The organism is uncultured Flavobacterium sp. (assembly GCF_963922255.1).
Classification (GTDB): Bacteria; Bacteroidota; Bacteroidia; order Flavobacteriales; family Flavobacteriaceae; genus Flavobacterium.
In genome coordinates this window covers 57,672-171,389 of the sequence record NZ_CAWUIC010000007.1, presented here as the reverse complement: position 1 = coordinate 171,389, position 113,718 = coordinate 57,672, and the positions used below count along the sequence as shown (strand labels likewise).

Genomic DNA, 113,718 nt, shown 5'->3' with positions numbered 1-113,718 from the left:
AAAACATAAAACAAAAATTAACCAACCCAACCAAAACTAAAAAATCCCTATTTCAAATGAAATAGGGATTTTTTTATAGGGTAATCTCTTTTAATTATCAGAAGCAAACCATTCTGCAAAAGAAGATTCGGTTTCTTGTAATCTAAGAGAATGTAATTGAATGTTTTCAGGCAATCTGTTTTGAATTTTAGATGCAAAATCAATAACCATATTTTCACTGGTAGGTTGATAATTCACTAAAATCACATGATGATCTCTTTCTTTCAGTACTTTTGCTAATTCAACATGAGGAGTGTTTTTATTAAAAACAGTAGCATGATCAAATACATCAACTATTTCTTCTCTAACAATTTTTTTTAGATCAGTGAAATCTATAACCATACCGTATTTTACATTATTATAATCCGTTATAGGTTTCCCAATTACTGTTACAGAAAGCTTATAACTATGTCCATGAACATTTTTGCATTTACCATCATAACCATATAAAGCATGGCCTGTTTCAAAGCTAAATTGTTTTGTGATTCTAATATTACTCATTGTATATACATTTATGCAAATGTACTAAAATAACTCATTTTATTTCAATTCATATATTTATAAAAAAAGCCATCAAATTAATGATAGCTTTTAATAATTTAATAAAATTATTGAATTACAATTCTTCAAAAGATTGACTTTCGTTTTTAGAAACTTTCCTTGCATTTATAGCATTTCCATTTTCATCCACTACAAAAGCAACAAACTCAATATTATCAGGGTTTGAAACATTAGAAGGAATTGGAAATGAAAGATTTCTAGTGTAAATATTTCCACTGTTTGTTTCAGCACTACTTATTGCATCACCAAATAAATTTGTAATACAACTTCTTAGAGTATGATTATGTACATAATTTGGTATTGGATTAATTCCACCATAATAAGGAGTATAATTTTTTTGAGAATAAACTAATCCATTTTCTAAAACATAAACTACAAGTTTTAAATTAGAAAAATCTTTACTAAACTTTACATTCACATCTAAATTAACAGTATTGCCGCTTACAGTACTATTCATAGAAAGACCAAGTTTAGGATTCGTTCCTTGAGTTAATGTAGTAGCTTGATCGATATTTGTGTCTTGTGGTGAAGTCCAAGGAGTCATTCTATTTAACAACGCCTTAGGATATCCAGATAAACTTGTAAAAAGCAACTCTAACTGACTTGAGTCAAAGTTGTATGGATCATAATTTGAATTAGAAGGAACAGAACTTGATCTATGTATTGCAACAGTTACTACGTCATCAGTAATGACTTTTACTTGATCAATTGCATAAGCTACCCTTGTACAATATCCGCACCAAGTTCCAGTATAGTCTTCAATTAAAACGCGTTTTTTAAAATTTACTTGAGTACCGTCATGGAAAGTAATAACTATCGGACTAGAAAAAACCCCAAGATATTCGGATGTAACTGTAAATTCACCAATTGTACTAGAAATAAAAGTATTGTCATCAATCAATTCACCATTTACATAGAATTCAGCTTCTCCAGTTATTTCTTCACCGTCAGAAGTATATGCAGAAAAGGTTACTTCATAATTAATTAATGTAAATGAATTGTCCGCTGTAACAACTATTGAGTTTACAGATTTTAATATTTTATAGTCTTCAGAACATGAGTTCATCAAGAACAAAATAAATAACGATATTGATATTTTGAAAAATTTCATTTAAATTAATAATTTTAAATTAAGATTTTATTTCTTAATAATTTTTATACTTTCTTTTTGATTCTCTTCATTAGTGATATTTAGAAAATAAATATTAGACGCAAGTGAACTTAAATCTATATTTTGATTTCCAGAATTTACAAGTTGAGAATAAACTTTTTTACCATTTAAATCAAATAAGTCAATAGTAATGTTTTTAACAGTTGTCAATTCTAAATTATTTTCTACAACAGTATTGTTTAATTCTACACCCATTTCACTTAAATTAGTAAAGTTAGTAGTAGCTAATGATGGATTATATCTATATGTAAAAAAGATTGGAGTACCAATTTCAGCACCTGTAGCATCCACAGCATAAAATTTAAACAAAAAATCCATTGGATAATTTACACCGTCTCCAGTATTTGTGTTTAAAAAGTGGTCATAATTTCCATTTTGCCCATTTGCAGGAATTTCAAATGCAGGATTAGGGTAAGATTGACCAACTACGATGTTATCAATGCATTCAGTTCCGTAACACAATTGAAAATTAGTTCCATTATAATTTGTAGCACTTACAAATAGAATTTTAGTCAAAAGAGGTGAAGATGTATTATTGATTACATGAAAACCTAGGCTAGATTGAGGGTCTGTAGCTACAGTATATGTGATCATATCTCCGTTTAATATTGGGGTACCATCAGTTTTGGTTACAGAAAATTGAGCAAAAGTTGAACTAAAAATTAATAAAGATAGGGTTACAAGTAAATTTTTCATAATGTTTCTTTTAAGCCTATTTCAAACTTAATTAAAATAGGCTATTTATTGTTTTATTTAATTATTATTTTTTCATTTTTTTCAGCAGATTCTGATTTTATTTTTGCAAAATAAACACCGCTGTTTAAGTGACTTAAATCTAAAGTATTATCGTTACTAAGGCTTTTTTGATTGTAAACAACTTTACCAGTTACATCAGAAATACTAATATCAACAACTGTTGGTGAATATATATTTAAAATACCATTTGTAGGGTTTGGATAAATTGCTAGACCTGAAAGCTCGTTAGTTTTTACGTCAAGGAAACCTTGAATAGCAAAATTTCTTGATGCACCAGAGCCATATACCCCATTTGTGCTGTAAACAACTGTACCATTAGAATCAGTTAAGGTAACTGGTCCACCACCATCACCATATGAGTCTAATAAATTAAAAGTGTAGCAATCACTTGTTGATAAAGATACAGGAATGTTATAAGAAGAACTATTAGCATATGGACCTCCACTTTGAACGATAGCTCCAGAAGAATTTCTTATATTCCAAGTACATTCACTTCCATAAGTATCAGTTTGAATAGAAAGAGTCAATGAATTAGTTGTTTCTGCAGATTTGTTAAAACTTGTACTAATTGTATTGTTAGCAATATTTGAATCACTAGGTAGGTATACATTTACATTATTTGTAGCTAATATACCATAATTAATTGCAGGTAATTGAATTTCTTGAGATTGCATAACACCAAGATTTCCAGACCAATTATATACTTGAGGAGTTCCAGAGTTAACATCATAAGTTATGCTTAGCGAAGTTAAAGTATTTGGACTAATATTTTGAATTTGAATTTTAGGGCTAACACTGTTTAAGCATTGACTACTTATTGGAGTTATAGATTTTAAGTTAATGTCGCTACCTACTATACCTGTAAAAGTTGGAGTTGAACCATTTCCAGAAATGATTTTTTGTTGTGTTTCTGAAACAAAAGCAACAAGCTCTAATTGAGCAATATCAACAGGAATACCATTGTAATTTGATGGAATAGTATAAGTATATGTTCTGTTAACAAAAGTCCCCATTGTTGTAGTTGTAATATCTTCACCCCATTGACCAGTAACCATATGTACTAATCTGTGTTGGTGATTGTATTCATTTCCTGCATTTCCACCAGTTTGCGGTCCCTTTGTATTGTTTTGCAACAATGCAACATTTAATTTATTTGTTGCTTCCGGACTTGATCCAGTATAATATCCTTCAACATGAACAGTTAAAACATTAGTTTGAATATCAATTGATGATTCTACCGCAACATTTACATATGAGCTTTGAAGTTTAATTTGACTACCAGCATTTGACCAATTACCTCTGCTCATTGCAGTTCCGCTTCCTTGAGAAAGACCAAAGAACAAATTTCTATTAACAGTTCCTGCAGGATACCCAGTTAAACCAGATTGAGCTGCAATTGCAGTTCCAAATGGTGTTCTAAAATCAGGATCACCAGATCCAGCAGCAGGTGCAGCATATCCACCAACATGAATATTAATTAAAAAAACATTATTTGGGTCTGCATTCTTCATATTTTGAGCAATAGTATGACCCTGAGGACAGTACACACAATATATTCCAGTATATTCTTCAAGAATAACTTTTTTGTTTTCAGGAGTAGTGCTTACAATAGTTTGCGCAAAAGAAACAGCTCCAAATAATAAGCAAGATAAGAGTAAAGTTTTTTTCATAATGGTAACATTTGGTTTGGTTGATTGTTGTGAAAAACAGAGAAATTGTTAAAATACATAACGGTTATTCTGAAGGGTCTGTTGAAGAATTATATAATGAGTTAAAAGAACTATAAATGAATTATAAGTTTATATTAGGAATTGTTTTACTTGGAAGTTTTTTTAATGTTTATTCACAAGAAAATAAGAAGGGAAGATTCTTTGGTGGATTTGAATCAAACTCACAATACTACTTAGATGATAATGAATTTGGAGATTTTGAATATGAAGATAGATTTAGGTCTAACAACTATTTAAATTTAAATTATAATTACGACAAATGGACTGGTGGAATCCTACTTGAAGGTTATGAAAAAAATGCGTTGTTGAATTATAATCCTAAACTAAAAGGGACTAATGTTGGAACATTTTATTTAAATTATAAAACGCAAAAAGTAGATATAACAGCTGGTCATATTTATGAACAATTTGGGAGTGGAATGATCCTAAGAACTTGGGAAGATAGAGCCTTAGGGATCAATAATTCAATAAGAGGAGCCAGAGTTATTTATACACCTATTCATGATATTAGATTAACAGGTTTGTATGGTCAACAAAGAAGTGGTTTTGATGTTTCGCAAGGTAAAATTTTTGGTTTTAATGCTGATATAAACTTATCATCTTCGTTAAATTTTTCAAATTCAGATTTATCAATTGGATTTAGTTATGTAGGAAGACAAGAAGAGACATCTATTGTAGATCCGAATTTTGACGAACTAACAAATGCTTTTTCTTCTAGAGTAGATTTTATTCATAATTCTTTTTATGCTTCTTTTGAACATTCTTATAAAAGTGAAGAGCCTACAATTATTTTTAATGAGTTAGATAATGACTTTATAAAAGCAGGGAGTTCATTTTTGTTTAATACAGGGTATTCTAAAAAAGGTTTAGGAGTCGATTTATCTTTGAGAAGAATCGAAAACATGAGTTTTTTCTCTCAGAGAGAAACAGATATCTACCCTGAAAATGGAGGTTCAACTAACATAAATTATAATGACAAAATAATGAATTTTGTTCCTGCATTAACAAAACAGCATCATTATAACCTTGCCAACATTTATGTTCATCAAGCACAATCAAGAATTGACTATATAAGTCCTACCATTATGAAGTCAGGAGAAACTGGTGGTCAAGTGGATGTTTTTTATAATTTTGCTAAGGGAACAAAAATAGGTGGAAAATATGGAACTAAAATTGCCGTAAACTATTCTAGTTGGTATAACCTTCCAGGAGAATATAAATATAACCCAGAAGATTATAGTACTAAGTTTTTTGGAGTAAGTCAAAAATACTTTTCAGATTTCAATGTTGAAATTACTAAGAAAATAAACAAAAACGTTCATGGTAACTTAATGTATGTTAATCAATATATGAATCAAAAACTAACTGTCGGAGGAGATTTAGTAAAAACAGATATTATAGGAGCAGATTTGACAGTAAAGTTAAATAAATCAAAGTCTATTCGTATCCAAGCTGAACATTTATGGGCAGATGCTGATATGAAAAATTGGGCGGGAGCAACAGCAGAATTTAACTACAATTCAAAATTATCTTTTTACATTTATGATTTGTATAATTATGGAAACAATCATGAGGAAAGAAGAATTCATTATTACAATATTGGAAGTAGTTATAGAAAAGGTTCTTCTAGAATTGCTATAAATTACGGTAGACAAAGAGGAGGATTGGTTTGTGTAGGTGGAGTTTGTAGATTTGTTCCAGAGAGCAAAGGTATTTCTTTAGCTTTAAGCACAACATTCTAATATTAAAATTAAAGAGATAAAAAAAGGGATGGTTTTAAACCATCCCTTTTTTTATCTCTTTAAAGCAAAATGTGATTTAAATTCTTTTCGACTCCCATTTTCTGTATATTCTATTTTAAACCAATAATCTGTTGAAGGAAGAAGATAACCATTAAAACTTCCGTCCCAACTAGCTTGATTAGGCTTAATTTGTTTTAACAATTTTCCGTATCTATCATAAATCGTAATAATCGCATTATAATTTTGAGGTAAGTTATTAATGTTCCAATATTCATTAAAACCATCACCATTTGGAGTAAAATAAGAAGGATAAGTTATTGTTCTGATGGATTCAGAAACTACTAAACCACACTGAGCAACATCTCTTACATGAATAGTATAAATTCCGTTGGGTAAGCCAATGAAAACTGGACTAACTTGCCAATTTTCACCATTATCAATACTAAATTCATAATTTCCATAACCATTTTCAACAGTCACAAGTATTGAGCTTGTTCCAGCAGAAAAAAGAGGAGTAGTTAAATTGACTACAACATTTTGTGGTGCTGAGGAATATATAACTTGAACACTATCAGACGATGTACAATTTGTTGAATTATCTGTTACTATAACTGAATAAATTCCTTCGACAGCATTATTAAATATTGGTGATTGGTTACCGTTAGAATCTATATTTGGATTTGTTGGTGACCATTGAAAATTATAATTTCCTTGAATTGAAGGTGTCGCATTTAGTGTGATTTGTGAATTATTTTGACCTGTAACTGGATCTACACAAACTATTATATCATCACCTAAATCAAAATATGGAGATGGATTAACAGTAAGAGTTAGATAAGGACCTAATCCAACACATTCATTATTTACAGTACTTTCTATTCTTACCCAAATATTTTGACTAAAAGGAGAATTAGTATTCCTATAGTTTGTAAGATTACTGATTTGATTTTGCTCTAATATTGCGTCTTGTTGATTTTGATAATAATAAATATTCAAGTTTTGACTAGAAGGTAATTGCCCTAAAATAGCAACAGTTGCATTTGAAAAATTAAAATAGGTAATTCCATCTGTTGCAGGGTCATTACTATCTATAAATGTATCACATTCTATTATTTGAAAGTTGTAATTTGCTGGAATCTGTGTTGATGAAACAAGAAGAGTTATTTTTGAAATTTTAGAACAACCAAATTCATTAGTGATTTTAGCCCAAATTTCTGTATTACTAGATGAAGAAAAATTATCAAAGTTAGTTATAGGTAAGATATTGTTTTGAGCATTGTTTAAGGAAGTAAAATAAGCGAAACTAACATTACTTTCAGAAGTAATTAAATCATTAGCTTGAGTTAGGTTAAAATCAGTTATCCCATCAGAATCAACATCACATTGATTAAGTTCTATTGTATTTACAATTAATGGTAATGGTCTTACAATTAGAGAAAGTTTTGCAAGACTAAAACAATTAGTGTTGGTGTCTACTAATTTGACAAATATATCTTTAGAATTAGAATAGTAGTTAGTTAAAGGATTGGTGTCAGTATCTGCATTTTGCTTAGTCTCATAATAATATGCTTGTACAGTATTTGGTTGTCCTGTTAAAATTTCTGTGGTTTTAATTGATAGATTAAATGTCGCAAATCCATTTGCGTCATCACCATCTTCATTTGTGTCGCAAATAACAAAATCTGTTATAGGATTGCCATTAAAAACTGGAGAAGGGTTTACGGTAACAGTAACTGAGGCAGAACTTTCACAGATATAATTATCATCAATAAAATAAGTAAATTGTCCAGATCCATCATTTTGAGCAGAATAATAATTTGTTCCACTAGCCAATTCAGGTAGCCAATATCCGTTAGGCTCAATATTGTCACCTAATAATTCTCTTAAGTCAGTAATATTATCTTTATCACATAAGACTATTGAAGTGTCATTTCCAGCAAATGGAGCTTGTTGAATAGTTACACTTACATTTACATCTACGATGTCACAATTGCTAATTTGATAATAATTATATACCGTAGCTAAATCTACATCAGGATTAAAAATATCTGTTCCACTTGCTAGAGCAGGAGTCCAAACACCTCCAGTTTCTGGATTACCATCAACTTCTTCCAATAAATTTGTTAATCCTTCTGAGCACACAATTACACTTGAATTTTTTGGTTTATCACCAAACCCAGAATAATAACTTGAAAACCCAGAATTTGCATTATCACTACCAATAACACCTGCAGCAATTGGACCAGTAGATTCAATAACAACATTGTTAAAATAACCTGGAATTCTGTAAGTAACCCAATCTGGATTTCCTAAAACAGGTTCAGGTAAAAAAGAAGTGGTTATTCCATTAATTTTTACAACTGAATTTGTTGAAGTAACAGCTAAAATATCTGTGTTGAATTGATAATTTCCTATTTTTCCAATATTTGGAACTAAATCAATCTTTTTCTTAAAAAAACAACTCAGAGGAGGAATAAAGCTAAAACCAGTTGAACCATCACTACTTGAGCCAGCAGTTATTTGATACATATACACGGGTTTGTCACTTGATATATACATGTTTTGATTTTCTGTTCCTTGATAATTTGACGAAGGAATTAAAGCATACTCACCTTCATTGATTGTAAATGAAGGAATCGTATTGCCATTTATAAAGATGTTTGTATTGTCTTGTGTCGCAATAGCTAAAGGTCTTTCAGAATTATCACTACCATTTCCCTTTATTAATACGTATTCAGTTCCTACTTGCTCCACCGGAACTATTTGGTCTAAGTTAATGTCATGACCTGTATTTGCAGTACTCATATTTCCTAAAATGTTTCCAGTTATTACAGCAACAGGTTTATTCGAAGTTAGAGTAGCACCAACAAATCCGTCGAGATTAGGCAACTGGCTGGAATATCCCGTAAAAGTAACAGAGTAACCTTCATTAAGAAGTATTGTTTGAGAATTTGGACTAATTGGACCAACGATTGTATGAAATATTACGTCTGTATTATAATTAGAAATTGTAACTATAGTACCATTCTCTTTAGCCATTACACCTACTACAAAATTTCCATCATTAGAAACCCTTGACTGCGGAAGACTTCCTAGTTTAAAATGAGTTCCTAGAGCATCTCGACCTTTAGAAACAATTACTTCAGAGTTATCGTTTAAAACAAGTCGAACTGAAACATAAAAATCTTTTTTTGCTTCTAAAATTAATCCTTTATCATTTGCAAAAGCATTTGCATTGTCTTCAAAAAGAAGCGATGGATTTTGATTTCCAATAATTATTGTTCTTGGGTTTCCATTTGAAATCGTAAACGGAGAACCTGAAATTTCGACACCTTGGCCATTAGTGATTTTAATAGTAAATGGTGTTTGTTCGGGTGTAGATAAATATAAATATTGTTCAATAGAATTTGAATAGGTAGTATAAAGAGGTGGAATCCAATGCTTATTGCTTAGTTGACTATGAACTAAGTTTGAAAACAATAGGATGATTATCAGTTTAATACGCATTCTTTTTTTATAAAAATAAAGATAATGATTTTAATAATTGTCTTTTTAATAATTAGTTAACTATTGAAGGATGTTTTTTATCTCTTTAAAGCAAAATGCGATTTAAATTCTTTTACATTGCCATTTTCAATATATTCAATTTTAAACCAATAGTCATTAGAAGGTAACGGCTGACCGTTAAATGTTCCGTCCCATCCATTACCATTTGGTTTAATTTCTTTTAAAAACTTTCCATAGCGATCAAAAATAAATATTTTACCTTGATATGATTGTAATAACCCATTGATGTTCCAATATTCATTAAAACCATCACCATTTGGAGTAAAATAAGGTGGATAGGTAACAGTTTGTATGGATTGAGAAGATATTAATCCACATTGTTCAATGTCTCTTACTAAAACGGTATAATTTCCATTTGTTAAACCTCCGAAAACTGGACTTGACTGCCAATTAATTCCATTATCTATACTATATTCATACATACCAAATCCACCAACGGGAAGTGCTTCAATAGTTGCTGTACCAGGTGAAAATAGCGGTGTAATTAATACAGCACTAACACTTTCTGGCTCAGAAGAAAAGGTAACTTCAACACTGTCTGCGAATTTACACGTAGTATCAATATTTGTCACTTCAACACTATAAGTTCCTGATTGAGTAACTGTATATATTGCTGATTGATTTCCAGAGGAGTTCGTTGTTGGATTTGTTGGTGTCCAATTATAACTATAATTTCCAGCAGTAACAGGTGTTGCGTTAATTGTTTGTGAACCTGAACCAGTGATTGGGTTTATACAAACAGTAAAATCATTTCCTAAATCAAAATTAGGAATAGGATTGACAATTAATTGAACATATTGACCTAAACCAAAACACTCATTATTGATTGCGCTATCTATTCTAACCCATATAAATTGATTATTCGCAATTGTATTTCTATAATCAACAGAAGTGTCAATTGGATTTAATCCAGCAGTTGCATCATTTTCATTTTCGTAATAAGAAACCTGTAAATTTTGATTTGGAGGAAATTGATTTAAAATATCTGTTGTAGCTTCATTTAAATTAAAATAGTCAAATCCATCATTTGAAGGGTCGTTAAGATCTATATAATCATCACATTGGTTCAAATCTATGTTTGTAACAGGAGTTGTTGTTGAAACGATTAAGTTTACTTTTACAACCCTAAAACAGTTATTGTCATTTTCAACTCTTGTCCAAATTACACCATTATTTGGAGAAGTGTAATTTGTAATATTTGTTATTGGTGATGTGTTATTTTGTGCATCTAATGGAGTTGTAAAATAACTAAAATTTAATGTAGTATCATTTGAGATTAATACATTTGAAAAAGTTAAATTAAAATCTGTAATAGCATCAGTATCAGTATCACATTGTTTTAAATCTACATTGTTTGCTACAGCAGGTAATGGGTTAACTACTAAATTAAAAGAAGTTATTGAAAAACAATTTGTTGTATTATCTGTTAATCTTACAAAGACTAATTGTGAATTAGAATAATAATTATTTTGTGGATTGACATTATTTTCTGCTTCATTTTGATTGATATGATAAGTAACAGTTATTCCAGTTTGACCATTTAAAACTTCAGCATTTTTGGTCGGTAAATTAAAAGTAGCAAAACCATTGCTGTCATCTCCATCTTGTGCATCATCACAAATTTCATAATCTGAAATAGGAACTATCATTGGAGAAGCTTTTCTTGTTATAGTTACAGTTGATGAAATATCATCACAAATTCCGTCACTTTCAATGGTATAAGTATAGACTCCACCTGGATCAACACTTGGGTCATAATATCCAGTTCCACTTGTCATCGCAGGAGACCAAACACCACCAGTTGTTACATTATTTCCTAATAAAGTAAATAAGTCCATTTGAGGATCAGTTGTACAAACCTCAAGAGTATTATCTGTTCCTGCACTTGGAGCTTGTTGAATTGCTACAGTTATATCTACACTAATATTTGCACATGTTGCCGTATATGAATAATTGTATGTACCAGGTAAGTCAACATTAGGGTCAAAAATATCAGTTCCACTAGCTAAAGCTGGTGTCCAAACACCACCAGTTTCTGGATTTCCATCAATTGCTTCTAATAAATCTATTGTTCCCACAGAACAGATTGTAACATTTGTATCTTTTGGCTCACTTCCAAAACCTGAGTAATAACCACCATATCCAGCAGCTCCACTGGCTCCAAAAACACCAACTGCTAAAGGACCTGTTGATTCAACCACTACATTTCCAGTATAACCAGGAATTCTATAAGTAACCCAATCAGTTGTTCCTAAAACAGCTTCTGGAGTTGTTGTTGTAGGATTACCATTTACTGTAATTGTAGCATTAGCATAGGTAAGGGCTATAATATCACTAGTGTATTGATTATTTCCAATAGAATTTATACTTGGAATTAAATCTACACTCTTTTGAAAAAAACAACTCAAAGGTGGTATAAAGTTCATTCCCGTGGTAGCAGAATAGTTTGCTCCAGCTAAAACTTGATATAAATAAATTGGTTTACTACTGGTAATGTACATGTTTTTGTGATTTGTTCCTTGATAAAATGTAGGAGGAATCGTTAAGTAACCACCAGTATTGATAGTAGCAAACGGTAAAGCACCTCCATTTACAAAAATTTCAGTATTATCTTGAGTAGCAATTACTATAGGGAATTCAGAATCATCACCTCCATTTCCTCTAACAACTATATATTCAGAACCTACTTGATCATAAGATACGATTTGATCTAAATTAAAATCTTGTCCGTCATTAGCAGTTAATGTTCCACCTAAGGCATTTCCTGTGCTAACAGCAATAGGTTTGTCTGAAGTAATTAAAGCTCCAATAAAGCCATTATAATTATCCGGATAAACAGCGTCACTATAACCAGATAAGACAACAGATTCCCCTTTATTAAGAGTAAAATTTTGAGTATTTAACGTAATGTCACCCGATCCTGAAGTAAAAACTACATTAGTATTGTAGTCAGAAACTTCAACAGTTGTATTATCTTGAGTAGCTATAAAACTTGCTACAAAATTTCTTGCAGCTCCTGAACCTCCTTGAGGTACACTTCCAACTCTAAATTGAGTACCAATTCCAGGAATACCTTTCGCTACTAAAACTTCTGCATGATTTTGAGACCTTACTTTAAAGGTAGCATAAAAATCTTTTGTTGCTTCTAAAATTAAACCTTTATCACTATTTACAACATTAACATCACTTTGGTTTAAAAACATTAAGGAAGGTTGCCCGTTTCCAATAGTAATAGTTTGCGGATTACCTTGAGAAATTGTAAATGGTGATCCTGGTATTGGTGTACCGTTTCCACTCTTAACAGAAACAGTAAATGGTGTTGGATTTGGTGTAGATAAGTATAAATAATGTGTGTTAACAACAGAGGCATCTCTTGCGTGCAAAGGAGGAAGCCAATGTTTATTACTAAGTTGACCAAAAACAAAAGAGGTAAATAATAGAGTAATTATTAAACTTAAACGCATCGTGATTTTTTTAAAGGGAGGTAAATGTAAATAAAAAAATACAATAAACCTTATTAAGTCCTTTGTTTTAGGGAATTTAACATTAGTTTAAGTAATTAGAAAAAAGCTCTTAATTGTACATTTCCAGTGTGAATTGTTTTTGAAGTTTCACTTTTTCGACCTTGATAATTTAAGTTTATATCCAAATAACTCGTTAGGTTTTTTTGCAATAATAATCTCCATGTTTGATTTTTTCCAACTTGCAATCCTTCAAGCAATTGAAAGCCAACAGCGGATAATGAATTTCCTTCAAACGAATTGTTGTAATGCGAGAATTCTCCATTTACACTAAATCCTTTTTCACTGTTAAAAGTAAATGAAGTTCCAAAACGGTTTTGTTGTAAACTTTCACCATTTCCAATTTGGTTTTCTTTGTTCTGAAATTCATAAAAAATATCCCAACTAGCATTTTTTGAAAATAAATAAGAAACTTTTGGGAAAGCTTGATAACCTTCAATTTGGAAATTTCGACTAGGATAATTTTCTGAAAAAGCTTCACTAAAAATGGTTTTTCCTGATAATGTAAACAGCCAAATTTTTTGAACCAAATGTTGATATTGTAACTGATGTGATTTGGCTTTGTTTTCAACAGAACCAACTGATAATAAGTTTTTAGAATCATTCGTCAAAAAATTATAAGTGATAGAATTTCGCTGTTTTCCTCTATTGAAAAACAAACTATTTCTGAAACTGTTATTTAATCCAATTAGATTTTCATCGGAATTTGAAAAAGGATTCAAGTCAAAATTATTGCCATCTCTCGAAATTTTTCGGTCAATTAAAAAAGAGGTTTGGTTATAAAATTTCGACATAAATTTCAAAAAGCCAGTTTTATTTTGCCATTGATTAAAATTAAAAGTCAATGATTGTGAAAATTTATTTTGGTGTGTTCTTAAGAAAACTTGATTGGGTAAAAACACTCGAACATATTTTGCTAAATCCGGAAAAGGAGCAATTTCAAACTCTTGCAATTCCTGAATTCCGTTATTATTATAATCATTCCAAGTATAAACTCCTTGACCTGGTTCGACTTCTAAATACGTAAACTCTTGTTGGGCAATTGTTCCAGATGAGTTTTCATAAGTTGTAGATACTTGCATCAATTGGTCAAAAAATCTATCGTTATAAATTATTCTAGAATTCAATGATGGCTCATCTTTCTTAGTAATGTCTTCATATTTCAACGTTCGATATTTTATAAAAACACTCAAATTACTTTTTTCCGTTTTTATCAATTGTGAATTCAAATAATACGAATTGGAATGATTGACACGTTGAATAATTCCGTTTTGTAAACTGTCATTTTTTCGTTGTAAATAACCTAATTCTACAAAAACTTTAGTTGAATCACCACGACCAACAAATCCTCCATATTCTGCAAATTTTTGACTTAATGCTGAGAATTCATTGGTTTCAACTAATTTTTCCGAATTATCCTCAAAATTGAAACTTCCTCCAACCCAATTTTTCTTGAAATTGTATTTTGCCTTGGTTTGATTTCGAATGAACTTGGTATCAGAATAACTACCATCACTTTTCATAGCACTACTTTGATTGAAAATAGAGATGTTTTTATGTCTATAATTTCCGAAAAAACTATGTCTTGTTCCAGAAAAATTTTCAGAGAAATCTAATTTCTCCAATTGATATTTGGCAAATCCTTTTTTATTGAAATTAAAATCTAACCCTGAAATCAATAAACTTTGATTACCTAAAGGGGTAGTTAAGTTCCAATCACGATTAAACTCTATGGTAAATAAACGTTCAATGGTTTTAAAATCTTGTTGAATAAATTGAAAATCTGCAAATGCATCAATGGTAGTTTTTTGAGTAAATAAACGTTGTTTAGCATTTATTTTTCCAGCAATTCCGTTGTTGTTTTTATCATCTAAATTCGAATACAAGTTCAAATCATTATTACTTACACCAATTTCAAAATCAACTTTTGTTTTTTCAGAAGGATAATAACCACCTAAAATTGTTGCAATTTGAATTTTTGTAGGGGCAATTAATCGAACAATAGGTTCATAATTTCCTTGAGGAATTCCTGCTATAGGTTCAATGTATTCATAAATTTTTCCAATGGCTTGATTGTTGGCTAAAATGTAATTTCCTAGATTTGTTCCAACCAAACTAAAACGAACATTATATAATTCATCATCAGGATTGTTGGAATATTCAAAAACTTCAACACCTGAAATAATGACTTTTTTATACAAAACTTTATTTTCTGAATAACTATCTAAATAAGCAGAAGGGGCATTCATCAAGGATAAATCATCACCAGCGTTTTGTAAAACGGCAATCTGATCTTCTGATAAATTTTGTTGCAAAGGTTGGTTTTTTACATCATTTTCAGAATATAAAAAACCACCTATATTCCATTTTTCGGTTTCATGAGTTGCACCAGCATATGTTACAAAACGAGTGTAATTTCTATCTGTATATTGATATTCGACATTGATTCGCATTTCGGAAGTTATCGGAAACAAAGACGTAAAAATCACTTCACCAGCATTGTAATCTATGATGTAATCATTGTTTTCTCCACGAGTTAGTAAAATTCCGTTCACAAAAACTCGTTCAGAACCTGAAATTACTAAAACATATAATTCACCATTATTTCCACGCAATTTATAAGGCCCTTGATTTCCTTCTTGACCTGTAAATTGACTTCGAGCATATTGTCCACGAACTAAAGCAGCAGAAGCAAAAATATCGGTTTTGTTTTCGTCCGAACCAAATGAAAAGTGTGATGAAATTCCTTGTACTTTTTTATTAAAATTTAAGAATGAAGCTTTTCGGTTTTCTAAAAATAAATCTCCAGCTCTGATATTCCATTTGTCTGAAAATAACTCAATAAAAATTTGGTCAAATTCATCAAGTTTTTGCGAATAACCACCATCTTGCAAAGGAATATTACTGTCTTGAATAGAAGCGCGTAAACTGACTTTGTCCGATAATTTTCCTGTAATTTGAAGGTCTAAATTTGAATTTACAACTGTGTTTTGATTATTTCCAATGGTAACTCCTCTTGTAATACTTCCGTTTGTATTTAATCCATCAAAAGGTCGGAAAGTACTTTTATTTGGGTTTTTTATGGTAAAAAGTTGGCCAGCTTTATTAGAAACTACTTTATTTTCATCATAAATGGAATAGGTTTTGGTCAAAAAATCAGGAAAAGTTAAGTATTTGACTTCTAAAGTGTCTTTTGAAGTGAAATTTTCTTTAAAAATTATTTTTCCAGATTTGAAATCGACTTTATAATTTGATGAATCAATTTCGATTCCATTTTTATCTACAACTTTAAAGAAAGCTTTATTAATACTCACTTTTTCTAAAGAAATAGTATCTTTTGTAGCAACAATTTTTTTTGATTTATATGGAGTTTGTGTTTCTTGAGCCAAAATGCCCGAAACAAAAAACAAACTAATCCATAAAAACCACTTCTTACCCATAAATACTATAACTCACAATTTTCAAAAGTAGTATAAATTTAGGGTTTTTTACCAATAAGATTTAAAGAGAAAAAGTTTGATTTTCTGCCACTAATTCACTGATTTTTTTCTTTTAACTAGATATTAAATCTGTGAATCTGTGGCTAGTAAATCTATTCCTTAGTCACAACCTGCAAAGTTCCTCTAGAGATTTGCGTCAATAAAATCTTTTTGTTATTTTCTACTATGTTTTTAGCTTCTTCATCAAAATGTCTTACGGTGTAAAGCGAAACATTTTCATTAAACGAAATTTTGAATTTCTTAGCTAAGCTCTTTTTCAAAGGCTCAAAATTTCCATATTTATCTTCAATACAAACTGAAAAACTTATGGCTGAATTCTGAATTAAGTTCACTTTTATTTTATATTCAGAAAAAAGAGCAAAAATTTCACTCATGTGATCTTCCATCATAAATGAAAAATCTAAGGATGATAATGAAAGTAACATTTGACTTTTCTTAATTATAAAACAAGGAATAAGTGGGTCTAAATCTGCTCCTTTTGAAACTGAAGTTCCTGGTAAAAGTGGATTTATAAATGACTTTACAAACAAAGGAATTTCTTTTCTTTGAAGCGGTTGTAAAGTTTTTGGATGAATTACACTTGCTCCATAAAACGCTAACTCAATTGCTTCACGATATGAAATTTGGTTTAGTAGAATTGCGTTTTCAAAATATCTTGGATCGGCATTCATAACACCAGGAACATCTTTCCAAATCGTAACACTTTCTGCACCTAAGCAATAAGCAAAAATAGCTGCTGTGTAATCAGAACCTTCTCTTCCTAAAGTTGTAGTGAAATTATTTTCGTCAGAACCTAAAAATCCTTGTGTGATGTTTAAGTTTTTCTTTTTAACACCTTTTGAAATTAGTTTTTGGGTTTGTTCCCAATCTACATTTCCATCACGGTAATTATTGTCTGTTTTGATGAAATTTCGAACATCAATCCAGTTGTTTGTTAGACCTTGTTCGTTAAAATAATGACTTACAATTGTAGTTGAAATAATTTCTCCATAACTGATGACTTGATCATAAACGAAACTATAATTTGGAGATTTGTTACTTCTTAAAAAATATTCTAAATCAGCTAAATGACTGTTCACAGCAAAAAAAACATCACTATCTTCATCTTCAAACAAATCCATTAAAATTTGATTGTGATATTTCTTTACTTCTTGTAGAGAAGCATTAAATTCACTCGATTTTTCGAAATAATGTTTAATTACATCTTCTAATGCATTGGTCATTTTTCCCATAGCCGAGATCACTATTAACGTATCATCATAACCAACAGTTTTAAGTACGTTTAAAACATTTTTTACGCCATCAGCATCTTTAACTGATGCACCACCAAATTTAAATATATTCATTCTTATATAAGTATTAAGATAAGAGTATTAAGTATTAAGATTTAAAAAGTAATTGATTCCAATTTCATCCATTTGAACAACGTACCAATCTTTTAGAATATTTGCACCAGATTTTTCGTAGAATTTTATAGCATTTTCGTTCCAATCTAAAACATTCCACTCAATTCTTCTGACATTGTCTTTTTTACCTTGTTTTATGATTTCACTGTATAAGGCAATTCCAGCACCAGTTCCACGTTGACTTTCTTTAACAACTAAATCTTCTAAATGTATTGTTTTTCCTTTCCAAGTAGAATATCTGTAATAATATAAAGCCATTCCAATGATTTCACCATTATTTTCAGCTACAAATGTATGAAATAATGGGTTCGGTGAAAATCCATCTCTTATTAAATCTTCTTTTGTAACCACAACAGCATCAGGTTCTTTTTCAAAAACAGCTAACTCAATGATTAAATCGAGTACAGCTTGCATGTCTTCTTTTGTTCCTTTTCTTACGTTCATAATTTTGGAAATTTAAGCAAAAATAAGATTAAGAAAAACATCTACCTAAAAAACCTATTTCTTTTCACAAAAAAACCGATATTTGTGCCTATACATAACTACATCAATTTCAAAATGGAAGAAAGAAACAAAACTTTAGGGGAATATATTATTGAAAATCAAAACGCTTTTCAATATTCAACTGGTGAATTGTCTAGAATAATAAATTCTATTCGTTTAGCAGCTAAAGTTGTAAATTATAAAGTGAATAAAGCCGGCTTAGTGGATATTGTTGGTGCTGCTGGCGAACAAAATATTCAAGGCGAAGACCAACAAAAATTGGATGTTTTTGCTAATGATACTTTCATTCAAACGTTGATCAATAGAGAAATTGTATGTGGAATTGCTTCAGAAGAAAACGATGATTTTATTACAGTAGCAGGAAGTGATAATTCGCACAACAACAAATATGTGGTTTTGATGGATCCTTTGGATGGCTCATCTAATATTGATGTTAATGTTTCTGTAGGAACGATTTTTTCAGTATTCAGAAGAGTAACACCTATTGGAACTCCAGTAAAGTCTGAAGATTTTTTGCAGCCTGGAATTAACCAAGTAGCAGCAGGTTATGTGATTTATGGAACATCAACTATGTTGGTCTATACAACTGGTCATGGAGTTAACGGGTTCACTCTAAATCCTGCAATTGGGACTTTTTATTTATCACATCCCAACATGCAATTTTCAAAGGATGGAAATATTTATTCAATAAACGAAGGAAATTACATTCATTTTCCTCAAGGTGTAAAGGATTACTTAAAATATTGTCAAGCCGAAGAAGGCGATAGACCTTATACATCTAGATATATAGGAAGCTTAGTTTCTGACTTTCACAGAAATATGATTAAAGGAGGAATTTACATTTATCCAACAAGTTCAAAAGCTCCAAACGGTAAGTTGAGATTGCTTTACGAATGTAATCCAATGGCGTTTTTAGCTGAACAAGCTGGTGGAAAAGCCTCTGATGGTTATCAAAGAATCATGAAAATTCAACCTACAGAATTGCATCAAAGAGTACCTTTTTTCTGCGGTAGTTATAACATGGTTGAAAAAGCAGAGGAGTTTATGAAAAATTCTTAAATTTTATCTCCAAATAACAATTAAATACAATATTTAACATCTTAAATATGATATGTTACAACCATTTTAAGTCAAAGATATTTAATATGTTAATTTTTTTTTACATTTGCAAATCCGAAACAAACGAAATCGTATAGTAAATGTCTAAAAATCAAAACAAAGAAGTTGAAGCAAATTCTGTAAACACTAATGAATCTGCTCAACGATTAGAAGCAATCAAAAATCTGATTTTTGGTGAAAATATTCAGCAAATTGACGCTGAGTTTGATTCGATAAAAAATCATATTGAGAAAAGAAAAGAGGAAATTGAAGCGCTAATTGAAGACACCCATAAGGAATTAGCAACAGCTATTGACAATTTATCTACAGATTTAAACATCAGAATTACAGAAGTAGAAGACAAATTGAACGAAAAAACAGATGATTTAAATCATAAAAAATTAGATAGAAATCTAATAGGTTCATTATTAGTCTCTATGGGTGAAAAAATAATGAAAGATTAATTCTTTCTGCAATGAATGATTCTGAAAAATTAGTAGCACTTAAAGAACTTCTTCTTTCTGAGGATAGGGAATTTGCGCTTAAAATTTTACAAAAATTAGAATCAGTTGAAACCACTTTAAATGAAGAATCACTTCTTTCTGAAAAAGTGAATCCTATTGTAGATAAAAAATTAGACACATTTGCCGATGAAATACCTTCAAAACTTGGCCCAACAATTACTGAAGCTTTAAAAGTTCAAATTAGAGATTCTCAAGATCAAGTTGTAGAAGCATTGTTTCCGATAATTGGTAAAATGATTAAAAAATACATTCAGCAAGAAATGAAAAACTTGTCGGAAAGTATAAATAGTCAAGTTCAAAGTACCTTTTCGGTTAAAAAATGGAAACGAAAATTTAAATCTATTTTTACAGGTGTTTCAGAAGAAAAAATTATTCTTTCTGAAATGGCGAAACCAAAAGTGGATCAAGTTTTTATTATAGAAAAAGGTTCAGGATTGTTAATTGCAAATGTGTCTAAAGAAGAAGACAATATAGACAAGGATATGATTGCCGGAATGTTAACAGCAATTAAAAGTTTTGTTGAAGATGCATTTGCTAAAGAAGAACAAAGTTTGGAATTAATCCAATATGAATTTTATAATATTTACATACAAAATCTAGCTTCTTATTATGTTGCAGCAGTAATTTCGGGGTCATTTAACTCTGATTTCAAAGAGCAATTAGAAGATAAAATATTAGATTTTGCGTCAAAACACAAAAAAGAAAAATTAGTGGAAGATTCAAAAACCACAAATAAATTAATAGAATCTTTATTTAATGATTAATTCAAAAAAAATAGTATTAGTAGGTCATTTTGGTGTAGGTAAAACATCTTTAATTAGACGTTTTGTAAATAATATTTTTACGGAAGATTATAAAGTGACCATAGGTGTACATATTTTTAAAAAAGAAATAGAAGTAAACAACACCAAACTTACTTTTGTAATTTGGGATTTGGAAGGAAAAGATGATGTTGAGAAAGTACGAAAATCTCATCTTATTGGAACATCTGGTTTTATATATGTATTTGATCCTACAAGAAATACAACGTATAATAATATTGATGTAGAAGTAGATTATTTGAAATCAAACTATCCAAAAGCTCAATTATTAACCATAGCCAATAAAGTGGATTTAATAGATCAAAAAGCATTTAGGCAAGAAGTTAATTTTCCAATAGATTTTTTTACAAGTGCTAAAACGAGTGAAAATGTAGAAGCAATTTTTAACCAATTAGGATTAAACTTTTTAACAAACGGATGATTCAAAAAACAATCGACAACTATTTAAACATAAAAGTTCAAAAAATTGAATTTGACTTTCAAGGAAGAATAATTTTTTCTGATGATATTTTGTTTCCTACAAAAAATGCTAGTAGCATTTATGATATACATCCTTTTTTTGAAATTATTAACGAAATTATTCAAGTTAAGAACAGAGAAGAAATATTTAAAATAATTTTATTTGAACTAGAAAAAACAACTTTTATCGTTGACATTATCGTTTACTCTGGCAACAAGGAAATAAATCCTTTTTTATTAATTTTTGACAGATCAGAATACTATACAGAAATTCAACAAGTTACGCAAGATAAAAACGAATTGTTTATTTCTAATTTTCATGAAAATGAAAAAAACATAAAACTTAACGAAGAAAAATCCTTTAAAAATAAATTTTTAGCCTCTATTAGTCATGACTTAAAAACACCTATTGCAGGTGTAATTGGTCTGCTCGATTTATTTAAAAAAGAAAACCTAACATATGATCAAAAAGAGTTATTGAGCACTATAAATTCTTCTATGATTCATATTAATAGATTAGTGGGAGATATATTTGATTTATCTAAAATTGAATATGGTGAATTTCAAATAGAAAATAATTCGTTTGATTTAGAAGAAATAATAAAAAATATTGAACGTGTATATCTAGAGAAATTTATTCTAAAAAATGTTGAATTTCAGGTTGTTAAATCAAATAAAGTTCCGGTAAAATTAATCGGAGATTACAATAGAGTCATTCAAATTATCACAAATCTTGTAGATAACGCATATAAATATACTAACAAAGGGAAAGTTGTTTTTGAAATCAATCTAGATTACAGAAGAGCTAAAAATGTGAGGTTGAAATTTAGTGTAAAAGATACCGGAATTGGATTTGATATAACCAGCAAAGAGCAATTTGAAAGTTTTAAAAAATTACACCATCAAAATATAGAAGGTTCTGGTTTAGGTTTGTCGATTGTTATTAAGTTAATTGAGTTAATGAAAGGGACATTTTCTTTTGATTCTAAAATAAATGAAGGTTCACTTTTTGAAATAACATTACCTTTTGAAACCGAAATTGAATCTCAAAAATCGAAAACGACCATAAAAAAGTTTACCAAAATTGATATCAAAAATAAATTCAACGTTCTTATCGTAGATGACAATGAAATCAATCAATTAGTATTAATGAAACTACTAGTAAATCACGGTGGTTTTTATATGGATATTGCTAACAATGGTGAAAAAGCTATAGAAATGGCCAAAAAAGAAGATTACGATTTGATTTTCATGGATCTTCATATGCCAAAAATGAATGGTTTTGAAGCAATAGAATATATTACTTCTAATGAAAATTTGAAAAAGTCAAAAATCATTGCTTTAAGTGCATATGATATCAAGAAAGATAAGGAACTTGCAAAAACCCTTAAAGTTGACGATTATATTGTAAAGCCTTTTGTTTCAGAAGAACTTTTTACGTCAATTTACAATGTATTAAACATAAAAAAGGAGCAATAATTAAATTGCTCCTTTTTTATGTTTTTGATGAATCTTATTTATTCATGTGTTGCATTTCATATACAAAAGTGTCTAAATCAACATTCAAGACTAATAAAGACAATGCTTTATCTACAATATAAGAAACGTTACTTGGTGTAAATCCTAAAGCTAAAGCAAAACGAGTTAAAATAGCTTTTTGTTTTGGTCCTAAAACATGATCTGCATAAACCATTCTAGATAAATCGTATAAACGTTCTAATCTTTGAACATGTAAATGTGGTGGATTAATTGGGTATTTTGATGGACTCTCTAAAATTTCTTCATATTCTGAAGGAGAAATTTCTAAACGAATTGCTAGTTTGTCTAAAAAAGCTTTTTCTTCTTCTGTTAAATCACCATCTGACAAAGCTACTCTTACAATCGCTGAAAAGTGACCTTTATTTCTGTTTTTAAATTCGTTATCAAATAAATCTGAAAATGACATAGTGTTAATTTTAATTGTGCAAATATACTTCTATTTAGAATTTAAAGAAAATTATTTATAAGCTTTTCTTAATCTTTCTGAAAATTTGAAAATATGTCGTAGTTTTGATATAATTAAACAAATTTACTAATGTCAGAATTCTGGTTGTATTTTAAAGTAGGAATCAATCATGTACTAGATATTAATGCTTACGATCATGTATTATTTTTGATTGCATTAATGATTCCTTATACCTTTAAAGATTGGAAAAGAGTATTACTTTTAGTCTCACTTTTTACCATTGGACATACTTTGTCCTTAATCTTATCGGTTTATAGTGTTATCTATGTAAACCCAAATGTAATTGAATTCCTAATTCCAATAACTATAATTGTAACAGCTTTTTACACACTATTAACAGCAGGGAAGAACGCAAAAGGAAATGGAAACTTATCATTTATGGGAGTAACTACTTTGTTTTTTGGAGTAATTCATGGATTGGGATTTTCAAATTATTTTAAATCTATCTTACCAGGAAATGCATCCGATAAATTAATTCCGTCATTAGAATTTGCTTTAGGAATTGAAGCCGCTCAATTAATAGTCGTTTTTGTAGTTTTAATCTTGGCTTATGTAGTTCAAACTTTCTTTAGGCTTTCTAAAAAAGATTGGGCTTTAGTTATGTCAGCTTTTGTAATTGGAGTAGTTTTGCCAATGATTATTGAAAGCGAAATTTGGAATAAATAAATATGTCAGCAAAAAAAACAAAGTACGATAAAGCTTATCTTAGAATAGCAAAAGAATGGGGACAACTTTCTTATTGCCAAAGAAAAAAAGTTGGTGCGATAATTGTTAGAGATAAGATGATTATCTCTGATGGGTATAACGGAACACCTTCTGGATTTGAAAATTGTTGCGAAGATGAAGATAACAATACAAAATGGTATGTGCTTCATGCAGAGGCTAATGCAATCTCAAAAGTAGCTCGTTCCACGCAATCTTGTGAAGGAGCAACATTGTACATTACTCTATCACCATGTAAAGATTGTAGTAAATTAATTCATCAATCCGGAATTAAAAGAGTTGTTTATCATCAAGAATATAAAGATTGTTCAGGATTAGATTTTTTACGAAAAGCTGGTGTTGAGATAGATTTAATTGAAGATTTAGCACAATAAAAGAGAATGAAAGTTAATAAAATATATCTTCCCGTAATAATTTGTTTATCAATAGCCATTGGTTTATTGTTGGGAAATTTTATTACTAACTTTCTTCCAGATGCAGTTTTAACTAGAAATCTAAAATCTGAAAAATTAAACAAACTCATCAATTTTATAGATAATGAATATGTTGACGATATTAACACAGATTCAATTGTTGATTTAACAGTTAACGGAATTCTCGACAAACTAGATCCACATTCAGTTTATATTGCTAAAAACGAAGTTGAAGAAGTCAATCAAAGTATGAAAGGTGATTTTGTGGGAATTGGAATTAATTTCTATTTGCACAAAGACACTGTCGTTGTTATAAAACCTATTAAAAACGGACCTTCTGATAAAGCAGGAATTAAATCTGGAGATAGAATTTTATTCGCAGATAAATCCCAATTATTTGGAAAAAAAATAACTAACGAAATCTTATTTTCAAAACTTAAAGGGGAAGAAGGCTCAGAAGTTGAATTAACTATTTTTAGAAAATCAAACAATAAAAAATTCAAAGTTAATATTACAAGAGATGTTGTGCCAATTAAAAGTGTTGACATAGCAACATTAATTGACGATAAAATAGGATACATAAAAGTAAATCGATTTGCAGAAACTACTTCAGATGAATTTCATAAAGCAATTGTAAAACTTAAAAATATTGGAGCAAAAGAGTTGATAGTTGACTTACGTGACAATGGTGGTGGTTATTTAGAAATTGCTGCTGAAATGGTTGATGAATTCTTAAAAGACAAAGAATTAATCGTAAAAACCATCAATAAAAAAGGTTCGGAAGAAAAAATGTATGCTACCAAAAAAGGAGATTTTGAAACAGGGCAATTAACTGTTTTAATCAATGAAAATAGTGCTTCTGCTAGTGAAGTTTTAGCTGGTGCCATTCAAGATAATGATAGAGGAACTATTGTAGGAAGACGTTCGTTTGGAAAAGGATTAGTCCAAAGAGAAATGCCTCTTGGTGATGGTTCAATGATTCGATTAACTGTGGCAAGATATTATACACCTTCTGGGAGATCTATTCAAAAACCTTACGAAGATAAAGCTGATGCTTATTTTAACGAATTTGAAAAACGTTTCATCAGTGGTGAACTTTATGAAGCTGATAGTATAAAAGTGGCTGATAGTTTAAAATTTAGAACCAAAAAAGGAAGAATTGTTTATGGTGGTGGTGGAATTACTCCAGATGTATTTGTACCATATGAAGCCAAACACGGTGAAGAAGCAACACTTATGATTATGAAATCTGGAGTTGTTGATTATTTTGTGTTTGAGCAAATGGATAAAGACAGAAATTTTTTCAATAAACTAACAAAAGAAGAACTAAAAAAAGAAATTGTTGGTAAAGATAAATTTCTAAATTTATTTAAAGATTATGTGTCTCAAAGCGGTTATCTAATTAAAGTTACCACTCAAAAAGAAAAAGTAAAAACCTATTTGTATGCTGAATTTGTCCGTCAATTATTTGATGAAGATTCGTATTACCAAATTATTCTTTCACAAGATGCAATGATTAAAAAAGTGATGGAAAAAAAATAATCTATTTTCCCAAAGCATCATGAACCTGAACAGGTTTTCCATCATTCCATAAAGTTAGAATATCAGTGGCAACGCTTGCACCACTTCCTGCAGCAATCGTAAGTTGACTTCTGTGACCAGCTAAAGTCCCCATAGCATAAACACCTTCTTTTACAAGATGATCTTTATTTTTTAATTGCAATCTATTTTTTTCTGGAGCTGCTTTTTTATGAGGAATTACAAATTCTTCTAAACCTTCAATTAAAAAAGGATTCGAAGCACCAATTCCAATAGTAACAAATTTGGTTTTGTAAGTATTCTTGTTAGTAGTTATAGTAAAATTACCAATCTCTCCTTCAATTTGTAATACTTTTTCTCCTCCAATTTGTTCTACATGAGGATAAAGTTTATGAAGATGTTCCAAACTTTCATCCAGTAATTCTGAACCTAATTTTCCTGGAGTAATTCCATAAGCATTATTAAAAACAGCATTTTGCAAAGAAGAAGCTTTTTGATGCGAAATGATTCCAATTTTTTTATCAATGGCAAATGGTTTCTGTTTTGCAGAACCTAAGAGTAAAGCACACGAAACTCCAGAAACACCACCACCAATAATTAATACATCAAACATAAATTCTTATTTATCTTTTGTTTTTTCATCAACCATTTTTGACATTCTATAAATCAACATCAAAAAAATGGCACAAAACCCAGAAACAATTCCAATTAGAGCAACAGTACTATTCCCTTCAAATGGATTGTCAAAATCAACTTTTGTAAAGTTAAATATGATTAAGGCTAAGGACAACACAATTACTATGTAACTAAATATTTTCATCTTATTTTTATTTTATTCAAACAATCCTTTTATGTTGGCTGCAAAAAGTTTTACAGCTATAGCCAACAAAATTACACCAAATATTTTTCTTATAATTCCAATTCCGTTTACACCCAATAAACGTTCAATTTTACCTGAAGATTTTAAAACTCCATAAACCACAACTACATTAATGAGTATGGCAATAATAATGTTTATTTTGTCATAAACTGCTCTCAACGATAAAATAGTTGTCATGGTTCCTGCTCCAGCAATTAAAGGAAAAGCAATTGGAACTATAGAAGCTGTTGTAGGATTATCTTCTTTGTATAAATTAATTCCTAATATCATTTCTAATGCCAAAAAGAACAATACAAACGAACCAGCAACAGCAAATGAATTAGCATCAATTCCAATAAGCTTTAAAATCTCTTCTCCAACAAACAAAAAAGCTATCATAATAATCGCTGCTACAATAGTCGCTTTTTCAGATTGAATATGGCCTACTTTACTTCGTAATCCAACAATAATAGGAATGCTCCCTATGATGTCAATCACCGCAAAAAGAACCATACTAATTGTAAATATTTCTTTCCAATCAAACATTTGTGTAAAATTTGGTGCAAATATAGGAATATTGTTAGATGCTACATTTCTATTTAACGATACATTATAAAATAAAATCTAAAAATTTATTATCAGAAAATCTACTTATCTTTGCAGTAAATAAAGTTTTTCTGAAAATCTAATTTCCGAGAATCCGAAAATACAAATCAAAAATGTTTCAATTAAACAAAACCATCATATCAGAAGAAATTCTTGAAAAAGAATTTGTGTGTAACCTTTCAGCTTGCAAAGGAGCTTGTTGTGTAGATGGTGATGCTGGTGCACCTTTAGATAAGTCTGAAGTTGAAAAATTGAAAGAAATTTATCCAAAAGTAAAACCCTTTTTAAGAAAAGAAGGTATAAAAGCCATTGAAGAACAAGGAACTTCTGTGGTTGGACTTGATGGTGAACCAGAAACTACATTAATTGAAGGTAAAGATTGTGCTTATGTGATTTTTGACAAAGACACAGCTCTTTGTGGAATCGAACAAGCCTACAACCAAGGAATTGTTGATTGGAAAAAACCTGTTTCTTGTCATTTATATCCAATTCGAGTAAAAGAATATGCGGAATTTGCTGCTGTAAATTATCATAAATGGCATATTTGCGATGATGCTTGTTCCTTAGGAAAAGAATTAGAAGTTCCTGTTTACAAATTTTTAAAAGAATCTTTAATTCGAAAGTTTGGACAACAATGGTATGACGAATTAGAAAAAGTAGCTCAAGAAATGAAAAAATAGTTTCTTATTTTTTAGAATTTAAAATTTACCTTTCCTCAAAATATTTTTAACATTTTTTTCATAGTTAAAAACGCTCGTAACAAATGCATTTACTGCTGATTACAAGGTTTTGATACTTAATTTTACTTTTATAAAGTACTGAATAACAAGTCTTTATGAATATTTTTTCGGCAAGACTTTTTTTACTATTTGTTAAAAACTTCCCTTGATTGTCGATAAGTTTGACTTTCATTTCAAACAATAAATTGCCAACTTTGTATCAAATGAAATTTATAAAAAAAGAGCCTTCAGACTCAAAAGGTCTTTGGCTCAAATTTTGGAAACTCATTACGTCTATTGTTGGTTTTGGACGACTCATTATAGACATAGTGAAATTATTTATCGAAAGATAGAATAATTAAAATTCCGGTATAGTCTTTATAGATTATATCGGTTTTTTTATTTATTCAAAAATAGTATTTAAATTTGTCATAGCAATCTTAAATTTATATTTATTATCAACAATTTCAGTTTTAATTATTTAATAAGTTTTTTTTAAATTTCTTAATACATTTTAATATTTAAACTTAAATTTTACTCAAGAAAAAAAATTTTTTTTCTAATTTATTTTTAACATTTTCTTCACAGTAAAAAACGCTCGTAACAAATGCGTTTACTGATGATTACAAGGTTTTTATACTTAATTTTATGTTTTGTAAAGCATTGAAAAACAATATTTTACGATTAATTTTTTGGCAAGACTTTTTTTACTCTTTGTTAAAAACTTCCTTTGATTGTGGATAAGTTTGACTTTCATTTCAAACAATAAATTGCCAACTTTGTAAACAGTTAAAACATAACTAAATCTCCAAAACTTTATCAAATGTCAGTTATAGAGCCTATACTTCAAGAAAACAAAGACCGATTCGTAATTTTTCCTATAAAACACCAAGATATTTGGGAATGGTATAAAAAACAAGAAGCTTGTATTTGGACAGCGGAAGAAATTGATCTACATCAAGATTTATCTGACTGGAACAACAAGTTAAATGATGATGAGCGTTATTTTATCAAACACGTTTTAGCATTTTTTGCAGCTTCAGACGGAATCGTAAATGAAAATTTAGCCGAAAATTTTGTAAATGAAGTGCAATACCCAGAAGCAAAATTTTTCTACGGTTTTCAAATCATGATGGAAAATATCCATAGTGAAACCTATTCGCTATTGATTGATACTTACGTGAAAGATGAAGCAGAAAAAAATAAACTTTTCCATGCTATTGAAACTTTTCCAGCTATTAAAGAAAAAGCAGATTGGGCTTTAAAATGGATTGAATCAGATTCGTTTGCTGAAAGACTTATTGCTTTTGCAGCTGTAGAAGGAATTTTCTTTTCAGGCTCATTTTGTTCGATTTATTGGTTGAAAAAACGTGGTTTGATGCCAGGTTTGACATTTTCAAACGAATTAATTTCTCGTGATGAAGGAATGCATTGTGATTTTGCAGTTCATTTACACAACCATCACTTAATTAACAAAGTGCCAAAAGAACGTATCAAAGAAATTATTGTGGATGCTTTAGATATTGAGCGTATGTTCATCACAGAATCATTACCAGCAAGTTTAATTGGAATGAACGCAACCTTAATGACACAATATTTAGAGTTCGTAACCGATAGATTATTAGTAGAATTAGGATGTGAGAGAGTTTACAATTCTTCAAACCCATTCGATTTTATGGATATGATTTCGCTTCAAGGAAAAACAAATTTCTTTGAAAAACGTGTAGCAGAATACCAAAAAGCAGGTGTAATGAATACTGATGGTGATGCTCAAAAAATTAGTTTCGACGCTGATTTTTAATTAAAAAAACAAACCATTAAGGAATTAAACTTCATTAAGACTTAATTTTCTTAACTCTCTTAATGGTTCAAAAAAACTGAAATATTTTCAGCATATATTACAAATAACCCGATTATAGAGAAGGGATTTTCTATTTTCAAAAAACAAGAAAGAGTATGTACGTAGTAAAAAGAGATGGTCACAAAGAACCAGTTAGTTTTGACAAAATCACTGACAGAATTAAAAAACTTTGTTATGGATTAAATGATTTAGTAGATGCAGTAAAAGTTGCAATGCGCGTAATTGAAGGTTTATATGACGGTGTTAGTACATCAGAATTAGATAACCTTGCCGCAGAAACAGCTGCTTCAATGACAATTGCTCATCCAGATTATGCTCAACTTGCTGCTCGTATTGCAGTTTCAAATTTACATAAAAACACTACCAAATCGTTTTCAGAAACGGCAACAGAAATGTTTAATTATGTAAACCCAAGAACAGGAAAAAAAGCACCTCTTTTATCAGAAGAAGTTTATAAGGTTATTCAAGAAAATGCTGCGGTATTAGATTCTTACATCATTTACAATAGAGATTTTAATTACGATTATTTTGGTTTTAAAACATTAGAACGTTCGTATTTATTAAAAATAAACGGGAAAATTGTTGAAAGACCACAACACATGTTAATGCGAGTTTCTATTGGAATTCACCTTAACGATATTGAAGCTGCTTTAGAAACGTATGACTTAATGTCTAAAAAATTCTTCACGCACGCAACACCAACATTATTCAACGCAGGAACACCAAAACCTCAAATGTCTTCATGTTTTCTTTTAACCATGAAAGATGATAGTATTGACGGAATTTATGATACGTTAAAACAAACCGCAAAAATATCACAATCTGCAGGTGGAATTGGATTATCAATTCACAATGTGCGTGCAACAGGTTCTTACATTAGAGGAACAAACGGAACATCAAACGGAATTGTTCCAATGCTTCGTGTTTTTAATGACACAGCTCGTTATGTTGATCAAGGTGGTGGAAAAAGAAAAGGAAGTTTCGCTATTTATTTAGAAACTTGGCATGCTGATATTTTCGAATTCCTAGATTTGAAAAAGAATACAGGAAAAGAAGAAATGCGTGCAAGAGATTTGTTCTTTGCCATGTGGACTTCAGATTTATTCATGAAACGTGTGGAAGAAGATTCAACTTGGACTTTAATGTGTCCAAATGAATGTCCAGATTTATGTGATGTGTATGGAGACGAATTTGAAGCTCTTTATACTTCATATGAAGCTGCTGGAAAAGGTAGAAAAACTATCAAAGCACGTGAACTTTGGGAAAAAATTCTTGAATCACAAATCGAAACAGGAACTCCATATATGTTGTACAAAGATGCAGCAAACCGTAAATCAAATCAAAAGAATTTGGGAACAATCCGTTCTTCAAATCTTTGTACAGAGATTATGGAATATACTGCTCCAGATGAAATTGCAGTTTGTAATTTAGCTTCTATTTCATTACCAATGTTTGTTGAAAATGGTGAATTCAATCACGATTTACTTTTCACAGTAACCAAAAGAGTTACAAGAAACTTAAATAAAGTAATTGACCGAAATTATTATCCTGTTCCAGAAGCAGAAAATTCAAATATGCGTCACCGTCCAGTTGGATTAGGAGTTCAAGGTTTAGCTGATGCTTTCATTTTACTTCGTATGCCTTTTACTAGTGATGAAGCTAAAAAATTAAACCAAGAAATCTTCGAAACATTATACTTTGCAGCTGTTACAGCTTCAATGGAAATGGCAATCGAAGAAGGACCTTATTCAACTTTTGAAGGTTCTCCAATGTCTAAAGGAGAATTCCAACACAATCTTTGGAACATCAATGACGAAGAACTTTCAGGAAGATGGGATTGGGCAAGCTTAAGAAAAGAAGTAATGAAAAACGGAGTTAGAAACTCGCTTTTAGTAGCTCCAATGCCAACCGCTTCAACGTCTCAAATATTAGGAAATAACGAAGCTTTTGAGCCATATACTTCAAATATTTATACAAGAAGAGTGCTTTCAGGTGAATTTATTGTGGTAAACAAACATTTATTACACGATTTAGTGGATTTAGGACTTTGGAATGATACATTGAAACAAGAATTAATGAGAAACAATGGTTCTGTTCAAAATCTTGATATTCCAGAAGATTTGAAAGAATTATACAAAACAGTTTGGGAACTTTCTATGAAAGATATTATCGATATGTCTCGTCAAAGAGGTTATTTCATTGACCAATCACAATCGTTGAATTTGTTCATGCAAGATGCCAACTATTCTAAATTGACTTCAATGCATTTTTATGCTTGGAAAAGCGGTTTAAAAACAGGAATGTATTACTTAAGAACAAAAGCAGCAGTTGATGCCATTAAGTTTACGTTAAACAATGATAAAAAAGCTGAACCAATAGCTCAAAAAGCAGTTGAAAAACCATTGGTAAAACAACAATTAGAAACTATTGCAGTTGTTAACGAACCTGTTGAAATGACTCCAGAAGAATACAGAGCCATGATTGAATTAGCTAAAAATGCGGATCCAGACGATTGTGAAATGTGTGGTTCTTAAAAATTATTGATAAAATTAAATATTAAAAAGGCTTCTATTAAGAAGCCTTTTATAAGAAAAAAAAGACTCCCATTAAGGAGTCTTGATTTAAATTTTAAATATTGATAAAAGAGTTGAAGCTCTATTCAATATCCAAAAAAGTATTTGTGTTTCGCGATTCAAATATAATCATTTTTGGAAAAAAAAGGGCTTCTAAAATGTTAAATTTAATTTTTCAATTATGAAGCCAATAAATGGTGAAGATTGTGATTATATTTTCAGAAAATGTATCACAACACGTAATGGTAGAAGAATTTGTAAAACTGACGGAAGTTGTTTTAAATTTCCTATCAAAAAGAATAAATAATTTATTCTAAACAAGCAGCCTTCATTAATTTGAGGGCTGTTTTATTATATTAGGATTTCAATTCGTACATTTGAAAAAATAAAAATGTAGCAAAAATGTCAAAAGAAAAAAAAGGAGTTTATACAGGTAAAATCGAACAAGATGCAGATGGAAATTTCTTCTGTGGGCCATATTTATTAGATTACAAATACACCATTTCAAATTTCAAAATAGGTGATGAGGTGAATTTAAAAACTGTAATTGAAAACCCAAGTGATATTAGCTATGATAAATATCCAAAAAAATCGAGAGTATTTTTCTTAGCAAACGATAAAGAATAATCTATGTATACAACTACACAATCAGAAAAAGTTCGTATAACAAATGATATGTTAGCTTCAAAAGGCAAACGACTTGCTAATTTTGTGATTGATTACATTATAAGAATAGTACTGGTATTTGGTATGGGTATTATTGTGGCAATTTATGCTAATTATGTTGGAAATGAAGATATACTTTATGCCATGGAAAACATAAATACTATAACTGAATATCTTATTGGTTTCCTATTTTTATTTATCTATTACTTAACTTTTGAAAGCATTAATGGCAGAACAATAGGTAAATATATAACTAACACAAAAGTATTGATGATTGATGGTTCAAAAGCTAGTACAGACAAAGTTTTAATGAGAACCTTAAGTAGAATTGTTCCTTTTGAATTTTTATCATTTTTAGGAAATGATGACAAAGGTTGGCATGATACCTGGACAGATACTGTGGTTGTAGATGTAAAGAAGTATGAAGAAATAATAAATAGTCGAAATTCCATTTCAGAAATTGGTGTAGAAATGTAATTTTTCTAAACTGATAACAAAAAGTGATTTACATCCATGACAAAGTTGCATAGAACAAATTCAGACCACAAAGACTTTCAAAAATTAACAGCATTGTTTGATGAATTTCTAGTTGATATTGATGGTGATGAAAAGGATTTCTTTGCACAGTACAATCAAATTTATATAGAAAATGTTGTGGTTTTTTATGAAAATGAAATTCCATTAGGTTGTGGAGCATTTAAAGAATTAGAACCTAGCATTGCAGAAATAAAAAGAATGTTTGTTGTACCAGAAGGAAGAGGAAAAGGTATTGCAACAACAATTTTAAACGAATTAGAAAGTTGGACTAAAGAATTAAACTATACTTCATGCCAACTTGAAACTTCACAAAAACTAGAAAATGCTATTGCTTTATACAAGAAATTTGGATACAAAATAATTCCAAATTATGGACAATATGAAGGAGTTGAGAGCAGCATATGCATGAAAAAAATATTTTAAAATATATCCAATGATGAAATGGGAACAACTATTATCACTAAAAAGACATGGTGATACAAGTAAAAGACTTCGAAAAGAAGAAGATGATACACGTTTAGGTTTTGAAGTTGATTATGATAGAATTATATTTTCATCTGCCTTTAGAAGTTTACAAGATAAAACCCAAGTAATTCCGTTATCAAAAACCGACTTTGTTCACAACAGATTAACGCATAGTTTAGAAGTTTCTGTTGTAGGACGTTCTTTAGGAAGATTAATCGGAAAAAAAATCATTGAAAAATATCCTTATTTGTCAGAAATTCACGGTTATCAAATGAATGATTTTGGAGCAATTGTTGCAGCGGCTTCATTAGCTCACGATATTGGAAATCCACCTTTTGGTCATTCGGGAGAAAAAGCCATTGGTGAATATTTCAAAACAGGAAACGGGCAACAATTTAAAGACAAAGTTTCCGATAAAGAATGGCAAGATTTAATAGATTTTGAAGGAAATGCAAATGGCTTTTCTGTTTTAACAACTTCGAGAGAAGGAGTTGAAGGATCATTGCGAATATCGTATGCAACTTTGGGAGCTTTTATGAAATATCCAAAAGAGAGTTTACCTAAAAAACCAACGTCTAGAATTTGCGATAAGAAATATGGTTTCTTTCAACAAGACAAAACATTTTTTAATGATGTGGCTCAAGAATTAGGTTTAATTAAAAACAAATCAGGAAACGATATTGGTTTTGAACGTCATCCCTTGGCTTATTTAGTTGAAGCAGCTGATGATATTTGTTACACAATCATTGACTTTGAAGATGGAATCAATCTTGGTTTAATTCAAGAAGAATTTGCTTTAGAATACTTAATAAAACTTGTCAAAAACGGAATTGATTCAAAAAAATACAATTCATTAACTACAAAAGAAGATAGAATTAGTTATTTAAGAGCTTTGGCAATTAATAGTTTAATTCAAGATGCAGTAAAAATTTTTATTGAAAACGAGGAAGTAATACTAAAAGGAGAATTTCCATTTGCTTTGATGGATAAAAGTCAATATGCTGCTCAAATGAATGATATAATCCAAATCAGCATAAAAAATGTCTATCAAAGTAGAGAAGTTATAGAAAAGGAATTAGTTGGTTATAAAGTAATTAATACGTTGTTAGATAAATTTTGCACAGCTTACAACAATAAAATTGAAGGAAAAGCTTCAAATTATGATAATTTAATTTTGAAAGTTTTACCAGAAAGATATCAGTTTCATAAAGAGAATGCGTACGATAGATTACTACACATTTGCCATTTTGTATCTATGCTAACTGACGGAAAAGCATTACAATTATATAATACAATTGAGTCAAATAAAAATTGATTATCAAGCATTAAAAAAAACTCTGAATTTCCTCAGAGTTTTTTTTAATGTTTTGTAATTTAATGATTTTTAGTTGAAATAATAAACATAACCAAAATTAAAAGTTAAGGAATAATCATTGGTTTTGTTTTCAGGATAATCATTTCTATTAGGATTTATACCATCAACCCAATCAGACGTATAATACTGTAATCTTGAATCAAATATTAATGAGTTATAATCATCTAATCGATATCTAACTCCAATACTAGATGTTAACGAAGCAACTGGATTGCTATCGTTTCTTGTACCACTAGAATATTTAATGGGTGTTGTTAATGAAGTTCCAATTGGACCTAAATCAGATTCAACTTTTGAAGTAAAGTAACCTATTTGACCACCTAAACTCATATAAGGAGAGAAATCAGTACTTCTATTATAATCATCCGTTTTCCAAGGATAAAACTCCATTTGAAGACCAAGATTAATGGTGCTTGTTGAACCGTGCATGGCTCTTAATTGTTCGGCAAACAAGCTGTTTTTAGCCGGATCAACATATTTGCCATAATGTTCTAAATTGGTTTTCATATATGAAGCATCCAATCTAAGTTTGAAATTTTCTCTTAAACTTCTGTAATTTTCGATAAATGAAAAATAATAGAAGACACCTGCAGAAAATCCCATGTTTTTTGAAAAATTTTCAAAATCTCCGCGCTCACCATAATCAGATTTAAAAAACACAGGGCCTGCCATAATTCCAACTTCTTGATATGTTCTTCCAAATTGTGCATGCATTTCATTACCAATAAATAGAACGAAAAAAAACGGAATAATAAATTTTTTCAACATTTGGGTTTTATTACTTTGAACAACAAATATATAAAAACAATATACACAATTAAAAATTTAATCTAAAAAAGGCTTGAAAAGAGCCTAAATTTAAACAAATGGTAATCTGTGTAGTCAAATTACAAGTCAAATTACAAAAAATCAGTTAAATTTTATGGAGATTTAATAAAACTTCAATAGTATTATTACAATAAAATGTATATTTGCCAACGGTTACGAAAACGTTTTTTCTAATATAAATTTCACTATTATGAGTGCAAGTATTTCATCATTTATTGATGCGGTTGCTAAAAGAAACCAAAATGAGCCTGAGTTTATGCAGGCTGTTAAAGAGGTAGCTGAAACAGTTATCCCTTTTATTGAAGAAAACAAAAAATATCAAAACAAAATGCTCTTAGAAAGAATGGTTGAACCAGAAAGAGTAATTATGTTTAGAGTAGTATGGACAGATGATTCTGGAAAAACTCAAGTAAATAGAGGATATAGAATACAAATGAATTCAGCTATTGGACCATACAAAGGAGGAATTCGTTTCCATCCATCGGTTAACTTAAGTATTTTAAAATTCTTGGCTTTTGAGCAGACTTTTAAAAATAGTTTAACAACACTTCCAATGGGTGGTGGAAAAGGTGGTGCTGATTTTGACCCTAAAGGGAAATCAGACAATGAAATTATGCGTTTCTGTCAAGCATTTATGACTGAATTATCTAAACACATTGGTGGAAATACAGACGTTCCTGCTGGAGATATTGGTGTTGGAGGAAGAGAAGTAGGATATATGTTTGGTCAATATAAAAGACTTAGAAATGAATTTACAGGAGTATTAACCGGTAAAGGAATTTCTTTTGGAGGTTCATTAATTCGTCCAGAAGCAACTGGTTATGGAGATGTTTATTTTGCACAAAGTATGTTAGCAACTAAAGGTGATAGCTTCAAAGGAAAAACAGTTGTCGTTTCTGGTTCTGGAAACGTAGCTCAATATGCTATTAAAAAAGCTACTGAGTTAGGAGCAAAAGTAGTTACTGCGTCTGATTCATCAGGATATATTTACGATGCTGACGGTATTGATGCAGAAAGATTAGCTCATATCATGCAAATTAAAAATGTGGATTTTGCAAGAATTTCTGAATATGTAAAAAAATATCCTAATGCAAAATTTGTAGAAGGAAAACGTCCTTGGGAAGTTAAATGTGAAGTGGCATTACCTTGTGCTACACAAAACGAATTAAATGAAGATGAAGCTAAGGCTTTAGTCGCTAACGGATGTATCTGTGTATCTGAAGGAGCAAATATGCCTTCAACTCCAGAAGCTATTGAAGTATTTCATAAAGCTAAAATTTTATTTGCTCCAGGAAAAGCCTCTAATGCTGGTGGTGTTGCTACATCTGGCTTAGAAATGTCTCAAAACTCTTTACGTCTAAGTTGGACAAGTGAAGAAGTAGATGAAAAATTAAAAAATATTATGGCAAATATTCACGAAGCTTGTGTTAAATATGGTGCAGATTCTGATGGTTATGTTGACTATGTGAAAGGTGCTAATATTGCAGGTTTTGTTAAAGTTGCTGATGCTATGCTTGCTCAAGGCGTAGTTTAACCACAATTTTTAAATAAATCTAAAAAAAAGCTCTTCAATTTGAAGAGCTTTTTTTATCATAAAAACGTAGTTTTAACGTTTATAAGTATATTTGCTAAAAAAAGGAAGATTTCCTGCTATGAAAAAACTTTTATTATTTCTTTTATTTACGGTTGTTTCTTATTCTCAAAACGACCAACTTTGGAAAGGATACTATTCCTATAATGAAATTATTGATATAAGCTATGGCAATACAAAAGTAGTTGCAGCTACGGAAAACGCACTATTTTCAAAAAATATAATTTCTGGAGATTTGAGTATAAAAAACTCGATTGATGGATTTAAACCAGAAACAATTACATCTGTTTTTTATAGCCAAAATTATAATTTGACCTTAACTGGAAATGATAACGGATTATTGATTATCACTAAAGATGATGGTAAAATAATAAATAAAGTTGATATCATAAATGAAGTGCCAGTTCCACCAAACGCAAAAAAAATTAATCATTTTTATGAATATCAAGATAAAGTATATATTTCAACAGATTATGGTATTACAGTTTTAAAATTATCAAATTTAGAATTTGAAGATACTTATTACATTGGTACAGGTGGACAAGATATACCCATTCTTCAAACTACTGTTTTTAATGGAGAAATTTATGCTGTTACAAGTCCAAGCGGAATAAAAAAAGCCTCAATTACGAACCCAAACCTTATTGATTATAACCAATGGACAACTTTTGATACAGGTTTCTGGTTAGGTATAACTAATTTTAATAATCAATTAGTTGCTTTAAATGCTGATAATAATGTTTATAGATATAATGGTACTTTTTTTCAAAATGTTTTTCCACTTCCACAACAAGGCATTAAGTTTTTAGCTACAGAGGAGAATTTAATCATAACTTGTAATAATCATGTTTATGTATTAGATATTTTATTTTCTTCTGTTGCTCATATAACGCAAATTCCAGATAATATAAATTTATTCACTTGTGCAGTTACAATTGAAGATAATTTATTTATAGGTACAAAAAAAGACGGGCTTTTTCAAACACAATTGTCAAATCCTTTGACCTTTGAGGCACTTTCACCAGACGGACCTGAGCAAAATGAAATTTTTAGAATAAAAAAAACAACTAAATTTCTGTGGGCAGTTTATGGTGGTTATGATAGATTTTTCGAACCAGATTATGCTGAAAACCCAATAAGTAAGTTTTCAAATAATCAAGGTTGGGAAATTATTCCTTATAGTGAACTACTTGATGCCAAATCTCTTTCAAATATAGTTGTTAACCCTAATAATGAAGATGAATTGTATATTCCATCTTATCATAATGGTTTATTAAAAATCAATAATAATGGAATAACATTGTTTGATCATACTAACACAGGTGCTAATGGTCTACAAGTGCAACAAGTACCAAACGCTGTTGGATTTATTTCTGTTAGACCCAATGGACCAGCATTTGACAAGAATGGTAATATATGGATGACAAATTCATTAGTTGCAAACCCATTAAAAGTATTAAAAACGAATGGGCAATGGCAAACGTATAATATTGAAAATCAACTTATAGAGCCAGTTTATGAAAATTATGCTCCTTTAGTAGTTGATAAAAATGGCACAAAATGGATGCCGTCATTTAGAAAAAATGTTTTAACAGCATTTAATGAAAATTATAATAACAAACTCATAAGAATTAATGTTGAAGAAGGTAATATACCAAGTATAGATGTCAAATGCTTGGCTATTGATAACCGAAATTTATTGTGGATAGGAACTTTTAGAGGAATTAGAACGCTGTCTGTAGATAAATTTATTAATGAAACAGAGTTAGTTGCAAATGCCATTATTATAGAAGAAGATGGTTTAGCTCAAGAATTGTTTTACCAACAATCAGTAGTTGATATTGCAGTAGACGGTGCAAATAATAAATGGGTTTCAATAGCTGGTGCAGGAATTTTTCTTATTTCACCAAACGGTCAGGAAACACTATACCGCTTCACAAAAACTAATTCACCATTACCAAGTAATAATATCTTAGATATTGAAATAGATGATGTAACGGGAGAAGTGTTTTTTGCAACAGACAAAGGTTTGATTTCGTTCCTAGGAGTAAATACTAAAGCAAGTGACGATTTATCTAATGTATATGTTTACCCTAATCCAGTAAGACCAGATTTTAATGGTACAGTAAAAATTAGTGGTTTAATTGATGATGCAAACATCAAAATTACAGATATTGAAGGTAATTTAGTTCACGAAACAACTTCTGAAGGAGGAACAATTGAATGGGACACAACAGCTTTTGGTAAATATAAAGTTGCATCAGGAGTATATATGATTTTTATTTCTGCTGAAGACGGAATTGAAACAAAAGTCAAAAAAGTTATGATTATTCGATAATTCTCAACTTAAAATGCAAGTCAAAACCAAAGCAATTGTTCTTTCAGTATTAAAATTCCAAGAGAAAAGCCTTGTTGTTAAATGTTTTACACAATCAGATGGTTTAAAATCTTATTTTGTTAGAAATGCCTTTTCATCTCAAAAAAACAATCAGAAAATTGCATATTTTCAACCTTTGAATATTCTTGAAATTGAAGCTAATCACAAAAATAAAGGAACTTTAGAGCACTTCAAAGAAATTAAATTAGCATTCCCTTACCAAAGTATAAACACTAATATTTTTAAAAGTACAATTGTAATTTTCCTATCTGAAGTATTGCATCATAGTATTAAAGAAGAAGAAAAAAACGAGAACTTATTCTCTTTTCTAGAAACTGCATTTCAATGGTTAGATACTCACGATGAAGTTTCTAATTTTCACCTGATTTTATTATTGGAAATGACAAAATATTTGGGGTTTTATCCAGATATTTCAGAAAGACAATTACCTTACTTTGAAACCATTGATGGAATTTTTTCTCCATTAGAAGGAACAAGTTGTTTGTCGAAACATGAAACATCATTATTAAATAAGCTTATTGATTTAAAGTTTGATGACAATCAATTGAATTTCGCTTCAGTAGAGAGACAATTATTGCTAAAAATTCTATTGGATTATTATTCTACACATTTAGACGGTTTCAAAAAACCCAAATCTTTAGATGTTTTGAAGGAAGTTTTTTCATAATTTTTGAAATTCACTTCTTAAATCTAAAATTATCATAAAAAACATATGAAAATTTAGGAAATTAGTGTTCGTTTTTTCAAAATTCATTACTTTCGCAAATTGATTTAAGAAAACGATAAAATGAGCACAAAATTTACTGAATATAAAGGACTTGACTTGCCAACTGTTGCATCAGAAACCCTTAAATTTTGGAAAGAAAACAACATATTTGAACAATCTGTTACTTCTCGTGAAGGAAACCAACCTTTCGTGTTTTTTGAAGGACCTCCTTCTGCAAACGGATTGCCTGGTATTCATCACGTAATGGCTCGTGCAATTAAAGATATTTTTTGTCGCTATAAAACACAAAAAGGATTTCAAGTTAAGCGTAAAGCGGGTTGGGACACTCACGGTTTACCTGTAGAATTAGGAACTGAAAAAGAACTAGGAATCACTAAAGAAGATATAGGAAAAACAATTTCAGTTTCAGAATATAACGAAGCATGTAAAAAAACCGTGATGCGTTACACGGATGTTTGGAATGACCTTACCGAAAAAATGGGCTATTGGGTAGATATGGAAAATCCGTATGTGACCTACAAATCGAAGTACATGGAAAGTGTATGGTGGTTGTTGAAACAAATCTATAATAAAGATTTGATGTACAAAGGATACACAATCCAACCTTATTCTCCAAAAGCAGGAACAGGTTTATCTTCTCATGAAGTAAATCAACCAGGTTCATATCGTGATGTTACAGATACCACAGTTGTGGCTCAATTTAAAGCTATAAACGAATCTTTGCCAGATTTCTTAACTGAACTTGGAGATATTCATATTTTAGCTTGGACCACAACTCCTTGGACTTTGCCTTCAAACACAGCATTAACAGTTGGGCCAAAAATAGATTATGTTTTAGTTGAAACATTTAATCAATATACTTACAGACCAACAAAAGTAATTTTAGCTAAGAATTTAGTTGGAAAACAATTCAATAAAAATTTCTTTGAATCTTCAGAAGCACATGATTTTGAAAATTTCAAAGAAGGAGACAAAAAAATTCCTTTTCAAGTTTTAAAAGAATTTAAAGGAAGTGATTTAGTTGGAATTCGTTACGAACAACTAATGAAATTAGCGTTACCAAATGATAATCCAGAAAATGCATTCAGAATAATTTCTGGTGATTTCGTTACAACAGAAGACGGAACAGGAATCGTTCACACAGCACCAACATTTGGAGCAGATGATGCTAAAGTGGCCAAAGAAGCTACACCTGAAGTTCCTCCAATGTTGGTAAAAGACGTTAATGACAATTTAGTGCCTTTAGTGGATTTGCAAGGTAAATTTATACAAGGTTTAGGAGACTATTCTGGAAAATATGTAAAGAACGAATACTACAATGATGGTGAAGCTCCAGAGCGTTCTGCAGATGTAGAAATCGCTATCCAATTAAAAGAAGAAAACAAGGCTTTTAAGGTGGAGAAATATGTACACAGTTATCCACATTGTTGGAGAACTGACAAACCCATTTTATATTATCCATTAGATTCATGGTTTATTAAAGTCACAGAAGTTAAAGAACGTATGTTTGACTTAAATGAAACCATCAACTGGAAGCCAAAAGCTACTGGTGAAGGTCGTTTTGGAAATTGGTTAAAAAATGCAAATGATTGGAATTTATCACGTTCCAGATATTGGGGAATTCCATTGCCAATTTGGAGAAATGATGAAGGAACAGAAGAAATATTAATAGGTTCTGTAGAAGAATTGTATACTGAAATAGAAAAATCAATCGCAGCTGGTTTCCAAAAGGAAAATCCATTCAAAGCATTTGAAATTGGTAATATGAGTGAAGAAAACTACGATTTAGTGGATTTACACAAAAATGTAATCGATGACATTGTGTTAGTTTCTCCATCAGGGAAACCCATGAAACGAGAAAGTGATTTAATTGATGTTTGGTTCGATTCAGGAGCAATGCCTTATGCACAATGGCATTATCCATTTGAAAACAAAGAAAAAATTGATGGAAACCAAGATTTTCCAGCTGATTTTATAGCAGAAGGTGTTGACCAAACTCGTGGTTGGTTTTATACATTACATGCTATAGGAACCTTAGTTTTTGACAAAATTGCCTATAAAAATGTAGTTTCAAACGGATTAGTATTAGACAAAGAAGGCCAAAAAATGTCTAAACGTCTAGGAAATGCTGTTGATCCATTCACTACTTTAGCTGAATATGGTCCAGATGCTACACGTTGGTACATGATTGCTAATGCAAATCCATGGGATAACTTAAAATTTGATATAGAAGGTGTTGCAGAAGTTCGTCGTAAATTCTTTGGAACATTATATAACACCTATTCGTTTTTTAGTTTATATGCTAATATTGATAATTTCACTTATGCTGAAGCTGAAATTCCATTAGAAGATAGACCAGAAATTGATCGCTGGATTTTATCAGAATTAAACTCTTTAATTAAAGATGTAGATACTTTCTATGCGGATTACGAACCAACAAAAGCGGCAAGAGCAATTTCAGATTTCGTTCAAGAAAATTTGAGTAATTGGTACGTTCGTCTGTGCAGAAGAAGATTTTGGAAAGGAGAATATGGAACCGATAAAATTGCAGCATATCAAACATTATATACTTGTTTATTGTCGGTTTCAAAGTTAAGTGCTCCAATCGCTCCATTCTTTATGGATAAACTTTACAGAGATTTAACACAGACAACAAACTCAGAAAACTTTGACAGTGTACATTTGGCGAAATTTCCAGAATATGTTGAAAAATATGTTGATAAATCGCTGGAAAGCAAAATGATGAAAGCTCAGACGGTTTCTTCTTTAGTCTTATCGCTAAGAAAAAAGGAGATGATTAAAGTACGCCAACCGTTGCAAAAGGTAATGATTCCTATACTTGACGCTTCTCAGAAGGCAGAAATAGAAGCTGTTTCTGATTTGATTAAAGCTGAAGTAAACGTAAAAGAAATCTTACTTTTAGATGATGCATCTGGAGTTTTAGTAAAGCAAATTAAGCCTAATTTTAAAGCTCTTGGGCCACGTTTTGGAAAAGATATGGGGTTGATTGCTAAACAGATACAAAATTTCACTGCAGAAAACATCGATGAAATGGAAAGGCAAGGAGAATTAAGTATCAATATTGGAGAAAAAAGTATAAATTTAACATTAGAAGACGTTGAGATTTCTTCTCAAGATATTCCAGGTTGGTTGGTTGCTAATGCTAATGGTATCACAGTAGCTTTAGATATAACAATTACGGAAGAATTAAGAAAAGAAGGTATAGCTAGAGAGCTTGTCAACAGAATTCAAAATATTAGAAAAGATAATGGTTTAGAGGTTACTGATAAGATTAAAGTTGAATTGCTAAAGAATGGAATTTTAGAAGATGCAATTATCAGTAATGAAGACTATATTAAATCTGAAACCTTAACCGAAAATTTAGTTTTTGTGGATGAAATGATAAATGGCACAGAAATTGAATTTGATGACATTAAAACAAGAATATTAATCTCAAAATAATACACTATGATGACAGAAGAAAAAATGAGATTTTCAGACGCAGATTTAGCTGAGTTTAAAGAATTGATTTTACAAAAAATTGAAAAAGCACAAGCCGATTTAGATTTAATAAAAAGTGCTTATATGAATGATTTGAATAATGGAACTGATGATACATCTCCAACTTTTAAAGCATTTGAAGAAGGTAGTGAAACTATGTCTAAAGAAGCAAATTCTGCTTTGGCTATTCGTCAAGAGAAATTCATTCGCGACCTGAAAAACGCGCTTTTCCGTGTAGAAAACAAAACGTATGGTGTTTGTAAAGTAACAGGAAAATTAATCAACAAGGAGCGTTTAAAATTGGTTCCTCATGCTACTATGAGTATTGAAGCTAAGAATATGCAACGATAAAAAAATTACTTAAAATTTAAAAACCCTTCATAACATTTTGTTTGAAGGGTTTTTTATTTGAATAAGTCTTAATACTTAATTCTATAATCTTAATACTATCTACTATAAATCAAACTTAATTCCTTGTGCTAAAGGCAACTGATCTGAATAGTTAACAGTATTTGTTTGTCTTCTCATATATACTTTCCAAGAATCAGAACCAGATTCTCTTCCACCACCAGTTTCTTTTTCACCACCAAAGGCTCCACCAATTTCAGCACCAGAAGTTCCGATGTTTACGTTAGCAATTCCACAATCTGAACCTGCAAATGATAAGAATTTTTCTGCTTCTTTCATTTCGTTAGTCATGATGGCTGATGATAAACCTTGAGCAACTCCATTTTGTAATTCAATAGCGTTTTCAACTTCACCAGAATATTTCATTAAGTATAAAACTGGAGCAAAAGTTTCATGTTGCACGATTTCAAAATGATTTTCTGCTTCTATAATCGCTGGTTTTACATAACATCCAGATTCATATCCTTCACCAGAAAGAACACCACCTTCAACTAATACTTTTCCACCTTCTGCTTTTGCTTTTTCAATAGCAGCTAAATAAGTGTTTACAGCATCTTTATCAATTAGTGGTCCAATATGATTTTTTTGATCTAATGGATTTCCAATAGTCAATTGTTTGTATGCACCCACAATGGCATCTCTAACCTTATCATAAACTGATTCATGAATGATTAATCGTCTTGTAGACGTACATCTTTGTCCAGCCGTTCCAACAGCACCGAAAACAGCACCAGGAACTACCACTTTTAAATCTGCAGTTGGTGTAATGATAATAGCATTGTTTCCTCCTAATTCTAATAATGATTTTCCGAAACGTTCTGCCACTGTTGCTCCAACAATTCTTCCCATACGAGTTGAACCTGTTGCAGAAATTAGAGGAATTCTTGTATCAGTAGTCATCATTTCTCCTACTTTATAATCACCATTGATGATGCATGAAATTCCTTCTGGTAAATTGTTCTCTTTTAGAATTCCTGCAATGATATTTTGACAAGCAATAGAACATAAAGGAGCTTTTTCAGAAGCTTTCCATACGCAAACATCACCACAAATCCATGCTAAAGCTGTATTCCAAGACCAAACGGCTACTGGAAAGTTAAAGGCAGAAATGATTCCAACTACACCAATAGGATGCCATTGTTCTCTCATAACGTGACCTGGACGTTCTGAAGGAATAGTTTGACCGTTCAATTGACGAGACAAACCTACTGCAAAATCACAGATATCAATCATTTCTTGAACTTCTCCATATCCTTCTTGTAAAGATTTCCCCATTTCGTAAGAAACTAATTTTCCAAGAGGTTCTTTTAATTCTCTTAATTTGTTTCCAAATTGACGAACAATTTCTCCTCTTTGTGGAGCTGGCATGGCTCTAAATGTTTTGAAAGCAGCTGTTGCACTTTGCATTACTCTTTCGTAATCTGCAGCAGTAGTTGTTTTTACTTTACCTATTAATTGACCATCAACTGGTGAATAACTTTCAATGATTTCTCCGTTTGAAAACCATATGTTTCCGGTTGAGGTTCCTTCGTTAATAGCTTTTACCCCTAATTTCTCAAGAGCTTCTACCATTCCGAATTGTTGTGCTATTGTTGACATTGTAACTTTTTTTAATGTTTTTGTTATATTTTTAGCAAAAATAGGTCTTTTTTTTGAATTTTTTTGCAATTGTTGTTACACAATACATAGTGATTTTTAAGATTTTGCCCTAGCCCAGATAGCAACGGCATCCTTTTTATCTCGTTCTTAAAACGAGATAAAAAGATATAGTGGATAGCTGGAAATAGCTCCAAAAAATTATTTTACGAATCGTTTGTCAGTTTCCATAACTGTTCCGCAATTGTTGCATGTTCTTAATTCTTTGGAACCATAAAAATGTTTGAAATGTGCTAGAAAATCAACTTCAATATCTTTTAATTCAAAGTAAACTTCATATAACTTATGATTGCAATTATCACAAAACCATAATAAACCGTCAGGAATATCTTGTCCAGCACGTTTTCTTTCAACAACTAATCCGATAGAATTTTCTTCTCGAACTGGTGAATGTGGCACTTTTGCAGGAAGAAGAAACATATCTCCAGGACCAAGTTGCATGGCTTTCTTTTTGCCATTATCTTGAACGTAAACGGTAATATTTCCCTCTAATTGATAAAATAATTCTTCGGTTTCGTTATAATGATAGTCTTTTCGTGCATTTGGTCCAGCCACAATCATTACGATATAATCACCCGAACTTACATATAAATTTTTGTTACCAACAGGAGGTTTTAATAAATCTCTATTTTCTTCAACCCATTTATTTAGATTGAATGGTTTTTGTATTGCCATAGTATCCTATTTAAACATACGAAGTTACTAAAAATAAAAAAGGTTAGCGTGAACTAACCTTTAATTTATGATATAATTGTAAAATTTATTTTGTGATTGAAAGTGTACTTTCTTTATAATTTACTTCAACTTTACCCAAAGTTCTTAAAGTATTTTCTCCGATTACTAGTGGAGAAGAAATACCATTAGTTATAACCGCAGTGACATTGTTTAAAGTAAATCCATTAAATTCAATAGAGTCAATTAACAATGTAGAACCTTCTGGAATTCTTCCGTCAGAAAGAGAATAAGCTTGTTCTCCAGAATAATTTTCAGGTTTTACTTTACCTGTTTTTAATAAAAACAAGGCATCTTTTCCAGAAATTAAAATATCTTCAAGATCAGCATCGTATACAAAATTTGACCCAGCTGTGTTAATTGTACAAGGAATTTCTATTTGGCCCTCTTTGTTTTTATTAAATGAAATCTCTTTTTTAGATGAAACAGCTTTTGTTACTATTTGTCTATTAGGTTTTTGTTCTCTAATTATATACACATAAACAGGAAAGTGATCACTAAAACCAGGAACACCGTTAGAATTTCTTAAAGGATATCCTTTGTATTGTCCTTCTTTTTGAATTAAAAAATCTTTGTTATAAACTCCAGCTTTCCAATAAGTCCATGAATTATAATCTTTGTTTATATATGGTTCTGAAAGCATGATTTGGTCAAATAAATCCCAAGAATCTCTATAGGCAAGAGAACCAATACCATTATTTGACATTTCTTCCATCGGATTAAAAATACCAGACTTTTTTACATCTTCTTTTTTAGCTACAGCTCCAATTTCTTTTTTAACACTTTTGTTATAAGGTCCGTCATTTAAATCGCCCATTGTAATAATTTTAGCATTGGGATTAATTTTGTAAAGAGAATCAATAATTTTTCTGTTTAAAGCACCAGCAGCTTCTCTATAAGGACTACTTTTCTTTTCACCTCCAGAACGTGAAGGCCAGTGATTTACAATAAAGCTAACTTCTTCTCCATCTAAAAGACCAGTTACTAAGAGTTGGTCTCTAGTGTACACTCTCTTTGATTTTTTATCTACAGACTCTGTATCGTCAGTATCTTCGTTTTTTTCTTTTTTAGAAGGAACTTTTCCGTCACTATACACATACAAAGGAATGTTTGCATAACTTGTAGGTTTAAAGTGCAATGGATCATATAATAAACCGGTGTCTATTCCTCTATGATCAGGTGAATCAAAATGAACAATTTTATAGTTTTTATTAATTAATCTTGGTTGTTTAACCAAATCTTCTAAAACTCTTCTGTTCTCAACTTCACAAACTCCAATTATAGTAGGGCTATTTCTTTGCTGTTCATTTGTTCCTATTTCAAGTAACACTCTACTTAGGTTGTCTAGCTTCTTTTTATAATTTTTATAAGTCCAACCTTTTGCAGGTAAGTACTCTTCATCGTTAATTGTTGGGTCGTTAATAGTATCAAATAAATTTTCTACATTATAGAAGGCAATTGTGTGTAATTCAAATTTTTTTTCTTGTGAAAGCCCTATATTTACTGATGTTATAAGTAAAAGAGCAATAATAACTTGTTTAATTCTCATTGGTTTAATGTTATTTTAATGTCAATTTTATTCAAAGTTTGGGTCAAAGGTATATAATATTGTTAAAAATTGTACATTTGCAGTCTGTTAAGTTATATTCTTAACACAATTTTAATATTCAAAATTAATTTAAATTTTTTATGAAAAGACTATTATTAGGTATTTTATTTTTAATACAAACAATGGTTGTTTTTGGTCAAGAGGCTAGTTTACAAGGTAAGGTAATTGATTCTAAAACATTGAAGCCGCTTCAAAATGTTGTATTGACAATTGAAAGTACCAATCAATCTAAGGTGTCAAATGTTAGTGGAGTTTTTAAATTTGACAAAGTGCCTTCAGGAAATCATTCTTTAATTGTTACTTACACAGGATACACAACACAAGTGTTTCAACTAGAATTAACAGAAGGAGAATTATTAGATTTAGGTACAGTTGTAATTGAAGAAGATATTACAACAGAAAAACAACTTAGTTTAGTTACTATCACAGAAAGTGATTTAGGTGACGATAATAGTGGTTCAGAGAGTACTTCTGGATTATTACAGGCATCAAGAGATGTGTTTCAACAAGCAGCAGCATTTAACTGGGGACAAGCTAGGTTTAGAGTTCGTGGTTTGGATAATGAATATGGTGTTACAATGATTAATGGTTTAATAATGAATAAACTTTATGATGGTAGACCACAATGGAGTAATTGGGGAGGTTTAAATGATGCTACTAGAAATCAAGAGTTTTCTATGGGAACAGCACCATCTGATTATACTTTTGGAAATATATTGGGAACTCAAGAAATAAATACTAGAGCTTCTTTTTATCGTCCAGGAAATAGAGTTACTTTTTCAGGAACAAACACCAACTACAGTTGGAGAGCTATGGCTACTCATGCTTCTGGTTTTAACAGTAAAGGTTGGGCATATACACTTTCTGCTTCAAGAAGATGGGCTCAAGAAGGTCACTTTGAAGGAACGGATTATAGTGCCAATTCATTATTTGCTAGTGTTGAAAAAAAATTTAATGATAAACATAGTTTAAATTTAACTTCAATCTTTGCTCAAAATAGTAGAGGAAAAAGTTCTCCAAACACTCAAGAAGTTACGGATTTAATGGGTTATAAATATAATTCATATTGGGGATATCAAGATGGTAAAAAAAGAAACTCAAGAGATAAAGATATTCAAGAACCAATGATGATTTTATCTCACTATTGGAAATTTAATGAAAACAATAGATTAAATACAAATGTTTCTTATCAAACAGGTTCTATAGGAAACTCTAGAATTGACTTTACTAACGGAAACAATCCAGACCCAACGTACTATAGAAACTTACCAAGTTATTTCTTAAATACATTTACAGATGATGTTTGGACACCTAATCAGGCAGGTGCAGATACTGCAAAAGATTTCTTTTTAAACAACAGTCAAATTGATTGGAATGCAATGTATATTGCTAACCAAAACAGCTCTTTTCCAGGAAGAAGTATTTATGTTTTATATGAAGATAGAACGGATGATGATCAATTTAGTGCAAACTCAATCTTAACGTCAAGTTTATCGGACAATGTTAGTTTAAATGCAGGAGTTTCTTTCAAAAAATTAAGGTCTCATAATTATCAAAACCTATTAGACCTAATGGGTGGAAGTTATTATTTAGATATCGATCAATTTTATGTGGGGGATGCTTCTCAATCAGACTTAAACAACCCTAACAGACAAGTTGGCGAAGGAGATACTTATGGATATAATTATAATTTAAACGCAACAGTTGCTGACGCTTTTACACAATTTAAATTTACTTATAACAAGGTAGATTTCTATTTGGCTCAATCTTTTTCTAGAACAGAATATCATAGAGAAGGTTTATATAGAAACGGAATTTATGCTAATAACTCTTATGGAGATAGTGATAAAGTAAACTTTGAAAACTTTGGATTCAAAGGGGGATTAACTTATAAAATTACAGGTCGTCATTTATTAAGTTTCAATGGAGGATATTTAACTAAAGCTCCAAATTTAAGAAATACATTCTCAAATGCTCGTTTAAACAATAATTACACTCCAGACCTAGAGAGTGAAAATATTATGAGTATGGATGCGAGTTATATCATAAGAGCTCCTAAATTAAAAGCAAGATTAACAGGTTTCATGACAAAAATTCAAAATACAAGAGAAATTTCTTTCTACTATGCTGAAAACATTTCAGACGTTGTTGGAGATGAAGATGCTTTTATTAGTGAAATCGTTACAGGGATAAATAAAAAGAATATTGGAGTAGAGTTAGGTATTGAATATCAGATTACTTCTACAGTTAAGGCAACAGGTGCTGCATCTTATGGACAATACATTTATGATAATAATCCAAACTTGTATATTAATGATGATGCTCAAGCTAGTGCAACTAATACAAACCCATTAACTTCTTATGGTAAGTCATATTTAGATGGCTACAGACAAGCAGGTATGCCTCAACAAGCTTATTCTTTGGGATTAGAATACAGATCACCTAAGTTTTGGTGGATTGGAGCAAACGTTAATTATTTAGCAGATAGCTATATTGATGTTTCAAATGTTTTAAGAACAGATAATTTTACACTTGACAATTCTGGTATATCTTTTGATGGTGCTGATGAAGAAACAGTTAGAAGTTTATTAAAACAAGAAAAATTTGACTCTTTCACATTAGTAAACCTTATTGGTGGAAAATCTTGGAGAATTAGTAAGAAAAATAGAAACACTGTTGGTTTCTTCGCATCTATTAACAATGTGTTTGATATTGAATACAAAACAGGTGGTTTTGAGCAATCAAGAAAAGCAACTTTCCCAGATTTACAACAAGATTTAGTAAGCGGAACAAGAACTTTTGGACCTAAATATTTCTATGGTTATGGAAGAACTTATTTCTTAAATTTCTACCTTAATTTCTAAAAAAAAGAACTATGAAAAATATATTTATAAAACCAATTGTCTTAATGACATTAAGTTTAGCAGTTTTTACAAGCTGTGTAAAAGAAGATGATTATGCTATTCCAACAGTTAAAATACCTTTTTTTCAAGAAAATTTTCAAGATGTAACTGCTAATACAGACTTAGATATTGAAAATTGGACAAACTTTGCTGAAGAAGGTTCGTGGAAATGGAGAGAAAAAACATTTAGCGGAAATGGATATGCTGAGTTTAGTGCTTTCGGTTCTGGAGCGACTTCTAATATAGCTTGGTTAGTTACTCCACAAATTGATTTGACAAATTATAACAAACCAACCTTAAGAGTTGATATCGCTCAACATCATTTAGATGTGAATTCTTTTGAAAATTCTTTAGAAGTTTTAATTTCTAGTGATTATGATGGTACAAATGTGTTAAATGCAACTTGGACTCCACTAAATGCAAATATTCCTGATACTTCTGTATCTTGGTATGAATTTGTAACTTCAACAATTGACCTTTCTTCATACAAAGAAAAAGTTTACATTGCATTCAAATTTAGAGGTTCAGGTACAAATACTAATTTTGATGGAGCTTTTCAAATTGATAATGTTTTATTTTATAATGAAAATTAATATAGCTATGAAAACAATTAAAAATTTAATTTTAATATCACTTATCGCAATCACTACAGGTTGTGTTAATAGTGATGAGTACAATGCACCAGATTTATCAGGAGAATGTGTTAATTTAACAGCTACAAAAATTGTTTCAGACATTACTTCTACAGCTACAACTACAGCTACAATTTACCCTACTGAGGATATAATTGAAGCATATGTAACTTCAAGTGATGAAGGTGGAAACTTTTATAAATCTATATCATTTCAATCAGTTGATGGAAGTATAGGTTTTAGTATGCCAGTTGACACCTATAACTTGTTCAATGAATTTGAGCCAGGAAGGTTGGTTTATGTAAACATGAAGAATCTTTATGTTATGAAAAAACACAGTTCTACACTTATTGGAAGTCTTTATGAAGGTGAAGTAGGTAGAATAAGTGGTGTTGAGTACAAAGAAGTTTTAAAACGTTCTTGCACTAAAGTTAATGAAGATGAAATTGTAAGTCATATGACTATAAATGAAGCTTTAAATGATCAACATTTGAATAAGCTTATTGAGTTTGATAATGTTCAATTTACAAACACTTCTTTAGGACATACTTTTTTTGATAAAAGTTTAAATGCAGTTTCAACTTGGACTGCAACGAATCATTTAATAACTGATAATTTAGGACAACAAGTTATTGTTAGAGTAAGTGAATATTCAAATTTTGCTTCAAATGCAATTCCTAGTGGTAGTGGAAAAATTAGAGGTGTATTAACAAAATACAATAGTGATTATCAATTTATGATAAGAACAATTAATGATGTTAATCTTAACGACGAAAGATTTCAATTACTAACACCGTTTTTCTCTGAAGATTTCCAAACAGCTACAAACAATACAAATTTAAACAATCCAGGTTGGACTAATTTTGCAGAAAGTGGATCGTGGCTTTGGAGAGAAAAAACTTTTAGCGGAAATGGATATGCAGAATTTAGTGCTTACGGTTCTGGAGCAGCAATTAATAAAGTTTGGTTAGTTACACCAGCAATTAATTTAGATAATACAATAAATGAAGTGCTTACTTTTAAAATTGCACAACATCATTTAGACGTAGATTCTCCAGGAAACTCTTTGGAAGTTTTAGTTTCTACAAATTATGATGGAACTAATGTTTTATCTGCTAATTGGCAAACTTTAAATGCTAATATTCCAAATATGGATATTTCATGGTATCAGTTTTTAACATCTTTCATAAATGTCTCTAATTATTCAGGAAATATTCATGTAGCTTTTAAATTCACAGGTTCAGGTACAGATTTAAATTTGGACGGAGCTTTCCAGGTAGACGATGTAAAAGTATACGGAGAATAAAAAAAACATCTATTTAAAAAGCGACTCAGATGAGTCGCTTTTTTTATGGAATAAAATCATTACTTTTGTGCATTAAATTTTCAAAAATGTCTTTAAAGAAAGCTTATCTATATATTTTCATAGTTTTATTAATCGATCAAATTTCTAAAGTATATATCAAAACTAACTTTTTCTTAAACGAAGAAGTTAAAGTTTTTGATTGGTTTAGAATTCATTTTATTGAAAACGAAGGAATGGCATGGGGTGCAGAAATTCCGGGTGATTATGGAAAAATAATTTTAACTGTTTTTAGAATTTTTGCCGTTTTTGGAATTGCTTGGTGGTTACAAGATTCGCTAAAAAAAGAAAGTTCAAAATATTTAATAGTGGCTATCATTCTAATTTTTGCTGGAGCATTAGGAAACATAATAGATTCTGTTTTTTATGGAGTTATTTTTGACGATAGCTATCATCAAGTGGCAACTATATTTGCTGAAGAACCATATGGAACTTGGTTTCACGGAGAAGTTGTTGATATGTTCTATTTTCCTATTATAGTTGATTATCCTATGCCAGAATGGGTTCCTTTTATCGGTGGAAAACCTTTTACTTTCTTTAATGCTATTTTCAATGTAGCCGATTTTGCAATTTCTGTTGGTGTTGGAATTCTAATTGTTTTCAATAAGAAAGCTTTTGGAACTATAGAAGGTTAATTTATGTAAAAGAAATTATGTCTTCTGGATTCACACAAAAATTCAATTTAATGTCATTTTCATAAACATCTTCAATTAATTCTTCTGGTATAAAGAAAGACAGCCCTATTTTAATAGCGTTTGTTTTACATTCTGATAAAAACTTATCATAAAAGCCTTTGCCGTAGCCAACACGATTTCCTTGCTTGTCATAGGCTAAAAGAGGCACAAAAACTACATCAATCATTTCGGTTGGCACATTTAATCCATTTATAGGTTCAGGAATATTGTAGTTGTTTTTTTTTATCTTGGTATTATCAGTTAAAAGAAAATGTTCCATCGAAGTTGTCTCAAAATTAGATTTTGAAATCACAATTTCTTTGTCTTTTGCTTGTAAAATATTTAATATAAATTCAGAATTGACTTCTTTTTGTTCTTCAATAGGTAAAAAGATATGAAAATAAGTACTTTCCCAAATATCTAATTTTAATAATTGGTTTGCAATAGCTAAACTTTTTTTATCAATTTCTTCAATTGATAAATGTTGTCTTAATTCTTTATACTTAATTCTTAATTCCTTCTTCAACATACATTGTCGCTTTTAATTCGTCTATAAAAATAGTCAAATGTTCGACTTCCACATGATTCATTACAACAATTTTATACCATTTGTTTTCTCCATGATGTTCTTGTGGCACTAAATGAAACTTTTTAGCTAAAGCTTTTGGAACAAACTCTTCTTGAATAGTAACAATATTCATGTAAGGTTCTCTAAAATATTTTACATTCAATTTATCCAATTCATTACATAAAAATTGAGTTCGCATTTGTAAAACACTCGTTTTTTCAAACCAACCAAAAGGCCCATAAGTAAATAAAATCATCCAAACAGCCACTGCATTTGCACCAGAACGACTTCCACAAAGGGTTAAATCCATTCCTTCAACATATTTAGCTTCTTTGGTGATTACATTTTCAATTAAATTTTTTCGGCAAATAAAAATTCCTGTTCCATATGGTGCTTGAAGCATTTTATGAGCATCAATAGTAATAGAACTTATCTTTGGGTTGCTGAAATTTATTGCTGAATTTTGATTATTAAATGGATAAACAAATCCACCATAAGCTCCGTCAATATGTAATTTGTAGGTTAATTGATGTTTTTCTAATAGGGATGTGTAAGTTTCAGGATTATCCACAGAACCAAACATTGTTGTTCCCATATTTGACACTACAATAAAATATTTTTTGCCGTTTGCTTTTGCCATTAGCAGTAATTCTACTAACTTATTTTCATCGATAGCTCTAGTTTCAAAATGAACAGGTACATTTATTCTGTCAATTTGAAGTAAATTTGCTCCTTTTGGAATAGAATAATGAGTGTCTTCAGAAGCTATTAATGCAATTTCGGATAAATTGGCACCATGCTCATTTATAAAATAATTGCGATAAATCCAAAAGGCTTGGATATTGGCTTCAGTTCCACCTGGAGCAATATAACCGTCAAATTGGTTAGGATCTGCTTTGAAAACATCCACAGCAAGCACATTTAAAACCTCTCTTTCTATATCTTGAGTACCACCAAAAGCACTTTCCGAATCACCATAAGTATGACAACCAATATTGTTTGGATTTGCAACAAAAGTTTGTAGCGTAGGAGCATCTTTTAAAAAAGGAGCATCATCATAAAACACTTGTCCATCGAGTTGAGACGCTGGATAGCCTAATGAAATATCCTTAGAGAAATTAATATTATTTTGAAGCGCTTTTTCAATTCTATTTTTTCGTTCTTCTTGCGACAGTTTTTTCCAATAATGCATTATGGTAGTTTTGAGTACAAAATTACCATTACTTCAAACAGCAAAACATGATAAATGTTAGTTTTGATTTTCTAATTTGGTAGAAATATGAAAAACAGCATCACCTTGATACACAATTGGTGCATCATTTACATTAATAACATAGCCATCATTTGGTGCTTTTAACTTGTGCTCCACCTTGCCAAAAGGATCAGAAATCATTGCTAAAACTTCTCCTTTTTTTACATAACTACCAATATTTATTAAACCATGAAATATACCAGAAAAATTTGATCGAATCCAATTCGATTTTTCAATAAAAATAGTTTCTTGTTCTTTTTTAAAAGATTCTACATCTGGATTTAACATGTTTAAATGCTTTAAAAAACGTTTTGAACCTTGAACACCATCTTCAGTTATCATATCATTTAAATCTAAAGATTTTCCACCTTCAAAAAGCAACATTTTTACACCTAATTTTGTACATGCATTTCTAAATGAACCTTGGATGTTTTTTGAATATAATGTAAATGGAGAATTAAAAACTGCTGCTAATTCTTTTAATTCAAGATTGTTTGGAACAATTCTTATCTGTGGAGCATTGAAACGACTGGCTCCACCAGCATGAAAATCAATAGCATAATCAACATTTGGAATAATTTCTGTCACCAAAAAATGAGCAAACCTGCTGGCTAATGAGCCATTTTTACTTCCGGGAAAAACACGATTCAGATCACGCTTGTCTGGAAATTCTCGAGTTTGATTGATGAAGCCAAAAATATTTATTATTGGAATACAAATTATGGTTCCGCGTGATGGTTTGTTTATTTTTTTGCGAATAATTTGGCGTACAATTTCAGTTCCGTTGATTTCATCTCCATGCAAACAAGCACTAAACAAAACGGTTGGACCATCAATTTTAGAACGTTCAATAATTACTGGAATTTTAAGCTTTGTCATTGTGTGTAATTTGGCAATTTCAACTTCAATAGTTTTGCTTGTTCCAGGTAAAATACTTTCACCCAACAATTCTATAACTTTATTCTTTTTCATAAAATGATAATAAGTGTTAAAAGTAAGAAATTCCTATTTAGAAAATAGTACTACTATAAAAATCTATGTAAATTTGTTATCGAGCTTATTCGAAAAATCAAATTTTTAATGACTAATTCATCACTCGAACTTCAAATTCAAACTTTACCCAATAATCCTGGTGTCTATCAGTACTTTGATAAAGACGATAAGATTATATATGTTGGAAAAGCTAAAAATATAAAAAAAAGGGTCTCGAGTTATTTTACTAAAAAACATGATAATTACAAAACTAGTGTTTTAGTAAAAAAAATTGCATCTATTAAACACATTGTTGTTGCCACAGAATCAGATGCATTGTTGTTGGAAAATAATTTAATTAAAAAACTTCAACCACGGTATAATATTTTATTAAAAGACGATAAATCTTATCCTTGGATTTGCATTAAAAACGAACCTTTTTCAAGAATTTTTCCCACAAGAAGAATGACAAAGGATGGGTCAGAATATTATGGCCCATATACTAATTTTAAAATTGTAAATACGATTTTAGAAATGATTAAAGAATTATATCCTTTGAGAACTTGCAATTATGATTTGTCACAAGCAAATATTAAATCAGGAAAATATAAAGTTTGTTTAGAATATCATATTGGCAATTGCAAAGGTCCATGTGAAGGATTAGAATCTTTAGAAAATTATCAGAAGCAAGTAGAAGCTATTAGACAAATTTTAAAAGGAAACTTCAAGGATAGTTTAAAAGAATTTAAAAAACAAATGAAAGAATTGGCTGAAGACATGCAATTTGAAGCGGCTCAAAAAGTCAAAGAAAAAATTCAGGTTTTAGAAAATTATCAAGCAAAATCTACTGTATTAAACCCTAAACTGTCGAATATTGATGTGTTTTCAATTGTTTCGGATGAAGCAATGGCTTATGTCAACTTCTTACAAATTTCTCATGGAGCGATCGTTCGTTCGCACACTATGGAAATCAAGAAAAAACTAGAAGAATCTGACGAAGAATTATTAGAACTAGCTGTTGTTGAAATCAGAGAACGATTTAAATTAAATTCAAAAGAAATTATTCTTCCTTTTCCAATATCTTTAGGAGAAAATTTAAAAATAACAGTTCCACAATTAGGAGATAAAAGACAAGTTTTAGATTTGTCTATTCGAAATGCCAAATACTATAGAATGGATCAATTGAAACAAATAAAAATCGTCGATCCAGATAGACATACCAATAGAATTATGGCTCAAATGAAGAAAGATTTACGTCTTTCGGTTGAGCCTAGACATATAGAATGTTTTGATAACTCAAATATTCAAGGAACAAATCCAGTAGCAGCTTGTGTGGTTTTTAAAGATGGCAAACCAAGTAAAAAAGATTATCGACATTTCAACATAAAAACAGTTGATGGACCCGATGATTTTGCTTCCATGGAAGAAGTGGTTTACAGAAGATATAAGCGTTTAATGGACGAAAACGAACCATTACCACAACTAATAATTATTGACGGTGGTAAAGGACAATTATCTTCTGCTTTAAAAAGTATTGATGCTTTAGGTTTAAGAGGAAAAATTGCTATTATTGGAATTGCAAAGCGACTGGAAGAATTATTTTATCCGGGTGATTCGGTTCCGTTGTATTTGGATAAAAAATCAGAAACTTTAAAAATTATTCAGTTTCTTAGAAATGAAGCTCATCGATTTGGAATAACACATCATCGAGATAAGAGAAGTAAAGCTGCTTTAACAAATTCCTTAGAATCAATTCCAGGAATTGGAGAAAAAACAATGATTACGTTACTAAAACATTTTAAAAGTGTTAAAAGATTGCAATTAGCTACAGAAAAAGAAATTTCTGATGTTATAGGACTTTCAAAAGCCAAAAAAATTACCGAATTTTACAAAGAAAAAGAAACTTAATATTTTGATTTTTAAGAAAAAAGAAAAAAGAGAAAAGAAAAAAGAGAAAAGACTTCTCCCAATTCATTATGCTTTTTTGTTTCTGTTTTCTATTTTCTATTTTCTATTTTCTACTCCAATTTACGCTCAAGATTCCATACAAAAACCTAAAATAGGATTAGTGCTTTCTGGTGGTGGTGCAAAAGGTTTAGCTCATATCGGTGTTTTAAAAATAATCGATTCCCTTAATATCAAAATTGATTATATCGGTGGAACAAGTATGGGTGCAATTATTGGAGGCTTATATGCTTCCGGTTATTCTGGCAAAGAACTAGAATATGCTTTTTCTCAAATGGATGTTGATAAATTAATTCAAGATTTTGTTCCCAGAAGTTCTAAAGGGTTTAATCAAAAAAGAAACGATGAATTATATTCTTTAACGTTACCTTTTAAGAACTTGAAAATTTCTTCTCCAAGAGGCCTTTCAAAAGGAATGTATAATTTTAATACTTTATCTAGATTAACCTATCATGTAAAAGACATTAAAGATTTTAGTCAATTGCCAATTCCTTTTTTTTGCGTGGCTACAAACATTGAAACTGGTGAAGAGGTTTTATTAAAAAAAGGAACGCTAGCCGAAGCAATTATTGCTAGTGGAGCATTACCAACATTATATAACCCAATTGAAATTGATGGTAAATTACTAGTAGATGGAGGTGTAAAAAATAATTATCCAGTTGAAGAATTAAAAAGATTAGGCGCAGATATTATAATTGGTGTAGATGTACAAGAGGGTTTAAAAGACAGATTAGATTTACAAAGTGTAACAAGTGTTTTGATGCAAATTTCTAATTTCAATACTATTGAAAAAATGAAAAGTAAAATACTTCTGACTGATGTGTACATTAAACCAGACGTTAAAGGTATGTCGGTTCTTTCATTTGACAAAAGCAATTTAATTATTAATAAAGGAGAAGAAGCTTCTAGGAATGAAATAGAAAAATTGATCCAACTTCAATCTAAAGATAAAATTGTTAAGAGAAAGATCAAAATTTGTGATTCAATTACTGTTAAAGATATTGGAATAAATGACTTAAAAAACTACACAAGGTCTTATATTATTGGGAAACTTAATTTTAATCAAAATAAAAAAATCCCGTTTTATAAATTTGAAAAAGGTATTAATAGTTTAAATGCCACCGATAATTTTAGTTCAATATTATATAGTTTTGACGAAAACGACAATTTAGTCTTTGATTTAAAAGAAAATCAGGTAAATACTTTTATTAAATTTGGCTTACACTATGACGATTTATATAAAAGCTCTTTATTAATAAACCTAACACAAAAAAAATTATTATCAAAAAATGATGTTGCTTCTTTAGATATAATTTTAGGAGATAATTTCAGGTATAATTTTGACTACTTTATTGATAATGGTTTTTATTGGAGCTTTGGCATAAACTCTAGATTAAACACTTTTAATAAAAATATTCAAAATGATTTTAACAATGGAACTACATTAACCAATTTAGACATAAATTCTATTAATATTGATTATTCAGATTTTTCCAATCGAATATTTGTGGAAACCATTTTTAGCAAACTGTTCCTCATTGGAACAGGTGTTGAATTAAAACATTTAAGAATTCAATCACCTACATTGCAAAATCTAACTCCAATTTTTGACAAAAGTGATTACTTTTCTGTTTTTGGTAATTTAAAATATGATTCATTTGATAAAAAATATTTTCCAAAATCAGGCTGGTATATTAATGGAGAATTAAAATCGTATCTTTTTTCTTCTAATTTTAATAATAATTTTGAGCGTTTTTCTACAATTAAAGGAGATATTGGGATAGTAAAAACTTTTTACCAAAAAGTCTCTGTTAAACTACAATCAGAACTAGGCTCAATAATTGGTGAACGAACAATTCCTTATTTTGATTTTGTTTTAGGAGGTTATGGATTTAACAAAATAAATAATTTTCAACACTTTTTTGGATATGATTTTCTTAGTTTGTCAGGCAGTAGCTATATCAAAGGTTCTGCAATGATTGAATATGAGGTGTTTAAAAAAAATTATTTAAACTTTACCGCAAATTATGCAAACATTAGCGACAGAATTTTTGAATCTGAGGATTGGTTTTCACATCCAAAATTTTCTGGATATGCCTTTGGCTATGGATTTGACTCCTTAATTGGACCTTTAGAAATCAAGCATTCTTGGTCACCTGAGACTAGAGATCATTACACTTGGTTCAGTATTGGATATTGGTTTTAATAAATTAAAATATTTTTACGATATTTGTACTAATGAAAAAATCGGATAATTTATTAGCTCACTTAAAATTCCTCATCAAGAGAAATCCTGAATGAGTCTATATTCTTTTTGATTGTTAACGAAAGTTATGGTAAACCATACTTTTAAACTTTAATCTTTAAACAAAAAGAAATGCCACTATATCACACATTAGGAAAAATTCCACCTAAACGTCATACTCAATTTCGAAAACCAAATGGTGAGTTATATTATGAGCAGTTATTTGGAACCGTTGGTTTTGATGGAATGTATACTAATTCCTATCATGAACAAAGACCAACTCAAGTAAAAGAAATTAGAAAGCAATACAGTGTTGCTCCTAAAATTGCTAAAGAAAATAACATTCAATCTTATAAATTAAAAGGATTTCAAGTAAGTCCTGAAAACGATTTTCTAGAAAGTAGAAAAATTGTTTTAACGAATTCAGATTGTCATATTGTTCTTGCAGCACCTAAAAATAAAACTACCGAATATTTTTATAAAAATACCGATTCTGATGAAATGATTTTCATTCACAAAGGATCAGGTAAATTAAGAACCATGCTTGGAAACATAGACTTCAAATATGGTGATTATTTGATTGTTCCAAGAGGTATTATCTATAAAATGGATTTCGATACAGAAGATAATCGTTTGTTTATCGTAGAATCGCATCGTCCAATTTATACTCCAAAACGTTACAGAAACTGGTTTGGACAACTGTTAGAGCATTCTCCTTTTTGCGAAAGAGATATTCGTCGTCCACATGAATTAGAAACCAATAACGAATCAGGTGACTTTGTCATCAAAGTAAAAAAGAAAGAGGAAATCATAGAAATGATCTATGCGTCACATCCTTTTGATGTTATAGGTTATGATGGGTATAATTTTCCTTATGCTTTTTCGATCCATGATTTTGAACCAATAACAGGAAGAATTCATCAACCACCACCAGTCCACCAAACATTCGAAACTGATGCATTTGTGGTTTGTAGTTTTGTACCAAGACTGTATGATTATCATCCAGATTCAATTCCAGCACCTTACAATCACAGTAATATTGATTCTGATGAAGTTTTATACTATGTTGATGGAGATTTTATGAGCAGAAATGATGTTGAGCCAGGAAATATTTCATTGCATCCAGCAGGAATTCCTCATGGACCACATCCAGGAGCTACAGAAAGAAGCATTGGAAAAACAGAAACCAAAGAATTAGCCGTAATGGTAGATACTTTTAAGCCTTTAATGGTTACAGAAGAAGCTATGAAAATTGCCGATGAAACCTATTTTCAATCTTGGTTAGATAAATAATTAATAATAAAATATAGAAAGCTTTTAAATGATTAAGTAGGTCGTCTTAATTCTTAGTACTTTCATCTTAATACAAACATTATGAGTAAAGAAATAAAATCAGTAAACTACGGTTTAGAAAAAATATTTGAAGGAGCACAAGACTTCCTTCCACTTTTAGGAACAGATTATGTAGAATTTTATGTTGGAAATGCAAAACAAGCAGCTCATTTCTACAAAACTGCATTCGGATTTCAATCGCACGCATACGCAGGATTAGAAACTGGAGTAAAAGACAGAGCTTCATACGTATTAAAGCAAGATAAAATTAGAATAGTTTTAACAACTGCTTTAAAAAGCGATTCTCCAATTGGTGAACACGTTAAAAAACACGGAGACGGTGTTAAAATTGTAGCACTTTGGGTAGAAGATGCTCGTTCTGCTTACGAAGAAACAATGAAAAGAGGAGCAAAATCTTACATGGAACCAACTGTAGAAACAGACGAACATGGAGAAGTTGTCCGTGCAGGAATTTATACTTATGGAGAAACTGTTCACATGTTTGTAGAACGCAAAAATTATAAAGGAGAATTTTTACCAGGATACGAAAAATGGGTGTCTGACTATAATCCAAAACCAACAGGCCTAAAATATATTGACCATATGGTTGGAAATGTAGGGTGGAATGAAATGAATACATGGGTAAAATGGTATGAAGATGTAATGGGATTCGTAAATTTCCTTTCTTTTGATGACAAACAAATTACCACAGAATATTCAGCTTTAATGTCTAAAGTAATGTCAAATGGCAATGGAAGAATTAAATTTCCAATAAACGAACCTGCAGAAGGAAAGAAAAAGTCACAAATTGAAGAATATTTAGACTTCTATGAAGGAGCAGGAGTTCAACATATTGCAGTAGCTACTGATGATATTTTAACAACTGTTGCAGATATGCGCTCAAGAGGAATTGAATTTTTAAGCACACCACCACAAGCTTATTATGATGCAGTTCCGTTACGATTAGAAGCACACAATCATAAACTTCAAGAAGATATCGATAAGTTAATGAGTCTTGGAATTATGATTGATGCTGATGAAGAAGGTTATTTATTGCAAATATTTACAAAACCAATTGAAGATAGACCAACGTTATTTTTTGAGGTAATTCAAAGAATGGGTGCTCGTGGATTTGGTGCAGGAAATTTTAAAGCACTTTTTGAGTCAATTGAACGTGAACAAGCATTGAGAGGTACATTATAAAAAACGCTTATTTTTTTACATTATCAAAAAATAAACACTTTTATTAGATAATAATCAGTTAAAAAAGTTAAAGTTGAGAAATTAGTAAGAATAATTCAAAATCACACTTACCTTTGCACTCGCAAAAATGAGGAGAGTGGTTTCTCTGAAATTTTTATATAAGTTTTTCATAATTTATAGTTTTTTGGTTGGTTAATAGCATAAAAACTCAGTCCTTTTTTGGACTGAGTTTTTTTGTTTTGTAAATTTGGTACAGAAATTGCATTTTCTACAGTAAAAGAAAAATTAAACAGTTATGAAAAAATTTATTTTATTAACCTTAGTGTTCATTTTTACAAATTCATTTACCCAAAAAGAAGATTCTTTTACAACGGGTGAGTATTTTAAATTAAGAATCCATTATGGTTTAGTTACAGCAGGTTATGCAACTTTAGAAATTAAAGAAGCTACAAGAAATAATAAAAAAGTACATCATGTAATCGGTACAGGATATACAACTGGAGTTACAAAAGCTTTTTTTAAAGTTAGTGATAATTATCAGAGTTTTTTTGATAAAGAAACAGGTAAACCATATCAGTTTTTAAGAAAAATTGATGAAGGTGGTTATACAAAATATCAAGAAGGTTTTTTTAATCAATCTAATAATTCAGTTTTCGTAAAAGACTACAAAAATAACACTGAAAAGACATTTAAAGTCCCAGAAAATGTTCAAGATATCGTTTCTTCATTTTATTATTTGAGAAATCATCCAGATATTGATAATCTAAAAGAAGGAGAATCTATCTCAATTGATATGTTTTTTGATGATGAAACTACAAAGTTTAAGCTAAAATATATTGGAAAAGAAGATATAAGTACTAAATTTGGAAAAGTTTCTTGTATGGTGCTTAGACCTTATGTTCAAGCAGGTAGAGTTTTTAAGGAAGAAGAGAGTTTAAGTATCTGGGTTTCAGATGATGACAACAAAGCTCCAATTAGAATTAAAGCAAGTTTAGCTGTCGGTTCTCTAAAAGCAGATCTTTACGAATACAAAGGACTAAAACATACGTTTAAAGTCAAAAAATAATATAGATGGAAATAAATCCAGAAATTGAAAAAAAAATTCAACTTTTAGATGAAAAATTTCAAAAAATAGATCAAAAAACTGATACTCATTTAGAAGGTCTTCTATGGGCTAAACCCATAACTTATTGGGATTATATTCAAACAGATGCACTTTTAAATCTTCAAACACAAAGAACAACTTTACCTGATGAAATGGTTTTCATCATGTATCATCAGGTAAATGAGTTGTTATTTAAAATGATACTTTGGGAAATTGAACAATTGTGTCATACAGAAAAACCTCAAACCGATTTTTTTACCGAAAAATTAATGCGAATTTCTCGCTATTTTGATATGCTAACAACCTCATTCGATATCATGGGTGATGGAATGGAAGTAGAGCAATACATGAAATTCAGAAATACATTAACTCCTGCAAGTGGTTTTCAAAGTGCACAATATCGATTAATTGAATTTGCATGCACAGATTTAATTAACCTAATTGATCACCGTTTTAGAGCAACTATTGATAGAAATACTCCATTTGAACATGCTTTTGAGCATTTATATTGGCAAGCTGCAGGTAAAGACCATGAAACAGGTAAAAAATCATTCTTAATTTTAGAATTTGAACGCAAATATAAAGCCGAATTTCTTCGTCATATGGAAGAATATAACACCATCAATATTTGGCAAAAGTTCAAACAATTACCAGAAAACGACCAGAAAAACCCAGCTTTAGTTGAAGCTATGCGTCATTTAGATAAAACGGTAAACATTACTTGGGTAATGGGACATTTAAATGCAGCCATAAAATACATTGGAACCGGAGAAGCAACTGGTGGTAGCCATTGGCAAAAATATATGCATCCAAAATATCAAAAAAGGATATTTTTTCCTCAATTATGGACTGAAGATGAATTAGCAACTTGGGGTGAATAGCCTAACAAAACAAACGATTTGAAATACTTACTATATATATTTGTTGCCGTCACATTATTTTCTTGTAAAAAAGAAAAAGAAATACCACAAATAATAAAACCTATTGAAAAACCAGAACAAATTATTAAGGATTTTGGCATAACATTTAATGACTATATCGTTAAAATCGACACTTTACAATCTGGAGATACTTTTAGCACTATTTTAGATGGATATGAATTGAACAACAATTCAACATTTCAGGTAACTGAAAAAATTAAAGATTCATTTAATCTACGTTCTATTAGAGCAGGTAAACCTTATTATCTGTTTTTAAATAAAAAGAATAAAAAAGATTTAAAATATTTTGTTTACGTAAAAAATAGAACAAATTATTTAGTTGTTGATTTTAGAGACTCTACTTTAAAAGTACAAGAAAAAGTTAGACCTTCTACCATAAAAAGAAGAACAATTGCCGCAGAAATTGAAGGTTCTTTATCTGAAACCCTAAGCAAAGAAGGTGTTAGTGCAGGTGTTGCTTCTAAATTGGCAAAAATATTTGAATACTCTATAGATTTCTTTAAAATAAAAAAAGGAGATAAATTTGCTATAACAATTAACGAAAGGTTTATTCAAGATACTATTTATGATGGAGTAGTTGATATTGAAGCTTCTTATTTTGAATATAAAGGAAAAAAAATCTATGCTTTTCCTTATAAAATGTCTGAAAACCAAAAATATCCTGATTATTACGATGAAGAAGGTAAGGGTTTAAAAAACATGTTCTTAAAAGCTCCTCTAGATTTCTTTAGAATATCTTCACGATTCTCTGGAAGACGATTTCATCCTGTTCAACAAAGGTGGAAAGCACACAATGGAACAGATTATGCAGCTCCTCATGGAACACCTATTAAAACTACAGCTTCTGGAGTAGTAGAACGAACAGGTTACACTGCTGGAAATGGAAACTATGTAAAAGTAAAACATACTCCAACATACTCCACGCAATACCTTCATATGTCTAAAATTTTAGTAAAAACAGGACAAAGAGTAACGCAAGGACAAGTTATCGGAAAAGTGGGAAGTACTGGATTAGCTACAGGACCTCACGTTTGCTATCGATTCTGGAAAAATGGAGTCCAAGTTGATCCATTACGTTTAAATTTACCAAATGCTGAGCCAATGGATAAAGCTCACAAATCAAAATATTTAGTTCAAATTGCACCTCTAAAAAAACAATTAGACAGTATTACTGCTTTAAAATTTAAAGAAGAATAAAGTTATGTCATTACAAAATATCAACCCTTCAGCTACAGAAGCTTGGCAACAACTTCGCAATCATTTTTATGACATGCAAACTAACTCTATTAAAGATATGTTTGCCAATGATCCTAAAAGAGGAGAAAAATTTACTATCCAATGGGAAGATTTTTTAGTAGATTATTCAAAAAATAATATTACTAAAAAAACCGTTGACCTTTTATTAGATTTAGCTAATGAGGTTGGTTTAGAAAAAGCAATTAACTCTTATTTTTCTGGAGAAAATATTAATAAAACAGAAGATAGAGCAGTTTTACATACAGCTTTAAGAGCCAATGAGAATGATGAGGTATTTGTAGATAATCAAAATGTAATTCCTGAAGTTTTTAAAGTAAAAGAAAAAATCAAAAACTTTTCAAATGAAATTATTTCAGGAAACAAAAAAGGATACACAAACAAAGCTTTTACGGATGTTGTAAATATCGGAATTGGAGGTTCAGACCTTGGCCCTGCAATGGTTGTGGAAGCACTTCAATATTATAAAAATCAATTAAACGTTCATTTTGTTTCTAATGTTGATGGTGATCATGTAAACGAAATCATCAAAAAACTAAATCCAGAAACGACATTATTTGTAATAGTTTCGAAAACTTTTACAACGCAAGAAACACTTTCAAACGCAGAAACTATTAGGAAATGGTTCTTAAAATCTGCCAAACAAGAAGATGTTGCTCAGCATTTTGTTGCTGTTTCTACAAATATTGAAAAAGTAACAGCTTTCGGAATAAATCCAGGAAACATTTTTCCTATGTGGGATTGGGTTGGAGGAAGATTTTCACTTTGGTCTGCAGTTGGTTTGTCAATCAGTTTAGCTGTTGGTTTTGATAATTTTAACTCATTGCTAAAAGGAGCCAATAAAATGGATACTCATTTTAAAGAAACTTCTTTTGAAAATAATATTCCAGTTGTTTTAGCATTAATTAGTGTTTGGTACAATAACTTTTTTGGTGCTGAAACCGAAGCATTAATTCCTTATACTCAATATTTACAAAAATTAGCTCCTTATTTACAACAAGGAATTATGGAAAGTAATGGAAAAAGCATAGGAAGAGATGGAAATCCAGTAAATTATCAAACTGGAACCATAATTTGGGGTGAACCAGGAACAAATTCACAACACGCATTTTTTCAATTAATTCATCAAGGAACAAAATTAATTCCAACAGATTTTATTGGTTACAAAGAATCACTTTACGGAAACAAAGATCATCACGATAAGTTAATGTCAAACTTTTTTGCGCAAACAGAAGCTTTGCTAATGGGTAAATCTGAAAGTCAAGTAAAAGAAGAATTTGATAAACAAGGAGTTTCTAAAGAAAAAGCGGATTATTTATTACCTTTTAAAGTTTTTAGAGGTAATAAACCAACTAATACATTGCTAATAGATAAACTTACTCCTGAATCATTGGGTTCATTAATTGCTCTTTATGAACATAAAATATTTGTTCAAGGAATCATTTGGAATATTTTTAGTTATGATCAATGGGGTGTTGAATTAGGAAAACAATTGGCTAATTCTATCTTAGATGAAATCAATAACAATTCAATTAAACCACATGATAGCTCAACGTTAAATTTGCTTAAACATTACATTAACGAGTAGCAATATCAAAATAAATTCATAAACTTTTTTTAACGCTAAGGTTGTTTTTTGAATATAATTTTGCCTAAAATTATTTAAAAAATCAATCATGATGAAAAATTTTATCAATGTAAGTTTAGTAATTATTGCTATGCTTTCTACATCTTCATTTTTTGCTCAAACAAAAATATCAGGAGTAATAATGGATGGTGAGTACAATGAAACTTTAGCTGGAGCAAATGTTTTAGTGAAAGGATCTCAAGACGGAACAACCACTGATTTAGACGGAAAGTTTGAATTAACAACTTCAGCACAATCGGGAACTTTAGTAGTTTCTTTTTTAGGTTTTGAATCAAAAACAATTAATTTTAATGCAACTTCTAATACTCTAAATTTAGGAGTTATTCAGGTGTTTCCTGATGCAAATCAATTAACAGAAGTGGTATTGGTTGGAAAAGGAGTTGTAGATTTAGCTGCAGATAGAAAAACACCAATTGCGGTTTCAACCATTAGAGCGGCCGAAATTCAAGCTAAAGTAGGAACTGCTGATGTTACTCAAGCATTAGTAAACACACCTTCTGTTTATGTAGCAGGTCAATCTGGTGGATATGGTGATTCTAGAATTACTGTACGTGGATTTCAACAAGATAATACAGCATTCTTATTGAATGGTCAGCCAATTAACGGAATGGAAGATGGTAAAATGTATTGGTCTAACTGGTCTGGAATGGCTGATATAGCTAATGTTATTCAAATTCAAAGAGGTTTGGGTTCTTCTAAATTAGCAATATCTTCTGTTGGAGGTACCGTAAATTTTGTTACAAAAACGACTACAAAAAGAGAAGGTGGTTTTGCTTCTTTTGGTGTAGCAAATGACGATTATTTTAAAACTACTGCTGGGTATAATACGGGTTTAATGGAAAATGGTTTTGGTGCTAGTGTAATGCTTTCTCATTGGCAAGGTGATGGATATAATGACGGAACAAAAGGGGAAGGACAAAACTATTTTATCTCATTTGGTTACAAGCCTAATGAAAAACACAACTTCAATTTTTTAATTACTGGTGCACCACAATATCATGATCAAAACTATACAAAAGCGATAAGTTCATATTTAGAATATGGTAGAAGATACAACAGTAACTGGGGAACTTTAAACGGAAAATATCTTACAGAAAGAAGAAACTTTTATCACAAACCTGTAGCAAATTTCAACTGGGATTTTGATATTAATGATAATACTTCTTTATCAACTGTTCTATATGCTTCTTGGGGACGAGGAGGAGGAACAGGAAATTATGGTAGAGGTAAAAAAACAACAGATGCTGGATATGTTGATTTTGATACCATTTACACAAATAATATAAATGATACAGACGGAATTGGATCTGGAACCGATGCTAATAGAAATAATAACTATGTTATTCGTTCATCAATGAACAACCACGCTTGGTATGGTTTAGTTACAAACTTTAAGAAAGAGTTATCAGATAATTTGTCTTTAAATTTAGGGGTAGATTTAAGAACTTACAACGGAGATCATTATAGACAAGTAAGTAATTATTTAGGGTTAAAAGGATGGAATGAAAGTAGAAATTTAAGAGATAATACACACTTACCAACAACAACTGTAGCAGAAAATACAGTTTATGAAGGTTTTTCAACAAACCCTTGGTCTTCATTTTTTAATACTGCAGCAGACAATCAAAAAATTGACTATGACTATAGCGAAACTATTTCTTATGGTGGTTTGTTTGGTCAAATTGAATATGCAAATGAAAACTTTTCTGCATTTTTTCAAGGATCTCTTTCTAATCAATCTCACCAACGATTTGATTATTATGATTATTTACCTGAATATACAGATTCAGAAAAAGTTGATAATCTAGGATATAATGTAAAAGGTGGAGCAAGTTACACAATTGCACAACAACACTCTTTTTATGCAAATGCAGGTTTGTACTCTCGCCAACCTTATCATGATAATATTTATCTTAATTACACAAATGCTGTTAATCCATTAACTTCTAATGAAGACGTTTTAGGTTTTGAAGCTGGTTATGGTTTCAAATCTGAAATTTTTAATGCAAGTATTAACTTATATAGAACATCTTGGAAAAATAGAGTTATCTCTTCTTCAACTGTTTTAACTGAAGAAACAACAATTGGAAATACCACTCTTAATTCAGGTGATTTAGTATACACTTCAAGTCAAAATGACGAACAATTACATTCTGGTGTAGAATTAGATTTTGTTTTAAAACCTATCAGTCAATTAGATGTTAAAGGGTTTGCTTCTTTAGGTAACTGGGAATATAAAGGAAATGCAGTTCAAAGAAGATTCGACGAAAGTCAAAATATTTTAGAAACGATCAATACAGATATTGATGGTGGAAAAGTAGGAGATGCAGCTCAAACAACTTGGGGATTAGGTGTAAAATATAGAATAACTAATAATTTTTCATTTGACGCTGATTGGAGAAATTATGACAATTTATATGCTAATGTTCCTGCTAATAAAGAAAATATTCAATTGCCTGAATATGACTTAGTTGATGCTGGTATTTCATATAAAATGCTTGTTGGTAAAGACAATAAAAATTCAGTTAATTTTAGATTTAACATAAATAATGTTTTCAATGAAGTGTATTTGTCTGAGATCTCTCAATCATTTTCATCAGGTAACGAAGGAGGTTTGTTCAAACCAAATGATACTGATGAAAACTACAAAGGAATCAATGTAAAAAATAATGCTTTCTTTGGTTTAGGAAGAACTTGGAACGTTTCTATATTGTACAATTTCTAATATTTTTTTAATTACAACAATAGCCCTTTTGATAGAAATATTAAAAGGGTTTTGTTTTTTTACTATATTTGTTTTAATCTAAAAAACAAACTAATTATGTATCAAACTATTCAATCCTTACATTCTACTCTAGCATATATCGCTTTAGGAGTTTTATTACTAGCAGTGATAAATGCTATTTATGGTTTATCAAATAAAAAATTATTTGCCACAAAAGATTTAAGATTGTCTCTTTTTGCATTGATTTTTTGCCATATACAATTAGTGATTGGTTTGATTTTATATTTTGTTTCTCCTAAAGGTTTAGAAGCAATTAGCCAAATGAGTAACTCTGCATTAAGACTAACAGCTGTTGAGCATCCATTAATTAATATAATTGCAATTGTATTGATTACAATGGGTTGGTCAAAACATAAAAAACAAGAAAGTCAAAACGGAAAATTTAAAAAAATTGTCGTTTTTTATACTATAGGATTAGTATTTATTTTATCAAGAATACCTTGGTCTAGTTGGATGGTATAGTTTTTGAAATTTCGCCACAAAAACCTTAACCTAATTTCACAAGCTTTACGTTTTTAAAATCGAAGCTTTAATCATATTATTATGAAAGATAATATCCTAATAGGAGTTTTTGTGTCATTTATTGCTTTTATGGGTCTTACTAATTCGACTCATAAGCACAATAAATTTGAGAATAATGTATCCATATACGATACGGTTAAAATATCAGATACTATTGTTATTGACACGATACTTAATACGGAAATGTATCAAGAAAATGCACATGCTTCTTATTATCATGATAAATTTACTGGAAGAAAAACGGCAAGTGGAGCCATTTTTAATAATAAAGAACTCACTTGTGCCCATCCAAAACTTCCTTTTGGTACAAAATTAAGAATCACTTCAATTAAAACAGGAAAATCTGTTGATGTAATCGTAACAGATAGAGGACCTTTTGTAAAAGGAAGACATATAGACCTATCCAAAAAAGCTTTTATGCTTATCGCTCCAGATAGATATGGTGGACATATTCGAGTCAACATCGAAATCATTCAAGAATAAAGTCAGCATTAGCTGATTTTTTTTTGCTTAAAAATTTAACAAAAAATTATGTTCGGTTAGTTCGGCAAATAACGAACCATGAGTATCTTTGCCAAAATATATTTTACAATGCAAGAAGAAAGACAAGAAATCATTGAGTTATTTGGAATTCATTTTGAGCAACTTTATAATATTCCACCGTTGGCAGCGAGAATTATTGGAACTTTAATTATTGATGGTTGTAAAACCGGATTAACCTTTGATGAATTAGTAGAAAAAATGCAAGCTAGTAAAAGTTCAATTTCTACAAATTTGAATTTACTTCAAAAAATGGATAAGATTTTCTATTTAACTAAAGTAGGTGATAGAAAAAAATACTTCAAAGCAGCACCTTTAAGTGAACGAATAAATAATTTCTTGTCACTAGTAAACAACGAGAAGGTTTTAATTGACAGAATCATAAATTATAGAGAAAAAAATATTTCTTGCGTCCAAGAAGAAATTAACCTTCAAAATGCTTATGCATATAAAGAACACATGATAAAAGCGGAACAACTTTTATTAAATACAATCAATGAATTTAAACGAATAGAAACCCAAAATCAACAAAGTAAATAAATATTTTCCCTATGAAAAAGAACATACATATTATAAGTAGTTTTCTGCTAACATTAAGTTTACTTTCTTGTAACAACAAACAAGAAGAAAAAAAAGTAATTGCTCCAATGCCTTACAAAGTGGTTCAAGTGTCTAATACAAACACAACTTTATTAGCAGAATACCCAACAAAATTAGAAGGAATTACAGATATTGATATTCGTGCAAAAGTTGATGGGTATATTGAAAAAATATATGTTGATGAAGGACAAGAAGTAAAAAAAGGACAAATTCTTTTCAAATTAGAAACACAAACAGCTAACCAAGATGCAGCTGCTGCAAAAGCTAGAGTTGATGCAGCTCAAGTTGAGGTAAACAGACTTAAACCTCTTGTGGATCGTAAAATTATTAGTGATGTTCAATTAGAAACAGCTAAAGCCAATTTAGCAAGTGCAAGAAGTACTTACCAAGGTATAGTCGCAAAAATAAATTATGCTACAATTACTAGTCCAGTTAACGGAATTGTAGGAAGTTTGCCTTTACGAATAGGAAGCTATGTAAGTAGTCAAACCGCTGAACCTTTGACGCGTATTTCTGACATTAGTAGTGTATACGCTTATTTTTCAATGAATGAGAAAGAACAATTAGACATTATGATGAATGCAGAAGGTAAAACTTTTCAAGAAAAAATTAATAAAATGCCAGCTGTAGAATTGGTTTTAAGCAACGGTTTAGTCTATTCAGAAAAAGGTAAAATAGAAACTTTTAGCGGTCAAGCTAATACGCAAACGGGTTCGTTTAATGTAAGAGCTAATTTCCCAAATCCAAATAGACTATTACGTTCAGGTGGAAGTGGAACAATCCAAATTCCAACAGAATTAAAAGATGTTATTTTAATTCCACAAAATGCAACAGTAGAATTACAAGACAAAAGAATCGCATTAATTGTCGACAATGAAAACAAAGTGAAATTTGTACCTATTGAAGTTCGTGCAGTTCCAGGAGGAAAGTTTTTTGTTGTAGATAAAGGACTAACTACAAATGATAAATTTCTTGTAGAAGGAGTTGGTATAATTACCGAAGGGACAGAAATTAAACCTGAAGTAATTGATTTAAAACAATTAGATAATCCTAAAAAATAATCAAAAACTAACAAACTATGTTTTCAAAATTTATTGACAGACCTGTATTGTCAACGGTGATTTCTATTATCATCGTTATATTGGGAGTTTTAGGGTTAATCTCGCTTCCAGTATCACAATATCCAGAAATAGCTCCGCCAACTGTAACAGTATCTGCTAGTTACCAAGGAGCAAGTGCCGAAGTTGTAATGAACTCGGTTGTAATCCCATTAGAAGAACAAATAAATGGAGTAGAAGACATGAGTTACATGACTTCAACTTCAAATAATGATGGTTCGGCATCTATAAGCATTTTCTTTAAATTAGGCACAAACCCAGATTTAGCTGCCGTAAACGTACAAAATAGGGTTTCTCGTGCAACACCATTGTTACCGCAAGAAGTTACAAAAGCCGGAGTTACAACATCTAAAAAACAAAGTGATAATATTTTAATCGTCTCTTTTTATAGTGAAAATGAAGAATATGATGATACATTTCTTCAGAATTACGCTAACATAAATATTATTCCAAAAATTAAACGTGTACCAGGAGTTGGAGATGCTGTAATATTTGGACAAAGAGATTATTCCATGCGTATTTGGCTAAAACCTGATGTAATGGCTGCGTATAGTCTGGTGCCTTCAGATATAACAACTTTATTGGCCGAACAAAATATTGAAGCAGCTCCAGGACAATTAGGAGAAAGTGGAGACCAATCATTTCAGTATGCATTAAAATATAAAGGACGTTTACAAAGCACACAAGAGTTTGAGCAAATTGTAGTTCGAGCTACAGAAAACGGAGAGGTTCTTAGATTAGGTGATGTAGCAAGAATTGAACTTGGTGCTGTAAATTATGCTGGTAGTGCAAGAACAAATGGAAACAAATCGATTGCTATTGCTATTGCTCAAACGGCAGGTTCAAATGCACAAGAAGTTATTGAAGGTTCTTTAAAAGTACTTGACGATTCTGCTATTAATTTTCCTAAAGGAGTTAAATATGCAACTTTAATTAATGCAAATGATTTCTTAGAAGAATCTATTTCAAAAGTTATTTATACATTAATTGAAGCTTTCCTGTTGGTTTTCTTAGTCGTTTTTATTTTCTTACAAGATTGGAGATCGACACTTATTCCAGCTATTTCGGTACCAGTTGCTATTGTAGGAACCTTCTTTTTCTTGAGTTTATTTGGGTTTACAATTAATCTACTTACACTATTTGCATTAGTACTTGCCGTCGGAATCGTGGTAGATGACGCAATTGTTGTTGTAGAAGCAGTACATGCTAAAATGGAAGCTGGAGAAAAAGATCCAAGAAAAGCAACGCATAATGCCATGAATGATATCAGTAGTGCTATAATTTCAATAACATTAGTTATGTCAGCCGTTTTTATTCCGGTTTCGTTTATTAGTGGTTCTGCAGGAGTTTTCTATCAACAATTCGGATTAACTTTAGCAGTTGCTATTGTATTATCGGCTGTTAATGCATTAACTCTTTCACCAGCTTTATGTGCTATTTTCTTAAAATCTCATAACGAAGTAGAAAAGAAAAAAGGCTTTTTACAACGTTTTTACGGAGCATTTAATGTAGCTTTTGAAGCAACAACTGTAAAATATAAAAGAGGCGTTGAGTTTTTTATTAAGCGTAAATGGGTAGCCTTTTTAGGGTTAACTGTTTTTGCAGGAATATTTGTTTTACTATTAAATATTACACCAAAGGCATTTGTACCTGGTGAAGATACTGGTGCTATTTTATCTGATGTATCACTTCCTCCTGGAACTTCACTTGAAAGAACGGAAGAAGTATTATTACAAATTGAAAACAAAGTAAAAGATATTCCAGAAATTAAAGAAATCTTGCGTATTTCAGGACGTAGTTTAATTAGTGGAACAGGTAGTAATTACGGAATGGTAATCGTAAAATTAAAACCTTGGGCAGAACGTAAAAATGCAAATCAAGAAATTTCGGCTGTTGTTGGAGAATTGTTTAAACGCGCATCTGTTGTAAAAGATGCAAAGGTTTTATTCTTTGGCCGTCCAACATTGGTAGGTTTTGGTTTTACAAATGGTTTTGAATTTCAATTACAAGATCAAAAAGGAGGAACAATTCAAGAATTAAGTGAAGTAAACAATAGATTCTTAGCTGCTTTAAATGGTCGACCTGAAATTAAATATGCAGCCACTTCATTTTCTCCAAATTACCCACAATATCTTATAAATTTAGATGTGCCAAATATTAAAAAAGCTGGTTTAACAGTAACAGATGTTTTAGGAACAATGCAAGGATATTATGGAGGAGTTTATGCATCTAACTTTAATAAATTCGGAAAACAATACAGAGTAATTTATCAATCTGACCCTAAATTTAGAACTGATCCAGCATCTTTAAACAGTGTAATGATTAGAAATAGTAACGGTCAAATGGCTCCAATTTCTCAATTCATAACCTTAGAAAAAGTATTTGGCCCACAAGCTATCGATCGTTTTAACTTGTTTACATCTGTAAAAATCACAGGTGCTCCAAATGAAGGTTTTAGTACAGGTGATGCGATTCAGGCAGTACAAGAAGTTGCAACAGAAAGTTTGCCTATTGGTTATGGATATGAGTTTTCAGGAATGACTCGTGAAGAAATTAGTGCAGGTGGTCAAACATTATATATTTTCTTGTTGTGTTTAATATTTGTGTATTTCTTACTGGCTGCTCAATACGAAAGTTATATGTTACCATTTGCAGTGTTATTATCATTACCAGTTGGTTTAGCAGGTGCTTACATTTTTGCCTATTTCTTTAATGTAAGTGATAATATATATCTTCAAATTACTTTAATTATGCTTATTGGACTGCTGGCCAAAAACGCCATTTTGATTGTAGAATTTGCAGCTGATGCTCGACGAAAAGGTCTTAGTGTTACACAAGCAGCTATTCAAGGAGCAACAGCTCGTTTACGTCCTATTTTAATGACTTCGTTTGCTTTTATTCTTGGTTTAATGCCATTGATGTTAGCAAAAGGGGCTGGTGCAGTAGGAAATAATGCAATTGGAACAGGAGCAATTGGTGGAATGTTAATAGGAACAATTTTAGGAGTTTTTGTTATTCCTGTTTTATTTATCATTTTCCAAGGATTGCAAGAAAGAGTAAGTAGTAAAACTATTGAAACAACTAAAGGAGATACTGAAAATTTATAAAAACTAAATCATGAGAAAACAAAATATAATTAAAGCAAGTCTTTTAGTTTTTACAATGTTGGTAGCACAATCTTGTTTTGTTGCTAAAGATTACCAAAAACCAGAAGTTAATTTAGATAATTTATACCGAACAGAACAAACGGCTGATAGTATTTCATTGGCAAAAATGTCTTGGAATAAAATTTTTACTGATCAAATCCTTCAAAATCATATTCAAGAAGCTATTCAAAATAATTTGGACATGAAAATTGCTTTGCAAAACATGGCTGCAGCCGAAGCAACTATGAAACAAGGAAAAGCTGGTTATTTCCCAACAGTAAACGGAAATGCTACTTGGACACATCAAGAAATTTCTCAAAACAGTCAGTTTGGTGCTTTATTTAGTAGTATTGACCAATATGAATTATCTGCAAAACTTTCTTGGGAAGCTGATATTTGGGGAAAAATAAGAAGTAACAAAAGAGCAACAGCAGCTAAATTTTTAGAATCAGCTGTAGCTCGTCAAGCGGTGCAAACCGAATTAGTAGCTAATGTTGCTTCAATTTATTATCAATTATTGGCTTTAGATGCGCAAATTAAGGTTGTAACTAGTACTTTAGAAAATAGAAATGAAAGTGTTGATGTCATAAAAGCTTTAAAAGACGCAGGAAATGTCAATGAAGTAGCTGTTAAACAAACAGAAGCCCAGCAATATGCAGCTCAAATTATTCTAGAAGATTTAAAATTTAATGTAAAAGTTTTAGAAAATACCTTTAGTCAATTATTAGGAAAAGCTCCAAATACTGTAGCAAGAGGATTGTTTGAAAACCAAAATATTGAAGCAGAAATCAAAACAGGTGTGCCTACGCTTTTATTAAGCCAAAGACCTGATGTTGTTGCAGCTGAATTAAACTTTAGAAATGCATTCGAATTAACAAATGTAGCTAAAAGTACTTTTTATCCTTCTTTAACATTGACTGCTACAGGAGGTTTGCAAGCATTAGAATTACAAGATTGGTTTAGTGCTAAATCTATTTTTGCCAATGTAATTACTGGTTTAACACAACCAATTTTTAATCAAAGACAAAATAAAACAAGGTTAGAAGTTGCTGAAGCCAATCAACAAAAAGCGTATTTACAATTTGAAAAATCATTATTAGTTGCTGGTAAAGAAGTTTCAGATGCTTTAGCTAATTATGAAAATGAAACCAATAAGTTAGTTATCAGAAAAAAACAAATGGATGCTTTAAAAACGGCAGCTGATTATTCTGATGAATTGTTGCAATATGGAATGGTTAATTATTTAGAAGTATTAACAGCAAAAGACAACGCTTTAAACACAGAAATTAATTATATAGATAATAAATACAAACAACTCAATGCCGTTATTACACTTTATAAGGCATTAGGAGGTGGAATTTAATTCAATAAAAACCCTGTGAAAGCAGGGTTTTTTAATTTAATTAGAAATGAAAGAAGAAATAATTCAAAAAGCTTTAGATCATTTTCTTAAAAATGGCAGCAAAATTATCACAATGGATGATATTGCTAATGAATTTGGATTGTCTAAAAAAACCCTTTATACTTTATTCAAAAATAAAGAAGCTCTCATTACTGAAGCGGTTAGTTTATTGTGGAATGATTATTTAAAAGATGTTCAAGAGATTATAGAAAGTGAAGAAAATCCAATTGAAAAAATCATCTTAATTTATAAAAGGGCAATTGAAATCGTAAGTAGCATTGAGCCAATATTTATTGTAAGTTTAAAGAAATATCACAATAAAATTATGTGTTTATATGTGGCAAATAGAAATGCTTTAATAGATGATTTTATTTTACCTTTATTAGAAAAAGCCCAGAAAGAAAGTCAAATAGACTCAAACGTAAATCTACTCTTATTTTGTGAAGTTAATTTCAAATATTTTGATGAAAGAATTTGGAAAAATAATTTTTTACTTAAGTATTCAAAAGAAGAAGCATTAGAATATTTCATCACCAGAAGGATTAAAGGAATACTTTCAAAAGATTTTATGTATTTAACGGAAATAAAGTAATCTACCAATTCTCAAAAGGATTTTTACTCAAGTAAGCATTATAATATCGTTTATCACCAGTAACTTCTTCTCCAAGCCAAATAGGTTTTTCAAACGATTCTTTTTCTGATTGCAATTCAATTTCGGCTAAAATTAATCCTTTGTTTGTTCCATCAAAAACATCAATTTCAATAATGTGTTTACCAATTTCTACTTCATAACGAACTTTATCAATCACACCACTTTCACATATTTGCAATAATTGTTCTGCTTCATTCAAATCAATTTCTTTTTCCCATTCCATTCTGCTTAAACCACTATCATTGCTTTTCCCTTTAATAGTTAAATAACCTTTATCACCCTTAATTCGAACTCTAACCGTTCTTTCTGGAACTGCTGACAAATATCCTTGTACAATTCTATTTTTGGTTTTGAATAGCTTTAAAAATTCATCAGATTTCACTAAAAATTTGCGTTCGATTTCTATCATTGGTATTGTTTTATTTTATAATTTCGACTAATGTAAGAAATGATTCTTTAAAACCAATAATTCATTCAATTTATGAATGTAAGGCACCAGTTTCAGCAAGATAAATCTATTAAAGAACTCTTTGAAAATCATTTCGATAAAGATTCTTATGCCGACGAGAAATTATTGTTTTTGGTTGACTTAATTCATGTGTTCAGACCCAAAAAACCTAAAGAAATTGCAGTGGTTTCTCTTGCTGAATTCTTAGAATTTCTTCAAGCTAATCCAAATTATATTCCTTTATTTAGAAATTATTTCAAAACAATAATTGTAAAGAATAAATTCTCCCGACTTTTAACAGATTCTGGAATTTTAAATGACAATCATTTTATAAGTGAAGTTAAAAAAAGAATATTCGATAAGTTTTTACCATTTCAACCGGAAAAAGGAACCCTTCAATTTGTTTTAAATCAGGTTTTTTATGCTAGTTCTGATCCTATTTGGATTAACAAAATTCCGTATAATGAAATTGTAAAAATCTATGAATTACTAGGCTTTAAAGATATTTATGGAAATATAAAAGAAGAAACTCCTTTTTCAGAAATTGTTTTAGCGATGCAAATTTTAGCTCAAAGAATGAGTGGAAGAGCTTTAGAAAACGATGTAATAAAAATGGTTCCCGAATATTCTAATTTTGAAAGTCCTTTTCTAGGTTTTGAAAGAGAGTTGAATCATTTAGAACACATAATCAGAACCAATAATTATCATTATATTAATTCATCTGAGTTGGTTTACAAACAACTTCTTATGTTGCACAAACAATGTAACGATTTTGTAGATAAAGCCTTTTTAAACAGCTCTAAATACGGAATTTCACTAACCGTAAATCAAAGTTTACTTCGCATTAGACAGCAACTCACAAGAATCAAAGAATTACTGCCTTTAATTGTCGTAGAAACCGCTGAAGATAAAGTGAGAAATAGTACATTGGTTTTATTGAAACTTATTCGATACAATTGCTATAAAAATAATATTCGAAAACTATTTTTAGAAAGCACTCAATTAATTTCTTATGAAATAACACAACACACAGCAAAATCGGGCCAAAAATATATTACAGATGGCTATAAAGAATATTTTACCATGTTTTATAAAGCTATTGGTGGAGGATTTATTGTTGGTTTTTTGTGTTTATTTAAATTGTTGTTTTCAAAAGTTGATACTTCGGCTTTTGGTCATGCTTTTTTATATAGTTTTAATTATGCTTTTGGATTCATTCTAATTTTTTTATTAGGATATACTTTGGCCACAAAACAGCCTGCAATGACAGCTGCAACTATAGCACAAACGCTAGAAGAAGGCATGAAAAATAAAAATCAAGCCAATGATAAACATAAGTCGTTTGCCAAATTATTTGCACGTATATTTCGAACACAATTCATTGCTTTTGTAGGTAATGTGCTTTTTGCTTTTCCTATTTCTTTACTTCTAATTTGGTTTTTAGATTTTTCATTAGGAACTAATTTAGCAGAAGCCAAAGCCGAAAAATTAATATCAGATTTAAGTCCGATTCATTCTTTAGCTCTTTTACATGCTGCAATTGCTGGTGTTTTCTTATTTTTATCAGGAATTATTTCTGGTAATATTTCTAATAGAAACAAACATTATCAAGTAGCTTATCGTATTCAAGAAAACCCTTTTTTAAAACAAACTTTTGGAATTCAAAAAACAAAAAAAATCTCCAATTGGGTAAATGACAATTGGGCTGGAGTAGTTTCTAACATGTGGTTTGGTATTTTCTTAGGAAGTACAGCTTCACTCGGAATTTTCTTTGGCTTAAACTTAGATATTCGTCACATTACATTTGCTAGTGGAAATTTTGCTTTAGGTTTGTATGGAAATCATTTTGCTTTAGATTTTTGGACATTTTTTTGGTCCATAATTGGAATTGGATTGATTGGTTTCATCAATTTTATTGTAAGTTTTACGTTGTCGATGTTGTTGGCTTTTCGTTCCAGAAATATTCCCTTAACAGAATTAAACTTGTTGAATAAATCGATTTTTATTTACTTTAAAAAAACACCTTTAAACTTCTTTTTTCCACTAAAAGACAAAGTAATTTAATAATTTTACAGAAATAAAATTACATGTCATTTCCACAACGTAAAATAATTCATGTTGATATGGATGCTTTTTATGCATCTGTAGAACAAATGGATTTTCCTGAACTAAAAGGAAAACCATTAGCTGTAGGTGGAAGTGAAAATAGAGGTGTAGTGAGTGCTGCAAGTTATGAAGCTAGGAAATTTGGAGTTAGAAGTGCCATGAGTGGTATTCAAGCCAAAAGAAATTGCCCAGATTTAATCTTTGTAAGACCAAGATTTGATAGATATAAAGAAATTTCTAAAAAAATTAGGAGAATTTTTCTTGACTATACTGATTTAGTTGAACCTCTTTCTTTAGATGAAGCATATTTAGATGTCACAATCAACAAAAAAAATAATCCAAGTGCTTCATTAATCGCTCAAGAAATTAGACAACGTATTTTCGATGAAGTTGGATTGACAGCTTCAGCAGGAATTTCAGTCAATAAATTTGTAGCAAAAATTGCTTCTGATTACAACAAACCAAATGGACAAAAAACGGTAAATCCAGATGAAGTTGAAGCTTTTTTAGAAGTATTAGATATTAAAAAATTCTATGGAATAGGTAAAGTAACAGCCGAAAAATTATATCAATTAGGTGTTTTTACGGGATATGATTTAAAACAAAAATCTTTAGAATATTTAGAAAAACATTTTAAAAATAGTGCTCAATATTATTTCAATATTTCAAGAGGAATTCATAACAGTCAAGTAAAACCCAATAGAACAGTAAAATCTTTTGGAGCAGAAAGAACTTTTAATGAAAATCTCTCGTCTGAAATTTATATGGAAGAACGTTTATTAAATATCGCAACCGAATTAGAAAAACGATTGCAAAAAAGTAAAATTTCAGGACGAACAATTACTTTAAAAATCAAATATTCTGACTTTTCTTTACAAACTAGAAGCAAAACCCTTCAATATTATATTAGTGATAAGCATTTGTTATTTGATGTAGCAAAAGAACTTTTATACCAAGAAAGATTAAAAGATTCTGTTCGTTTATTAGGTATATCCGTCAATAATTTGAACAATGAAGAAAAGAAGACTAAAGAAATACCTAAAAGTGTTTCTGTTCAATTGCAATTTGATTTTAAACCATAAAAAAACCATCAAGTTAAATTGATGGTTTTGTATCTATAACTTTGCTAAACTTAATCTCTACTCGATAATTTAGCAAATAATCTTAAAAACTCTACGTACAACCAAACTAATGTAATCATTAATCCCATTGAAGCGAACCATTCCATGTATTTAGGAGCTCCAGTTTTAGAACCTTTCTCTATCATATCGAAATCTAAAAACAAGTTTAGTGCAGCAACAATAATTACAAAAACACTAATACCAATACTCATTAAAGAATTTCCTTGATGAATAGGTTGAAAATCGATAAAGAAACTAGCTACCCAAGAAATTAAATAAAAAGCAAAAATTGCCATCGTAGCACCTATTACAACAGATTTAAAAGTTTCAGTTACTTTTACAATATTGTATTTAAACAAGCCAAAGCAAACAATAAATGTCACAAATGTAGCACTTACGGCTTGAATTACTAATCCAGGATACATAGTTTCAAAGACAGCAGATAAACCACCAATGAATAAACCTTCAAAAAGAGCATAAGCTGGAGCTGTGTAGGGAGAAGTTGTTGGTTTAAATGAAGCAACCAAAACCAATATTAGTCCAATAATTCCACCACCAAGTGTAAAAATCATAGGATTGTATCCATTTCCAACTAACCACCAACTTACTAAAGCAGTTGATAATAACATCAACAACATCGTGAAACTTTTATTTATTGTTCCACTGACAGTCATAGATTCTTGATGAACAATTATAACATCGTCATTTGCTCTACTTGTGTTCTCAAACTTGTTTTCTTTCAAGAACGGATTACTTGATTTAAATTCCATAGTTTTTTATTTAATGAATCAAATATAAAATAATTATTCTATTTCTGAAACTCTTAATGTATTTACCATTCCTTTGTTTGCAATTGGCATTGCAGCAAGGTTGATTAGCATATCACCTTTTTTAACGTATCCTTTTTCCAAAGCAATTTTGTTGATGTCTTCTACAGTATCATCTGTGCTTAAAAATTTGTCGTAGTAATATGCTTTAACACCCCAAAGTAAATTCAATTGTGTTAAAATTCTTTCGTTTGATGTAAATACTAAAATTTGTGATTTTGGTCTCCAAGCCGAAATTTGAAAAGCAGTATAACCACTATTTGTTAGGGTAGAAATGACTTTTGCATCAATATCATTAGCCATTGTCGCTGCATGATAACAAATTGATTTTGTAATGAAACGTTTCGTTCTAACATGTGGAGCATTTAAAGGCACTTGAATAAGTGGAGAATCTTCGACAGCTTCAATAATGTTAGTCATTGTTTCAATTACTTGAACAGGATAACTTCCTACCGATGTTTCTCCAGAAAGCATTACAGCATCAGCACCATCCATTACAGAGTTTGCAACATCATTTACTTCAGCACGCGTTGGAGTTAAACTGGTAATCATCGTTTCCATCATTTGTGTTGCCACAATAACAGGAATTCTTGCAGTTTTTGCTCTATGGATTAATTTTTTTTGTATTAATGGTACCTCTTGAGCAGGAATTTCAACTCCTAAATCTCCACGAGCAACCATTAATCCATCACAATAAGCAACAATTTTATCAATGTTTTCTACAGCTTCAGGTTTTTCAATTTTAGCTATAATTGGAATTTTATGATCAGAATGTTTTGAAATTAAATCTTGTAACAACATCAAATCTTCTGGAGTTCTTACAAAAGATAAAGCCAACCAATCTACCTTGTTTTCAATGGCAAAAATTGCATCTTTTATATCCTTTTTTGTCAAAGCGGGTAATGAAACCTTTGTGTTAGGAAGATTAACTCCTTTTTTAGATTTCAAAGGACCACCTTGTATAACTACAGCTTCAACTTCTGTCTTTTTATCCGTTTTAACAACTTCAAAAATAAGCTTGCCATCATCCAATAAAATTCGCTCACCAGGATTTACATCTTTTGGGAATTCTTTATAGTTCATATAAACTTTAGAAGCAGTTCCTAAAATGTCTTCAGCAGTTGTGAAAGTGATTTTATCACCTTTTGAAACAACCACATCTTCTTTCATTACACCAACTCTTAATTTTGGACCTTGTAAATCAGCCAAAATAGAAGTTGTATATCCATTCTCATCATTCAATTCTCGAATCATGGCAATACGCTTGCTTACATCAGTGTAATCTGCATGAGAAAAATTAATTCTAAATACATTTACACCTGCTTCAATCATGTCTTTTAGTACTTCTTTAGTGCTGGTTGCTGGTCCTAAAGTAGCAACTATTTTAGTCTTTTTGTTTGTTGGCATTATTAAAAAATTAAATTACTTTTTGTTTTTATAGTATTCTTGTCTACGTAATATGACAAAGAAATAGTGTTTATTTCTGAAATGGTTTGTATTATTTTTGGAATATCTAAATAAGCATCTTCTGAATCAATTTTTAAGATATAATCGGCTTTTTTAACTTCTGGGATTAGATACATGGTTTGTCCAAATTGGTCAAAAAGAGAGGATTCTTGTTCGCTTGCTCCGTTAATAATTGACTTGTTTTCAAGTAAATTCCAAGAAACATCTTTTTCCTCATCACAATATAAATATCTTTCAAAAGAACCTTTTTCTTTCTTTTCTTTTTTATCAATTACATCCAAAAAATGAAATCGAGTATTTAGATTTTTGTTTAATAAAAAAGCAAGTTTGGAAACTTCAATAGTAGTATGAATTGCAATTAACTCATATTCAGTAGTTGAAAATTCTTCTAATTGTAACTTAAAGATAGCCATTAATACACAAATAAAAGTGTAAATATACAGTATATTAAAGTTAAGTAGTCGTTAAAATAAATAAGAAATTGTTATTTTTTTAACGAAAACGATATAGTTAATTGCTATTTTGCGTTATTTTGAATTAATTTTTGCCTGATAAGCAAAATAAGCTCTTTGAGAAGCTTTTTCTTCAGCTTTCTTCTTAGAAGTAGCCCTAGCTCTAGCAACTACTTTGTTGTCAATAGATAATTTTACACTGAAAAATTTTTGCCCTTCAACTCCATTATCTTCAATAAAATCAAAATGAAACGACTTTTTTTCTTTTTGACACCATTCAATCAATAAGCTTTTATAGCTGGTAATTTTACCATCTAATCGGTCTAAATCAACATAGATTTTTATTATTTTTCTTTCAATAAATTTTTCACATGTCACAAAACCTTTGTCTAAATAAATAGCACCAATGAAAGCTTCAAATAAATTACCGTGAATGTTTTCTCCAAAATGAGTTGTAGCAACTTTACTTTCAACAAATTGAATAAGATTAAAATCTTTTCCTAATTCGTTCAAATGTTCGCGACTTACAATTTTTGAACGAGTTTTAGTTAAATAGCCCTCGTCTCCTGTTGGAGCCGTTTTATATAAAAAAGCAGAAATAACACTTCCTAAAATAGCATCACCTAAAAACTCTAAACGTTCATAATTAAAAGGATTGCCTTCTTCATCAAGAATGTTTGCTGATCTATGAGTAAAAGCTTTTCTGTAAAATTTTAAATCAACAGGTTTAAATCCTAAGATTTTACTTATTTTTTCAAAAAAAATCCCGTCTTCTTGAGAACGGGATTTGGATACTATTTTTTTAATAAAATTCATACGGAGAATTAGTCTTCTAATTTTTTAAACAATACACAAGCATTGTGTCCACCAAAACCAAACGTATTACTCATGGCAACGTTAATTTCTCTTTTTTGTGCTTTATTTAAGGTAAGATTTAATTCTGGGTCAATTCTTTCATCCACAACAGTATGATTAATTGTAGGAGGAACAATGCCGTGTTTCATAGCTAAAATAGAAGCAATCGCTTCAATTCCACCAGCAGCACCTAATAAGTGACCTGTCATAGATTTTGTTGAATTAATGTTGATGTTTTTAGCATGATCACCAAAAACAGCTTTAATGGCTTTTAATTCTGCAACATCTCCTAAAGGTGTTGATGTTCCATGGGTGTTGATATGATCCACTTGTTCAGGTTTAATACCTGCATCACGAAGTGTGTTTTCCATAACAGCAATTACACCGATTCCTTCCGGATGTGGTGCTGTTAAATGATAAGCATCAGATGACATTCCACCACCACCAACTTCACAATATATTTTTGCTCCACGAGCTTTTGCGTGTTCATATTCTTCTAAAACCAATGCACCAGCACCTTCTCCAAGCACAAATCCATCACGAGTAGCATCAAAAGGTCTTGACGCAGTTTCTGGACTTTCATTTCTAGTCGATAAGGCTTGCATGGAGTTAAATCCACCCATTCCTGCAATTGTTACAGCCGCTTCAGAACCACCTGTAATGATGACATCACACATTCCTAAACGAATGTAATTGAATGCGTCAATCATAGCGTTTGCAGATGATGCACATGCGGAAACTGTAGTGTAATTGGGACCCATAAATCCATTTTTCATAGAAATATGAGCTGGAGCAATATCAGCAATCATTTTTGGGATAAAGAATGGGTTAAAACGAGGTGTTCCATCACCAGCAGCATAGCTCATTACTTCATCTTGAAAAGTTTCTAAACCTCCAATTCCAGCACCCCAAATAACACCAACTCTTTGTTTGTTTACATTTTCATCAGAAATTCCGGCATCTTTTATAGCTTCTTCACTTGCAGCAATAGCATATTGTGCAAATTTGTCCATTCTACGGGCTTCTTTTTTGTCAATATAATCTTCAACATTGAAGTTTTTTACTTCACAGGCAAACTTAGTTTTGTGTTTTTCTGTATCATAATAAGTTATGGGAGCAGCACCACTTTTTCCACTAATAAGTGCTTCCCAATATTCTTGAATATTATTCCCAATAGGAGTCAATGCTCCTAATCCAGTAACTACTACACGCTTTAATTGCATATATAAAATTTTTGGTTTATATAAAAAAACCCAAAGTGCTTTTAATACTAAACTAAAAGAAACAATGGGTATTACATAGTTTTTATTGTAATGATTGTAATACAATCAATGTTTTCAAACCGATAAAATCAATCAAGATTTTATTGAATCAGCGAAAGCTAAAATAATAACATCCACAAAGAAAACCTTGTGGATGCCTTTTATATTATTTTTTAGCCTCTTCGATGTAAGAAACTGCTTGACCTACAGTAGCAATATTTTCTGCTTGGTCGTCTGGAATTTGAATATCAAATTCTTTTTCGAACTCCATAATTAGCTCAACAGTGTCTAATGAATCTGCTCCTAAATCGTTTGTGAAGCTAGCTTCTGTTACAACTTCGTTTTCGTCAACACCTAATTTGTCTACGATAATCGCTTTTACTCTTGATGCAATGTCTGACATAATCTTTTAATTTTTAATTTAATTAGTTGGCAAAAATAAAAAACTTTATTTTAAAACAACATTTTTGTTACTATAATGTGCTACGAATTTAAAAAAAATAATTCACAAAGACTTCTTTTTTTTATTTTTTACCAATAATTATTCTTTTTTTTGTGGAAGAAATCAATATGCAATGAAAAAAATTGTGCTTTTTGCTTCCGGAAGCGGCACTAATGCCGAGGAGATAATCAAGTATTTTAAAAAAGACAGTTTTGGAACTGTAGCTGCCGTGCTGACAAACAATTCTGATGCCAAAGTTTTAGAAAAGGCAAAAAAATATCAAGTTAATACACTTATATTCAATAGAACAGAGTTAAATGAAGGGTTTGTTTTAGAGGAATTAGATAAAATAAAACCCGATTTAATTGTACTTGCTGGATTTTTATTAAAGTTTCCAGAACATATTATTGAAGCATATCCAAATAAAATAATAAATATTCACCCAGCTTTGTTACCTAATTATGGTGGAAAAGGAATGTATGGTATGAATGTTCACAACGCAATTTTTAATAATAAAGAAGAAGAAACCGGAATTACCATTCATTATGTAACACCAAATTATGATGAAGGGGCTATTATTTTTCAGAAAAGTGTTACAATTTCAGATTGTAAATCACCAGAAGAAATTGCAAAAAAAGTACATGAATTAGAACATAAATTTTTTCCACAAGTTATTTCAGACCTTCTAAATTCTAAATTCTAAATTCAAATTTTGTCACACCAAGTACACATATATACAGATGGAGCAGCCAAAGGAAATCCTGGACCAGCAGGTTATGGTGTTGTGATGGAATTAGTAGGAACTCCATACAAAAAAGAGTTTTTTGAAGGTTTTAGACTTTCTACTAATAATAGGATGGAACTTTTGGCCGTAATTGTAGGTTTAGAAAAACTAAAAAACGAAAACATGACAGTTTTAGTAGTTTCTGATTCAAAATATGTAGTCGACGCTGTTGAAAAAAAATGGGTTTTTGGTTGGGAGAAGAAAGGTTTCAAAGACAGAAAAAACCCTGATTTATGGATACGTTTCTTGAAAGCATACCGAAAACACAAAGTAGATTTCAAATGGGTAAAAGGCCACAACAATCACCCTCAAAACGAACGTTGTGATGCATTAGCGGTTATGGCTTCGCAACAAAAGAATCTTTCTATTGATGCTTTTTATGAAAAGGAGGAAGGGAAGTTGTTGTAATAAAAAGTTAAACATCAAAACCATTTTATACTTTTAAACTAAAAATGTATCTTTGCACCTTATTTCAAATTATACCTAATGAATAAATTATTAATTGTAGGAACCGTAGCTTTTGATGCTATTGAAACACCTTTTGGAAAAACCGATAAAATCCTTGGTGGAGCAGCAACTTACATTGGACTTTCTGCTTCATTTTTTAAGGTAAAATCGGCTATAGTTTCTGTAGTTGGAGAAGATTTTCCACAAGAATATTTAGATTTATTAACAAACAAAAACATAGATATTTCAGGAATTGAAGTGGTTAAAGGTGGAAAAACATTCTTTTGGAGTGGAAAATACCATAACGACTTAAATTCAAGAGATACTTTAGATACACAATTAAATGTATTAGCTGATTTTAATCCAGTAGTGCCAAATGATTACAAAGATGCAGAAGTTGTAATGTTAGGAAATTTACATCCTTTAGTACAATCAAGTGTTTTAGACCAAATGACTACAGCTCCAAAATTAATTGTTTTAGATACCATGAACTTTTGGATGGATTGTGCTTTACCAGAATTATTAGACGTAATCAAAAGAGTAGATGTAATTACAATCAACGATGAAGAAGCTCGTCAATTATCTGGAGAATATTCATTAGTTAAAGCTGCAGAAAAGATTCATACAATGGGTCCTAAATACGTGGTGATTAAAAAAGGAGAACACGGAGCCTTACTTTTTGAAGGTAAAAACGTTTTCTTCGCACCAGCTTTACCATTAGAAGAAGTATTTGATCCAACAGGAGCAGGTGATACTTTTGCAGGTGGTTTTTCTGGATATATTGCACAAAGTGAAAACGTTTCTTTCGACAATATGAAAAACGGAATTATTTATGGTTCTAATTTAGCTTCTTTCTGTGTAGAGAAATTTGGTACAGAGAGAATGGAACAACTTGAAAAAGAAGAAGTTCATTCGCGCTTACAACAATTTAGAGCGTTAACACAATTTGATATAGAATTATCGTAAATTTATGCCTCGAAGTTTCGAGGCTTTTTTTATAACATTAAACAACAACACAACACACTACATATTATGAGCGATGCTATTAAACACGAATGTGGAATTGCTTTACTAAGATTATTAAAACCATTAGATTTCTACAAAGAAAAATATGGAACAGCTTTTTACGGAATAGAGAAAATGTATCTCTTGATGGAAAAACAACACAACCGCGGACAAGATGGAGCAGGTTTAGCAAGTATAAAATTAGACGTAGATCCAGGAGAACGTTATATCAGTCGTATTCGTTCAAATGATCCTCAACCTATTCAAGATATTTTTGCTCAAATCAATGGAAGAATCAATGAAGAGTTAGAAGCTCATCCAGAATACAACACAGCGGCACTTCAAAAAAAGAATATACCATATATAGGTGAATTGTTTTTGGGTCATGTTCGTTATGGAACTTTTGGTAAAAATAGTATTGAAAGTGTTCACCCTTTTCTACGTCAAAATAATTGGATGCATAGAAACCTTATTGTTGCCGGAAACTTTAATATGACTAACGTAAAAGAGTTATTTCAAAGTTTGGTAGAATTAGGCCAACATCCAAAAGAAATGGCTGATACGGTTACTGTAATGGAAAAAATTGGACATTTCTTAGATGAAGAGGTTACAGATATTTATCACGATTGTAAAGAAAAAGGTCTTTCTAAACGTGATGCATCTCAAGTTATCATGGAGCAATTAGACGTTGCTAAAATTCTTAGAAAAGCTTCTAAAAATTGGGATGGTGGTTATGCAATGGCAGGATTATTAGGTCATGGTGATTCATTTGTCTTTAGAGATCCAGCAGGAATTCGTCCAGCCTATTATTATGCAGATGATGAAATTGCGGTTGTAGCTTCAGAAAGACCAGTTATTCAAACTGTTTTCAATGTTCCTTTTGAGAAAGTAAAAGAATTAGAACCTGGAAATGCTATAATAGTTAAGAAGAATGGATCAGTTTCATTGGAAGAGATTATTCCAGCTACTGAAAAGAAAGCTTGTTCGTTTGAAAGAATTTATTTTTCTAGAGGAAGTGATGCAGAAATTTATCAAGAACGAAAAGAACTAGGAAGGTTAATTTTACCAGCAGTTTTAAAATCTATAGATAGCGATACTGATAATACTGTATTTTCTTTTATTCCAAATACAGCGGAAACTTCTTTTTATGGAATGGTTGAAGCAGCTCAAGATTTTTTAAATCAAAGAAAAAATAAATATATTCTAGAAAATAGAAAAACCTTAACAGAAGAGAAATTAGAAGAAATTCTTTCAGTTAAGATTAGAACAGAGAAAATTGCCATTAAAGATGCTAAATTAAGAACTTTTATTACTGAAGATAGCAGTAGAGATGGTTTAGTAGCTCACGTTTATGATGTGACTTACGGTGTGATTAAGCCAACAGATAATTTAGTAATTATTGATGATAGTATCGTAAGAGGAACTACTTTAAAGAAGAGTATTATTAAAATGATGGATCGATTAAATCCTAAAAAGATTGTAGTAGTTTCATCAGCACCGCAAATTCGTTATCCAGATTGTTACGGAATTGATATGGCAAAATTAGAAGGTCTTATTGCATTCAGAGCTGCTTTAGAATTATTAAAAGAGAGAAATATGTACCATATTGTTGATGAGGTATATGAAAAATCTAAAAAACAAGAGCTTTTTGCAGATAAAGAAGTAGTAAATTACGTTAAAGAATTATACGCACCTTTTTCTAATGAAGAAATTTCTGATAAAATCTCAGAAATGTTAACTTCAAAATCAGTCAATGCACAAGTAAAAATCATTTTTCAAAATGTTGAAAACTTACATAAAGCTTGTCCTAAAAATTTAGGTGATTGGTATTTTACAGGTGATTATCCAACATTTGGTGGTAATAGAGTGGTAAATAGAGCCTTTTTGAATTTCTATGAAGGTAATGACGCAAGAGCTTATTAAAAATAAAATTGTTAATAACAACAAAAAACACTCGCAGAAAGTTTGTTCATAAAATTATTTTGCATAGATTTGTTTCACCATAGCATTAGTAGGTTAAGTTTATGGTAGATTTGGGGCAAAAAGGGTGGATTTATTTCCACCTTTTTTATTTTGTACAATCAAACAATCCTATATAAAAAAAGGGCTGAAGTATATCTTCAGCCCTTTTCCTTTTTTACTGCTTTTGCTATTATTTAGCTGCAGCATATCTTTTAGCAACTTCAGTCCAGTTAATTACATTAAAGAAAGCTTCAATATAATCTGGTCTTCTGTTTTGATAGTTTAAATAGTAAGCATGTTCCCAAACATCCATTCCTAAGATTGGAGTTCCACCGCAACCAACTCCTGGCATTAAAGTGTTATCTTGATTTGGTGTTCCACAAACATCTAATTTTCCATCTTTCACACAAAGCCAAGCCCAACCTGAACCAAATTGCGTTGCACCAGCTTTAGCAAACGCATCTTTAAATTTTTCAAAAGATCCAAAATCTTTATCAATTGCAGCAGCTAAATCTCCAGAAGGAGTTCCACCACCGTTTGGGGACATTATTTCCCAAAATAAAGAGTGATTATAAAATCCACCACCGTTATTTCTAACAGCACCATTGCTCATGTCTAAATTTTTAAGAATATCTTCAATCGATTTTCCTTCTAAATCAGTTCCAGCAATTGCGTTGTTTAAGTTCGTTGTATATCCATTATGATGTTTTGTATGGTGTATTTCCATAGTTCTAGCATCAATATGTGGTTCTAATGCATCGTAAGCATAAGGTAATTTTGGTAATTCAAAAGCCATAATATAGTTTTTTAAATAGATTAGTATTAATTTTATTCAAATTTACAAAATAAGCCGTTAACTACATAATACAATTTCCTTATAGTTTTATAAGATTTACACATATGACAGAAAATAAAGCCTCCTTTTCAATCTACAATGCCTCTGCGGGTTCAGGTAAAACTTATACTTTGTCGAAAGAGTATATTAAAATTTTATTAAAATCACCTTCAAATGAAGCTTATAGAAAAATTCTAGCCATAACTTTTACCAACAAAGCCGTAGAAGAAATGAAATCTAGAATCATTTTTTATTTACTAGAATTTTCTAAAGAGGATACTTCAGAAAAAGCCGTTGACTTATTAAAAGATGTTGCAAAAGAAACAGGATTAAGCATTGCCACGATTAAAGATAAATCAAAAGTTATTATCAAAAGTATTATTCATAATTACACTGCTTTTGATATTTCGACTATCGATCGGTTTACCCTAAAAATTATAAAATCTTTTTCGCACGAATTAAATATTCCGTTAGATTTTGATATTTCTTTAGAAACCGATTTGTTAATGCAAGAAGCTATTGAAACTGTAATTTCTAAAGCTGGTGAAGATGAGGAATTAACAAAACTACTTCTAGACTTTTCAAAAAATAAAACAGATGATGATAAAAATTGGGATATCACTTTCGATTTACTAGCTGCAAGTTCTTTATTAACCAACGAAGATAGTAAACACGAACTAAAAGATTATGAAAGCAAAACAATTGAAGACTTTATTGAAACCAAAAAAGTAATTGTCGGTCAAATAGAAAAATATAAAAAACTAGCTTCAGCTTTAGCTCAAGAAAGTTTGACTTTAATTAAAGATAACGGAATTGCAATAGAATCTTTTTCAAGAAAGACTTTTCCTAATCATTTAATTAAAATTATTGAAGGGAATCTTCCTCCTTCGGATATAAATAAATTTTCTGAAGTTGAACAAGTTCAAGTGAATAAAACTGCAAAAGACAAAGGTTTAATTGAAAGTATTTTGCCCGAGATTTTGCAAAAACTTCAATTAGCTTATAAAGAATATCAAAATATTTTCTTGCTTGAAGCTTTTAATAAAAACATTTACCCGTTATCGTTGCTAAATTCAATTAATAAGGAGTTTAGAAAAATTCAAACCGATCAAAATATTTTATCTATTTCCGAATTTAATGAGATAATAAACAAAGAAATCCAAAACCAACCAGCTCCTTTTATATATGAGAAAATGGGTGATCGTTACCGTCATTTTTTTATTGATGAGTTTCAAGATACTTCCGTTTTACAATGGAAAAATTTAATTCCATTAGTTGATAATGCACTTTCTAGTGAAGAAAATGGAGTGGCTGGAACATTGATGTTAGTTGGTGATCCAAAACAAGCGATTTATCGTTGGCGTGGGGGAAAAGCAGAGCAGTTTATTTCTTTAAGTAAAGACGAAAATCCGTTTTCAAATAAAAATAAAGAAACTATAGTTTTAGATACAAATTATAGGAGTTATAGTGAGGTAATTGACTTTAACAACGATTTTTTCAGATTCATTTCAAGTAAATTAGAAAATCCAGATTACTTAAATTTATATTTGAATGAAAGTCATCAAAACAAAACGAGTAAAATAGGTGGTTATGCTAATATTTCGTTCATTAATACTTCTGATAATGCTGAGGTAAATGAAGAGGAAGAAGACGATGACAAAAACACAAAATATCTAAAACAAACTTTAGTCACGATTGAAAAAGTCCTAAAAAACGGATTTCAATACAAAGACATGGTTTTGTTGACGCGAACGAAATCAAACGGAGTTTTATTGGCCAATTATTTAACCGAAAATGAAATTCCTATTTTATCTTCAGAAACTTTATTGATTCAAAACGCAACAGAAGTTAAATTGATTATCAATGTGTTGAAGTATGTTAACAATAAATTTGACGCTGATGCAAAGTTCAATATGTTGTATTATGTTGGGAAATATCTGCAATCTTCTGAAGAGATTCATGATTTAATTAACCAAAACCTTCATGTTTCAGAAGAAAATTTAAAAATTGCCTTAGAGAAATATGATGTTTCCATTGATTTTAATGCTTGCAGAAAAAAATCACTTTACGAAGTAGTTGAAATTATTGTTTCTGCCTTTGTCAAACAGAAAGCTAATAATTCATATGTTCAATATTTTCTAGATTTGGTTTTAGAAAGACATATAAAAGCACAATCAAGTATCGCAGATTTTATTGATTATTGGGAAAGAACGGGTTACAAAAAAAGTATTCCTTCACCTGATGGAAATAATGCTATAAAAATCATGACAATTCATAAATCAAAAGGACTTGAATTTCCAGTTGTGATTTACCCTTTTGCAAACGATAACTATTCAAAAAATAATAGAAATAAACTTTGGATTCCTTTAGAAAATGAAAATATTAATTTTCATAAAGTATTGATAGATTATAAAATAGACGTATTAAGTTATAGCGATGATGCAAGTAAAATTTATCAAGAAAAGAATCAGGAAGAAATTTTAGATAATATTAATGTTTTATATGTTGCTTTTACAAGAGCTGTTGAGCAACTTTATGTAATTTCAGAAATTAAGATTAATAAAGATGGAAGTTTACCTAATACATTATCTTCAAATATAATTGAATATCTTCAGTTAAATAAAAACTTTAATGAAAGCCAATTAGAATATGAATTTGGGAATCCAAATAAAGTTTCTAAAAAAGAATTAGTAATTGCTAACTTAGATGAAATACAAGTTGTGCAAAATAAGATTAAAACAAGTGCTATAAAAATCGCTCAAAAAGAAGCTTTAATGTGGGGAACTATTCAAGCTGAAGCAATAGAATTTGGAAACACTTTACATGAAATTTTATCTTATATAAAAACTAGTAAAGATGTAAGTCAAGCTATCGCTATTTCTTTAGAAAAAGGTTTAATTAATAGATCACAAGTTGATATAATTGAAGAAGTTATAAATTCTATAGTAAATCATTCAGAATTAAAAGAATTTTATGAGGTTGATGCAAAAATTTACAATGAAACTAGTATTATTGACGAAAATAAAAACACTTTTATTCCAGATAGAATTTCGATTAAAGGCAATAAAGCTTATTTATTAGATTATAAAACAGGAGTTCCAAAAGAAAGTCATAAACATCAAGTTGAAAAATACGAAAACCTTTTAGAAAAAATGGGTTATCATGTTGAAGAAAAAGCTTTAGTTTATTTAGGAGAAAATTTAAAAATTATACATTTGTAAAAAATAAAGATATGTACGGCAAAATACAACAACACTTACAAGAAGAATTACAAGCTATCCAAGATAACGGACTGTTCAAAAAAGAACGAATTATAACTTCACCACAAGGAGCTGAAATTACAATTTCAACAGGTGAGACAGTTTTAAACTTTTGTGCAAACAATTACTTAGGACTTTCATCGCATCCAGAAGTGGTTCAAGCCGCAAAAGACGCTTTAGATTCTCACGGTTTCGGAATGTCATCAGTTCGTTTCATTTGTGGAACTCAAGATATTCACAAAACATTAGAACAAAAAATTGCAAATTTCTACGGAACAGAAGATACAATATTATACGCTGCAGCTTTTGATGCAAATGGTGGTGTTTTCGAACCGTTATTAGGAGCAGAAGATTGTATTATTTCAGATAGTTTAAATCATGCTTCAATAATTGATGGTGTAAGATTATGTAAAGCAGCTCGTTACCGTTATGAAAATAGTAACATGGAAGAGTTAGAGGCTCAATTAATAAAAGCCACTGAAGAGGGAAGAAGGTTCAAACTAATTGTTACAGATGGTGTTTTCTCTATGGATGGTTTAGTAGCTCCATTAGATAAAATTTGCGATTTGGCAGATAAATATGACGCCATGGTTATGGTGGATGAATGTCATGCTGCAGGTTTTATCGGTGCTAAAGGTATAGGTACACTTGAAGCCAAAAATGTTTTAGGAAGAGTTGACATAATTACTGGAACGTTAGGAAAAGCTCTTGGTGGAGCAATGGGTGGCTATACAACGGCTAAAAAAGAAATTATTGAAATTTTACGTCAGCGTTCTCGACCATATTTATTTTCAAACTCATTGGCACCTTCAATTGTAGGAGCTTCTATAAAAGTTTTTGAACTACTAGAAAAAGATACTTCTTTAAGAGATAAGTTGGAATGGAACACAAATTATTTTAAGGAAGGAATGAAAAAAGCTGGATTTGATATTATAGACGGAGACTCTGCAATCGTTCCAGTAATGTTATATGATGCAAAATTATCTCAAATTATGGCAGATGAATTATTGAAAAAAGGAATTTATGTAATAGGATTCTTCTTTCCGGTTGTGCCTAGAGATAAAGCAAGAATTAGAGTCCAACTTTCTGCTGCTCATACAAAAGAGCACCTTGATAAGGCTATAAACGCTTTCATTGAAGTAGGAAAAGCATTGAATGTTGTAAAATAACATTAAAAAGTTACATAATACCCATGAAAAGGGGTGTTTTTAAGTTTTTTTTGTGAATAAAATTTGCAGATATAAATAATCGTGTTAAATTTGTCTAAATTATATCAGTTGTAATTAAATAAAAATTAAAAAAAAGTATGAAACATCTTAACAAATTATTTGCTGTGGCTTTAATGTTTGCTGGTATAGCAACGCAAGCACAAGACAGCAACAATCCTTGGGCAGTGTCTTTTGGTGCTAACGCAGTTGACACTAAATTCAGTGCATCAGAGTCTTTCGAGCACCAAATTGCTGAATATTTCAATGTACAAGACCACTGGAACATTCTTCCTTCGGTTTCTTATGTTGGAGTTTCTAAACATGTAGGTAACAATTTTTCTGTTGGTTTAACAGGTTCTGTTAACAAAATTGATAAATTCGTTACAAAAGTGCCTAACACTATTAACACACATGTAGTTACTAATCCTGGAGATTTATCTTATTTTGCTGCTGATTTAGCTGTAAAATATAGTTTTATGGAAATGGTAAAATCTAAAGTATTAGATCCATTCGCTCATTTAGGTGGAGGTTATACTTGGATGGGTGATGCATCTGCAGGTACAGTTAACGGAGGTTTAGGTTTAAACATTTGGTTTACTGATAACGTAGGTTTATCATTACAATCTACTTACAAACATTCATTTGACGATACAAGAACTCCAGATGTGGATGTTGCGACTCATTTACAACATTTTGCAGGTCTTACTTTCAAATTCGGAGGTAAAGATACTGATGGAGACGGAATCTATGATAAAGATGACGCTTGTCCAGAAGTTCCTGGTTTAAAAGAATTCAACGGATGTCCTGATACAGACGGTGATGGAATTATGGATTCAGCTGACGCTTGTCCTGATGTTGCAGGTTTAAAAGAATTAAACGGATGTCCAGATAGAGACGGAGACGGAATTATCGATTCTGAAGATGCTTGTCCAGATGTTAAAGGTTCAAAAATCATGAAAGGATGTCCTGATACAGACGGTGACGGTGTTGCTGATAATGTTGACAAATGTCCAGAAGTGAAAGGTCCTAAAGAAAATGCAGGTTGCCCATGGCCAGATACTGACGGTGATGGTGTTGCTGATAAAGATGACAAATGTCCTGAAGTTAAAGGAACTGTTGCAAATAACGGATGTCCTGAAGTTTCTGAAGATACTATGAAAAAATTAAATGAGTATGCTAAAACAATCTTATTTGATTCTGGTAAAGCATCTTTCAAAAAACAAACTTACTCAGTTTTACAAGCTATTACGGCTATCTTAAAAGAGTATCCAAACTCTAACTTCTCTATAGAAGGACACACTGATAGTGATGGTAAAGAAGATATGAACCAAAAATTATCTGAAGATAGAGCTGCTGCTGTTAAAAACTATTTAGTTGAAAACGGAATCAATGCTGCAAGATTGTCTTCTAAAGGATTTGGAGAATCTACACCAATTGATACAAACAAAACTGCTGCTGGTAAAGCTAACAACAGAAGAGTTGAAGTTAAATTAGTAAAATAATTTAATTCCAAAATATTTTTAAGAAAACGCTCCGTTTATTCGGGGCGTTTTTTTATATTTATATTTATGAATAACCCTACATTTCTAAGTAAGCTTACAGACGAATTAATCAGTCTTTATCCTGATACCTTATCGGATATAACCATAGTTCTTCCAAGTAAAAGAGCAAGAGTTTTTTTAATTGAAAACATTCAATCAAAACTATCTAAACCAATTTTCACACCTAATATAGTTAGTGTAGAAGAATTCATACAAGAGATATCAGGTATACGAACTATTGATTCTATGGAAGTGTTATTCGAATTCTATAATGTCTATTCTTCAATAACCGATAAGAAAGATATTCAAGACTTTGAAACCTTTTCTTATTGGGCAAAAACACTTATCCAAGACTTTAATGAAATTGATCGCTATTTGTTAGATCAAAATCACGTTTTTTCTTACTTAAAAGATGTAGAAGCTTTAAAAAGATGGGATTTAGAACTAAATCAAACCACAAAGCTGATTGATTCTACTTTAGAGTTTTGGGATAAATTACCTCACTATTATAATTCATTCTATAAGTATCTTTTAGATAAAGGAATTGGCTATCAAGGTTTGTTATATCGTGAATCAATAAATAATTTAGATTCTTTTACTAAAGAACTTCCGACTTCAAATAAAATTGTCTTTGCTGGTTTCAATGCGCTAAATCAAGCTGAAGAACGCATTTTTCAACACTTAATGCTTCATGAAAAAGCACTAGTTTATTGGGATATTGATTATTCGATTCTACAAGATTCATTTCACGATGCGGGTTTATTCATCAGAAAGTATAAAAAAGAATGGAAACAATATGCCAATCAAACTTTCAAATGGATTGATACACATTTTGAACAAGAAAAAAATATCCAAATCATTGGAACTCCAAAAACCGTTGGACAAACCAAAATTGTTGGAAACATTATAGAAGAAATTCAAACCAAGAATCCTGATTTACAAAACACAGCTGTCGTCTTAGGAGACGAAAATCTATTGCTTCCAGTTCTGTATAATTTACCAGAAACCGTTGAAAGTTTAAACATCACAATGGGTTATCCTAGTAAAAATAATCCAGCTCAATTGTTGATTTCCAAAATTTTTAAACTTCACACAAACGCTAAACAAAGAAACGAGAAACAATATACTTTATATTACAAAGAAGTTTTAGATATACTAAATCACGCTTTAATTGAACCTTATATTGATGCCAAAAAAGTAGAACATGTAATTAAATATAACAACTTTACTTTCTTTTCTAATGATAAGTTATTTCAGTTGTATGAAGAGCACAAAACCAATGCTGAAAATCCACTATTTGAACTAATTTTTTCAAAATGGAATGATGATGCTTCTGAAATTATCACCAAATTAACTCAAGTTTTATTGACGATAAAATCGCGTTTAATAAATGATAATCAAGAAGATATAATTGCAAAAGCTTTCTTGCATTCCATTTACCAAGTTTTAAATCGAATTGCTACATTTATTGAAAAATACCAAAGCATTACTTCACTTTCAAGCTTATTTTCTATTTATAAAAATGTTGTGGATTTAGCTGAAGTCTCTTTTGAAGGAAAACCTTTGTCTGGTTTGCAAGTCATGGGAGTACTGGAAAGTCGTGTTTTAGATTTTAAAAATGTAATCATAACATCCGTAAATGAAGGAAAATTTCCATCAGGAAAAAGTTCAAATTCCTTTATTCCTTATGATATTAAACGTGAATTAGGATTGCCAACTTTCCGTGAAAAAGATGCTATTTATAGTTATCACTTTTATCATTTACTATATCGTGCTAAGAATATTTATCTGTTATATAATTCTGAAAATTCAGACGGAATTGACGCTGGTGAAAAAAGTCGTTTTTTAACCCAATTAGAAATCGATTTCCCAAATCATATTACAAAAAACACAATCTATAACGCTCATTTACCAAGCTTAGCTTACGAGCCTATTAAAATAGAAAAAACACCTTCTGTTTTAGAACGATTACAAGAAATTGCAACAGGAAAAGGATTTTCACCATCATCTTTGACCAGTTATATTCGAAATCCAATCCAGTTTTACACTCAAAGAGTATTACGAATTAAAGAAATTGATGAAGTTGAAGAAAATATTGCTGTCAACACTTTAGGAACTGTAATTCACGAAACTTTAAAGCATTTATATGATCCTTACAAAGAAAAATATTTGTCGGTGAATGATATTGAAAATATGTTGAATTTAGTTGAATCTGAAACTATAAAACAATTCAAAATCATTTATAAAGAAGGTGAAATCAATAAAGGAAAAAACCTTTTAGCTTTCGAAGTTGCCAAACAAAACGTAGAGCAATTTCTAAAAATGGAAAAGAAAGACATTGAATCGGGTAGTGCTATTAAAATTCTATTTCTTGAGCATACTTTAGAAGGTAAAATAGTTGACAAAAAGTTGCCTTATGAAATCACAATTGCCGGAAACGTTGACCGAATTGAATTAAGAGACAATAAAATCAGAATTATAGATTATAAAACCGGAAAAGTTTTAGGAAGTAGCTTAAAAGTGGATGATTTTACAGTTTTATCTTCTGATATTAAATACGATAAAATCATTCAATTGCTTTGTTATGCTTTAATGTTTGAAAACAAAATAGAATATAAAGAATATCCAGTCGAAGCCGGAATTATTTCTTTCAAAAACATGAAAGCTGGTTTTATGCCTTTTGGATTTGGAAAAGGAAAAAATAGTGATTCTGATATTACAACGCATACTATTGATTCATTTAAAATAGAATTAGTATCTTTAATACAAGAAATTCTAAACCCAGAAATTCCTTTTGAAGAAATAGTATAACTAGCCATTTATGGACAAATTAATCGAAAAATTTCAATTTTATTATGATGCAATTTTACAAAATGCACCTTCTTTTTTAATTGGAGTTGTGGTTTTATTTATTGGTTTTGCAATTGCTAATTTTGGAAAAAAACTAACCGAAAACAGAATTAAGTCAAAGCTTCAAAATACGCTTTCCAGACTTTTTATAGCACAAATAATTTCTGGAATTATAAAAATCATTACGGTTGTTATCTTTCTAGATTTAGTAGGTTTTCAAAATATCACGACAAAAATATTAGCTGGAGCAGGAATTTTAACCTTTGTTATTGGTTTTGCTTTTAAAGATATTGGAGAAAATTTCTTGGCAGGAATTTTATTAGCTTTTAAAAGTCCGTTTAAAGAGAATGATTTGATTGAAACGGAAAAAGTTATTGGCTATGTAAAAGAACTTCGCATAAGAGAAACTATTATAAAAACTACTGATGGAAAAGATGTTTTTGTGCCTAATTCTCAAATAATAAATTCACCTTTAATTAATTATACTATTGATGGTTTTTTGCGAAATGAATTTTTGTTAGGATTAGACTATTCAAGTGATTTGTCAAAAGCGATTCAAGTGATTATAGAATCAGTTTCCAAAACGGAAGGTGTTTTACTAGGTGGAAAAAAACCAGCAGTAATTATTGATGAATTCGCAGCAAGTACAATTAATTTAAAAGTTCTTTTTTGGTTAGATACTTTTAAAAGTTCTTCAAAAAGTTACCATTTAGGGATTAGAACTCAAGTAATGAAAAATGTTTTATTGGCGTTGACTGAAAACGAATTCAGTTTACCTTCAAACATTGTTGAAGTTAAGCAGTATGAGGGTTAACGATCAGTTTTTCCTTGCGAACTTTGCGAAAACCTTTGCCTCTTTGCGTTTAGACCTTTTTCAAAAAAGAAACTAAAACCTCACTCAATTCTTCACGATTTTCAATGTGACTCATGTGTCCATCGTTAAAAGTGACTAATTCAACTTTGGTATTTTCTATTTGAGTTTTATTTTCTTCATAATTCAAAACAGGATCTTGTTTACCCAAAATCAAAAGAATAGGATAAATCGCAAAATGTAAAATAACTTCTCTGTCATTTCGTGTTTTCATGCCTTCTAAAGCAGCTACGATTCCTTGTAAAGGAGTTTTTAAAGCTTCATTACGCACAAGTTCGATTTCGTTACTTAATCGCTCTCTGTTGTTCTCACTAAATAAATTGGCAATTGACATTTTAATGAAAGTAGTGTAGTTTTGTTTCACAGCCAAAATAGCTCTATCGCGATTGGTTTTGCGTTCCTCAGAATCAGCTCTTGAAGTTGAATTCATCAATACCAAACCTTTCACCATTTCTGGATACAATTCTGCAAAAGCCAAAGCCACATAACCACCCATAGAATGTCCAATCAAAACGGCTTTTCTAATTTTCAATTCGTGTAAAACATGATGAACCATATCCGCTTGGTCTTCCATCGAATGCACATAACCCAAACAATCCGTTTGACCATGACCTAACAAATCAATACAAACTACACGATTACGTTTAGCTAAAACGGCAACATGCGAATTCCACATCGTTGAGTTTTCTAAAAAACCGTGTAATAAAACCACAGTTGTGCCTTTTCCAGTTTCAGAATAAGCGATTTTTGTGTTTTTGAAGAGTGTTTGTTTCAAGGGAAAATTTGTTTAGTACAAAAGTAGAATTTTTAATTGAAGTTTGAAATTTAACCGCAAAGTTCGCAAGGATTTTTCGCAAGGTTTACAAAGTTTTTCTTAAATCTTGTCATTCTGAACTTGCTTGTGCTGAATTTATTTCAGTGATATAGAATCTCTTTTTTATGCAATCGATTTTATAAAGAAATAACTTATCTTTGAGAAAAGCATTTTTAGATTTATGAACAGATTAGTTATTATTGGAAACGGTTTTGATTTAGCTCATGATTTACCAACGAGTTATAAGGATTTTATTGATGATTATTGGTCTTCTATTAAAAGCAGCAAGCATAATGATGATTTTATTTATTTTGTAGATACTTTAAATGTTGTATTTGAAGAGATAAAAGGCTTAAACTGTATAGCTAAATGTTTAATGCAGTTTGATGAAAAAATAAAATTTTCGGAAGCTGAAATTTATACTGAATATGGGAATAATTTTAGGACCGGACAATACCCAAGAAGACATATTTTGAATTATAAAAATTCTTTTTTTAAAGCTATTAATCAAAAGAATGTGCAAAATTGGGTTGATATTGAGAATGAATACTACAGACAATTAAAAAAAATAATCAATTCAAAATGTTTAGATGTTTCTAAGTCTATAGAATATTGGCAAAATGAACAAAAAATTCAAGTACAAGAATTGAATAAAGAGTTTGAATATGTAAAAATACTTTTAGGAAAATATTTGAAAGATAAAGTTAAAGATGCTTATATATTTAATTATCATTCTAGTTTAAAATCGATATATGATGTTCTAAAACCAATTTCACTCACAAGTAATGAACATGATGTTTTGAAAGAATTTAATAATTCTGAAGATGTTGAAGAAATAAAAGATCATTTCGAAAAAGAAAAAAAAGAAGAGTTAGTTAATAAAATATATTTTTTAAATTTTAATTATACTCCAACAGTTAAAATTTACAGTGATATTTTAAACACAAGTGAAAGAATAGAAACTAAAGTAAATTACATTCATGGAGAATTAGAAAATGTTTCTGATAATAAGGTAAATTTTGGTTTTGGAGATGAAATGGATGAAGACTATAAAGAAATAGAAAATTTAGATGACAATGAGTATTTGAAAAACTTTAAGTCATTTCAATATTTACAAAATTCAAATTATAATGATTTATTGTCATATGTAGAAAGTGAAAAATTTCAAGTAATAATTCTTGGACATTCTTGTGGTTTATCAGACAGAACATTATTAAATACTATTTTTGAACACGAGAATTGTCGTTCTATAAAAGTCTTTTATTATAAAAATGGTGAATATGATAATTACACAGATATGGTTCAAAATATATCAAGACATTTTAATGATAAAAAGATTATGCGTTCAAAAATTGTAAGTAAACCTTTTTGTAAACCAATGCCACAAATTCAATTACCAAAAAAAGAATAAATTTCAAAAATTTTTCTAATTTCTCAAATCTGTGTTCCAAAAAAAGAAGCTAAATCAAGTTCCTCAAAACAAAATTAAAAGCAAAAAAAACGGCTCACTTTCGCAAACCGTTCTATCTGAAAATCTATAATTCGAAAATCTGAATATCCAAATTAGCTATTCATAATCGACTCAATTTCATCAATCTCAATAGGAATATTTCTCATCAAATTAAAGGGTTCACCTTTACTTTGAATCACAACATCATCTTCTAAACGAATTCCAAAACCTTCTTTTGGGATGTAAATTCCTGGTTCAACAGTGAAAACCATATTCGCTTGCATTGGTTCGTACAATAAACCATAGTCATGTGTATCTAATCCCATGTGATGAGAAGTTCCGTGCATGAAATATTTTTTATAAGCTGGCCAATCTTTGTTTTCATTTTGAACATCAGCTTTGTCTAATAAACCTAAACCTAATAATTCAGAAGTCATTAAATTTCCAACTTCCACATGGTATTCTTTCCATAAAGTTCCAGGAACTAATAGTTTTGTCGCTTCATTTTTAACTCTTAAAACAGCATTGTAAACTGCAGCTTGTCTTTCAGAATATTTTCCAGAAACAGGAATCGTTCTACTCATATCACTAGAGTAATTGGCGTATTCTGCACCAACATCCAACAAAATTAAATCACCAGCATTACATTGTTGGTTGTTTTCAATATAGTGTAAAACGTTAGCGTTATTTCCAGAAGCAATAATTGGAGTATAAGCAAAACCTTTTGAGCGATTTCTTAAAAATTCGTGTGCAAATTCAGCTTCAATTTCATATTCCATTACGTTTGGTTTCACAAAATTTAAAATTCTACGAAAACCTTTTTCTGTAATATCACAAGCTTGTTGAATCAAATCTAATTCTTCACTTTCTTTTACTGAACGGATGCGTTGCAAAATAGGATTTGATTTTTCCACTTTATGAGCTGGATAATTTTCTTTCCATTTTTTAATGAATCTTGCTTCACGAGTTTCGGTTTCAATCGTTGCTCTGTAATGTTCATTCGTGTTGATGTACATCGTATCAGCGTAAGTCATTAACTCTTTTAAAGTCTTATCAAAATCTTGCAACCAAATCACATTTTTGATACCAGAAACTTCAAATGCACGTTCTTTGGTTAGTTTTTCACCTTCCCAAATAGCAATATGTTCGTTCGTTTCTTTTAAAAATAAAATTTCACGTTGATTTTCATAAGGAGCATCAGGAAAAAGCACCAAAATACTTTCTTCTTGATCTACACCACTTAAATAAAAAATATCTCTGTGTTGTGCAAAAGGCAAAGTAGAATCAGCAGAAACTGGATAAATATCGTTTGAATTGAAAACGGCAATTCCGTTTGGTTTCATTTGACTAGTAAACTTTTTACGGTTTTTTATGAATAAATCGCGGTCTATTTGATGGTATTTCATTTTTTAAGTTTTAATGTGCTTCAAATTTAAAAAGATAAAATCCAAATCTTGTTAAAAGGAATTAAAAATTTCAATTATCTTTAACAGATTGCTTATTTTAGACCAAAATTTCAAAAAATGAAGAAAATTCTATTCCTTTTATTACTTGTTCAAAGTATTTCTTTTGCACAAACCAACTTATTCGAAGAAGTTAAATTCCAAAGTATTGGTCCAACCATCATGAGTGGAAGAATCGTAGATTTGGCTGTAAATCCAGAAAATCCAACAGAATTTTACGCTGCTTATGCTTCTGGTGGACTTTGGTATACAAACAATAATGGAACAAGTTTCTCTCCAGTTATGGATTCGGCTCCAACTTTAAATTGTGGTTCAGTTACTGTTGATTGGAAATCAGGAACAATTTGGGTCGGAACTGGTGAAGTAAATGCTTCTCGTTCTTCTTATTCAGGAATCGGAATTTTAAAATCTTCTGATAAAGGTAAAACTTGGGAAAATTTAGGTTTACCGGAAAGTCATCACATCAGTAGAATTCGTGTGAATCCAAATAATATTGACGAAATTACTGTTGGAGTTGTCGGACATTTATATACAAAAAATCAAGAAAGAGGAATTTATATAACTATTGATGGTGGAAAAACATGGAAGCAAACACTTTTCATAAATGATGAAACTGGAATTATTGATGTAGTTGTGAGTCCAACAAATTACAATATTCAATATGCAGCTGCTTGGCAAAAAGACAGAAAAGCTTGGGATTTTAAAGGAAATGGAGCAGCTTCTGGAATTTATAAAAGTACAGATGCAGGAAATTCTTGGAGTTTAGTTTCAACGGAATTGAGTGGTTTTCCAAATAATGAAGGTGTTGGTCGAATTGGTTTAGCTCTTTTTAATGAAAATGTAATTTATGCAGTTTTAGACAATCAAAATAAAAGACCAGCTTCTGCAAAAAGCAAAGGAAGTTTGCCAACAATGATGAGTTCTCCAGGTGAAGATTTTGCATCAATTTCAAACAAAGAATTAAATAATGCTCTAAAATCTGCTGGTTTAAGAGAAAAATATAGAGCCGAAAATATAAAGAATTTTGTAGAAGCATCTGACCTTGAACCCAAAGAAGCTTTCAAAGTTTTACAAGATGCCAATAAAGCTCTTTTTGAAACGGAAGTCATAGGTTGTGAAGTTTACAAATCTATTGATGGTGGAAAAACTTGGACAAAAATGAATCAGAAATTCATTGATGATTTCTACTATACTTATGGTTATTATTTTGCAAAAATTACCGTTGATGCAACTGATGAAAACCGAATTTATATTGGTGCAGTTCCATTGTTATTCTCAAAAGATGGTGGAAATACATTTGAAGTTATTAGTAAAGAAAATGTTCACGCAGATCATCATGTGGTTTGGGTAAATCCAAACAATCAAAATCATATTATTAATGGAAATGATGGTGGGTTAAATATTTCGTATGATAATGGAGCAACTTGGATAAAATGCAACAATCAAGCCGTTGGACAATTTTATGCAGTTCAAGTGGATAATGAAGAAAAATACAATGTTTATGGTGGTTTGCAAGACAATGGTGTTTGGTTTGGTCCAAATAATTATTCACATGACAGATCTTGGCAACAAGAAGGAAAATATCCCTATCAAGGATTAATGGGTGGCGATGGAATGCAAATTCAGGTAGATAATCGCAATTCAAATATCGTTTACACTGGTTTTCAATTTGGGAATTATTATAGAATTGACAAAAGCACTGAAAAATCAGAATCGATTACTCCAAAGTCAGCTAAAGACGAAAAACCATTTCGTTTTAATTGGCAAACACCAATTTTATTGTCATCGCACAATCAAGATATCGTTTATTTTGGTTCTCAATATTTGCATCGTTCCATGAATCAAGGAAAAGATTGGGAAAAAATTTCGGAAGATGTAACCAAAGGTTTCAAAGAAGGAAATGTAGCTTACGGAACAATTACAACCATTTCAGAAAGTCCTTTCCAGTTTGGCTTATTGTATGTGGGTTCAGATGATGGTTTGATGCATGTTTCTAAAGATGGTGGAGCAAGTTGGACAAAAATAGAAATTCCAGAAAATGCTACTAAAACAGATGATTTGTGGGTTTCAAGAATTGTAGCTTCTCAACACAAAAAAGAACGAGTTTATGCAACTTTAAATGGCTACAGAAATGATGATTTTACTAGTTATGTTTATGTTTCTGAAGATTTTGGAGCAACTTGGACAAACATTTCAAGAGGTTTAACCAATGCAGTAAACGTAATTATTGAAGATGCTGAAAAAGAAAATATTTTATACGTTGGAACGGATAATGGTTTGTTTATTTCAATGGACAAAGGAAATTCGTGGCAAGATTTTTCTTCAGAATTACCAAATGTTGCGGTACACGATTTAAAAATTCAAGCTAAAGCTAAAGATTTAATAGTAGGAACTCATGGTCGTTCGATTTATAAAGTGAATTTAGAAAAAGTTCAAGCTTTGACTGATGAAGTTTTGGCTAAAAATGTTCATTTGTTTGCAGTAGATAAAATCCAAAAATCAAGACGTTGGGGAAATTCTTGGAGTTCTTGGTCGGAAGCTTACGAACCAAAAACTGAAATTTGGGTGTATTCAAATCAAGCCAAAGAATCGGTTTTAAACGTTGTAAATAAAGATAAAGTGAATGTTCATTCAGAAAAAATTCAACTTAAAAAAGGATTAAATAAAATTGAATATACTTTATCAATAGATGAAAAAACAGCTCAAAAAATCACCAAAAAAGATAAAAAAATAGAAATCAAACCAGCTAAAAACGAAAAGTTATATTTACCTGTTGGAAATTACACGATTTTGGTAGAAAACGAATCAACAACTCTAGAAATCTTTGAATCAAAATAACATGAAAAAATTAATATTAGCTGTTGTTGCATTTATTTCCTTTTATGGAATTGCTCAAGACAAACAAGCTTATCAATTATTTGATAAAAACGGTAAAAAAACAACCTATAAAAAGTTAGTTACATCTTCACTTAAGAATGATATAGTTCTTTTTGGAGAATATCATAATAATTCGATTTCTCATTGGTTACAACTGGAATTGACAAAAGATTTAGCTGAAAAAACAGATTTGGTTTTAGGTGCAGAAATGATTGAAGCTGATAATCAAAAGCAATTAAATCAATACCTAAAAGGTGAAATCACACAAAAAGGTTTAGATACTTTAGCCAGATTATGGAATAATTATAAAACGGATTACAAACCTTTAGTTGATTTTGCCAAAGAGAAAAAATTCGATTTTATTGCGACCAATGTTCCAAGAAGATATGCTAGTCTAGTTTTTAAGAAAGATTTAGTGGCTTTAGATTCACTTTCAACGGAAGAAAAATCTTGGATTGCACCTTTACCCATAGAATTTGATGTGAATTTACCAGGTTATCAAGCTATGATGGGAATGCAAGGTGGTCATGCTGGAGACAAAATGCCAAAAGCACAAGCCATTAAAGACGCTACAATGGCTTACTTCATTAACAAAAACAGTAAAGAAAATAGCATTTTTATTCATTATAATGGAACGTATCATTCCGATAATTATGAAGGAATTAATTGGTATTTAAAAAAGTACAAACCAGGAATTAAAATTCTTACGATTGCAACAGTAGAACAAAAAGACATTTCAAAATTAGAAAAGGAGCATTACAATAAAGCAGACTTTATTCTCGTTATAGATGAAGATGTAACAAAGACTTATTAAAATCGTCTTTATTTAAATTGGTATGATGAAAACAAGATTTTTATTTTTCGGTTTAATAATTTCTTTGAGTTTTTTCTCATGCCAAAAAGACGATGTTACATCTGAACCAAATTTAATCATTAAGTTTAAGTTTGACCCGAATCAAGTTCGATTAAATAATTTGGGACAACCAGCTACAATTCCATCAGGAAATGCAGCACAAACTCCAATTTTCAATACTATTTCAGCACATTATTTTGAGTTAGCACCAAATACATTCACGCAATTAGGACAAGGAACTGTTTTATACCACGCACCAGAAACTATGGCTGGTGGTTCTTCTGCCATTGATTTTGATCAATCTAAGATTGTGGCTCAAGATGAAGTTTTTTTATCAATTCCATTAAGTCAAGTTACACAAGGAAGTTACGAATGGGTTAGAGTTTCGCTTTCGTATCAAAATTTTGATGTTTCTATTCGTAATGCAGGAACCGATTACACAGGAACATTTGCAAGCTTTGTAGGATTTAATACTTATATAAATACACACAATATTGGTACCAATACATTTCCTGTTAACGCAAATCGTGCTCAAGGATATTGGGCTTTTGGATTAAATGGTTTTCCATTTGCAACTTCTGGTCAAGCACCAGCCGGAGCTACAACGGTTCCAAACCCAATAGCAGCAACTTCTCCAATTCCTCAAGGCTCATGTGTAGTTACAGGAAAATTTGCTAATAATTTGGTTATTAAGGGTAACGAAACCAAGGATGTTGTTGTGACTCTTTCACTTTCAATTAACAATAGTATTGAATGGACAGAAGTAAATGCTGATGGAAAATATGAACCATCCATAGGTGAAAACATGGTTGATATGGGATTAAGAGGTTTAATTCCAAGTCATGATAAATAATTTGATATGAGGTCAATTCTAAAAATACTATTCTTTCTTACAATAAGTTCCTCGTGTTTTGGTCAGGAATTAAGTAAAAACCTCTATTTTATGTCTTTTTCTAAAGATATGAATACTTTGCAAAATCCAACAATCAACCTTAAAAAGATTAATTTCAAAATAAACTCATACGGATTACAGGTTTATAACCCTTCCATAGGATTGTTTGAAAATTATCGATTTGTAACCGAAAATCAATTTGAGAGATCACACAAGATGATTCTAATACCTACTAATGATCAATATTTTAGTTTAAACTCAAATTCATTTTTTAACCCATATAATAACAGACGTATTGACTCATTTAATCCTTATGGAGCATCCAATGTTGGGGAACTTTTTGCTCTTGGTGTAATCAATATGCTTCTGAATAAAAACTAATTAACCTTCAACATAAGTTAAACTCATTTTAAATTGAGTCTAAATTAGCTGTGAAAGGTTGTAGTTAATTTATTTTAACCTTATTTTTGTTTGATTTTTTATATAAAACTATACAATCAAATAAATTATGGCAAAATCTGCACTTTTAAAGTCATCTATCGCAAAAAAATATTGGATGGCTCTTACGGGTTTATTTTTATGCTTGTTTTTGGCAGGTCACTTAGCAGGAAATCTTCAATTATTAGTTCCTGACAATGCTTCAGCATTTAACCAATATGCATTGTTTATGACAACCAATCCAGCAGTTAAAGTATTATCTTACCTAACTTACATTTCAATTATTTTCCATGCAATAGATGGAATTATGTTGGCAATTCAAAACAAAAAAGCAAGGCCAATTGCTTATGCTAAAAACAATCCTTCAGCAAACAGTAGTTTCGCGTCAAGAAATATGGCTGTGTTAGGAACTGTTATTTTAGTTTTCATTGTAACGCACATGATTACTTTTTGGGCAAAAATGCATTTTGATAAAAACATGCCGTTACAAACTTTATCCGTAACAGATGAAGCTTCCGGAATGAAACAAGATTTTTATATTACATCGGGTTCTGGTCAAGATAAATTCTTGCCTGTTAATCAAGTGGATGGAGAGAACATGGTTATCGAAGGAAATAAATTTTTTATTACTAAACCAGTTAAAGTTGAGTTTACTCAAGGTTATAAAGATTTGTATAAAATTACATTAGACTTTTTTAGAGATGCGAAGTACGGATTAGTGTACACACTACTGTATGTTTTAGCCATGTTAGCCTTAGGTTTTCACTTATGGCACGGCTTTGCAAGTGCATTTCAATCCTTAGGATTAAATAATCCAAAATTTAATGCAGGAATAAAATTCTTTGGAAGAGCATTTTCGGTAATAGTACCTTTGTTATTTGCTATTATTCCTTTATACATTCATTTTACTAAATAATCAACATCAATATATTATGAAGTTAGATTCTAAAATACCTCAAGGTCCTTTATCAGACAAATGGACCAATTATAAAGATCACTTAAAATTAGTTGCACCTAATAATAGGCCAAAAATTGATATTATTGTTGTTGGAACTGGTTTAGCTGGTGCCTCGGCTGCAGCTTCTCTTGGAGAGATGGGTTATAATGTTAAAGCTTTTTGTTTTCAAGATTCACCTAGAAGAGCGCACTCAATTGCGGCTCAAGGTGGAATTAACG

88 protein-coding genes and 1 pseudogene (1 of these 89 cut by a window edge) are annotated in these 113,718 nt (G+C 30.4%); 59 read left to right on the top strand and 30 right to left on the bottom strand.

Annotation, left to right across the window (positions count from 1 at the left end; all coding sequences use genetic code 11):
• Positions 1 to 90: 90 nt before the first annotated feature.
• The 4 genes from AABJ49_RS07765 to AABJ49_RS07750 all read right to left on the bottom strand — a co-directional run bounded on the left by AABJ49_RS07765 (position 91) and on the right by AABJ49_RS07750 (position 4,197).
• The gene (locus AABJ49_RS07765; RefSeq protein ID WP_338377644.1) at positions 91 to 540 is read right to left on the bottom strand and encodes a 6-carboxytetrahydropterin synthase; all 450 of its coding nucleotides are present in this window, start codon (positions 538 to 540) and stop codon (positions 91 to 93) included.
• A 115-nt stretch (positions 541 to 655) separates the two neighbouring features.
• Positions 656 to 1,711, bottom strand: a complete 1,056-nt coding sequence (locus AABJ49_RS07760) for an Omp28-related outer membrane protein (RefSeq protein WP_338377642.1) — start codon at positions 1,709 to 1,711, stop codon at positions 656 to 658.
• A 27-nt stretch (positions 1,712 to 1,738) separates the two neighbouring features.
• Positions 1,739 to 2,467, bottom strand: a complete 729-nt coding sequence (locus AABJ49_RS07755; RefSeq protein ID WP_338377639.1) for a T9SS type A sorting domain-containing protein — start codon at positions 2,465 to 2,467, stop codon at positions 1,739 to 1,741.
• A gap of 53 nt (positions 2,468 to 2,520) precedes the next feature.
• A complete protein-coding gene (locus tag AABJ49_RS07750; protein WP_338377637.1) occupies positions 2,521 to 4,197 on the bottom strand; it encodes an Omp28-related outer membrane protein in 1,677 nt (558 codons plus the stop codon).
• A 116-nt stretch (positions 4,198 to 4,313) separates the two neighbouring features.
• Here AABJ49_RS07750 and AABJ49_RS07745 point away from each other — a divergent pair, with 116 nt between their 5' ends.
• A complete protein-coding gene (locus AABJ49_RS07745) occupies positions 4,314 to 5,999 on the top strand; it encodes a DUF6029 family protein (protein ID WP_338377635.1) in 1,686 nt (561 codons plus the stop codon).
• A 51-nt stretch (positions 6,000 to 6,050) separates the two neighbouring features.
• On the opposite strand, the gene AABJ49_RS07740 is transcribed toward AABJ49_RS07745, so the two are convergent.
• The 5 genes from AABJ49_RS07740 to AABJ49_RS07720 form a co-directional block, all read right to left on the bottom strand.
• Positions 6,051 to 9,506: a T9SS type B sorting domain-containing protein gene (locus AABJ49_RS07740; protein ID WP_338377633.1), complete on the bottom strand. Its 3,456-nt coding sequence runs from the start codon at positions 9,504 to 9,506 to the stop codon at positions 6,051 to 6,053.
• Positions 9,507 to 9,583: 77 nt separating this feature from the next.
• A complete protein-coding gene (locus AABJ49_RS07735; protein WP_338377632.1) occupies positions 9,584 to 13,030 on the bottom strand; it encodes a T9SS type B sorting domain-containing protein in 3,447 nt (1,148 codons plus the stop codon).
• A gap of 95 nt (positions 13,031 to 13,125) precedes the next feature.
• The gene (locus AABJ49_RS07730; protein WP_338377630.1) at positions 13,126 to 16,527 is read right to left on the bottom strand and encodes a hypothetical protein; all 3,402 of its coding nucleotides are present in this window, start codon (positions 16,525 to 16,527) and stop codon (positions 13,126 to 13,128) included.
• A gap of 152 nt (positions 16,528 to 16,679) precedes the next feature.
• Positions 16,680 to 17,933: an aspartate kinase gene (locus AABJ49_RS07725; protein WP_338377628.1), complete on the bottom strand. Its 1,254-nt coding sequence runs from the start codon at positions 17,931 to 17,933 to the stop codon at positions 16,680 to 16,682.
• A 27-nt stretch (positions 17,934 to 17,960) separates the two neighbouring features.
• The gene (locus AABJ49_RS07720; RefSeq protein ID WP_338377626.1) at positions 17,961 to 18,437 is read right to left on the bottom strand and encodes a GNAT family N-acetyltransferase; all 477 of its coding nucleotides are present in this window, start codon (positions 18,435 to 18,437) and stop codon (positions 17,961 to 17,963) included.
• A 114-nt stretch (positions 18,438 to 18,551) separates the two neighbouring features.
• Between AABJ49_RS07720 and fbp the strand changes: the two genes are divergently transcribed.
• The 5 genes from fbp (at position 18,552) to AABJ49_RS07695 (ending at position 22,878) form a co-directional block, all read left to right on the top strand.
• Entirely contained in the window at positions 18,552 to 19,556 is a 1,005-nt protein-coding gene (gene fbp, locus AABJ49_RS07715; RefSeq protein ID WP_338377624.1) for a class 1 fructose-bisphosphatase, read from the top strand.
• Between the two features lie 140 nt (positions 19,557 to 19,696).
• A complete protein-coding gene (locus tag AABJ49_RS07710) occupies positions 19,697 to 20,059 on the top strand; it encodes a fructose 1,6-bisphosphatase (protein ID WP_338377622.1) in 363 nt (120 codons plus the stop codon).
• A gap of 11 nt (positions 20,060 to 20,070) precedes the next feature.
• Entirely contained in the window at positions 20,071 to 20,883 is an 813-nt protein-coding gene (locus AABJ49_RS07705) for a cell envelope biogenesis protein OmpA (protein ID WP_338377620.1), read from the top strand.
• Complete coding sequence (locus tag AABJ49_RS07700; RefSeq protein ID WP_338377619.1) at positions 20,876 to 21,361, top strand: Rab family GTPase; 486 nt, start codon at positions 20,876 to 20,878, stop codon at positions 21,359 to 21,361. The genes AABJ49_RS07705 and AABJ49_RS07700 overlap by 8 nt, the downstream gene beginning before the upstream one ends.
• A complete protein-coding gene (locus AABJ49_RS07695) occupies positions 21,358 to 22,878 on the top strand; it encodes a response regulator (RefSeq protein ID WP_338377617.1) in 1,521 nt (506 codons plus the stop codon). The genes AABJ49_RS07700 and AABJ49_RS07695 overlap by 4 nt, the downstream gene beginning before the upstream one ends.
• Positions 22,879 to 22,912: 34 nt before the next feature.
• Here the strand turns inward: AABJ49_RS07695 and AABJ49_RS07690 are convergent, their stop codons facing one another.
• Complete coding sequence (locus tag AABJ49_RS07690; RefSeq protein ID WP_338377615.1) at positions 22,913 to 23,344, bottom strand: TerB family tellurite resistance protein; 432 nt, start codon at positions 23,342 to 23,344, stop codon at positions 22,913 to 22,915.
• A gap of 129 nt (positions 23,345 to 23,473) precedes the next feature.
• On the opposite strand from AABJ49_RS07690, the gene AABJ49_RS07685 reads away from it, so the two are divergent.
• The 3 genes from AABJ49_RS07685 to AABJ49_RS07675 are packed head-to-tail and all read left to right on the top strand — an operon-like array spanning position 23,474 to position 26,082.
• The gene (locus AABJ49_RS07685; protein WP_338377613.1) at positions 23,474 to 24,070 is read left to right on the top strand and encodes a HupE/UreJ family protein; all 597 of its coding nucleotides are present in this window, start codon (positions 23,474 to 23,476) and stop codon (positions 24,068 to 24,070) included.
• A 2-nt stretch (positions 24,071 to 24,072) separates the two neighbouring features.
• The gene (locus AABJ49_RS07680; protein WP_338377612.1) at positions 24,073 to 24,501 is read left to right on the top strand and encodes a dCMP deaminase family protein; all 429 of its coding nucleotides are present in this window, start codon (positions 24,073 to 24,075) and stop codon (positions 24,499 to 24,501) included.
• Positions 24,502 to 24,507: 6 nt separating this feature from the next.
• Complete coding sequence (locus tag AABJ49_RS07675) at positions 24,508 to 26,082, top strand: S41 family peptidase (RefSeq protein WP_338377610.1); 1,575 nt, start codon at positions 24,508 to 24,510, stop codon at positions 26,080 to 26,082.
• 1 nt (position 26,083) lies between these two features.
• Here the strand turns inward: AABJ49_RS07675 and AABJ49_RS07670 are convergent, their stop codons facing one another.
• From AABJ49_RS07670 to AABJ49_RS07660, 3 genes are read right to left on the bottom strand one after another with little or no spacing between them, the layout of a single operon-like run.
• A complete protein-coding gene (locus AABJ49_RS07670; protein ID WP_338377608.1) occupies positions 26,084 to 26,692 on the bottom strand; it encodes an FAD-dependent oxidoreductase in 609 nt (202 codons plus the stop codon).
• A 6-nt stretch (positions 26,693 to 26,698) separates the two neighbouring features.
• Positions 26,699 to 26,899: a hypothetical protein gene (locus AABJ49_RS07665; protein WP_338377606.1), complete on the bottom strand. Its 201-nt coding sequence runs from the start codon at positions 26,897 to 26,899 to the stop codon at positions 26,699 to 26,701.
• Between the two features lie 12 nt (positions 26,900 to 26,911).
• Entirely contained in the window at positions 26,912 to 27,484 is a 573-nt protein-coding gene (locus AABJ49_RS07660) for a MarC family protein (RefSeq protein WP_338377604.1), read from the bottom strand.
• Between the two features lie 173 nt (positions 27,485 to 27,657).
• Here AABJ49_RS07660 and AABJ49_RS07655 point away from each other — a divergent pair, with 173 nt between their 5' ends.
• From AABJ49_RS07655 to dgt, 7 genes are all read left to right on the top strand, one after another.
• A complete protein-coding gene (locus AABJ49_RS07655; RefSeq protein ID WP_338377602.1) occupies positions 27,658 to 28,224 on the top strand; it encodes a DUF3109 family protein in 567 nt (188 codons plus the stop codon).
• An 862-nt stretch (positions 28,225 to 29,086) separates the two neighbouring features.
• Complete coding sequence (locus AABJ49_RS07650) at positions 29,087 to 30,064, top strand: ribonucleotide-diphosphate reductase subunit beta (RefSeq protein WP_338377600.1); 978 nt, start codon at positions 29,087 to 29,089, stop codon at positions 30,062 to 30,064.
• Positions 30,065 to 30,219: 155 nt separating this feature from the next.
• Positions 30,220 to 32,658 (top strand): ribonucleoside-diphosphate reductase subunit alpha, encoded by a 2,439-nt coding sequence (locus AABJ49_RS07645; protein WP_338377598.1) that lies wholly within the window; start codon positions 30,220 to 30,222, stop codon positions 32,656 to 32,658.
• 441 nt (positions 32,659 to 33,099) lie between these two features.
• On the top strand, positions 33,100 to 33,324 hold the full coding sequence (locus tag AABJ49_RS07640; protein WP_338377596.1) for a hypothetical protein: 225 nt from the start codon (positions 33,100 to 33,102) through the stop codon (positions 33,322 to 33,324).
• A gap of 3 nt (positions 33,325 to 33,327) precedes the next feature.
• Entirely contained in the window at positions 33,328 to 33,840 is a 513-nt protein-coding gene (locus AABJ49_RS07635) for an RDD family protein (protein WP_338377594.1), read from the top strand.
• A 36-nt stretch (positions 33,841 to 33,876) separates the two neighbouring features.
• Positions 33,877 to 34,323, top strand: coding sequence for a GNAT family N-acetyltransferase (locus tag AABJ49_RS07630; RefSeq protein WP_338377592.1), 447 nt, complete (start codon positions 33,877 to 33,879; stop codon positions 34,321 to 34,323).
• A gap of 13 nt (positions 34,324 to 34,336) precedes the next feature.
• Entirely contained in the window at positions 34,337 to 35,680 is a 1,344-nt protein-coding gene (dgt, locus tag AABJ49_RS07625; RefSeq protein ID WP_338377648.1) for a dGTP triphosphohydrolase, read from the top strand.
• Between the two features lie 69 nt (positions 35,681 to 35,749).
• Here the strand turns inward: dgt and AABJ49_RS07620 are convergent, their stop codons facing one another.
• Entirely contained in the window at positions 35,750 to 36,508 is a 759-nt protein-coding gene (locus AABJ49_RS07620; RefSeq protein WP_338377590.1) for a glutamate dehydrogenase, read from the bottom strand.
• A 250-nt stretch (positions 36,509 to 36,758) separates the two neighbouring features.
• Here AABJ49_RS07620 and gdhA point away from each other — a divergent pair, with 250 nt between their 5' ends.
• From gdhA to AABJ49_RS07595, 5 genes are all read left to right on the top strand, one after another.
• The gene (gene gdhA / locus AABJ49_RS07615; RefSeq protein ID WP_338377588.1) at positions 36,759 to 38,102 is read left to right on the top strand and encodes an NADP-specific glutamate dehydrogenase; all 1,344 of its coding nucleotides are present in this window, start codon (positions 36,759 to 36,761) and stop codon (positions 38,100 to 38,102) included.
• Between the two features lie 118 nt (positions 38,103 to 38,220).
• Complete coding sequence (locus AABJ49_RS07610) at positions 38,221 to 40,497, top strand: T9SS type A sorting domain-containing protein (protein WP_338377586.1); 2,277 nt, start codon at positions 38,221 to 38,223, stop codon at positions 40,495 to 40,497.
• Positions 40,498 to 40,510: 13 nt separating this feature from the next.
• Positions 40,511 to 41,224, top strand: coding sequence for a DNA repair protein RecO (gene recO / locus AABJ49_RS07605; RefSeq protein ID WP_338377584.1), 714 nt, complete (start codon positions 40,511 to 40,513; stop codon positions 41,222 to 41,224).
• A gap of 120 nt (positions 41,225 to 41,344) precedes the next feature.
• Positions 41,345 to 44,746, top strand: coding sequence for an isoleucine--tRNA ligase (ileS, locus tag AABJ49_RS07600; protein ID WP_338377582.1), 3,402 nt, complete (start codon positions 41,345 to 41,347; stop codon positions 44,744 to 44,746).
• A gap of 9 nt (positions 44,747 to 44,755) precedes the next feature.
• Entirely contained in the window at positions 44,756 to 45,136 is a 381-nt protein-coding gene (locus AABJ49_RS07595) for a TraR/DksA C4-type zinc finger protein (RefSeq protein WP_338377646.1), read from the top strand.
• A gap of 102 nt (positions 45,137 to 45,238) precedes the next feature.
• Here the strand turns inward: AABJ49_RS07595 and AABJ49_RS07590 are convergent, their stop codons facing one another.
• The 3 genes and pseudogenes from AABJ49_RS07590 to AABJ49_RS07580 form a co-directional block, all read right to left on the bottom strand.
• Positions 45,239 to 46,792, bottom strand: a complete 1,554-nt coding sequence (locus AABJ49_RS07590; RefSeq protein ID WP_338377580.1) for an aldehyde dehydrogenase family protein — start codon at positions 46,790 to 46,792, stop codon at positions 45,239 to 45,241.
• Positions 46,793 to 46,990: 198 nt separating this feature from the next.
• Complete coding sequence (locus AABJ49_RS07585; RefSeq protein WP_338377578.1) at positions 46,991 to 47,524, bottom strand: 3-hydroxyanthranilate 3,4-dioxygenase; 534 nt, start codon at positions 47,522 to 47,524, stop codon at positions 46,991 to 46,993.
• 511 nt (positions 47,525 to 48,035) lie between these two features.
• Positions 48,036 to 49,130, bottom strand: a pseudogene (locus AABJ49_RS07580) (endonuclease/exonuclease/phosphatase family protein); the annotation flags it as partial.
• Between the two features lie 140 nt (positions 49,131 to 49,270).
• Here AABJ49_RS07580 and AABJ49_RS07575 point away from each other — a divergent pair.
• The 4 genes from AABJ49_RS07575 to AABJ49_RS07560 all read left to right on the top strand — a co-directional run bounded on the left by AABJ49_RS07575 (position 49,271) and on the right by AABJ49_RS07560 (position 54,723).
• Positions 49,271 to 52,054: a TonB-dependent receptor gene (locus tag AABJ49_RS07575; protein ID WP_338377576.1), complete on the top strand. Its 2,784-nt coding sequence runs from the start codon at positions 49,271 to 49,273 to the stop codon at positions 52,052 to 52,054.
• A gap of 11 nt (positions 52,055 to 52,065) precedes the next feature.
• A complete protein-coding gene (locus tag AABJ49_RS07570; RefSeq protein WP_338377574.1) occupies positions 52,066 to 52,686 on the top strand; it encodes a hypothetical protein in 621 nt (206 codons plus the stop codon).
• A 7-nt stretch (positions 52,687 to 52,693) separates the two neighbouring features.
• The gene (locus AABJ49_RS07565; protein WP_338377572.1) at positions 52,694 to 54,031 is read left to right on the top strand and encodes a DUF5689 domain-containing protein; all 1,338 of its coding nucleotides are present in this window, start codon (positions 52,694 to 52,696) and stop codon (positions 54,029 to 54,031) included.
• Between the two features lie 86 nt (positions 54,032 to 54,117).
• Positions 54,118 to 54,723, top strand: coding sequence for a lipoprotein signal peptidase (locus AABJ49_RS07560; protein ID WP_338377569.1), 606 nt, complete (start codon positions 54,118 to 54,120; stop codon positions 54,721 to 54,723).
• Between the two features lies 1 nt (position 54,724).
• On the opposite strand, the gene AABJ49_RS07555 is transcribed toward AABJ49_RS07560, so the two are convergent.
• From AABJ49_RS07555 to AABJ49_RS07545, 3 genes are read right to left on the bottom strand one after another with little or no spacing between them, the layout of a single operon-like run.
• The gene (locus tag AABJ49_RS07555; RefSeq protein WP_338377567.1) at positions 54,725 to 55,291 is read right to left on the bottom strand and encodes a 5-formyltetrahydrofolate cyclo-ligase; all 567 of its coding nucleotides are present in this window, start codon (positions 55,289 to 55,291) and stop codon (positions 54,725 to 54,727) included.
• A complete protein-coding gene (locus AABJ49_RS07550) occupies positions 55,266 to 56,522 on the bottom strand; it encodes a pyridoxal-dependent decarboxylase (RefSeq protein WP_338377565.1) in 1,257 nt (418 codons plus the stop codon). Before AABJ49_RS07550 ends, AABJ49_RS07555 begins: the two co-directional genes overlap by 26 nt.
• 57 nt (positions 56,523 to 56,579) lie before the next feature.
• Positions 56,580 to 57,554, bottom strand: a complete 975-nt coding sequence (locus AABJ49_RS07545) for a succinylglutamate desuccinylase/aspartoacylase family protein (protein WP_338377563.1) — start codon at positions 57,552 to 57,554, stop codon at positions 56,580 to 56,582.
• Between the two features lie 108 nt (positions 57,555 to 57,662).
• On the opposite strand from AABJ49_RS07545, the gene uvrC reads away from it, so the two are divergent.
• The 16 genes from uvrC to AABJ49_RS07465 all read left to right on the top strand — a co-directional run bounded on the left by uvrC (position 57,663) and on the right by AABJ49_RS07465 (position 79,952).
• Complete coding sequence (gene uvrC / locus AABJ49_RS07540; RefSeq protein ID WP_338377561.1) at positions 57,663 to 59,462, top strand: excinuclease ABC subunit UvrC; 1,800 nt, start codon at positions 57,663 to 57,665, stop codon at positions 59,460 to 59,462.
• 4 nt (positions 59,463 to 59,466) lie between these two features.
• Positions 59,467 to 61,725 (top strand): patatin-like phospholipase family protein, encoded by a 2,259-nt coding sequence (locus AABJ49_RS07535; protein WP_338377559.1) that lies wholly within the window; start codon positions 59,467 to 59,469, stop codon positions 61,723 to 61,725.
• Positions 61,726 to 61,896: 171 nt separating this feature from the next.
• The gene (locus tag AABJ49_RS07530) at positions 61,897 to 63,057 is read left to right on the top strand and encodes a homogentisate 1,2-dioxygenase (protein ID WP_338377557.1); all 1,161 of its coding nucleotides are present in this window, start codon (positions 61,897 to 61,899) and stop codon (positions 63,055 to 63,057) included.
• A gap of 81 nt (positions 63,058 to 63,138) precedes the next feature.
• Positions 63,139 to 64,299: a 4-hydroxyphenylpyruvate dioxygenase gene (gene hppD, locus AABJ49_RS07525; RefSeq protein WP_338377555.1), complete on the top strand. Its 1,161-nt coding sequence runs from the start codon at positions 63,139 to 63,141 to the stop codon at positions 64,297 to 64,299.
• A gap of 295 nt (positions 64,300 to 64,594) precedes the next feature.
• On the top strand, positions 64,595 to 65,365 hold the full coding sequence (locus AABJ49_RS07520; RefSeq protein WP_338377553.1) for a DUF3108 domain-containing protein: 771 nt from the start codon (positions 64,595 to 64,597) through the stop codon (positions 65,363 to 65,365).
• Between the two features lie 5 nt (positions 65,366 to 65,370).
• Entirely contained in the window at positions 65,371 to 66,285 is a 915-nt protein-coding gene (locus AABJ49_RS07515) for a tryptophan 2,3-dioxygenase family protein (protein WP_338377551.1), read from the top strand.
• 18 nt (positions 66,286 to 66,303) lie between these two features.
• The gene (locus AABJ49_RS07510) at positions 66,304 to 67,542 is read left to right on the top strand and encodes a peptidoglycan DD-metalloendopeptidase family protein (RefSeq protein ID WP_338377549.1); all 1,239 of its coding nucleotides are present in this window, start codon (positions 66,304 to 66,306) and stop codon (positions 67,540 to 67,542) included.
• Positions 67,543 to 67,546: 4 nt separating this feature from the next.
• Positions 67,547 to 69,187 (top strand): glucose-6-phosphate isomerase, encoded by a 1,641-nt coding sequence (pgi, locus tag AABJ49_RS07505; protein ID WP_338377547.1) that lies wholly within the window; start codon positions 67,547 to 67,549, stop codon positions 69,185 to 69,187.
• An 88-nt stretch (positions 69,188 to 69,275) separates the two neighbouring features.
• The gene (locus AABJ49_RS07500; protein WP_338377545.1) at positions 69,276 to 71,972 is read left to right on the top strand and encodes a carboxypeptidase-like regulatory domain-containing protein; all 2,697 of its coding nucleotides are present in this window, start codon (positions 69,276 to 69,278) and stop codon (positions 71,970 to 71,972) included.
• A gap of 96 nt (positions 71,973 to 72,068) precedes the next feature.
• The gene (locus tag AABJ49_RS07495; protein ID WP_338377543.1) at positions 72,069 to 72,494 is read left to right on the top strand and encodes a hypothetical protein; all 426 of its coding nucleotides are present in this window, start codon (positions 72,069 to 72,071) and stop codon (positions 72,492 to 72,494) included.
• Between the two features lie 81 nt (positions 72,495 to 72,575).
• Positions 72,576 to 73,037: a septal ring lytic transglycosylase RlpA family protein gene (locus tag AABJ49_RS07490; protein ID WP_338377541.1), complete on the top strand. Its 462-nt coding sequence runs from the start codon at positions 72,576 to 72,578 to the stop codon at positions 73,035 to 73,037.
• Between the two features lie 78 nt (positions 73,038 to 73,115).
• Positions 73,116 to 73,634 (top strand): hypothetical protein, encoded by a 519-nt coding sequence (locus AABJ49_RS07485; protein WP_338377539.1) that lies wholly within the window; start codon positions 73,116 to 73,118, stop codon positions 73,632 to 73,634.
• A gap of 11 nt (positions 73,635 to 73,645) precedes the next feature.
• Positions 73,646 to 74,755: an efflux RND transporter periplasmic adaptor subunit gene (locus tag AABJ49_RS07480; protein WP_338377537.1), complete on the top strand. Its 1,110-nt coding sequence runs from the start codon at positions 73,646 to 73,648 to the stop codon at positions 74,753 to 74,755.
• Positions 74,756 to 74,772: 17 nt separating this feature from the next.
• Positions 74,773 to 77,919, top strand: coding sequence for an efflux RND transporter permease subunit (locus tag AABJ49_RS07475; protein ID WP_338377535.1), 3,147 nt, complete (start codon positions 74,773 to 74,775; stop codon positions 77,917 to 77,919).
• Between the two features lie 10 nt (positions 77,920 to 77,929).
• Positions 77,930 to 79,321: a TolC family protein gene (locus tag AABJ49_RS07470; RefSeq protein ID WP_338377532.1), complete on the top strand. Its 1,392-nt coding sequence runs from the start codon at positions 77,930 to 77,932 to the stop codon at positions 79,319 to 79,321.
• Between the two features lie 46 nt (positions 79,322 to 79,367).
• Positions 79,368 to 79,952: a TetR/AcrR family transcriptional regulator gene (locus AABJ49_RS07465; RefSeq protein WP_338377530.1), complete on the top strand. Its 585-nt coding sequence runs from the start codon at positions 79,368 to 79,370 to the stop codon at positions 79,950 to 79,952.
• 1 nt (position 79,953) lies between these two features.
• Here AABJ49_RS07465 and AABJ49_RS07460 read toward each other — a convergent pair whose 3' ends face one another.
• Positions 79,954 to 80,421: a CYTH domain-containing protein gene (locus AABJ49_RS07460; RefSeq protein WP_338377528.1), complete on the bottom strand. Its 468-nt coding sequence runs from the start codon at positions 80,419 to 80,421 to the stop codon at positions 79,954 to 79,956.
• Between the two features lie 72 nt (positions 80,422 to 80,493).
• Here AABJ49_RS07460 and AABJ49_RS07455 point away from each other — a divergent pair, with 72 nt between their 5' ends.
• Together AABJ49_RS07455 and dinB are read left to right on the top strand one after the other, a co-directional pair.
• On the top strand, positions 80,494 to 82,524 hold the full coding sequence (locus tag AABJ49_RS07455) for a recombinase (protein ID WP_338377526.1): 2,031 nt from the start codon (positions 80,494 to 80,496) through the stop codon (positions 82,522 to 82,524).
• 23 nt (positions 82,525 to 82,547) lie between these two features.
• The gene (dinB, locus tag AABJ49_RS07450; RefSeq protein ID WP_338377524.1) at positions 82,548 to 83,648 is read left to right on the top strand and encodes a DNA polymerase IV; all 1,101 of its coding nucleotides are present in this window, start codon (positions 82,548 to 82,550) and stop codon (positions 83,646 to 83,648) included.
• 50 nt (positions 83,649 to 83,698) lie between these two features.
• Here the strand turns inward: dinB and AABJ49_RS07445 are convergent, their stop codons facing one another.
• The 6 genes from AABJ49_RS07445 to AABJ49_RS07420 form a co-directional block, all read right to left on the bottom strand.
• On the bottom strand, positions 83,699 to 84,457 hold the full coding sequence (locus tag AABJ49_RS07445; RefSeq protein WP_338377522.1) for a Bax inhibitor-1/YccA family protein: 759 nt from the start codon (positions 84,455 to 84,457) through the stop codon (positions 83,699 to 83,701).
• 33 nt (positions 84,458 to 84,490) lie between these two features.
• Positions 84,491 to 85,921 carry a pyruvate kinase gene (pyk, locus tag AABJ49_RS07440; RefSeq protein ID WP_338377520.1) on the bottom strand — a complete coding sequence of 477 codons (1,431 nt, stop codon included), beginning with the start codon at positions 85,919 to 85,921 and terminating at the stop codon, positions 84,491 to 84,493.
• A gap of 2 nt (positions 85,922 to 85,923) precedes the next feature.
• On the bottom strand, positions 85,924 to 86,394 hold the full coding sequence (locus AABJ49_RS07435; protein WP_338377518.1) for an IPExxxVDY family protein: 471 nt from the start codon (positions 86,392 to 86,394) through the stop codon (positions 85,924 to 85,926).
• Between the two features lie 114 nt (positions 86,395 to 86,508).
• Positions 86,509 to 87,249 carry a ribonuclease III gene (rnc, locus tag AABJ49_RS07430; RefSeq protein WP_338377517.1) on the bottom strand — a complete coding sequence of 247 codons (741 nt, stop codon included), beginning with the start codon at positions 87,247 to 87,249 and terminating at the stop codon, positions 86,509 to 86,511.
• A gap of 8 nt (positions 87,250 to 87,257) precedes the next feature.
• Entirely contained in the window at positions 87,258 to 88,511 is a 1,254-nt protein-coding gene (gene fabF / locus AABJ49_RS07425; RefSeq protein WP_338377516.1) for a beta-ketoacyl-ACP synthase II, read from the bottom strand.
• A gap of 205 nt (positions 88,512 to 88,716) precedes the next feature.
• Positions 88,717 to 88,953, bottom strand: a complete 237-nt coding sequence (locus tag AABJ49_RS07420) for an acyl carrier protein (RefSeq protein ID WP_026716658.1) — start codon at positions 88,951 to 88,953, stop codon at positions 88,717 to 88,719.
• Positions 88,954 to 89,125: 172 nt separating this feature from the next.
• Between AABJ49_RS07420 and AABJ49_RS07415 the strand changes: the two genes are divergently transcribed.
• The 4 genes from AABJ49_RS07415 to AABJ49_RS07400 all read left to right on the top strand — a co-directional run bounded on the left by AABJ49_RS07415 (position 89,126) and on the right by AABJ49_RS07400 (position 93,151).
• Positions 89,126 to 89,695 carry a phosphoribosylglycinamide formyltransferase gene (locus AABJ49_RS07415; RefSeq protein WP_338377513.1) on the top strand — a complete coding sequence of 190 codons (570 nt, stop codon included), beginning with the start codon at positions 89,126 to 89,128 and terminating at the stop codon, positions 89,693 to 89,695.
• Positions 89,696 to 89,704: 9 nt separating this feature from the next.
• Positions 89,705 to 90,184: a ribonuclease HI gene (gene rnhA, locus AABJ49_RS07410; RefSeq protein WP_338377511.1), complete on the top strand. Its 480-nt coding sequence runs from the start codon at positions 89,705 to 89,707 to the stop codon at positions 90,182 to 90,184.
• A 78-nt stretch (positions 90,185 to 90,262) separates the two neighbouring features.
• Positions 90,263 to 91,189, top strand: a complete 927-nt coding sequence (locus AABJ49_RS07405; RefSeq protein WP_338377509.1) for a PfkB family carbohydrate kinase — start codon at positions 90,263 to 90,265, stop codon at positions 91,187 to 91,189.
• Between the two features lie 66 nt (positions 91,190 to 91,255).
• Positions 91,256 to 93,151 carry an amidophosphoribosyltransferase gene (locus tag AABJ49_RS07400; protein WP_338377508.1) on the top strand — a complete coding sequence of 632 codons (1,896 nt, stop codon included), beginning with the start codon at positions 91,256 to 91,258 and terminating at the stop codon, positions 93,149 to 93,151.
• A gap of 229 nt (positions 93,152 to 93,380) precedes the next feature.
• On the opposite strand, the gene AABJ49_RS07395 is transcribed toward AABJ49_RS07400, so the two are convergent.
• Positions 93,381 to 93,986: a superoxide dismutase gene (locus tag AABJ49_RS07395; RefSeq protein ID WP_338377506.1), complete on the bottom strand. Its 606-nt coding sequence runs from the start codon at positions 93,984 to 93,986 to the stop codon at positions 93,381 to 93,383.
• A gap of 104 nt (positions 93,987 to 94,090) precedes the next feature.
• Between AABJ49_RS07395 and AABJ49_RS07390 the strand changes: the two genes are divergently transcribed.
• The 5 genes from AABJ49_RS07390 (at position 94,091) to AABJ49_RS07370 (ending at position 103,698) form a co-directional block, all read left to right on the top strand.
• Positions 94,091 to 97,246, top strand: coding sequence for a UvrD-helicase domain-containing protein (locus AABJ49_RS07390; protein WP_338377504.1), 3,156 nt, complete (start codon positions 94,091 to 94,093; stop codon positions 97,244 to 97,246).
• Positions 97,247 to 97,257: 11 nt separating this feature from the next.
• Complete coding sequence (kbl, locus tag AABJ49_RS07385; RefSeq protein WP_338377502.1) at positions 97,258 to 98,454, top strand: glycine C-acetyltransferase; 1,197 nt, start codon at positions 97,258 to 97,260, stop codon at positions 98,452 to 98,454.
• A gap of 137 nt (positions 98,455 to 98,591) precedes the next feature.
• Positions 98,592 to 99,995, top strand: a complete 1,404-nt coding sequence (locus AABJ49_RS07380; protein WP_338377500.1) for an OmpA family protein — start codon at positions 98,592 to 98,594, stop codon at positions 99,993 to 99,995.
• 66 nt (positions 99,996 to 100,061) lie between these two features.
• On the top strand, positions 100,062 to 102,845 hold the full coding sequence (locus AABJ49_RS07375) for a PD-(D/E)XK nuclease family protein (RefSeq protein ID WP_338377498.1): 2,784 nt from the start codon (positions 100,062 to 100,064) through the stop codon (positions 102,843 to 102,845).
• Between the two features lie 10 nt (positions 102,846 to 102,855).
• Positions 102,856 to 103,698 carry a mechanosensitive ion channel domain-containing protein gene (locus AABJ49_RS07370; RefSeq protein WP_338377496.1) on the top strand — a complete coding sequence of 281 codons (843 nt, stop codon included), beginning with the start codon at positions 102,856 to 102,858 and terminating at the stop codon, positions 103,696 to 103,698.
• Positions 103,699 to 103,747: 49 nt separating this feature from the next.
• On the opposite strand, the gene AABJ49_RS07365 is transcribed toward AABJ49_RS07370, so the two are convergent.
• On the bottom strand, positions 103,748 to 104,530 hold the full coding sequence (locus AABJ49_RS07365; RefSeq protein ID WP_338377494.1) for an alpha/beta hydrolase: 783 nt from the start codon (positions 104,528 to 104,530) through the stop codon (positions 103,748 to 103,750).
• Between the two features lie 220 nt (positions 104,531 to 104,750).
• Here AABJ49_RS07365 and AABJ49_RS07360 point away from each other — a divergent pair, with 220 nt between their 5' ends.
• Complete coding sequence (locus tag AABJ49_RS07360) at positions 104,751 to 105,980, top strand: AbiH family protein (RefSeq protein ID WP_338377492.1); 1,230 nt, start codon at positions 104,751 to 104,753, stop codon at positions 105,978 to 105,980.
• A gap of 152 nt (positions 105,981 to 106,132) precedes the next feature.
• Here the strand turns inward: AABJ49_RS07360 and AABJ49_RS07355 are convergent, their stop codons facing one another.
• The gene (locus AABJ49_RS07355; protein ID WP_338377490.1) at positions 106,133 to 107,425 is read right to left on the bottom strand and encodes an aminopeptidase P family protein; all 1,293 of its coding nucleotides are present in this window, start codon (positions 107,423 to 107,425) and stop codon (positions 106,133 to 106,135) included.
• 117 nt (positions 107,426 to 107,542) lie between these two features.
• Here AABJ49_RS07355 and AABJ49_RS07350 point away from each other — a divergent pair, with 117 nt between their 5' ends.
• From AABJ49_RS07350 to AABJ49_RS07325, 6 genes are all read left to right on the top strand, one after another.
• On the top strand, positions 107,543 to 110,320 hold the full coding sequence (locus AABJ49_RS07350) for a glycosyl hydrolase (protein WP_338377488.1): 2,778 nt from the start codon (positions 107,543 to 107,545) through the stop codon (positions 110,318 to 110,320).
• A gap of 1 nt (position 110,321) precedes the next feature.
• Entirely contained in the window at positions 110,322 to 111,173 is an 852-nt protein-coding gene (locus tag AABJ49_RS07345) for a ChaN family lipoprotein (RefSeq protein ID WP_338377486.1), read from the top strand.
• 22 nt (positions 111,174 to 111,195) lie between these two features.
• The gene (locus AABJ49_RS07340) at positions 111,196 to 112,065 is read left to right on the top strand and encodes a hypothetical protein (RefSeq protein WP_338377484.1); all 870 of its coding nucleotides are present in this window, start codon (positions 111,196 to 111,198) and stop codon (positions 112,063 to 112,065) included.
• 90 nt (positions 112,066 to 112,155) lie between these two features.
• The gene (locus tag AABJ49_RS07335) at positions 112,156 to 112,485 is read left to right on the top strand and encodes a hypothetical protein (RefSeq protein WP_338377482.1); all 330 of its coding nucleotides are present in this window, start codon (positions 112,156 to 112,158) and stop codon (positions 112,483 to 112,485) included.
• A 127-nt stretch (positions 112,486 to 112,612) separates the two neighbouring features.
• The gene (locus AABJ49_RS07330; protein WP_338377480.1) at positions 112,613 to 113,458 is read left to right on the top strand and encodes a succinate dehydrogenase cytochrome b subunit; all 846 of its coding nucleotides are present in this window, start codon (positions 112,613 to 112,615) and stop codon (positions 113,456 to 113,458) included.
• Between the two features lie 16 nt (positions 113,459 to 113,474).
• On the top strand, positions 113,475 to 113,718 hold the 5' end (the start) of the coding sequence (locus AABJ49_RS07325) for a fumarate reductase/succinate dehydrogenase flavoprotein subunit (protein ID WP_338377478.1). 1,766 nt of this gene lie beyond the right edge of the window; 244 of the gene's 2,010 nt are visible here — the first part of the coding sequence; its start codon is at positions 113,475 to 113,477; its stop codon lies beyond the right edge, outside the window.

What these genes read in the sequence shown, in the direction of transcription:
- AABJ49_RS07700 (WP_338377619.1), top strand. Translation starts at nt 20,876, where the DNA reads ATGATTAATTCAAAAAAAATAGTATTAGTAGGTCATTTTGGTGTAGGT.
- kbl (WP_338377502.1), top strand. Translation starts at nt 97,258, where the DNA reads ATGTACGGCAAAATACAACAACACTTACAAGAAGAATTACAAGCTATC.
- AABJ49_RS07595 (WP_338377646.1), top strand. Translation starts at nt 44,756, where the DNA reads ATGACAGAAGAAAAAATGAGATTTTCAGACGCAGATTTAGCTGAGTTT.
- AABJ49_RS07610 (WP_338377586.1), top strand. Translation starts at nt 38,221, where the DNA reads ATGAAAAAACTTTTATTATTTCTTTTATTTACGGTTGTTTCTTATTCT.
- AABJ49_RS07655 (WP_338377602.1), top strand. Translation starts at nt 27,658, where the DNA reads ATGTTTCAATTAAACAAAACCATCATATCAGAAGAAATTCTTGAAAAA.
- AABJ49_RS07455 (WP_338377526.1), top strand. Translation starts at nt 80,494, where the DNA reads ATGAATGTAAGGCACCAGTTTCAGCAAGATAAATCTATTAAAGAACTC.
- AABJ49_RS07465 (WP_338377530.1), top strand. Translation starts at nt 79,368, where the DNA reads ATGAAAGAAGAAATAATTCAAAAAGCTTTAGATCATTTTCTTAAAAAT.
- AABJ49_RS07690 (WP_338377615.1), bottom strand. Translation starts at nt 23,344, where the DNA reads ATGTCATTTTCAGATTTATTTGATAACGAATTTAAAAACAGAAATAAA.
- AABJ49_RS07755 (WP_338377639.1), bottom strand. Translation starts at nt 2,467, where the DNA reads ATGAAAAATTTACTTGTAACCCTATCTTTATTAATTTTTAGTTCAACT.
- AABJ49_RS07520 (WP_338377553.1), top strand. Translation starts at nt 64,595, where the DNA reads ATGAAAAAATTTATTTTATTAACCTTAGTGTTCATTTTTACAAATTCA.
- AABJ49_RS07635 (WP_338377594.1), top strand. Translation starts at nt 33,328, where the DNA reads ATGTATACAACTACACAATCAGAAAAAGTTCGTATAACAAATGATATG.
- AABJ49_RS07335 (WP_338377482.1), top strand. Translation starts at nt 112,156, where the DNA reads ATGTCTTTTTCTAAAGATATGAATACTTTGCAAAATCCAACAATCAAC.
- AABJ49_RS07695 (WP_338377617.1), top strand. Translation starts at nt 21,358, where the DNA reads ATGATTCAAAAAACAATCGACAACTATTTAAACATAAAAGTTCAAAAA.
- AABJ49_RS07565 (WP_338377572.1), top strand. Translation starts at nt 52,694, where the DNA reads ATGAAAACAATTAAAAATTTAATTTTAATATCACTTATCGCAATCACT.
- AABJ49_RS07645 (WP_338377598.1), top strand. Translation starts at nt 30,220, where the DNA reads ATGTACGTAGTAAAAAGAGATGGTCACAAAGAACCAGTTAGTTTTGAC.
- pgi (WP_338377547.1), top strand. Translation starts at nt 67,547, where the DNA reads ATGTCATTACAAAATATCAACCCTTCAGCTACAGAAGCTTGGCAACAA.
- AABJ49_RS07730 (WP_338377630.1), bottom strand. Translation starts at nt 16,527, where the DNA reads ATGGGTAAGAAGTGGTTTTTATGGATTAGTTTGTTTTTTGTTTCGGGC.
- AABJ49_RS07725 (WP_338377628.1), bottom strand. Translation starts at nt 17,933, where the DNA reads ATGAATATATTTAAATTTGGTGGTGCATCAGTTAAAGATGCTGATGGC.
- AABJ49_RS07620 (WP_338377590.1), bottom strand. Translation starts at nt 36,508, where the DNA reads ATGTTGAAAAAATTTATTATTCCGTTTTTTTTCGTTCTATTTATTGGT.
- dgt (WP_338377648.1), top strand. Translation starts at nt 34,337, where the DNA reads ATGAAATGGGAACAACTATTATCACTAAAAAGACATGGTGATACAAGT.
- AABJ49_RS07330 (WP_338377480.1), top strand. Translation starts at nt 112,613, where the DNA reads ATGGCAAAATCTGCACTTTTAAAGTCATCTATCGCAAAAAAATATTGG.
- AABJ49_RS07375 (WP_338377498.1), top strand. Translation starts at nt 100,062, where the DNA reads ATGAATAACCCTACATTTCTAAGTAAGCTTACAGACGAATTAATCAGT.
- hppD (WP_338377555.1), top strand. Translation starts at nt 63,139, where the DNA reads ATGAGTAAAGAAATAAAATCAGTAAACTACGGTTTAGAAAAAATATTT.
- AABJ49_RS07705 (WP_338377620.1), top strand. Translation starts at nt 20,071, where the DNA reads ATGAATGATTCTGAAAAATTAGTAGCACTTAAAGAACTTCTTCTTTCT.
- AABJ49_RS07490 (WP_338377541.1), top strand. Translation starts at nt 72,576, where the DNA reads ATGAAAGATAATATCCTAATAGGAGTTTTTGTGTCATTTATTGCTTTT.
- AABJ49_RS07570 (WP_338377574.1), top strand. Translation starts at nt 52,066, where the DNA reads ATGAAAAATATATTTATAAAACCAATTGTCTTAATGACATTAAGTTTA.
- AABJ49_RS07660 (WP_338377604.1), bottom strand. Translation starts at nt 27,484, where the DNA reads ATGTTTGATTGGAAAGAAATATTTACAATTAGTATGGTTCTTTTTGCG.
- AABJ49_RS07545 (WP_338377563.1), bottom strand. Translation starts at nt 57,554, where the DNA reads ATGAAAAAGAATAAAGTTATAGAATTGTTGGGTGAAAGTATTTTACCT.
- AABJ49_RS07495 (WP_338377543.1), top strand. Translation starts at nt 72,069, where the DNA reads ATGTATCAAACTATTCAATCCTTACATTCTACTCTAGCATATATCGCT.
- rnc (WP_338377517.1), bottom strand. Translation starts at nt 87,249, where the DNA reads ATGAATTTTATTAAAAAAATAGTATCCAAATCCCGTTCTCAAGAAGAC.
- AABJ49_RS07420 (WP_026716658.1), bottom strand. Translation starts at nt 88,953, where the DNA reads ATGTCAGACATTGCATCAAGAGTAAAAGCGATTATCGTAGACAAATTA.
- AABJ49_RS07720 (WP_338377626.1), bottom strand. Translation starts at nt 18,437, where the DNA reads ATGAACGTAAGAAAAGGAACAAAAGAAGACATGCAAGCTGTACTCGAT.
- AABJ49_RS07460 (WP_338377528.1), bottom strand. Translation starts at nt 80,421, where the DNA reads ATGATAGAAATCGAACGCAAATTTTTAGTGAAATCTGATGAATTTTTA.
- AABJ49_RS07590 (WP_338377580.1), bottom strand. Translation starts at nt 46,792, where the DNA reads ATGTCAACAATAGCACAACAATTCGGAATGGTAGAAGCTCTTGAGAAA.
- AABJ49_RS07550 (WP_338377565.1), bottom strand. Translation starts at nt 56,522, where the DNA reads ATGCATTATTGGAAAAAACTGTCGCAAGAAGAACGAAAAAATAGAATT.
- AABJ49_RS07760 (WP_338377642.1), bottom strand. Translation starts at nt 1,711, where the DNA reads ATGAAATTTTTCAAAATATCAATATCGTTATTTATTTTGTTCTTGATG.
- AABJ49_RS07650 (WP_338377600.1), top strand. Translation starts at nt 29,087, where the DNA reads ATGTCAGTTATAGAGCCTATACTTCAAGAAAACAAAGACCGATTCGTA.
- AABJ49_RS07555 (WP_338377567.1), bottom strand. Translation starts at nt 55,291, where the DNA reads ATGTTGAAGAAGGAATTAAGAATTAAGTATAAAGAATTAAGACAACAT.
- dinB (WP_338377524.1), top strand. Translation starts at nt 82,548, where the DNA reads ATGTCATTTCCACAACGTAAAATAATTCATGTTGATATGGATGCTTTT.
- AABJ49_RS07400 (WP_338377508.1), top strand. Translation starts at nt 91,256, where the DNA reads ATGAGCGATGCTATTAAACACGAATGTGGAATTGCTTTACTAAGATTA.
- AABJ49_RS07585 (WP_338377578.1), bottom strand. Translation starts at nt 47,524, where the DNA reads ATGGCAATACAAAAACCATTCAATCTAAATAAATGGGTTGAAGAAAAT.
- AABJ49_RS07380 (WP_338377500.1), top strand. Translation starts at nt 98,592, where the DNA reads ATGAAACATCTTAACAAATTATTTGCTGTGGCTTTAATGTTTGCTGGT.
- AABJ49_RS07500 (WP_338377545.1), top strand. Translation starts at nt 69,276, where the DNA reads ATGATGAAAAATTTTATCAATGTAAGTTTAGTAATTATTGCTATGCTT.
- gdhA (WP_338377588.1), top strand. Translation starts at nt 36,759, where the DNA reads ATGAGTGCAAGTATTTCATCATTTATTGATGCGGTTGCTAAAAGAAAC.
- AABJ49_RS07350 (WP_338377488.1), top strand. Translation starts at nt 107,543, where the DNA reads ATGAAGAAAATTCTATTCCTTTTATTACTTGTTCAAAGTATTTCTTTT.
- AABJ49_RS07630 (WP_338377592.1), top strand. Translation starts at nt 33,877, where the DNA reads ATGACAAAGTTGCATAGAACAAATTCAGACCACAAAGACTTTCAAAAA.
- AABJ49_RS07765 (WP_338377644.1), bottom strand. Translation starts at nt 540, where the DNA reads ATGAGTAATATTAGAATCACAAAACAATTTAGCTTTGAAACAGGCCAT.
- recO (WP_338377584.1), top strand. Translation starts at nt 40,511, where the DNA reads ATGCAAGTCAAAACCAAAGCAATTGTTCTTTCAGTATTAAAATTCCAA.
- ileS (WP_338377582.1), top strand. Translation starts at nt 41,345, where the DNA reads ATGAGCACAAAATTTACTGAATATAAAGGACTTGACTTGCCAACTGTT.
- AABJ49_RS07665 (WP_338377606.1), bottom strand. Translation starts at nt 26,899, where the DNA reads ATGAAAATATTTAGTTACATAGTAATTGTGTTGTCCTTAGCCTTAATC.
- AABJ49_RS07405 (WP_338377509.1), top strand. Translation starts at nt 90,263, where the DNA reads ATGAATAAATTATTAATTGTAGGAACCGTAGCTTTTGATGCTATTGAA.
- AABJ49_RS07390 (WP_338377504.1), top strand. Translation starts at nt 94,091, where the DNA reads ATGACAGAAAATAAAGCCTCCTTTTCAATCTACAATGCCTCTGCGGGT.
- AABJ49_RS07560 (WP_338377569.1), top strand. Translation starts at nt 54,118, where the DNA reads ATGTCTTTAAAGAAAGCTTATCTATATATTTTCATAGTTTTATTAATC.
- AABJ49_RS07435 (WP_338377518.1), bottom strand. Translation starts at nt 86,394, where the DNA reads ATGGCTATCTTTAAGTTACAATTAGAAGAATTTTCAACTACTGAATAT.
- AABJ49_RS07750 (WP_338377637.1), bottom strand. Translation starts at nt 4,197, where the DNA reads ATGAAAAAAACTTTACTCTTATCTTGCTTATTATTTGGAGCTGTTTCT.
- AABJ49_RS07675 (WP_338377610.1), top strand. Translation starts at nt 24,508, where the DNA reads ATGAAAGTTAATAAAATATATCTTCCCGTAATAATTTGTTTATCAATA.
- pyk (WP_338377520.1), bottom strand. Translation starts at nt 85,921, where the DNA reads ATGCCAACAAACAAAAAGACTAAAATAGTTGCTACTTTAGGACCAGCA.
- AABJ49_RS07395 (WP_338377506.1), bottom strand. Translation starts at nt 93,986, where the DNA reads ATGGCTTTTGAATTACCAAAATTACCTTATGCTTACGATGCATTAGAA.
- AABJ49_RS07735 (WP_338377632.1), bottom strand. Translation starts at nt 13,030, where the DNA reads ATGCGTTTAAGTTTAATAATTACTCTATTATTTACCTCTTTTGTTTTT.
- AABJ49_RS07360 (WP_338377492.1), top strand. Translation starts at nt 104,751, where the DNA reads ATGAACAGATTAGTTATTATTGGAAACGGTTTTGATTTAGCTCATGAT.
- AABJ49_RS07340 (WP_338377484.1), top strand. Translation starts at nt 111,196, where the DNA reads ATGATGAAAACAAGATTTTTATTTTTCGGTTTAATAATTTCTTTGAGT.
- uvrC (WP_338377561.1), top strand. Translation starts at nt 57,663, where the DNA reads ATGACTAATTCATCACTCGAACTTCAAATTCAAACTTTACCCAATAAT.
- AABJ49_RS07530 (WP_338377557.1), top strand. Translation starts at nt 61,897, where the DNA reads ATGCCACTATATCACACATTAGGAAAAATTCCACCTAAACGTCATACT.
- AABJ49_RS07515 (WP_338377551.1), top strand. Translation starts at nt 65,371, where the DNA reads ATGGAAATAAATCCAGAAATTGAAAAAAAAATTCAACTTTTAGATGAA.
- AABJ49_RS07745 (WP_338377635.1), top strand. Translation starts at nt 4,314, where the DNA reads ATGAATTATAAGTTTATATTAGGAATTGTTTTACTTGGAAGTTTTTTT.
- AABJ49_RS07445 (WP_338377522.1), bottom strand. Translation starts at nt 84,457, where the DNA reads ATGGAATTTAAATCAAGTAATCCGTTCTTGAAAGAAAACAAGTTTGAG.
- AABJ49_RS07680 (WP_338377612.1), top strand. Translation starts at nt 24,073, where the DNA reads ATGTCAGCAAAAAAAACAAAGTACGATAAAGCTTATCTTAGAATAGCA.
- AABJ49_RS07415 (WP_338377513.1), top strand. Translation starts at nt 89,126, where the DNA reads ATGAAAAAAATTGTGCTTTTTGCTTCCGGAAGCGGCACTAATGCCGAG.
- AABJ49_RS07640 (WP_338377596.1), top strand. Translation starts at nt 33,100, where the DNA reads ATGTCAAAAGAAAAAAAAGGAGTTTATACAGGTAAAATCGAACAAGAT.
- AABJ49_RS07480 (WP_338377537.1), top strand. Translation starts at nt 73,646, where the DNA reads ATGAAAAAGAACATACATATTATAAGTAGTTTTCTGCTAACATTAAGT.
- AABJ49_RS07470 (WP_338377532.1), top strand. Translation starts at nt 77,930, where the DNA reads ATGAGAAAACAAAATATAATTAAAGCAAGTCTTTTAGTTTTTACAATG.
- AABJ49_RS07345 (WP_338377486.1), top strand. Translation starts at nt 110,322, where the DNA reads ATGAAAAAATTAATATTAGCTGTTGTTGCATTTATTTCCTTTTATGGA.
- AABJ49_RS07575 (WP_338377576.1), top strand. Translation starts at nt 49,271, where the DNA reads ATGAAAAGACTATTATTAGGTATTTTATTTTTAATACAAACAATGGTT.
- fabF (WP_338377516.1), bottom strand. Translation starts at nt 88,511, where the DNA reads ATGCAATTAAAGCGTGTAGTAGTTACTGGATTAGGAGCATTGACTCCT.
- AABJ49_RS07355 (WP_338377490.1), bottom strand. Translation starts at nt 107,425, where the DNA reads ATGAAATACCATCAAATAGACCGCGATTTATTCATAAAAAACCGTAAA.
- AABJ49_RS07475 (WP_338377535.1), top strand. Translation starts at nt 74,773, where the DNA reads ATGTTTTCAAAATTTATTGACAGACCTGTATTGTCAACGGTGATTTCT.
- AABJ49_RS07710 (WP_338377622.1), top strand. Translation starts at nt 19,697, where the DNA reads ATGTCTAAAAATCAAAACAAAGAAGTTGAAGCAAATTCTGTAAACACT.
- AABJ49_RS07370 (WP_338377496.1), top strand. Translation starts at nt 102,856, where the DNA reads ATGGACAAATTAATCGAAAAATTTCAATTTTATTATGATGCAATTTTA.
- fbp (WP_338377624.1), top strand. Translation starts at nt 18,552, where the DNA reads ATGGAAGAAAGAAACAAAACTTTAGGGGAATATATTATTGAAAATCAA.
- AABJ49_RS07670 (WP_338377608.1), bottom strand. Translation starts at nt 26,692, where the DNA reads ATGTTTGATGTATTAATTATTGGTGGTGGTGTTTCTGGAGTTTCGTGT.
- AABJ49_RS07740 (WP_338377633.1), bottom strand. Translation starts at nt 9,506, where the DNA reads ATGCGTATTAAACTGATAATCATCCTATTGTTTTCAAACTTAGTTCAT.
- AABJ49_RS07685 (WP_338377613.1), top strand. Translation starts at nt 23,474, where the DNA reads ATGTCAGAATTCTGGTTGTATTTTAAAGTAGGAATCAATCATGTACTA.
- AABJ49_RS07485 (WP_338377539.1), top strand. Translation starts at nt 73,116, where the DNA reads ATGAGTATCTTTGCCAAAATATATTTTACAATGCAAGAAGAAAGACAA.